The sequence below is a fragment of the Methylobacterium sp. E-066 genome, assembly GCF_022829635.1.
GTDB lineage: Bacteria > Pseudomonadota > Alphaproteobacteria > Rhizobiales > Beijerinckiaceae > Methylobacterium.
Genome location: NZ_JAKSYO010000092.1, coordinates 1 through 111,993 on the forward strand (window position 1 = coordinate 1; position 111,993 = coordinate 111,993).

103 protein-coding genes and 1 pseudogene are annotated in these 111,993 nt (G+C 69.5%); 52 read left to right on the forward strand and 52 right to left on the reverse strand.

Going from position 1 to position 111,993, the window contains the following annotated elements; genetic code table 11:
• Nucleotides 1–308: 308 nt before the first annotated feature.
• Nucleotides 309–1,502 (reverse strand): DUF1972 domain-containing protein, encoded by a 1,194-nt coding sequence (locus tag MKL20_RS11535; RefSeq protein WP_244036780.1) that lies wholly within the window; start codon nucleotides 1,500–1,502, stop codon nucleotides 309–311.
• Between the two features lie 24 nt (nucleotides 1,503–1,526).
• On the opposite strand from MKL20_RS11535, the gene MKL20_RS11540 reads away from it, so the two are divergent.
• Nucleotides 1,527–2,264, forward strand: a complete 738-nt coding sequence (locus MKL20_RS11540; RefSeq protein WP_244036781.1) for a class I SAM-dependent methyltransferase — start codon at nucleotides 1,527–1,529, stop codon at nucleotides 2,262–2,264.
• Nucleotides 2,265–2,277: 13 nt separating this feature from the next.
• On the opposite strand, the gene MKL20_RS11545 is transcribed toward MKL20_RS11540, so the two are convergent.
• From MKL20_RS11545 to MKL20_RS11570, 6 genes are all read right to left on the reverse strand, one after another.
• Nucleotides 2,278–3,210: a glycosyltransferase family 2 protein gene (locus MKL20_RS11545; protein WP_244036782.1), complete on the reverse strand. Its 933-nt coding sequence runs from the start codon at nucleotides 3,208–3,210 to the stop codon at nucleotides 2,278–2,280.
• Nucleotides 3,207–4,880: an O-antigen ligase family protein gene (locus tag MKL20_RS11550; RefSeq protein WP_244036783.1), complete on the reverse strand. Its 1,674-nt coding sequence runs from the start codon at nucleotides 4,878–4,880 to the stop codon at nucleotides 3,207–3,209. The genes MKL20_RS11545 and MKL20_RS11550 overlap by 4 nt, the downstream gene beginning before the upstream one ends.
• 238 nt (nucleotides 4,881–5,118) lie before the next feature.
• A complete protein-coding gene (locus MKL20_RS11555; RefSeq protein ID WP_244036784.1) occupies nucleotides 5,119–5,757 on the reverse strand; it encodes a CpsD/CapB family tyrosine-protein kinase in 639 nt (212 codons plus the stop codon).
• Complete coding sequence (locus tag MKL20_RS11560; protein ID WP_244036785.1) at nucleotides 5,754–7,328, reverse strand: GumC family protein; 1,575 nt, start codon at nucleotides 7,326–7,328, stop codon at nucleotides 5,754–5,756. Before MKL20_RS11560 ends, MKL20_RS11555 begins: the two co-directional genes overlap by 4 nt.
• The gene (locus MKL20_RS11565; protein WP_243973115.1) at nucleotides 7,325–8,497 is read right to left on the reverse strand and encodes a polysaccharide biosynthesis/export family protein; all 1,173 of its coding nucleotides are present in this window, start codon (nucleotides 8,495–8,497) and stop codon (nucleotides 7,325–7,327) included. Before MKL20_RS11565 ends, MKL20_RS11560 begins: the two co-directional genes overlap by 4 nt.
• Nucleotides 8,498–8,788: 291 nt before the next feature.
• Nucleotides 8,789–8,959, reverse strand: a complete 171-nt coding sequence (locus MKL20_RS11570; RefSeq protein WP_244036786.1) for a hypothetical protein — start codon at nucleotides 8,957–8,959, stop codon at nucleotides 8,789–8,791.
• Here MKL20_RS11570 and MKL20_RS11575 point away from each other — a divergent pair.
• The 5 genes from MKL20_RS11575 to MKL20_RS11595 all read left to right on the forward strand — a co-directional run bounded on the left by MKL20_RS11575 (nucleotide 8,958) and on the right by MKL20_RS11595 (nucleotide 12,336).
• The gene (locus MKL20_RS11575) at nucleotides 8,958–10,061 is read left to right on the forward strand and encodes a helix-turn-helix transcriptional regulator (RefSeq protein WP_244036787.1); all 1,104 of its coding nucleotides are present in this window, start codon (nucleotides 8,958–8,960) and stop codon (nucleotides 10,059–10,061) included. The two genes, MKL20_RS11570 and MKL20_RS11575, sit on opposite strands and share 2 nt — an antisense overlap.
• Nucleotides 10,062–10,123: 62 nt before the next feature.
• On the forward strand, nucleotides 10,124–10,324 hold the full coding sequence (locus tag MKL20_RS11580; RefSeq protein WP_243973109.1) for a hypothetical protein: 201 nt from the start codon (nucleotides 10,124–10,126) through the stop codon (nucleotides 10,322–10,324).
• Nucleotides 10,325–10,615: 291 nt separating this feature from the next.
• Nucleotides 10,616–10,825, forward strand: a complete 210-nt coding sequence (locus tag MKL20_RS11585; RefSeq protein WP_058191194.1) for a hypothetical protein — start codon at nucleotides 10,616–10,618, stop codon at nucleotides 10,823–10,825.
• Between the two features lie 156 nt (nucleotides 10,826–10,981).
• Nucleotides 10,982–11,512, forward strand: coding sequence for a GNAT family N-acetyltransferase (locus MKL20_RS11590; RefSeq protein WP_244036788.1), 531 nt, complete (start codon nucleotides 10,982–10,984; stop codon nucleotides 11,510–11,512).
• Between the two features lie 209 nt (nucleotides 11,513–11,721).
• Nucleotides 11,722–12,336, forward strand: coding sequence for a DUF2147 domain-containing protein (locus MKL20_RS11595; RefSeq protein ID WP_244036789.1), 615 nt, complete (start codon nucleotides 11,722–11,724; stop codon nucleotides 12,334–12,336).
• Between the two features lie 223 nt (nucleotides 12,337–12,559).
• Here MKL20_RS11595 and MKL20_RS11600 read toward each other — a convergent pair whose 3' ends face one another.
• Nucleotides 12,560–13,783: a serine hydrolase domain-containing protein gene (locus tag MKL20_RS11600; RefSeq protein ID WP_244036790.1), complete on the reverse strand. Its 1,224-nt coding sequence runs from the start codon at nucleotides 13,781–13,783 to the stop codon at nucleotides 12,560–12,562.
• Between the two features lie 58 nt (nucleotides 13,784–13,841).
• On the reverse strand, nucleotides 13,842–14,351 hold the full coding sequence (locus MKL20_RS11605; protein WP_244036791.1) for a DUF427 domain-containing protein: 510 nt from the start codon (nucleotides 14,349–14,351) through the stop codon (nucleotides 13,842–13,844).
• Between the two features lie 118 nt (nucleotides 14,352–14,469).
• Here MKL20_RS11605 and otsB point away from each other — a divergent pair, with 118 nt between their 5' ends.
• The 4 genes from otsB (at nucleotide 14,470) to MKL20_RS11625 (ending at nucleotide 16,991) form a co-directional block, all read left to right on the forward strand.
• Complete coding sequence (gene otsB, locus MKL20_RS11610; protein ID WP_244036792.1) at nucleotides 14,470–15,213, forward strand: trehalose-phosphatase; 744 nt, start codon at nucleotides 14,470–14,472, stop codon at nucleotides 15,211–15,213.
• Between the two features lie 79 nt (nucleotides 15,214–15,292).
• The gene (locus MKL20_RS11615; RefSeq protein WP_244036793.1) at nucleotides 15,293–16,300 is read left to right on the forward strand and encodes a glucokinase; all 1,008 of its coding nucleotides are present in this window, start codon (nucleotides 15,293–15,295) and stop codon (nucleotides 16,298–16,300) included.
• Nucleotides 16,301–16,365: 65 nt separating this feature from the next.
• Nucleotides 16,366–16,608: a type II toxin-antitoxin system Phd/YefM family antitoxin gene (locus MKL20_RS11620; RefSeq protein ID WP_092041951.1), complete on the forward strand. Its 243-nt coding sequence runs from the start codon at nucleotides 16,366–16,368 to the stop codon at nucleotides 16,606–16,608.
• Nucleotides 16,605–16,991: a type II toxin-antitoxin system VapC family toxin gene (locus tag MKL20_RS11625; protein ID WP_244036794.1), complete on the forward strand. Its 387-nt coding sequence runs from the start codon at nucleotides 16,605–16,607 to the stop codon at nucleotides 16,989–16,991. Before MKL20_RS11620 ends, MKL20_RS11625 begins: the two co-directional genes overlap by 4 nt.
• A 78-nt stretch (nucleotides 16,992–17,069) precedes the next feature.
• On the opposite strand, the gene MKL20_RS11630 is transcribed toward MKL20_RS11625, so the two are convergent.
• The gene (locus tag MKL20_RS11630; protein ID WP_243973085.1) at nucleotides 17,070–18,542 is read right to left on the reverse strand and encodes an MFS transporter; all 1,473 of its coding nucleotides are present in this window, start codon (nucleotides 18,540–18,542) and stop codon (nucleotides 17,070–17,072) included.
• 159 nt (nucleotides 18,543–18,701) lie between these two features.
• On the opposite strand from MKL20_RS11630, the gene MKL20_RS11635 reads away from it, so the two are divergent.
• Entirely contained in the window at nucleotides 18,702–18,992 is a 291-nt protein-coding gene (locus MKL20_RS11635) for a hypothetical protein (protein WP_244036795.1), read from the forward strand.
• 81 nt (nucleotides 18,993–19,073) lie between these two features.
• Complete coding sequence (locus tag MKL20_RS11640; protein WP_244036796.1) at nucleotides 19,074–20,015, forward strand: 2-hydroxyacid dehydrogenase; 942 nt, start codon at nucleotides 19,074–19,076, stop codon at nucleotides 20,013–20,015.
• 213 nt (nucleotides 20,016–20,228) lie between these two features.
• Here MKL20_RS11640 and MKL20_RS11645 read toward each other — a convergent pair whose 3' ends face one another.
• Both MKL20_RS11645 and leuA read right to left on the reverse strand, forming a co-directional pair.
• Nucleotides 20,229–22,208, reverse strand: coding sequence for an acyl CoA:acetate/3-ketoacid CoA transferase (locus MKL20_RS11645; RefSeq protein ID WP_244036797.1), 1,980 nt, complete (start codon nucleotides 22,206–22,208; stop codon nucleotides 20,229–20,231).
• Nucleotides 22,209–22,589: 381 nt separating this feature from the next.
• A complete protein-coding gene (gene leuA / locus MKL20_RS11650) occupies nucleotides 22,590–24,275 on the reverse strand; it encodes a 2-isopropylmalate synthase (RefSeq protein WP_244036798.1) in 1,686 nt (561 codons plus the stop codon).
• Nucleotides 24,276–24,445: 170 nt separating this feature from the next.
• On the opposite strand from leuA, the gene MKL20_RS11655 reads away from it, so the two are divergent.
• The 3 genes from MKL20_RS11655 to MKL20_RS11665 all read left to right on the forward strand — a co-directional run bounded on the left by MKL20_RS11655 (nucleotide 24,446) and on the right by MKL20_RS11665 (nucleotide 28,224).
• The gene (locus tag MKL20_RS11655) at nucleotides 24,446–25,222 is read left to right on the forward strand and encodes an AraC family transcriptional regulator (protein WP_243973075.1); all 777 of its coding nucleotides are present in this window, start codon (nucleotides 24,446–24,448) and stop codon (nucleotides 25,220–25,222) included.
• A 174-nt stretch (nucleotides 25,223–25,396) separates the two neighbouring features.
• Nucleotides 25,397–27,358 (forward strand): cytochrome C oxidase Cbb3, encoded by a 1,962-nt coding sequence (locus tag MKL20_RS11660; RefSeq protein ID WP_244036799.1) that lies wholly within the window; start codon nucleotides 25,397–25,399, stop codon nucleotides 27,356–27,358.
• A 20-nt stretch (nucleotides 27,359–27,378) separates the two neighbouring features.
• A complete protein-coding gene (locus MKL20_RS11665; protein ID WP_244036800.1) occupies nucleotides 27,379–28,224 on the forward strand; it encodes an oxidoreductase in 846 nt (281 codons plus the stop codon).
• 33 nt (nucleotides 28,225–28,257) lie between these two features.
• On the opposite strand, the gene MKL20_RS11670 is transcribed toward MKL20_RS11665, so the two are convergent.
• Nucleotides 28,258–29,493: an MFS transporter gene (locus tag MKL20_RS11670; RefSeq protein WP_244036801.1), complete on the reverse strand. Its 1,236-nt coding sequence runs from the start codon at nucleotides 29,491–29,493 to the stop codon at nucleotides 28,258–28,260.
• A gap of 107 nt (nucleotides 29,494–29,600) precedes the next feature.
• Between MKL20_RS11670 and MKL20_RS11675 the strand changes: the two genes are divergently transcribed.
• Nucleotides 29,601–30,503: a LysR family transcriptional regulator gene (locus tag MKL20_RS11675; RefSeq protein WP_244036802.1), complete on the forward strand. Its 903-nt coding sequence runs from the start codon at nucleotides 29,601–29,603 to the stop codon at nucleotides 30,501–30,503.
• Between the two features lie 181 nt (nucleotides 30,504–30,684).
• On the opposite strand, the gene MKL20_RS11680 is transcribed toward MKL20_RS11675, so the two are convergent.
• The 9 genes from MKL20_RS11680 to urtA form a co-directional block, all read right to left on the reverse strand.
• A complete protein-coding gene (locus MKL20_RS11680) occupies nucleotides 30,685–31,254 on the reverse strand; it encodes a ClpP family protease (RefSeq protein WP_244036803.1) in 570 nt (189 codons plus the stop codon).
• 15 nt (nucleotides 31,255–31,269) lie between these two features.
• Nucleotides 31,270–32,325: an aliphatic amidase gene (locus MKL20_RS11685; RefSeq protein ID WP_243973063.1), complete on the reverse strand. Its 1,056-nt coding sequence runs from the start codon at nucleotides 32,323–32,325 to the stop codon at nucleotides 31,270–31,272.
• Between the two features lie 83 nt (nucleotides 32,326–32,408).
• Nucleotides 32,409–32,726: an FmdB family zinc ribbon protein gene (locus MKL20_RS11690; protein ID WP_244036804.1), complete on the reverse strand. Its 318-nt coding sequence runs from the start codon at nucleotides 32,724–32,726 to the stop codon at nucleotides 32,409–32,411.
• Nucleotides 32,727–32,915: 189 nt separating this feature from the next.
• The gene (gene fmdA, locus MKL20_RS11695; RefSeq protein ID WP_244036805.1) at nucleotides 32,916–34,145 is read right to left on the reverse strand and encodes a formamidase; all 1,230 of its coding nucleotides are present in this window, start codon (nucleotides 34,143–34,145) and stop codon (nucleotides 32,916–32,918) included.
• Between the two features lie 164 nt (nucleotides 34,146–34,309).
• A complete protein-coding gene (gene urtE, locus MKL20_RS11700; RefSeq protein WP_243973058.1) occupies nucleotides 34,310–35,074 on the reverse strand; it encodes an urea ABC transporter ATP-binding subunit UrtE in 765 nt (254 codons plus the stop codon).
• Nucleotides 35,075–35,076: 2 nt separating this feature from the next.
• The gene (gene urtD / locus MKL20_RS11705) at nucleotides 35,077–35,862 is read right to left on the reverse strand and encodes an urea ABC transporter ATP-binding protein UrtD (RefSeq protein ID WP_244036806.1); all 786 of its coding nucleotides are present in this window, start codon (nucleotides 35,860–35,862) and stop codon (nucleotides 35,077–35,079) included.
• Nucleotides 35,863–35,869: 7 nt separating this feature from the next.
• Entirely contained in the window at nucleotides 35,870–37,054 is a 1,185-nt protein-coding gene (urtC, locus tag MKL20_RS11710) for an urea ABC transporter permease subunit UrtC (protein WP_244036807.1), read from the reverse strand.
• Nucleotides 37,055–37,064: 10 nt separating this feature from the next.
• Complete coding sequence (gene urtB / locus MKL20_RS11715; RefSeq protein WP_058191212.1) at nucleotides 37,065–37,991, reverse strand: urea ABC transporter permease subunit UrtB; 927 nt, start codon at nucleotides 37,989–37,991, stop codon at nucleotides 37,065–37,067.
• Between the two features lie 270 nt (nucleotides 37,992–38,261).
• Nucleotides 38,262–39,530: an urea ABC transporter substrate-binding protein gene (gene urtA, locus MKL20_RS11720; protein WP_244036808.1), complete on the reverse strand. Its 1,269-nt coding sequence runs from the start codon at nucleotides 39,528–39,530 to the stop codon at nucleotides 38,262–38,264.
• Between the two features lie 254 nt (nucleotides 39,531–39,784).
• Between urtA and MKL20_RS11725 the strand changes: the two genes are divergently transcribed.
• The 4 genes from MKL20_RS11725 (at nucleotide 39,785) to MKL20_RS11740 (ending at nucleotide 44,801) form a co-directional block, all read left to right on the forward strand.
• Nucleotides 39,785–43,159 (forward strand): ATP-binding protein, encoded by a 3,375-nt coding sequence (locus MKL20_RS11725; protein WP_244036809.1) that lies wholly within the window; start codon nucleotides 39,785–39,787, stop codon nucleotides 43,157–43,159.
• The gene (locus MKL20_RS11730) at nucleotides 43,152–44,072 is read left to right on the forward strand and encodes a response regulator transcription factor (RefSeq protein WP_244036810.1); all 921 of its coding nucleotides are present in this window, start codon (nucleotides 43,152–43,154) and stop codon (nucleotides 44,070–44,072) included. The genes MKL20_RS11725 and MKL20_RS11730 overlap by 8 nt, the downstream gene beginning before the upstream one ends.
• A 106-nt stretch (nucleotides 44,073–44,178) precedes the next feature.
• Nucleotides 44,179–44,391: a hypothetical protein gene (locus tag MKL20_RS11735; RefSeq protein ID WP_092041911.1), complete on the forward strand. Its 213-nt coding sequence runs from the start codon at nucleotides 44,179–44,181 to the stop codon at nucleotides 44,389–44,391.
• A gap of 44 nt (nucleotides 44,392–44,435) precedes the next feature.
• Nucleotides 44,436–44,801, forward strand: coding sequence for a DUF6894 family protein (locus tag MKL20_RS11740; protein ID WP_244036811.1), 366 nt, complete (start codon nucleotides 44,436–44,438; stop codon nucleotides 44,799–44,801).
• A 138-nt stretch (nucleotides 44,802–44,939) separates the two neighbouring features.
• Here MKL20_RS11740 and MKL20_RS11745 read toward each other — a convergent pair whose 3' ends face one another.
• Entirely contained in the window at nucleotides 44,940–45,383 is a 444-nt protein-coding gene (locus tag MKL20_RS11745) for a DUF488 family protein (protein ID WP_243973041.1), read from the reverse strand.
• Nucleotides 45,384–45,696: 313 nt separating this feature from the next.
• On the opposite strand from MKL20_RS11745, the gene MKL20_RS11750 reads away from it, so the two are divergent.
• On the forward strand, nucleotides 45,697–46,467 hold the full coding sequence (locus MKL20_RS11750; protein WP_244017504.1) for a glycoside hydrolase family 25 protein: 771 nt from the start codon (nucleotides 45,697–45,699) through the stop codon (nucleotides 46,465–46,467).
• A gap of 137 nt (nucleotides 46,468–46,604) precedes the next feature.
• A complete protein-coding gene (locus tag MKL20_RS11755; RefSeq protein ID WP_244036813.1) occupies nucleotides 46,605–47,417 on the forward strand; it encodes a Crp/Fnr family transcriptional regulator in 813 nt (270 codons plus the stop codon).
• Between the two features lie 16 nt (nucleotides 47,418–47,433).
• On the opposite strand, the gene MKL20_RS11760 is transcribed toward MKL20_RS11755, so the two are convergent.
• From MKL20_RS11760 to MKL20_RS11775, 4 genes are read right to left on the reverse strand one after another with little or no spacing between them, the layout of a single operon-like run.
• The gene (locus MKL20_RS11760; protein WP_244036814.1) at nucleotides 47,434–48,207 is read right to left on the reverse strand and encodes an ABC transporter ATP-binding protein; all 774 of its coding nucleotides are present in this window, start codon (nucleotides 48,205–48,207) and stop codon (nucleotides 47,434–47,436) included.
• Entirely contained in the window at nucleotides 48,207–49,211 is a 1,005-nt protein-coding gene (locus tag MKL20_RS11765; RefSeq protein ID WP_244036872.1) for a FecCD family ABC transporter permease, read from the reverse strand. Before MKL20_RS11765 ends, MKL20_RS11760 begins: the two co-directional genes overlap by 1 nt.
• Nucleotides 49,212–49,258: 47 nt before the next feature.
• Entirely contained in the window at nucleotides 49,259–50,296 is a 1,038-nt protein-coding gene (locus tag MKL20_RS11770; protein ID WP_244036815.1) for an iron ABC transporter substrate-binding protein, read from the reverse strand.
• The gene (locus tag MKL20_RS11775) at nucleotides 50,296–50,679 is read right to left on the reverse strand and encodes a VOC family protein (protein ID WP_244036816.1); all 384 of its coding nucleotides are present in this window, start codon (nucleotides 50,677–50,679) and stop codon (nucleotides 50,296–50,298) included. The genes MKL20_RS11770 and MKL20_RS11775 overlap by 1 nt, the downstream gene beginning before the upstream one ends.
• 203 nt (nucleotides 50,680–50,882) lie before the next feature.
• Between MKL20_RS11775 and MKL20_RS11780 the strand changes: the two genes are divergently transcribed.
• Nucleotides 50,883–51,824, forward strand: a complete 942-nt coding sequence (locus MKL20_RS11780; RefSeq protein WP_243973032.1) for a DnaJ C-terminal domain-containing protein — start codon at nucleotides 50,883–50,885, stop codon at nucleotides 51,822–51,824.
• Between the two features lie 114 nt (nucleotides 51,825–51,938).
• Complete coding sequence (gene fabI / locus MKL20_RS11785; RefSeq protein ID WP_244036817.1) at nucleotides 51,939–52,763, forward strand: enoyl-ACP reductase FabI; 825 nt, start codon at nucleotides 51,939–51,941, stop codon at nucleotides 52,761–52,763.
• Here the strand turns inward: fabI and MKL20_RS11790 are convergent.
• Together MKL20_RS11790 and MKL20_RS11795 are read right to left on the reverse strand one after the other, a co-directional pair.
• Nucleotides 52,760–53,920 carry an AAA family ATPase gene (locus MKL20_RS11790; RefSeq protein WP_244036818.1) on the reverse strand — a complete coding sequence of 387 codons (1,161 nt, stop codon included), beginning with the start codon at nucleotides 53,918–53,920 and terminating at the stop codon, nucleotides 52,760–52,762. The two genes, fabI and MKL20_RS11790, sit on opposite strands and share 4 nt — an antisense overlap.
• Nucleotides 53,921–53,936: 16 nt before the next feature.
• Complete coding sequence (locus tag MKL20_RS11795; protein WP_244036819.1) at nucleotides 53,937–54,929, reverse strand: polyphosphate kinase 2 family protein; 993 nt, start codon at nucleotides 54,927–54,929, stop codon at nucleotides 53,937–53,939.
• 98 nt (nucleotides 54,930–55,027) lie between these two features.
• Here MKL20_RS11795 and MKL20_RS11800 point away from each other — a divergent pair, with 98 nt between their 5' ends.
• The 4 genes from MKL20_RS11800 (at nucleotide 55,028) to MKL20_RS11815 (ending at nucleotide 61,548) form a co-directional block, all read left to right on the forward strand.
• Nucleotides 55,028–55,615 (forward strand): histidine phosphatase family protein, encoded by a 588-nt coding sequence (locus tag MKL20_RS11800; RefSeq protein ID WP_243973024.1) that lies wholly within the window; start codon nucleotides 55,028–55,030, stop codon nucleotides 55,613–55,615.
• Nucleotides 55,616–55,886: 271 nt separating this feature from the next.
• Nucleotides 55,887–59,975: a Pls/PosA family non-ribosomal peptide synthetase gene (locus MKL20_RS11805; protein WP_244036820.1), complete on the forward strand. Its 4,089-nt coding sequence runs from the start codon at nucleotides 55,887–55,889 to the stop codon at nucleotides 59,973–59,975.
• 163 nt (nucleotides 59,976–60,138) lie between these two features.
• Nucleotides 60,139–61,272 (forward strand): sensor domain-containing diguanylate cyclase, encoded by a 1,134-nt coding sequence (locus tag MKL20_RS11810; protein ID WP_244036821.1) that lies wholly within the window; start codon nucleotides 60,139–60,141, stop codon nucleotides 61,270–61,272.
• A gap of 69 nt (nucleotides 61,273–61,341) precedes the next feature.
• Nucleotides 61,342–61,548, forward strand: coding sequence for a SlyX family protein (locus tag MKL20_RS11815; RefSeq protein ID WP_244036822.1), 207 nt, complete (start codon nucleotides 61,342–61,344; stop codon nucleotides 61,546–61,548).
• A gap of 260 nt (nucleotides 61,549–61,808) precedes the next feature.
• Here the strand turns inward: MKL20_RS11815 and MKL20_RS11820 are convergent, their stop codons facing one another.
• Together MKL20_RS11820 and MKL20_RS11825 are read right to left on the reverse strand one after the other, a co-directional pair.
• Nucleotides 61,809–63,242: an NAD-dependent succinate-semialdehyde dehydrogenase gene (locus MKL20_RS11820; protein WP_244036823.1), complete on the reverse strand. Its 1,434-nt coding sequence runs from the start codon at nucleotides 63,240–63,242 to the stop codon at nucleotides 61,809–61,811.
• Nucleotides 63,243–63,365: 123 nt separating this feature from the next.
• Entirely contained in the window at nucleotides 63,366–64,154 is a 789-nt protein-coding gene (locus MKL20_RS11825) for a class II glutamine amidotransferase (protein WP_244036824.1), read from the reverse strand.
• A 309-nt stretch (nucleotides 64,155–64,463) separates the two neighbouring features.
• Here MKL20_RS11825 and MKL20_RS11830 point away from each other — a divergent pair.
• A pseudogene (locus MKL20_RS11830) lies at nucleotides 64,464–64,855 on the forward strand (response regulator).
• Between the two features lie 393 nt (nucleotides 64,856–65,248).
• Here MKL20_RS11830 and rpsU read toward each other — a convergent pair.
• Nucleotides 65,249–65,584 (reverse strand): 30S ribosomal protein S21, encoded by a 336-nt coding sequence (gene rpsU / locus MKL20_RS11835; RefSeq protein WP_243973013.1) that lies wholly within the window; start codon nucleotides 65,582–65,584, stop codon nucleotides 65,249–65,251.
• 322 nt (nucleotides 65,585–65,906) lie between these two features.
• Here rpsU and MKL20_RS11840 point away from each other — a divergent pair, with 322 nt between their 5' ends.
• A complete protein-coding gene (locus tag MKL20_RS11840) occupies nucleotides 65,907–66,953 on the forward strand; it encodes a threonine aldolase family protein (RefSeq protein ID WP_244036825.1) in 1,047 nt (348 codons plus the stop codon).
• Between the two features lie 255 nt (nucleotides 66,954–67,208).
• Nucleotides 67,209–68,822 (forward strand): peptide chain release factor 3, encoded by a 1,614-nt coding sequence (locus MKL20_RS11845; RefSeq protein ID WP_244036826.1) that lies wholly within the window; start codon nucleotides 67,209–67,211, stop codon nucleotides 68,820–68,822.
• Nucleotides 68,823–69,016: 194 nt separating this feature from the next.
• Here MKL20_RS11845 and MKL20_RS11850 read toward each other — a convergent pair whose 3' ends face one another.
• Nucleotides 69,017–69,475 carry a response regulator gene (locus MKL20_RS11850; RefSeq protein ID WP_243973010.1) on the reverse strand — a complete coding sequence of 153 codons (459 nt, stop codon included), beginning with the start codon at nucleotides 69,473–69,475 and terminating at the stop codon, nucleotides 69,017–69,019.
• 8 nt (nucleotides 69,476–69,483) lie between these two features.
• Entirely contained in the window at nucleotides 69,484–69,951 is a 468-nt protein-coding gene (locus MKL20_RS11855; RefSeq protein WP_243973002.1) for a BLUF domain-containing protein, read from the reverse strand.
• Between the two features lie 301 nt (nucleotides 69,952–70,252).
• On the opposite strand from MKL20_RS11855, the gene MKL20_RS11860 reads away from it, so the two are divergent.
• The 5 genes from MKL20_RS11860 (at nucleotide 70,253) to MKL20_RS11880 (ending at nucleotide 75,911) form a co-directional block, all read left to right on the forward strand.
• Entirely contained in the window at nucleotides 70,253–71,635 is a 1,383-nt protein-coding gene (locus MKL20_RS11860) for a flagellar hook protein FlgE (protein WP_244036827.1), read from the forward strand.
• A gap of 34 nt (nucleotides 71,636–71,669) precedes the next feature.
• Complete coding sequence (gene flgK, locus MKL20_RS11865) at nucleotides 71,670–73,604, forward strand: flagellar hook-associated protein FlgK (protein WP_244036828.1); 1,935 nt, start codon at nucleotides 71,670–71,672, stop codon at nucleotides 73,602–73,604.
• A 2-nt stretch (nucleotides 73,605–73,606) separates the two neighbouring features.
• Complete coding sequence (locus MKL20_RS11870) at nucleotides 73,607–75,205, forward strand: flagellin (RefSeq protein ID WP_244036829.1); 1,599 nt, start codon at nucleotides 73,607–73,609, stop codon at nucleotides 75,203–75,205.
• 96 nt (nucleotides 75,206–75,301) lie between these two features.
• Entirely contained in the window at nucleotides 75,302–75,562 is a 261-nt protein-coding gene (locus MKL20_RS11875) for a hypothetical protein (RefSeq protein WP_244036830.1), read from the forward strand.
• Between the two features lie 142 nt (nucleotides 75,563–75,704).
• Nucleotides 75,705–75,911 (forward strand): hypothetical protein, encoded by a 207-nt coding sequence (locus tag MKL20_RS11880; RefSeq protein ID WP_244036831.1) that lies wholly within the window; start codon nucleotides 75,705–75,707, stop codon nucleotides 75,909–75,911.
• Nucleotides 75,912–76,120: 209 nt separating this feature from the next.
• Here the strand turns inward: MKL20_RS11880 and MKL20_RS11885 are convergent, their stop codons facing one another.
• From MKL20_RS11885 to MKL20_RS11895, 3 genes are all read right to left on the reverse strand, one after another.
• Complete coding sequence (locus MKL20_RS11885) at nucleotides 76,121–76,594, reverse strand: hypothetical protein (RefSeq protein ID WP_244036832.1); 474 nt, start codon at nucleotides 76,592–76,594, stop codon at nucleotides 76,121–76,123.
• Complete coding sequence (locus MKL20_RS11890) at nucleotides 76,581–76,940, reverse strand: rod-binding protein (RefSeq protein WP_243972987.1); 360 nt, start codon at nucleotides 76,938–76,940, stop codon at nucleotides 76,581–76,583. Before MKL20_RS11890 ends, MKL20_RS11885 begins: the two co-directional genes overlap by 14 nt.
• Nucleotides 76,941–77,022: 82 nt before the next feature.
• Nucleotides 77,023–78,162, reverse strand: coding sequence for a flagellar basal body P-ring protein FlgI (locus MKL20_RS11895; RefSeq protein ID WP_244036833.1), 1,140 nt, complete (start codon nucleotides 78,160–78,162; stop codon nucleotides 77,023–77,025).
• A 243-nt stretch (nucleotides 78,163–78,405) separates the two neighbouring features.
• Here MKL20_RS11895 and MKL20_RS11900 point away from each other — a divergent pair, with 243 nt between their 5' ends.
• A complete protein-coding gene (locus MKL20_RS11900) occupies nucleotides 78,406–78,834 on the forward strand; it encodes a flagellar assembly protein FliX (protein WP_244036834.1) in 429 nt (142 codons plus the stop codon).
• Nucleotides 78,835–78,951: 117 nt separating this feature from the next.
• Here the strand turns inward: MKL20_RS11900 and MKL20_RS11905 are convergent, their stop codons facing one another.
• The gene (locus MKL20_RS11905) at nucleotides 78,952–80,448 is read right to left on the reverse strand and encodes an ATP-binding protein (protein WP_244036835.1); all 1,497 of its coding nucleotides are present in this window, start codon (nucleotides 80,446–80,448) and stop codon (nucleotides 78,952–78,954) included.
• Between the two features lie 155 nt (nucleotides 80,449–80,603).
• Between MKL20_RS11905 and MKL20_RS11910 the strand changes: the two genes are divergently transcribed.
• From MKL20_RS11910 to MKL20_RS11935, 6 genes are all read left to right on the forward strand, one after another.
• Nucleotides 80,604–81,851: an Hsp70 family protein gene (locus tag MKL20_RS11910; protein ID WP_244036873.1), complete on the forward strand. Its 1,248-nt coding sequence runs from the start codon at nucleotides 80,604–80,606 to the stop codon at nucleotides 81,849–81,851.
• A gap of 365 nt (nucleotides 81,852–82,216) precedes the next feature.
• A complete protein-coding gene (locus MKL20_RS11915) occupies nucleotides 82,217–83,590 on the forward strand; it encodes an MBOAT family O-acyltransferase (RefSeq protein WP_244036836.1) in 1,374 nt (457 codons plus the stop codon).
• A gap of 2 nt (nucleotides 83,591–83,592) precedes the next feature.
• On the forward strand, nucleotides 83,593–84,609 hold the full coding sequence (locus tag MKL20_RS11920; protein ID WP_244036837.1) for a hypothetical protein: 1,017 nt from the start codon (nucleotides 83,593–83,595) through the stop codon (nucleotides 84,607–84,609).
• A 171-nt stretch (nucleotides 84,610–84,780) separates the two neighbouring features.
• Nucleotides 84,781–85,200, forward strand: a complete 420-nt coding sequence (dksA, locus tag MKL20_RS11925; RefSeq protein WP_050733124.1) for an RNA polymerase-binding protein DksA — start codon at nucleotides 84,781–84,783, stop codon at nucleotides 85,198–85,200.
• Nucleotides 85,201–85,607: 407 nt separating this feature from the next.
• A complete protein-coding gene (locus tag MKL20_RS11930) occupies nucleotides 85,608–86,024 on the forward strand; it encodes a hypothetical protein (protein WP_244036879.1) in 417 nt (138 codons plus the stop codon).
• Entirely contained in the window at nucleotides 86,021–86,491 is a 471-nt protein-coding gene (locus MKL20_RS11935) for a hypothetical protein (protein WP_244036838.1), read from the forward strand. Before MKL20_RS11930 ends, MKL20_RS11935 begins: the two co-directional genes overlap by 4 nt.
• A gap of 3 nt (nucleotides 86,492–86,494) precedes the next feature.
• On the opposite strand, the gene MKL20_RS11940 is transcribed toward MKL20_RS11935, so the two are convergent.
• The gene (locus MKL20_RS11940; RefSeq protein WP_244036839.1) at nucleotides 86,495–87,766 is read right to left on the reverse strand and encodes an NAD(P)/FAD-dependent oxidoreductase; all 1,272 of its coding nucleotides are present in this window, start codon (nucleotides 87,764–87,766) and stop codon (nucleotides 86,495–86,497) included.
• A gap of 149 nt (nucleotides 87,767–87,915) precedes the next feature.
• Here MKL20_RS11940 and gltX point away from each other — a divergent pair, with 149 nt between their 5' ends.
• Nucleotides 87,916–89,256 (forward strand): glutamate--tRNA ligase, encoded by a 1,341-nt coding sequence (gene gltX, locus MKL20_RS11945; protein ID WP_244036840.1) that lies wholly within the window; start codon nucleotides 87,916–87,918, stop codon nucleotides 89,254–89,256.
• 3 nt (nucleotides 89,257–89,259) lie between these two features.
• Here the strand turns inward: gltX and MKL20_RS11950 are convergent, their stop codons facing one another.
• From MKL20_RS11950 to MKL20_RS11975, 6 genes are all read right to left on the reverse strand, one after another.
• A complete protein-coding gene (locus MKL20_RS11950) occupies nucleotides 89,260–90,546 on the reverse strand; it encodes a hemolysin family protein (protein WP_244036874.1) in 1,287 nt (428 codons plus the stop codon).
• Between the two features lie 315 nt (nucleotides 90,547–90,861).
• A complete protein-coding gene (locus MKL20_RS11955; RefSeq protein ID WP_244036841.1) occupies nucleotides 90,862–91,629 on the reverse strand; it encodes a class I SAM-dependent methyltransferase in 768 nt (255 codons plus the stop codon).
• A 108-nt stretch (nucleotides 91,630–91,737) separates the two neighbouring features.
• Nucleotides 91,738–92,028, reverse strand: coding sequence for a type II toxin-antitoxin system RelE/ParE family toxin (locus MKL20_RS11960; RefSeq protein ID WP_244036842.1), 291 nt, complete (start codon nucleotides 92,026–92,028; stop codon nucleotides 91,738–91,740).
• The gene (locus tag MKL20_RS11965; protein WP_244036843.1) at nucleotides 92,025–92,276 is read right to left on the reverse strand and encodes a type II toxin-antitoxin system ParD family antitoxin; all 252 of its coding nucleotides are present in this window, start codon (nucleotides 92,274–92,276) and stop codon (nucleotides 92,025–92,027) included. Before MKL20_RS11965 ends, MKL20_RS11960 begins: the two co-directional genes overlap by 4 nt.
• A gap of 80 nt (nucleotides 92,277–92,356) precedes the next feature.
• Nucleotides 92,357–93,565: an MFS transporter gene (locus MKL20_RS11970; protein WP_244036844.1), complete on the reverse strand. Its 1,209-nt coding sequence runs from the start codon at nucleotides 93,563–93,565 to the stop codon at nucleotides 92,357–92,359.
• A gap of 149 nt (nucleotides 93,566–93,714) precedes the next feature.
• The gene (locus MKL20_RS11975) at nucleotides 93,715–94,311 is read right to left on the reverse strand and encodes a TetR/AcrR family transcriptional regulator (RefSeq protein ID WP_244036845.1); all 597 of its coding nucleotides are present in this window, start codon (nucleotides 94,309–94,311) and stop codon (nucleotides 93,715–93,717) included.
• Between the two features lie 136 nt (nucleotides 94,312–94,447).
• Here MKL20_RS11975 and MKL20_RS11980 point away from each other — a divergent pair, with 136 nt between their 5' ends.
• On the forward strand, nucleotides 94,448–95,626 hold the full coding sequence (locus MKL20_RS11980; RefSeq protein ID WP_244036846.1) for an MFS transporter: 1,179 nt from the start codon (nucleotides 94,448–94,450) through the stop codon (nucleotides 95,624–95,626).
• 9 nt (nucleotides 95,627–95,635) lie between these two features.
• Here the strand turns inward: MKL20_RS11980 and MKL20_RS11985 are convergent, their stop codons facing one another.
• Nucleotides 95,636–97,663: an OmpA family protein gene (locus MKL20_RS11985; RefSeq protein ID WP_244036847.1), complete on the reverse strand. Its 2,028-nt coding sequence runs from the start codon at nucleotides 97,661–97,663 to the stop codon at nucleotides 95,636–95,638.
• A gap of 77 nt (nucleotides 97,664–97,740) precedes the next feature.
• A complete protein-coding gene (locus MKL20_RS11990) occupies nucleotides 97,741–98,793 on the reverse strand; it encodes a DUF2865 domain-containing protein (RefSeq protein ID WP_244036848.1) in 1,053 nt (350 codons plus the stop codon).
• 163 nt (nucleotides 98,794–98,956) lie between these two features.
• On the opposite strand from MKL20_RS11990, the gene MKL20_RS11995 reads away from it, so the two are divergent.
• A complete protein-coding gene (locus MKL20_RS11995; protein WP_243972955.1) occupies nucleotides 98,957–99,472 on the forward strand; it encodes a CreA family protein in 516 nt (171 codons plus the stop codon).
• Between the two features lie 9 nt (nucleotides 99,473–99,481).
• On the opposite strand, the gene MKL20_RS12000 is transcribed toward MKL20_RS11995, so the two are convergent.
• A complete protein-coding gene (locus tag MKL20_RS12000) occupies nucleotides 99,482–99,829 on the reverse strand; it encodes a hypothetical protein (protein WP_243972953.1) in 348 nt (115 codons plus the stop codon).
• A gap of 309 nt (nucleotides 99,830–100,138) precedes the next feature.
• Here MKL20_RS12000 and cysS point away from each other — a divergent pair, with 309 nt between their 5' ends.
• Both cysS and MKL20_RS12010 read left to right on the forward strand, forming a co-directional pair.
• Nucleotides 100,139–101,536, forward strand: a complete 1,398-nt coding sequence (cysS, locus tag MKL20_RS12005; protein ID WP_244036849.1) for a cysteine--tRNA ligase — start codon at nucleotides 100,139–100,141, stop codon at nucleotides 101,534–101,536.
• 85 nt (nucleotides 101,537–101,621) lie between these two features.
• Entirely contained in the window at nucleotides 101,622–102,389 is a 768-nt protein-coding gene (locus MKL20_RS12010; protein WP_244036875.1) for a trypsin-like serine protease, read from the forward strand.
• A 73-nt stretch (nucleotides 102,390–102,462) separates the two neighbouring features.
• Here MKL20_RS12010 and ctrA read toward each other — a convergent pair whose 3' ends face one another.
• Nucleotides 102,463–103,164 (reverse strand): response regulator transcription factor CtrA, encoded by a 702-nt coding sequence (ctrA, locus tag MKL20_RS12015; protein ID WP_147857559.1) that lies wholly within the window; start codon nucleotides 103,162–103,164, stop codon nucleotides 102,463–102,465.
• 421 nt (nucleotides 103,165–103,585) lie between these two features.
• Here ctrA and fliI point away from each other — a divergent pair, with 421 nt between their 5' ends.
• The 3 genes from fliI (at nucleotide 103,586) to MKL20_RS12030 (ending at nucleotide 106,753) form a co-directional block, all read left to right on the forward strand.
• Nucleotides 103,586–104,938 (forward strand): flagellar protein export ATPase FliI, encoded by a 1,353-nt coding sequence (gene fliI / locus MKL20_RS12020; RefSeq protein WP_244036850.1) that lies wholly within the window; start codon nucleotides 103,586–103,588, stop codon nucleotides 104,936–104,938.
• Nucleotides 104,939–105,087: 149 nt separating this feature from the next.
• On the forward strand, nucleotides 105,088–105,495 hold the full coding sequence (fliJ, locus tag MKL20_RS12025) for a flagellar export protein FliJ (RefSeq protein WP_092042766.1): 408 nt from the start codon (nucleotides 105,088–105,090) through the stop codon (nucleotides 105,493–105,495).
• 196 nt (nucleotides 105,496–105,691) lie between these two features.
• Nucleotides 105,692–106,753 (forward strand): lysylphosphatidylglycerol synthase domain-containing protein, encoded by a 1,062-nt coding sequence (locus MKL20_RS12030; RefSeq protein ID WP_243972947.1) that lies wholly within the window; start codon nucleotides 105,692–105,694, stop codon nucleotides 106,751–106,753.
• A gap of 177 nt (nucleotides 106,754–106,930) precedes the next feature.
• Here MKL20_RS12030 and flhA read toward each other — a convergent pair whose 3' ends face one another.
• A complete protein-coding gene (gene flhA / locus MKL20_RS12035) occupies nucleotides 106,931–109,090 on the reverse strand; it encodes a flagellar biosynthesis protein FlhA (RefSeq protein WP_244036851.1) in 2,160 nt (719 codons plus the stop codon).
• 166 nt (nucleotides 109,091–109,256) lie between these two features.
• Here flhA and MKL20_RS12040 point away from each other — a divergent pair, with 166 nt between their 5' ends.
• Nucleotides 109,257–109,826, forward strand: coding sequence for a hypothetical protein (locus tag MKL20_RS12040; RefSeq protein ID WP_244036852.1), 570 nt, complete (start codon nucleotides 109,257–109,259; stop codon nucleotides 109,824–109,826).
• Between the two features lie 11 nt (nucleotides 109,827–109,837).
• On the opposite strand, the gene MKL20_RS12045 is transcribed toward MKL20_RS12040, so the two are convergent.
• Both MKL20_RS12045 and MKL20_RS12050 read right to left on the reverse strand, forming a co-directional pair.
• Nucleotides 109,838–111,079: a capsule biosynthesis protein gene (locus MKL20_RS12045; protein WP_243972940.1), complete on the reverse strand. Its 1,242-nt coding sequence runs from the start codon at nucleotides 111,077–111,079 to the stop codon at nucleotides 109,838–109,840.
• 184 nt (nucleotides 111,080–111,263) lie between these two features.
• A complete protein-coding gene (locus MKL20_RS12050) occupies nucleotides 111,264–111,917 on the reverse strand; it encodes an ABC transporter ATP-binding protein (RefSeq protein WP_243972939.1) in 654 nt (217 codons plus the stop codon).
• Nucleotides 111,918–111,993 lie beyond the last annotated feature (76 nt).

Below are 111,993 nucleotides of genomic sequence, written 5' to 3' on the forward strand. Positions count from 1 at the left end.
TTCCCTCTCCAGACCCCTGCCGACGCAGGGCCCTCCATCCCCAACAGACTATCGGATTCACACAATCCCGGATGTGGCGCGGGTCCCCTCTCCCGTGCGGGAGAGGGACAGGGTGAGGGATGCGACGTCTTCGGAAAAAACTGGTCCCTCACCCCAACCCTCTCCCGAACGGGAGAGGGGGCGCGTCGCGGCTTTCGCAAGCCGATGTGTGAACATCGTAGCTCCAGCCCGAGGCGTGCGTGCGATAGCCGTGGCACCAGGGGGCGAAGATGCGGTTTAGCGCCCCTCTGGAACATCCGGCCCGCCATTCACGCCGGCCCGTGCTCGTGCCGGCGGATCGCCTCCCGGCCCCGGCGGGCGGCGCGCCGCGAGGGAAGCTGGCGCCGGAGCACGCCTTCGTAGGCGTCGAAGATGCCCTGCCAGCCGAAGGCGTCGGCATGCCGCTCCCGGGACGCCGCCGACATGGCGTCGAGGCGGCTCGGCGCGGCGCGCACGAGGTTCAGGATGCCCCGGCGCAGCTCGGTCTCGTCGCCGAAGTAGACGGCCCCGTCGCCCGCCACCCAGCGGTTGAACGGATTGTCGTGGGCCAGGATCGGCGAGCCGGCGCCCAGGGCCTCGACCAGGGACGGGTTGGTCCCGCCGACGGTGTGGCCGTGGATGTGGAAGCGGGCATGCAGCCGGAGGGCGGCGACGCGCTCGGAGTCGTAGATGGCGCCGGCGAAGATCACGTCCGGTCCGCCCGCGGCTTTCACGGCCCGGTGGTAGGGATCGGAGTCCATCAGCTTGCCGAGCACGACCAGGGGCAGGCCGGGGCGGATCTCGCTCCAGGCGCGGACGATCTGGAGCACGAGGTTTTCCGGCACCACCCGGGCGATCAGCAGCCCGTAATCGCGCGGGCGCACGTTGAACTCCGCCAGCGGGGAGGTCGGCGCCTCCAGCACCGGATCGGCGCCGTACGCGATGGTGGTGATCCGCTTGGCCGACGTGTTGCGGGCGAGGTGCCGGGCGATCTCCGGGTGGTCCGCGACCAGATGCGTGGAGAACAGGCTGCCCAGCCGCTCGTTCAGCCAGAACCAGGCCTTGGCGGGCTTCGACCAGCGGTCGCGCTTCCACTCGATCCCGTCCATGTTCATGATGCTGCGCTTGCCCGTGAGCCGATACAGGATCGAGAACGCGGCCGTGTTGTAGCCGAGGACCAGCGGCAGGGCCGGCCGGAAGGCGGCCTTCAGCGTGCATTTCAGGTCGAACACGATGGTCGCGAAGGCGCCGTCGCCGCGCACCGCCACCGGGATCAGCGCGATGCCGCGCCAGACGCTCGGCGGGGTCGGTTCGCTCACCTGGCAATAGACCTCGACCCGCCAGCCGCGCGCGACGAGATCCAGCGCGAGGCGCTCGGCCAGGGTCTCGAACCCCCCATGCGCGGCCGGCACCCCGCGGGTGCCGAGGATCGCCACGGCCGGACGTCCGTCCGGCTCGCCCCCCTTCACCCGTACCGCGCGCATCGCGCCGTCAGAGGAGCCTAGAAGATGGTCACCGTCGAACAGCGCCTGTTCCGGGAGATGGGGGCCGGGGGTTATTCCCGGCACGACCACCGGATGGAGTACATCGTCCGCGTCAACGCGCTGCTCCGGCCGGACATGCGGGTGATGGAGTTCGGGGCCGGGCGCGGCAAATGGAGCGATGATCCGGTCCCACTGCGCCGGCACCTCGGCGACTTCCGCGGGCGCTGCGCCCACGTCATGGCTTGCGACGTCGACGAGGCGGTCCTCGAGAACAAGTCGGCCGACGCGGTCCGGCTGATCGGTCACGACGGGAATCTTCCATTCCCGGACGGGAGTTTTGACCTGATCTCGGCCTTCTCGGTCCTCGAACATATCGAGCATCCCGAGGTCACCGCGGCCGAGCTCGGCCGGGTCCTCACCCCGGGGGGCTGGCTCTGCGCCTGGACGCCCAACCGCTGGGGCTATGTCGGGGTCGGCGCGCGGCTCATCCCGAAGCGGCTGCACGCGCAGGTCTTGCGCTGGGTCGAGCCGCGGCGGGTCGAGATCGACTCGTTCGTGCCGCTCTACACGATGAACACGGAGGCGGCGCGGCAGCGGCTTTTCCCAACTGACCGGTTCGAGCACTTCACCTACAGTTTCGACGGGCAGCCGTTCTATCATGGCGAGAACATCGTCCTGGGTAAGTTCTGGGAGCTGCTGTTCCGGCTCACGCCGGGTCCGTTGAAGGGCTATCACATGGTCTTCATCCGCAAGCGGCCGTGAGGATCGGGAGAACTTAGCTTCGAAGACTGCGCAGGTGGGCGGAAAACCTGCGCATGTCTTCGGCCTTGCGGGCGAGTTCCGGCCGGCGCTTCAGCCGGCCGGCGAGCCCGTAGGCCAGCGCCCGCAGGGTGAATCCGAGCCGGAGCGGGCCCGAGAAGAAGGCCGGCGAGGACAGGAACCGGCCGGCATTGCGCAGGCGGTAGATCCCCGCCAGCCCGTCGAGCCAGCGGGCCGAGCGAGCGCCGGCCGATCCGCCCTGGAGATGGACCACCGCGATCCCCGGCAGGTAGGCGACCCGCCATCCGGCATCGCGCAGGCGGCAGCCCCAATCCACGTCCTCGCCGTAGAGGAACATCGGACTCTCCAGGCCGCCGATCGCCTCGACCGCCGCCCGGCGCATCAGCACGAACGCCCCGCAGACCCAGTCCACGTCCAGGGCCGCGCGCCCCCTTGCCTGCCGGCTCGCGAGGTAGAGCCCGCGCAGGCCGAAGCGCCCGGACAGGCCGGCGGCGTGAACGAGGGTCGAGAGTGGGCGCGGCTCGTAGCCGGCATCGCCGACCTGATGCCGGCCGTCCGGGAAGATCAGGCGCGGGCCGAGCGCGCCGACATCCGGATGCGCGTCGAGATGGGCGAGCGCCGCGGGAAGCGCGTCCGGGTCGCGTAGGAACGCATCGGGATTGAGCAGCAGGATCGTGTCGCCGCGCGCTGCCTCGAACGCAACGGCGTTGCCGCCGGCAAAGCCGTGGTTGGTGCGCTCGGCGATCAGCCGCACCCAGGGGAAGCCGTGGGCGATCCGCTCCGGCGTGCCGTCCGTGGAGGCGTTGTCGATGAGGATCACCTCGTAGGGACGGTCGATCCGGCTCGCCGTCAGGAGCTGCAGGCAGGTCTCGATATCAGCGCCGGCATTGTAGGTGACGATCAGGACGCTGAGGCCGATGCCGGTCATGGTCGATCACTCCGCGGTCTGAGGGCCGGATGGTTCTGGGTCGCGGACGGTCTCGCGCGGTGGCCCGGCGACGGCGCGAGTCCCCTCTTCTGGAGGGAGAGGGACAGGGTGAGGGGTGTGCCCTTTCCGGAGAGTCCTGATCCCTCACCCCAACCCTCTCCCGCACGGGAGAGGGAGCGCGTCGCGCCGTAGACCTCGGCAGCCGCCCGTCGCTGGGCCGCCCGCACGCCCGCGATCAGCCCGAGGCCGGTGTAGAGCAGCTCGGCGATGCCGAGATTCAGGCGGAAGCCCGGGTCGACCAAGCCGTGCAGCAGGTGGGCGATCAGGCCGACCGCGCAGGCGGCCGCGATGGCGGCCAGAGGATCCCCGACCGGCGCGCGCCAGGCCGCCCGGAAGCCCCGGACGATCCCGACCAGAAAGGCGAGGGCGAAGGCGGTGTAGCCGACGATCCCGACCTCGGTGAGGATCAGGATGTGCAGGTTGTGCACCACGTGGTTCGAGCGGTCGAACAGGCCGGCGAGGCGGGACAGGCCGGTCTGGTCGAGCACCGCGAACTGGTTGCCGAAATTGTTCAGCCCGACGCCGAAGATCGGGAATTGCGCGAACAGCGCCAGGGCTGCGGCGTTGAGCGGCCCGCGCTGGGCCGCCGAGCCGCCGTCATCCGCGGTGAGGCGCTCCCAAACCAGCGGCCCGGCGACGATCGCGGCGATCCCGGCCACGACCACGAGGAGGCCGAACACGATCAGACTGGCCCGGGAGAACAGCCGGTCGCGGTAGACCAGCAGGATCACCAGCGTCGCCGAGAGCGGGTAGGTCAGCCACGAGGCGCGCGACAGGGTCAGCACCACGCCGATGACGGCCGATCCGGCGCCGGCCGCGCCGATCAGGCGCAGGAGTTTCGGGCCCCGAGAGAGGGCGAGTGCCAGGGCCAGCGGCCAAACGAACTCATAATAGTACCCAAGGATATTCGGGTGGACCTTCAGGCCGCCGGCACGGCGCTGGGCGGTGAAGTTGATGTTCTCCTCGACAATCTGCTCCTCGCCCAGCACCGAGAGGCCGAGTTCGGAGCCGGAGACGTATTGCAGCCCGGCCACCGCGGTCTGAACCAGGCACAGGGCGCAGATCGCCAGCGCCAGGGTGCGGATATCGGCCCCCGACAGGTTCGAGACCGCCACCGAGACCAGGAGCAGGCCCAGGAACCGCCAGGCATCGAACCAGAGGTAGGCGGTGTCGGTGGCGTTGCTGAGGGAGAGCAGGCCGGCCGCCAGGAATCCGAGCTGCGTCAGGACGAGGGGCCGGTCGAGGCGCAGGCCCCGGACGCGCTCGCCGATGCCGGTCAGCTTCGACAGGATCAGGGTCAGCGCCACCAGGAGCGCGACGCTGACGGTCAGGCCCGCACCGCCGCCGATGCTCGGCAGGTATTGGCCGACTGCTTCAAAGTGCTGGAAGAAGCTGACATCGAGCTTCACCGTCAGCCCGACGGCCAGGGCGACGAGCAGCAGCGGCGTCAGGCGGTAGCGCTGCCCGGCGATCAGGGCACCGACCCCGCCGAAGGCCGCGGCCAAGCCGACCACGGCGAATTTCAGCGGCGCGGCGCTCAGCGCCACGGCGCCGGCTGCCGCCGCGAGGCCGAGGCCGGCCACCGGCAGGGCGCGCGCTATGATCTGCATTGAACCGACTCTCGGCTTATCGGCCGGACGCGCCGAGCCTGCTCAGACGCAACAGGCCCCCTCTCCCGTGCGGGAGAGGGTTGGGGTGAGGGATCCGCCCTTTCCGGAAGACCCGGACCCCTCACCCTGTCCCTCTCCCGCACGGGAGAGGGGACCCGCGCCTCGTCCGTCGTTCGAGACGAAGGCATGCCGAACCCACATCCGCCCGGCCCGTTGCTCATGCAGGAAGGCGCGCCGCTCATCCGAGCCACCGGTACAGCCATTTCGGGATCGGCCGGCGGGTGCCGTTCAGGACGATGCCGAGTGGCGCGCCGCCGGCGGCCTTCAGGTCGGCGAGCGCCCGCTGCGCCACCGCCCGGCGGGTGCGCTCCGCGCCGATCACCACCACGAACCCGTCCACGAAGGGCGAGAGCGCCGCAGCGTCGCCGATCTCGGTGATCGGCTCGCAATCCAGGATGGCGAGGTCGAAGCGGTCGTCGACCAGCGCCAAAAAGTCCTCGACGCGGCCGTCGTCCAGGGTCGCCCGCCGGATCGCCGCCGCGTTGCCGGCCGGGACGATGCTGAGGCCGTCGGCGACCGGATGGACGCCGACGCTCGGCGCCACGTCGCCGGCGACGATGTCGGCGAAGCCCGGCCGCCCGGTGAGCCCGTAGGCCTCGGCCAGCGACGGGCGCGACCAGTTCGCCTCGATCAGCGCGGCGGTGCGGCCCCGGCGGGCATAGGCGCCGGCGAGTTCCCGGGCCAGGGTGCTGACGCCCTCGCCGGGCTGGACCGCGGTGATCCCGACCCGGCGCAGCCGGGTCTCGTGGCGGCTGAGCTGGACCAGCGCCGGCTCCAGCACGGCCAGGTCGATCATCTGCGTAGCGGCGGCGATCATGCGGCCGATCCCCCGAAACGGGGCCGGCGGGCGGTGCCCGAGCGCAGCGGCACGGCGGCCAGGACCGGCACCCGCAGCGAGCGGGCGACCTCGGACGCGCTGCGGTAGGTCTGGGCCAGGATCTCCGCCAGGGCGACGTAGGCGAGCGCCGCGAGCAGGCCGAGCCCGGCCGCGAGGCCGAGGATCAGCGGCCGGTTCGGCCCGGAGGGCAGCCGCGGCGGCACGGCGCGCGCCACCAAGGCGGAGGAGGTCACCGATTGCGCGTCGAGCCCGGTGCCGGTGCGCAGCGCGTCGATCCGCTTCTGGGTATCGGTGATCTCGTCGCTGAGCAGGGATTTCTGCTGCGCGAGCCGGCCGTAGGCCAGCGCCGCGTCGCTCTGGCCGATGGCGGCCTTGCGCCGGCCGGCCTCGATCCCCGTGATGGTCTGGATCTTCTCCGCCAGCACCGCGAGGCGGGCCGTGTCGGCGGCGATCAGCGCCTGGTACTTCTGCCGGGTCAGGGCGGTGAGATCCCGGTCGAGGCTGACGAACTCGGGCGCGGTCGGCCGGAACCGGACGGCAAGCTCGGCCCGCTTGGTCCGGAGATCGGCCCAGCGCGTGTCGAAGGCGGCCACCGTCGGGTCGGCGTCGGGTGGCGTCGGCTGCCAGCGGTCGGGGCCGGTCTCGCGAGTGCGCTTGAGCCGGGACTCGACGCCTTCGCGCTCGATCTGGGCGGCCGACTTCTGCCGGGCGAGGTCCGAGAGGGTGCCGAGGTCGTTCTGCTGCTCGATCTCGAAGCTCGCGGTGTTGTTGCCCTTCAGCGATTTCGCGAGCTGCGCGTCGATGGCGGCGAGGTCGGCGCGCGCCCGCTCCAGCTTGCCCTGGTAGAAGGTCGCCGGGGTCTCGTCGGCATAGACCTCGACATGGCGGCGCTTATAGGCGTCGAGCAGCCGGTTCAGGGCCTGGGCGGCGAAGTTCGGGTCGGTCCAGGTGAAGCCGGTCAGGATCACGTCCGTCTCCTTGACGAACACGACCTTGAAGGAGGCGAGATAGGCCTCGAACAGCTTCTCGTCGGGGCTGAGGTGGCGCAGCAGGCCGAGCGCCTCGAACGGGATGCGGACCGTATCCACGACCCAGGTCTTGACCGCCTTGGCCCCGCGCATGGCGACGCGGCCCTGGTAGATCAGCCAGTCCATCCAGTCCTCGGGGGGCGGGCCCAGATCGCCGGCCGGGGTGATCGCCTTCAGCGCCGCGAACTCGTCACGCACGATGCTCGGGTCGCGCAGGATCTCGACCTCGTTGTTCACGTTCTGCGCGCGCTCGGAGAACATGTAGTTCTGGTTGGCGCCGCCCTGGACCGAGCCAGCCGACTTCTCGCGGCCGAGGCGGATGATCAGCTTGGCGTCGGCCGTGTACTCGGCCGGCGTCAGCAGCAGGTAGATGCCGGCGCCGAGGATCGCGGCGGTCAGGATCAACAGCGCCGGCCGGATGTGCCGGAACAGGGCCGCCAGGGCGTCGCGGAGATCGAAGGCGATGTCCTCGAAGGCGTCGGGTGCGGTCCGGTCGGGCCGGGACAGGTCGGACTTCGTCACGTCCCGGACCTCACGGTTGCGCTGGTGGAGGTGCTGGCGGAGGGGCCAGTGATGTAGTTCACCCCGAAGCCGGTGCCGTTGAAGAGCAGGATCTGGCGGACCACCAGGTCGACGGCGCGGGCGGTCTTGGCCAGCAGCGACGGCGGCACGTAGACCGTGGCGTTCGGCGGCACGATGATCGAGTCGGCCAATCCCGGTTCCCCGATATCGACGATGCGGACGCTGCCCGCGGCTTCGGCGTCGAACCGGATAATGCGCACGGCCTCGCCCGCGGCGGTCGGGAGGATGCCGCCGGCCGAGCCCAGGACCTGCGCCAGGGTGCGGGCGCCCTGGAGGGTGACCGGCCCCGGGGCCCGGACCTCGCCGAACACCATGGTGTTGGCTGGCACCAGGCTCGCGAGCCGCACGCTCGTGCTGACCGTGGAGAGCTGACGATGGTAGGCGGCGGTGAGGTTGCCGGCGAGCTCGGTGACGGTCCGGCCGGCGGCCTGGACCGGCGGCACCATCGGCAGGTTGATCTTGCCGTCCGGCTCGATCGCCAGGACCTTCACGCGGCCCATATCGGCCCGCTGGGTGAGCTCGCGGAAATCATCGGTCACGGTGCGGAATTTGCGCAGCATGATCGTGACGACCGGGTCGATCAGCACGTCGTCGTAGGTGGTCTTGATCAGCGCGGCCGCGGCCTCGGGCGACAGGCCGGCGACCTTGATGCCGTTCTTGCCCGGCAGCGAGATCCGGCCGTCCGGCCGCACCAGCACGGTACGGTTGTATTCCGGGTGGGTGCGGAAATCGACGTCGAACTCGTCGCTCGGGTTGAGGCGGTAGGTCGGCTGGACCACGCTCGAGTCGATCAGGAACGAGATTTCGAGGTTGTCGCCGACATTGAGCCGGTAATTGGCGAGCCCCAGGCGCATGGTGCGCCCGACCTCCTCCTGCGCGGCGGCGACGATGGCGGGCGGCAGGCCGTCGGGGATCGAGCCGGTCTGCGTCACGTCCGGGCCGGATCGCCCGGCCGATTGAGGCTTGCCGGTCGTGCAACCCGTCAGCAACGGTACGCAGGTCAGGACCGCCAGCGCGACGGTACGGCCTCGCGGATGGTCCGCGACGCTGGAGGCTCGGGAGACGCGCCGGGTCGCCGCGCCGAGGAACGCAGACAGGAAAAACGCCATCGACCTTCAGCCGCACCATGCTCGACTGCGCCCGTCCGATCACAACTCGTGATCGAACCGCGCAGAGCGATACAATCGACGGGTTTGGTTAACGAGGCTTGAACCCGGTCCGGCCAAACTCTATCAGAAGTTGTGATTGCGGCTTTGTGGCAAACTGCGGAGCTGCCGCGGGGGAACGAGGCCTCGCCGCAGCGCGCTGCCTCGCGGCCGACCGACGCTCATCGCCTCGCGACAGCGGATCCGCGGACGCCGCCTGCGCGGCATGGCGGCCTGCCCCAATCGGCACGATCATCAGTCCATCGCCCGAAACCGATCGACCGAAAACGCCATCTCTTCAGATGCTTGCTCAATCTTGACGGTTCGATTAATAGAACTTCGATCTAACCGTGGGCGCTGTTCTGATGAATCCGGAGCATTGCGGTCCTGATTGCCGGTCACCGCCGGCCCGGAGTCGAGCGCCATGCCCGGCCTGAATCCCGATCCCGTCGTGCGCCTGCGCGATGATCTGGAGATGACCTTCCGGGAAGACCTGGAGGAGGCGGTGGTCGATCCGGCCCGCTGGCCGGACTTGATGGAGCGGGTGGCGCGGGCTTCCGGGAGTGAGGGCGCGCTGCTCCTGCGCACCGACCGGACGGGGCTGGACGCGATCACCACGGCCTCGCTCGCCGAATCCTCGAAGCGCTACTTCGAGGAGAATTGGCACCGGGAGGATCACCGTTTCCGCGGGCTGCCGATGATCCGGGCCCGGGGCATCGCGGTGGACCAGGATTTCACGACCCCCGAGGAGATCGAGCGTCTTCCGTTCTACCAGGACCTGCTGGCCTCCAGCGGCCTGCGCTGGTTCGCCGGGATCGGCTTCGAGGCGGGGGGGCGGCTCTGGTGCCTGGCCCTGCAGAGGACCGTGGCGCAGGGCCTATATGAGCCCGACGAGCAGGCGCGTCTCGCTACCCTGGCGCCGCTGCTCCGACGCGCGGGGCTTCTCACCGCGATGGTCGAGAAGGCGCGGCTCGCCGGGCTGACGGAGGCGTTCGACGTCCTCGGGCGCGCCGCCATGATCCTGGATTCCGAGGGCAAGGCCATCCGCTGGAACACGGCGTTCGCAGGCCTGCTCGGCCGCGACCTGAAGCTGGCGAGCGGACGTCTCACCGCCGAGGAGGGGCAGGCCGCGCGGCAGCTCGAGGCGCTGTCGCGGCCGTGCGGGCGGTCGCCGATCTCCGCCGTGGTGGTGCCGCGGCGCGATGCGCTGCCGATCGCCCTCCACGTCGTTCCGCTGGTCGGTCCCAGCCGCGGCTTGTTCGCGGGCGGGAGCACGCTGCTGATCGCCAGCGTCCCCGGCAGCGCGCCGGTTCCCCCGGCGGCCATCCTTCAGGTCGCCTACCGGCTGACCCCCGCGGAGGCGCGCCTCGCCCAGGCCCTGTCCGGCGGCCTCAGCCTCGCGGAGGCGGCGAGCCGGTTCGCGATCACCGCCGCCACCGCGCGGTCGCAGCTGAAGGCGATCTTCGCCAAGACCGGCGCGACCCGGCAATCGGACCTGCTCCGGCTGGTGACCGGGCTGGCACGGTAGGATGCTCGCGGAACGTGTCGGGTCGCGAGGCCGTTGCAACCGACACGATGGGAGAGAACGCAATGACATATCGGATCGCACTGGCCTCCGCGCTGACGATCGGCGCTCTCGTGCTCGGCGCGCCGGCTGAGGCGAAGGGGTGTCTCAAGGGCGCGGTCGTCGGCGGCGTCGCCGGGCATATGGCCGGGCACGGCAAGATGGGCGCTGCCGCCGGCTGCGCGGTGGGCCACCACCGGGCCAACAAGAAGGACAAGCAGGGCTGATCGAGCCCTCTCGTCCCACACAGGTGCCGCGCCTGTGTGGGCGGTGACCCGAAAAGACCCACGGCCTCGTGAAGCCGGATCCCCGATCGGGGGTCCGGCTTCACGCGTTTTGGATTGGGCTTTGCGGCCGGCCTTCGCTGCCGGTCGGGCGGTGCCAGGCCGACCGTTTCCCCGGAGCGACTGATAGGGCCAGACGCTTGACCGTTCATTGGAGCTGTTCTAATTAAGAACTGTGAGCGGGCGGCCCTACTTCGGCCCCTGCCGAAGCCTTCACGACGACGGAGAGACACCATGACCGGTACCGCGAACGCTGCCTGCGAGAGCTGCCGCTTCTTCGACGATCACAAGCTCAACGGCGCCCAGGCCCAGGGCGACGAGGGTCTCTGCCGCTTCAACCCGCCGGTCAGCCAGCCGGCGCCGCAGTCGAAGGGCCTGTGGCCGGTGGTGGCGTCCAAGGATTGGTGCGGCCACTTCACCGCCGAGATGACCGCGGCCGAGTAATCGGTTCGCGCGGCGCATCGATCGCGGGCGGGGCCGTCGTCCATCCCCGCGCAGCCCCGCGACGCGATCGGCCCGTGACGAACCGCGCGCGATCACCCGGCCCCCCGGGGTGATCGCGCATTGCCGTTTGGCGCGTGGCGCGGATAAGCTCGTGCCGTGACCCAGGCGATCCGCCCCGCGACCGAGGCCGACATCCCGGCCATCGCATCCATCTACGGCGATGCCGTCCGCACCGGCACGGCCAGCTTCGAGCTGGAACCGCCGAGCGTCGAGGAGATGGCCCGCCGGTTCGCCGTGCTGCGCGAAGGCGGCTTCCCGTATCTCGCGGCCGTCCGGGACGGCCATGTCGCCGGCTACGCCTATGCCGGCCCTTATCACCAGCGCGCGGCCTATCGTTCGACCCTTGAGGACTCGATCTACGTCGCGCGGGCGGCCCGGGGCACCGGTATCGGACGGGCGCTGCTCGCCGCGCTGATCACGGAAGCCGAGCGCATCGGCGGCCGGACATTGGTCGCGGTCATCGCCGAAAGCGACTCGGCCGCCTCCGTCGCGCTGCATGCCGGCCTCGGCTTCACGCCGGTCGGTACCCTCGCGGGGGTGGGCTACAAGCACGGACGCTGGCTCGACGTGACCCTGATGCAGCGCGAGCTCGGACCCGGTCGAAGCGTGCCGCCGACCCGCGTTTGACGCCGTCTCAACCGACGCGAAGACTTTCCAATACCCCAGGGTCCCAGGCAACGCCGTCATGATGCGGACAACTTCGCGCGGGAGAGGGCGGGCAGGACGCGCGCGTCGCCTGGTTCCGGCCGGGCGACAGCGCAATGACGCGAGCTAGGGGCCTTCCGCATGGTGGGCGGTCTCGTCCCTTCACGGCTCGCGAGGCAGGGAGTTCGGGTATGATGATGTCTTCGATCGGTCGGCGGCTCGCGCCGCTCGCGGTCCTGGCGCTCGCCACGCTGGCAGCCCCGGCGCAGGCCGCCGCTCCGGCCGACCCCAGCGGCACCTATCTCACCGAGGACGGCCGCGCCCGCGTCCGCCTCGAGAAGTGCGGTGCTGCCAATGACCGGCTGTGCGGCTACGTGGTCTGGCTGAAGGTCCCGCTCAACGACAAGGGCGAGCCGCGGATCGACTTCAAGAACCCCGACCCGAAGAAGCAGGCGCGCGCCTCCCTGGGCCACCAGCTGATCATGGGCCTGAAGCTGAACGCGGACGCCCATTACGAGGGCAAGATCTACAATTCCGAGGACGGCAAGTCCTACGACGTCACGATCTGGACCGACGCGCCCAACGAGCTGACGGTGCGGGGCTGCCTGATCGCGTTCCTGTGCAAGTCGCAGACCTGGAACAAGGTCGTCGACCTCGCGCCGGGCCAGCTCCCCGGCCCGACCAACGCGCCGAACGGCCCGCGCAGCGACCCGGAATTCGTCACCGCGCCGCCGCCCAAGCCCACCGCCAAGGCGGCCCCGAAGGCTCCGGCGAAGCCGGCCGCGGATGCCCCCGCTCCGCAATGATCCATGTCGCGTTTGGACCGTATCTTATCGGTGTGCGATTTCGATCGAATAACCGTTGAGATGATCGGATGTCCAAATCTCACCCTCATCCTGAGGTGCCCGCGCCAGCGGGCCTCGAAGGAGCCCTCCAGCCGGCCGCGCGATCCCTGGAGCCCTCCTTCGAGGCTGCTGCGCAGCACCTCAGGATGAGGTCGAGGGTGGGAAACCTCGCTCCAATAAGTCCTCAATCGTCGAGGGCCGCGTAGGTCAGGACCCGCAGCTCCCGCCGGATCGGCAGGGCCGAGGACGGTACGAGCTGCGTCATGAGCACCACCGAGAGATCCTCGGTCGGGTCGATCCAGAAGGCGGTCGAGGCGAGGCCGCCCCAGGCGACCTCGCCGGGCGTACCGAGGATCTGGGCCCGGGCCGGGTCGAGCATCACCGAGAAGCCGAGGCCGAAACCGATCCCGGTATAGGAGGTCTCGGCGAAGCGCGGCGTGCCCATGGCCGCGAGATCCCCGGACAGGTGGTTGGCCAGCATCAGCGCGACGGTCTTTCTCCCGAGCAGCCGATTGCCGTCGAGCGTCCCACCGTTGAGGATCATCCGGCAGAAGCGGTGGTAGTCGGCGGCCGTCGAGACGAGGCCGCCGCCCCCCGAGGCGATGGCCGGCGGCTGGGCGAAGGCGGTCTCCACGGAATCGTCGAACAGCTTGAGCTTGCGCGCCCGGTCATACACGTAGGTCGCACAGAAGCGCGGCATAAGCTCCGGGCGGACATGGAAGTCGGTGTCGACCATGCCGAGCGGGCCGATGACCTCCTCGCGCAGGTAGTCGGCGAAGGGGCGGCCGGTGAGGGAAGCCACGTACTGGCCCAGCACGTCGGTGGCGACGCTGTAGTTCCAGGCGCTGCCCGGCTGGGCGAGCAGCGGCATCCTGGCGACCCGCGCCGTCATCTCGGCGAGGCTGCCCTCGCGCGCCAGGAAATCGATGCCGTGCTCGCGATACTGCGCGTCGACGAGGGTCGCCTCCATGAACCCGTAGGTCAGGCCGGCCGTGTGGGTGAGGAGGTCGCGCACGGTGATCGGGCGGCGCGCCGGCTCGGTCTCGATCTTCGCCCGATTGCCGCCGACCGCGACGCGCATCTCGGCGAAGTCCGGCAGCACCCGCGCGATCGGATCGTCGAGCTGAAACCGGCCCTGCTCGTAGAGCTGCATCACAGCCATCGAAGTGAGCGGCTTGGTCATGGAGTAGATCCGGGTCACCGTGTCGAGGGTGAACGGCGTACCGCGGGCGAGGTCGGCCTGCCCGCAGGCACGGGCGAAAGCGACGCGGCCCCGTCGCGCCACCGTGACCGACAGGCCGGCGAGCCGGCCCTCATCCACCAGCCGGTCCATCCACGGCGCGATCCGTGCGAGCCCGTCCGGGCTGAACCCCGCGCCTGTCGGGTCGATCTCGGTCAGCGCGCTCATGGCGTCTCCTTCGGCCGGTAAGACTCGGCGAGGAACGATAAAGCGCGCGGCGGCGAAGTTACCAGCCCATCGTGCCTGGGCTGCCCTTGAACGGGCCGACGATGCCGGGGGTGATCCAGCCGCCGTAGAAGGTGCCGGGCTGGGGCGTGACCCGCGCGTCGCCGACGAAGCAGGCATCCATCGGCAGGGCGTAGAACGCGACATAGCCGCCGATCGCATCGAAGCCCGGCGTCGGGTCCGGGTACGACCAGGCGGCGCTGGGCGCCAGCCGGTCGCCGCCATGCACATCGAACAGCACGGCTTGCCCCTTCCACTCACAGATGCCGCCACGGCGCGGCCCCGAGAGCACGCCGGCCATCACGTCGCCGGGCGGAAAATAGTAGGTCGGGGGATGAGCTGTCTCCAGCACCCGGTAGCCGGCTTTGGTCTGCGCGATCACCGCACCGCCGAGTACCACCCGCAGAGTCTCCGACACCCGTTCGAGGCGCGGGGGGCGTGGATAGTCCCAGACGCTTTCGTCGCCGGGGTTCGTCGGGTCGGGGATCGGACGGGAAAGCGGGCGGGCCATGACGGGTCGGGCGTATATCGTATCCAGGGTAAGCGATAGGTTGATGCATGTGACCGTTTCTCGCGCCGTCGTCGCATGCTAGCCCGTGCCCGACGCTCACCGCCCGGGACCGACCGCGATGGACATCGCCCTCTTCCTCGACTTCGACGGAACGCTCGCCGAGATCGCGCCACGGCCGGATGCCGTGCAGGTCGAGCCCGGCCTGGTCGAGACGCTCGAACGGCTGCGCGATCGGCTGGGCGGGGCGCTGGCGATCGTGACCGGCCGGCCGGTCTCGGTGATCGACGGTTTCCTGGCGCCGTCCCGCCTCGACACGGCGGGGCTGCACGGCGTCGAGCGCCGGGTCGGCGGGGCGCTGTCGGGCGGCCGCGCGGAGGACCATCCGGAGCTGCGCCGGCAGGTCGAGCGCCTGCACGCCGAAAGCCGGGCGCTCGCCAACGTGCTGATCGAGGACAAGGGCGCCTCGGTGGCGGTGCATTGGCGCCTGGCGAACGCCGAGGATGCCGGCCAGGCCGAGGCGCTGGTCCAGGACGCCGCCGAAGCCCTCGGGGGTGCCTACCGGCTCCAGCTCGGCAAGGCGGTGGGCGAGATCGTCCCGGCGCAGGCGACCAAGGCTCACGCGATCCGCGCCTTCTTGGAACAGCCCCCCTATGCCGGGCGCCGGCCGGTGTTCTTCGGCGATGACCGCACCGATGAGATCGCCTTCGCGTCGGTGAACGAGGATGGCGGCATCGCCGTCCGGGTCGGCGACGGCGACACCGTGGCGAGCCGGCGCCTGCCCGACCCGGCCGCCGTCCGCGCCCTGCTTCGGGACTGGGCGGAGACCGGCACGATCGACCCCGAGGCCCTGCCGCCGGCGTGAGGCCGCCCTATCCTTCGTGAAACGACGGCAGGCATGCGTCCTGCTTTTGTGCGCCAGCTCAGGAAAAGGCCCTTCGTCGATGTTCGAGTTTCCGGTTCTGATCGGTGACATCGGTGGCACGAACGCCCGCTTCGGCCTGATCGCCGAGAAGGGCGCCGAGCCCCAGTTGCTCTCGCACGAGGCGACCGCCGACCATCCCGATCCGTCGCACGCCATCAAGGCGGCTTTGGCCAAGGGCGGCGATGCCCTGCCGCCGCCGCGCTCGACCATCCTGGCGATGGGCGGCCGCGTCGACGGCCCGGAGCCCCAACTCACCAATGCGCACTGGCGGATCGGCGGCGAGCGCATCGCGAAGGATTTCGGGCTCTCCTCCGCGGTGGTGGTGAACGACTACGTGCCGGTCGCAGCCGGGGCGGCCGATATCGAGCCCCACGACCTCACGCCGGTCGGGCCCAGTCCGACGATTCCAGGGGGCGCCCGGGTCGTGCTCGGGCCCGGCACCGGCTTCGGGGCGGCGGCCCTGGTGCCCTACTCAGCCCACCTCGCCATCGTTTCCACGGAGGCCGGTCACACCGATTTCGGCCCGGCAGACGCGTTCGAAGAAAAGATCTGGCACGCGCTGGAGCGGGTCGACGGGCGCATCACCGTCGAGGCGGTGCTGTCGGGGCCGGGCTTGGCGCGGTTGCACGCAGCGGTCGCGCATGTCCGCACCGGCCAGCCGCACGAGAAGCTCGACCCGGCGGCGGTGACCGAGGCCGGGCTCAAGGCCTCGGACCCGCACGCCGCGGAAACGCTGGAATTATTCGGCCGCCTGCTCGGCCGCGTCTGCGGCGACCTCGCCCTGACTTTTCTCGCCACCAGCGGCGTCTATATCGGCGGCGGCATCGCGCCCCGCATCGTCAAGGTGCTGGAGGAGAGCGGATTTCGCGAGGCGTTCGAGCGCAAGGCGCCCTTCGCCGAGATGATGCGCCAGATCCCGACCAGCGTCATCACGGTCCACGACCCGGCCTTCAAGGGCCTGGCCGCCCTCGCCAACGAGGGCCGGCGCTTCGTCTACCATGGGCAGGTTTGGCGGAAGGACGGCTGAGGGTTTACGATCACCCATACGGTCGTCGCGCGGCGGCGGGCGTGTGTGGGGTTGGGACCGGATCGATGCGGACGGTCACTTTGAAGGACGCCAAGACCAACCTGCCGCGCCTTGTGGAGCAGGCGGCCTCGGGCGAGCCGTTCATCATCGCGAAAGACGGCAAGCCCTTGGTTCGTGTCGTCCCGTTCGACGCACCGGCGCCTGCCAAGACCTCGCGGATCGGATTTCTGGCTGGGTCCATCCGCATCCCGGACGATTTCGATCGGATGGGTAGCGAAGAGATCGCGGCGGCGTTCGAAGGCCGGTGAGCTATCTGCTCGATACACATATCCTGCTCTGGGCTGCGGCAGGATCCGACCGGCTGATATCTGCCGCACGCCGCCTCATCGAGGATCCTGCGCATACGCTCATGTTCAGCGCGGCGAGCCTGTGGGAGATTGCGATCAAAAGCGGGCTGGGTCGCAACGACTTTCAGGTCGATGCGAAGCACCTGCGGAAAGGTCTGCTCGACAGCGGCTATGTCGAGCTTCCGGTGACAGGGGCTCATGCTGCCGCTGTCGCCGACCTTCCGCCCGTCCATCGCGACCCGTTCGATCGGCTCTTGATCGCACAGGCCCAGGTCGAGGCGCTTGAATTCGTCACGGCCGACCGGATCCTCGCACACTACGGCGGCCCGATCAGGTTGGTTTGAGCGGATGTCGCTTGCCCGTTCGGCCGGATCTCGATGCGTTGAACGCAAGGAGATCCGGCTTAGGGGGCTGTCTTCTGCCTACGCGGCCGCCAGCGGCTTCGACACGTCCTCCAGGGACTTGCCCTCCGCGGCCGTGCCCCAGACCCCGCCGACCACCGCGGCGATCAGCATGAGCGCGGCGCCGATCCCGTAGCCGAACAGCACCCAGTCGCGGGAGCCGGTCTCGACCAGGCTGCCGAACAGGAGCGGCCCGGAGACCCCCCCGATGCCGGTGCCGACCGCGTAGAAGGCCGCGATGGCGAGCGCCCGGATCTCCAGCGGGAAGGTCTCGGAGACGGTGAGGTAGGCCGAGCTCGCCGCCGCCGACGCGAAGAAGAACACCACCATCCAGGCGGCGGTCTGCCCTACCGGCCCGATCACGTCGAGGCGGAACAGCAGGCCCACGGCGACCAGCAGCACCGCCGAGATGCCGTAGGTGAAGGCGATCATCTGGCGCCGGCCGATCGTGTCGAACAACCGCCCGAGGAGCAGCGGGCCGAGGAATGAGCCGAGCGCGAAGGGCAGCAGGTACCAGCCGACGCTGTTGCCCGGCACGTCGTAGAACCGCTCCAGCACCAGCGCGTAGGTGAAGAACAGCGCGTTGTAGAAGAACGCCTGCGCGACCATCAGGGCGAGCCCGACCATCGTGGCCAACCGGTTCGTGACGAACAGGGCCCGGAACACCTCCGACAGGGGGGTGTGGTCGCGGGTCCGGACTTTCATGCGCTTGCTTTCGTCCACCGGCGGCAGGGTCACGCCCTCGTCGGTGAAGCGCTTCTCGATGCCGGTGACGACCCGGTCGGCTTCCGCGGCGTAGCCGTGCGTGGCGAGCCAGCGCGGGCTCTCGGGGATCCAGGTGCGCAGCAACAGGATCACCAAGCCGATGGCGCCGCCGGTGAAGAACGCCACGCGCCAGCCCCAGGCCGGATCGATCACCTCCGGCCGCAGCAGCACAATCGACATGAACGAGCCGAGCGCCGCGCCGATCCAGAACGAGCCGTTGATGACCAAGTTGGTCCAGCCGCGGACCCGGGCCGGGACCAGTTCCTGGATGGTCGAGTTGATCGCCGTGTACTCGCCGCCGATGCCCGCGCCGGTGAAGAACCGGAAGACGCAGAAGCTCGCGACGTTCCAGGACAGGCCCGTGGCCGCAGTGGCGATCAGGTAGAGGGCGAGCGTGATGAAGAACAGCTTCTTGCGGCCGATCCGGTCGGTCAGCCAGCCGAAGCCGAGGGCGCCGGTCACCGCGCCGACGAGGTAGCAGGAGGCGGCGAGCCCGACATCGAATTCCGAGAACGACATTGGCGGCTGGCGCAGGGCGCCGACCAGGGAGCCGGCCAGCGTCACCTCCAGCCCGTCGAGCACCCAGGTGATGCCCAACGCCACGATGACGAGCACGTGGAAGCGGCCCCAGGGCAGCCGATCCAGTCGCGCGGAGATGTCGGTGTCGATGACGCGGCCGATCTCCGCACGCTCGGGTGTCCCGGCGCTTCCCTCAACCTTGCTCGCCATGCCTGTGCGTCCTCCCGATGAGTTCGTTTACCGTGCCTCAAGACTCGGCGTTTACCGCGACTCGACGCAGGTGTTGGGAACAGGTTGGGAATCGATTCGGTTCGATCCCGTCTTCACCCGTGACAGGCAGAACTCGCGTGTCCACGCGGGTTCCCTGCCATGTCCACGCCACCCCCTCGTTCCCGGCCGCTGCGCCGGTCCCGGTACGGCCTGCTTGCCGTCATGACGCTGGCCGGGCTCGCCACCGTCCCCACCGAGGGCGCGGACCGGCATCTGGAACGCCCGAAGCCGCCGGTCCCGATGGCGAGCGCCGAGCGTTGGCGCCTGCGGCCCACCGAGGTGGCGGTGCCGGTCACCACCGGCAGCCTGCGCAAGCGCGCCGAGACCGTGATCCCTGAGGGGCGGCGCAGCGTCCGCTTCGTCTACCCGGCACTCGTCGAGGCGCGCTGACTTGGCGAAACCGTTTCGGCCAGGCACAGCGCCTGCATCGCCCCGAGCGGGCGTAGCCTGAGACGCGTACGGAGTTCGAGGATGGCGGAGGTTGTCGCGCTGGTCGGGTGCAAGAGCCCGGCGCAGGAAGCGGAATACCTGCAGATCCTGTCGGCCGCGATGCCCGGGGAGCGGCTGGTTCCGTTCCGCCGGATGACGGATGCGGAGCGCGCGGGTGCGCAGGTCGCCATCGTGGCGAACCCGGATCCCGCCGAGGTCGCCGCCCTGCCGGGCCTCGTCTGGGTGCAGAGCCTGTGGGCCGGCGTGGAAAAACTCGTCGGCGCCTTCGACCGGCCGCTGCCGATCGTCCGGCTGGTCGACCGGGAGATGGCCCGCGCCATGGCCGAGGCCGTGCTCGCCTGGACCACTTACCTCCAGCGCGACATGCCGGCCTATGCGCGGCAGCAGCGCGAGCGGATCTGGCAGCCGCATCCCTATCGCAAGCCCGGCGACACGACGGTCGGCCTGCTCGGGCTCGGGGCGCTCGGCACGGCGGCGGCCGAGCGGCTGACCGGGGCCGGGTTCTCCGTCACCGGCTGGAGCCGGACGCCCAAGACCGTGGCGGGAATCGAGACATTCCACGGCGCGGACGGTCTCGCGCCGATGCTCGGGCGCTGCGACATCCTCGTCTGCCTGGTGCCTCTGACGCCGGAGACCCGTGGCCTCGTGAATGCCGCGCGGCTCGCCGCCCTCAAGCCCGGGGCGGCACTGATCAATTTCGCCCGGGGCCCGATCGTGGTGACCGACGAGCTGATCGCAGCGCTGGATTCCGGCCATCTGTCCCATGCCGTGCTCGATGTGTTCGATGTCGAGCCGCTGCCGGCCGAGTCTCCGCTCTGGAGCCATCCGGGCGTGACCGTGCTGCCGCACATCTCCGGCCCCACCGACATGGAGTCCGCCGCCGACACGGTGGCCGCCAATCTGCGCGAATACCGCAGCACCGGGCAGCCGCCGCGGGGCGTCGATGCCGGGCGGGGGTATTAGGGTCTGTCTGGGGGCGGGCATCCATCCCTCGACCTCATCCTGAGGAGCTTGCGCGCAGCGCAAGCCTCGAAGGAGCGCTCCAGCCTGTCGCGCGATCCCTGGAGGCCTCCTTCGAGGCCTCCGCTGCGCTCCGTCGCCTCAGGATGAGGGGATTAGATTGGAAGAAGGGGGATCAGACAGAGGCTTCGATAGAGATGCGATCGCATCGGAGCCCTATGCCGCCGAGGCGACCGCCGGAGAGATCCGCTTGCGGGCCTTCTTGTCGGTGCTGCCCAGGAAGGCCTGGGCCTCTTCCTTGCGCTCGAACACGTGGGGGGCGACGCCGCGCTTGGTCAGCGCCTCCTCCATCTTCAGGCGCAGGAACGCGCTGGTGACGTAGCGGGTCGTGGTCGCATAGTAGTTCGCCTGGAGATACTGGATCATCCCAGCATAGTCGTCGATCAGGTTCTCGTTGAGCCGGAAGCCGTCGTGGTTGATCACGGCGTTGACCCGCTGGCCGGCCTTGCGGCAGGCCTCGACGATGGTCATGCGCAGCTCGTCCATGTCGCTCTTCACCCGGCAATACCAGCCTTCGAGGTTGATGAAGAGGATGTTGCGCTCGCCGTCGTAGCTGATGCGCGAGGCCAGATCGAGGTTGAGCAGGTCGGAGAGCAGCTCCATCGGCTCGTCGCGGAAGATGCGCGGGTCCATCGGCACCGGATTGCGCACCACCGGCTTGAAATCCATGTGGGCGAGGATGTCGCGCTCGATGTCGATGCCCGGCGCCACCTCGACCAGTTCCAGGCCGTCGGCGGTCAACTGGAACACGCAGCGCTCGGTCACGTAGAGGACCGGCTGCGCCCGCTCGACCGCGTAGGGCCCCGAAAAGGTGTTCTGCTGCACCTGGGTGACGAACTTGCGGGATCGGCCCTCGCTGACGATCCGCACGACGCCGTCATCGACGGCGATCTCCAGCCCGCCCGCCGTGAAGGTTCCGGCGAACACCACCGTGCGGGCGTTCTGCGAGATGTTGATGAAGCCACCGCAGCCGTTGAGCTTGCCGCCGAACTTCGAGGTGTTGACGTTGCCGGCCACGTCGCACTCGGCCATGCCGAGGCAGGTCATGTCGAGGCCGCCGCCGTCGTAGAAATCGAACATCTGGTTCTGGTCGATGATGCAGTCGGCGTTGGTGGCCGCGCCGAAGCTCGAGCCCGAGGCCAGCACCCCGCCGACCGCCCCGGCCTCGGTGGTGAGCGTGATGTAGGGGGTGATCTTCTCCTCGTTGGCCACCGACGAGATGCCCTCCGGGGCGCCGACCCCGAGATTGACCACGCCGTTCGGCGGCAGCTCGAAGGCAGCCCGGCGGGCGATGATCTTGCGCTCGTTGAGCGGCATCCGCTTGATGCCGGTGACGGGGACGCGGATCTCGCCGGCCAGCGCGGCGTCGTGCATGACGCCGTAATTCATGCGGTGCATCTCGGGCTCGGCGACCACGACGCAATCGACCAGGATGCCGGGAACGCGCACGTCCTTGGGCAGCAGGTAGCCGTCATCGACGATGCGCTCGACCTGCGCGATGACGATGCCGCCGTTGTTGCGGGCCGCCATGGCCTGGGCCAGGCAATCGAGGGTCAGCGCCTCCTTCTCGTAGGAGAGGTTGCCCGACGGGTCGGCCGAGGTGGCGCGGATGAAGGCCACGTCGATCTTGGTGGCGGTGTAGAACAGCCACTCCTCGCCATCGACTTCGACCAGCTTGACGATGTCCTCCGTGGTCAGGGTGTTGACCTTGGCGCCGCCGTGGCGCGGATCGACATAGGTCTGCAGCCCGACCTTCGAGAACAGGCCGGGCTGGCCGGCGGCACAGGCCCGGTAGAGCTGCGAGATCACCCCCTGGGGCAGGTTGTAGCCGCGGATCAGGTTGTTCTGCGCGGCCTGCGCGACCTTGGGCATCCGGCCGAAATTGGCGGCGATGACCCGCGAGAGCAGGCCGTCATGATGCAGGCGGCCGGTGCCGAGGCCTTTGCTGTCGCCCGCGCCCGCGGTCATGATCAGGGTCAGGCCCCGGGGCGATCCGGTCTCGACGAAGCGCTTTTCCAGCGCGGCGTGCAGCGCCTCCGGGATGCAGCTCTGGACGAAGCCCGTGGTGGTCACGACGTCGTTCACGCGGATCAGCGCGATCGCCTCGTCCGCCGTGATGACCTTGTTCTTCCGCATGAAGCCCACGATCCTCCCTCCGGCCCGGATGTCCGGCCAGCCTCGGCGCCGGCCATCTCCGAGTCTGTTACGGGCCGGCGGTGCGGAGCCCGCAGGGTTCCGGCGCACGGTCGACCAAATTTCTGACCGTCAGCACTGTTGCGCCGCATCAAAGATTTGCGGCATTGCAGTACAAGCAAGTCCGTTACATCATGCTAACGCATAATGACCCGGACGTGCTGCTGAAAAAGTCTTTGGCGCAAGGTCAGAAAAATTGTGCGGCCCCCGCGCATGCGAGGGCCAACCGCGTGAGGTCTTCGCCTCGCTCCGTCGATTCAGGACAAGGGCCGAGGTTGGGGTGATCGGCAGCCTCCGCCGGCGCCGCGCGAGGGCGGCCCGGCCTTACCGGCCGAGCGATGCGGCTGCACTCGCCGCGCTCAGCACGGCCTTCACGGTCGCGGTCGCCACGTCGCTGTCGATCCCGACGCCGAATATCGGGCTGCCGTCGGCGAGGCTGCATTCGAGATAGGCCGCCGCCTGCGCATCCGAACCGCGCCGGAGCGCATGCTCCGAATAATCCACCACCGCGAGGGCGATGCCGAACGCGTCGGCCAGGGCAGCGAGCAGGGCCGAGATCAGGCCATTGCCGCGCCCGGACACCGAGACTTCCTGCCCGCGATGGCGGATCCGGCCCGTGAAGATCCGCTCGGAACCCGCCTGTCGGCGCAGGCCGCCCCCGTCATCGACCAGCGCGAAAATCTCCGTGTCGTCAACGTGATAGGCGTGCCTGAAGGCGCCCGCGATGTCGGTGGCCGATAGTTCCCGGCTGGTCCGGTCGGCCAGGACCTGTACGCGCCGGCTCAGGTCGACCTGCAGGGCACGGGGCAGCTTCAACCCCAGATCCTGCTCGATCACCCAGGCGACGCCGCCCTTGCCGGACTGGCTGTTGACCCGGATCACCGCCTCGTAGCTCTCGCCGAGATCGGCGGGGTCGATCGGCAGGTAGGGCATCTCCCAGAGGCCGTCGTTCCGCTGCGCATGGGCGGCAAAACCCTTCCGGATCGCATCCTGGTGCGAGCCCGAGAAGGCGGTATGGACCAGCTCGCCCGCATAGGGGTGGCGCGGATGCACCGGCAGGCCGTTGCAATAGGTGACGGTGCTCACGACCTCGCGGATCGCCGGGAAGGACAGCTTCGGATCGATCCCCTGCGTGTACAGGTTCAACGCCAGCGTCACGAGGTCGACATTGCCGGTGCGCTCGCCGTTGCCGAACAGGCAGCCCTCGACCCGGTCGGCGCCGGCCAGCAGCGCCTGCTCGGCCGAGGCCACGGCGGTGCCGCGGTCGTTGTGCGGATGCACGCTGATGATCACGGCGTCCCGCCGGGAGATGTGGCGGCAGAACCACTCGATCTGGTCGGCATAGACATTCGGTATCGCCACCTCGACCGTCGTCGGCAGGTTGAGGATCGCCGGCCGCTCCGGCGTCGGCTGCCAGACATCGAGCACGCGCTCGCAGATCTCGAGGGCGAAATCCGGTTCGGTGAAGCAGAAGGTCTCCGGCGAGTACTCGAAGGTCCAGCGCGTGCCGGGCCGCTTCAGGCTCTCCTCCAGCATCGCGGTCACGCCGGATACGGCGAGGGCGACGATCTCGTGCCGCTCCATGCCGAACACGACCCGCCGAAACAGCGGCGCCGTCGCGTTGTAGAGATGCACGATGGCCTGGCGGGCACCGTCCAGCGACGCGAAGGTGCGGGCGATCAGGTCGGTCCGCGCCTGCGTCAGAACCTGGATCGACACGTCCTCGGGAATGCGATCGTCCTCGATCAGCATCCGGACGAAATCGAAGTCGGTCTGCGAGGCCGAAGGAAAGGCGACCTCGATCTCCTTGAAGCCGATGCCGAGCAGCATGTCGTAGAAGCGCAGCTTGCGGGCGACATCCATCGGGTCGGCGAGCGCCTGGTTGCCGTCGCGCAGATCCGTGGACAGCCAACGCGGCGCGGTCGCGAGGCGCTTCGACGGCCAGGTGCGATCCGACAGGTCGATCGGGGAGACGAACGGGCGGTATTTGGTGGCGGGGTTGGTCAGCATGATGGGATCGGCCGTGGGATCGATGGCTCGGGAATGCGGCCCGGAAGGCGCTGGCTGCCGGTCGGCCGCGATGTGCGGCGACGGTCCCGATGCGGAGATCCAGCCCTAGGTCAGGCGGCGGTGATATTCTCGCGTGCGAGGATCAAGGTTCGTCGCGAAAGGCTCAGACGGTGATCGACGGCATTCGGGTCACGGACGAGATTGCGGTCATCCGGCATGACGGCGACCGCTTCGCCAGCCCACTGCATCGCCACGCGCGGGCACAACTCCTCTACGCGATGGCTGGCGTGATCTCTGTCACGACCGACAGCGGGACCTGGGTGGTGCCGCCGAGCCGGGCAGTCTGGCTTCCGCCGGACACGAACCATGTCACCGCCAGCCATGCCGGGATCCGCTTCCGCTCGCTCCTGATCGACGCGACCGGCTTCGACGGAGTCCCGGATCGCTGCAGGGTTGTCGAGGTCACGCCGCTCCTGCGCGAGCTGATCCTCAAGCTCGCCGCCCTCACTGAGACGCGAGGGGACCGGGTGGTCGCCGAGGCCGTGATCCGCCTGCTCATGCTGGAGTTGGCGTTCCTGCCGGTGCAGCCGCTCGACCTGCCGGCTCCGAAGCATGCCGGCCTGGCGTCGCTGTGCGATCGGATCTGCCGGGATCCCGCCCGCGCGCATCCCATCGCGGCGGCCGCCTCCGAGCTCGCCATGAGCCGGGCGACGTTCATGCGGCTGTTCCAGCGCGAGACCGGTCTCGGCTTCGGCCGGTGGCGCCAGCAGGCCCGGATGCTCCACGCCTTGCCGCTGCTGGCGGAGGGCCGGGCCATCCTCGATGTCGCGCTGGATTGCGGCTACGACAGTCCGAGCGCCTTCGCGGCCGTGTTCCGACGCTCCTTCGGGCGCCCGCCGAGCGGGTATTTCCGGCCGCTGCCTGCGGAAAGCGTCGACCGGGGCTGATCGCGACATTGCGGATCAGGCCGACGGACGGTTCAGACGCCGCCCCCGCTGGCGAGAACGTGACACCCGGGCGCGCCCGCCGGGGTGAACCTCGGCCAGAGACATCCGTTGATCGCCGGCCGCCGCTCCCCGCATGCCCGCCGGGTGGCGGCCCGAGGAGATCGAAGACGATTCATGGGTTGGCCCCGCCGCATCCTCATCGCCGCCGGCCTCGCGACCGTCGCGGCCGGTGCCACGCTCGGCCTCGGCCGGTTCAGCTACGCGCCGATGCCGGACCGCACGGACCTGCTCAACCCGGACCGCTATCCGATCCAGACCGCGTTCGATGTCCTCGGGCGCCGGGTCTCGCACGCGGAGGCGGATCGGCTGAATGGCACCGAGGCGGGCCGTAAGGAACTCTCGGCCAACAACGGTGCCGTGGCGATCGATCCCGCCATGGTCGAGCGCGGACGGCAGGCTTTCTACCAGGAGACGTTCGGCAATGAGGTCTTCCTCACCGACGTGATGGGCATGCTCGATGGCGGCCTGACGCCCACCGAGGTCGCCCTCGCGGTAGCCAAGCTCGGCGGGCAGGGCACCACCAACCTCCAGGTCGCCATGGCCCAGGACGTGCGCGTCGGCGACCGGACCTACCGCAAGGGCGAGCTGGTCCCGACCGGTCTCGACGTGCCGAAGGGCGGCGCCTTCATCATCGGGATCAAGACTTTTTCCGACCGGGGCCATCTGCGGATGGGCATCACCTGCGCGCTTTGCCACGCCGCAGTCGATCCCGGCACCGGCAGGGTCGTCGAGGGGGCGCCCAACACCGACCTCAATGCCGGGCTGCTGATGGCGCTCGCCAAGAACTCGTCCGCGTACTTCATGCATGCCAGCGTGCCGGAGGTCGATGCCAAGCCCGCGGCGGAGCCCGAGCACACCGGCTCCACCGGGACCGGGCCGGCCCTTCCGGACGCAGAGGCTGTGGAGGCCGCCACCAAGGTTCAGGTGGCGAGCTGGCCGCCGGGCAGCTTCGATTCCTCGGCGGACCGGGTGACCAACCCGACCTCGATCCCGTCGAGCTTTTCCGCCTACGGCGAGCCCTATAGCTGGAGCGGCCGCGAGGCGGTCGGACCGTTCGCAGGCCTGTCGTCGCTCAACAACAATGTCCACGCCGCCAATTCCGACACGACCCAACTCGCCGCCGCCGCGCCCTGGCTGTTCGGGATGAATGCGGAGGCCTATCTCGGCATCGTCCTGCGTGGCGCGGCCACCGAGTCCTTCCGGTACAAGCCCGGCGAGGCGCGCCAGCCGTCGGCGGTGCTGCGCAGCGTAGATCCGACGCCGGCCTCGCCTGGGCTCAACAGCTACGCGGTCCTGCCAACCTATCCGGCGACCAACTACGTCACCGACAACGGCCTGTTTACCTCGGTGCCAGGGGAACCGGTCAACCACGCCAACAACGCCATGTCGGCGTTCCAGAACCTGCTCCACCCGCCGGCTGCCAAGCAGGGTCCCGCCGCCGTGCAGGCCGGCCGCGCGGTGTTCGAGAAGGCCGGCTGCGGCGCCTGCCATGCCGGCCCGGCGCTGACCAACCACCGGATCATCCCGGCGGCGGAGATCGGCACCGAGCCGACCCGAGCCAGGGCCGGTGCCAAGATGGAGGCGCGCCTTTCGCCCCCGAGCCTCTTCGCCACCGACACGCCGTTCCCGCTATCGGTCGATCCGGTGATCGTCCCGGTGCCGCTCGCAGGCGACAAGCTCGCTCAGGTCCAGCTCGCCTGGGGGCAGGGCGGGACCGAAGGCGGCTACAAGGTGCCGAACCTCGTCGGGCTGGCCTGGACCGCGCCCTACCTGCACGATTCGGGAATCGCGGTCGGCCCCGATCCGGCGATGCAGCTCGGCGTTCCGGGCACGCTCTATCGCGGCATCGCCCCCGATCCGGCGAACAGCCTTCGCAGCCTGATCGACCGGGACCTGCGGGCGAAGATCATCGCTGCGAACAGAGCCTCGGATACGGCACGCATCGCGCGCGTTACCGGCGAAGGCCACGCCTACTGGGCGGATGCCGGCTCAGGGGTCTCGCGTGACGAGCAGACAGCCCTGATTGCCTACCTGCTGTCGATCGATACGCTGACCGAGCCGGCGGCGACGCCCTGATCATCACGGAACGACGCACCATGCCCAACACCCAACCGGTCTGGTTCATCACCGGCTGCTCCACCGGCTTCGGCCGGGAACTCGCCAGGCTCGTCATCGCCCGCGGCTGGCGCGCGGTTGTGACCGCCCGCGACCGGGCCAAGGTCGCCGACCTGGCGGAAGGCGCCGCCGACCGGGTCCTGGCGCTCTCGCTGGACGTCACCGACGCGCGCCAGATCGCCCAGGCGGTGAGCGAAACAGCAAAGACATTCGGGCGGATCGACGTGCTGGTGAACAATGCCGGCTACGGCTACCAAGCCTCGATCGAGGAGGGCGAGGACGACAAGATCCGCGCCCAGTTCGACGCCAACGTGTTCGGTCTGTTCGCGCTGACGCGCGCCGTGCTGCCGGTGATGCGGGCGCAGCGCTCCGGCCATGTCCTCAACGTCACCTCGGTGGCCGGCTTCGTCGGCTTCCCGGGCTCCGGCTACTACGCGGCGACCAAGCATGCCGTGGAAGGCTTTTCCGACGCGCTTGCCGCCGAGGCCGGGCCGCTGGGCATCAAGGTCACCTGCATCGAGCCGGGCCCGTTCCGCACCGACTGGGCCGGCCGCTCCCTGATCCAGACCCCGAGCACGATTCCCGACTACGCCGAGACCGCGGGCGCCCGCCTTAAGGCTACGTCCGAGAAGAGCGGAACCCAGGCCGGCGATCCGGTCCGCGCCAGCGAGGCGATGATCCGGGTGACCGAGATCGACAACCCGCCCCGCCACCTCGTGCTCGGCGCCTGGGGCTACGAGGCCGTCACGAGCCGACTGAAGCAGCGCTTGGCCGAGATCGAGGCGTGGCGCGAGACGAGCCTGGGGGCGGATTACCCGGAGGGGTAAGAAGCGGTCCGACGACCTCCGTTCGTCGTCGCGTCAGGCAGACGGATGCCGGTCGCTGAGCGACAGCACGAGAGCGGCGGCGCCGAACAGGGCGCCGACCGCGCAAACGCCGGCCCATCCAGCCTGGACCCATGCCAGGCCCGAAAGGCCCGATCCTACAGCGACACCGAGGAAGAACAGCCCCGTGAACAGCCCGTTCAGGCGACCGCGGGCTTCGGGCCGCAGCATGTTGATCGCCCGCCGGCCGAGCGTCTGATCGCCGACGACGCCGAGATCGAGGACAATGGCCGCGACCACCATCATGCCGAGGGCGAGCGGGGCCGGCAGCGTGCCTGCCTCCTCAGCCCCGCCGCAGGCTGCCAGCGCCATGGCGCCGAGAATGCCGACATGGGCCAGGATCGTGCCGGGTCGTGTCTGGCCCCGGTCTCCGGCGCGGCCGGCGATGGGCGCCACTACGGCGCCGGCCGCGCCTGCCAGGGCGAAGACGGCGATGCCGGTTTGGCTCAGCCCGAACGGCGGCTCGGCCAGACGCAGCGCCACGGAGGTCCAGAACACGCCGAACGCGCCCATGCACAGACCCTGGGAGGCGGCGCGGCGCCGAAGCACGGGCTCCTGTTTCAGCAAGGCGAACAGGGAGGCGATGAGGCGCAGATAGGAGGCTGTCTGTGAAGGCCTGCGCTCGGGCACGACCCGGGCGAGGACGATCGTCAGCAGAGCGACGAGCCCGGCCAGGATGCCGTAGAACCAGCGCCAGCCGGCATATTCGGCGACGAGGCTTGCGGCCGGGCGTGACAGCAGGATCCCCAGCATCAGGCCGCTCATGACGTTCCCGACGACGCGTCCGCGCTGGGATACCGGCGCAAGGGCGGCCGCCGTCGGCACCAGCATCTGGATCGCGCTCGCCGTCAGGCCGACAAGGAACGATGCGACGAGGAAGAGCGGCGCCGACGGTGCTGCGGCGGCAATGGCCAGGGCGATCACCCCCGCGCTGAGCGTCCGCGTGATCAGCGCGCGGTTCTCGACCAGATCCGTCAGAGGCACGACGAGAAGCAGCCCGCTCGCATAACCGAGCGACGTGATGGTCGTGACGAGCCCCGCTTCGGTCACCCCGAGGCCCAGGGACGGGCCGATGACGCCTGCGAGCGGCTGCGAGGCGTACAGGCTGAGGACGATCACGCCGGCCGCGACAGCGAACATCAGGGTCAATCCGCGTGACACCTGCGCCGGTTCAGGAGCGGCGATCGCGTCGGCAGGCACGGATGTCGTCATGGCGGATGTCCAGATCCTGTTGTGGCGGCAGGTCCGGAACGCTAATTCTCTACGCGCGGTGCGACAATTGACCCATTTCGCGAGAGTTTGTTGCTCAGATCGTGAGAATGATGGTGAGCCTGGAGCGCTACCGAGCCTTCATCGAGATCATCGATCGTGGCAGCCTGACCGCCGCCGCCCGTCATCTCGACGTCTCGCTGCAATCGATCAGCCGGTCCCTGTCGACGCTGGAGCGCGAGTTCGGGGTCGAACTGATCCGGCGCACGACGCGTCGGCTCCAGCCGACCCCCGCCGGCCTCGCGTTCCACGCCCGGGTGAAGGCCGCGCTGACCGAGATCGAACTGGCCCGTGCGGAGATCGGGCGCGAGAGCGCCCGGGTCGCCGGCACGTTGCGGATCGGCGCTTCGGTCCTGTTCGCACCGAAGCACGTCGTCCCGGCTGCCGCCGCGTTCCTGGCGCGCCATCCGCAGGTCGAGATCGAACTCGTCCTGTCGGATGCGATTGCCGACCTTGTCGAGGACAGGCTCGATCTGGCGATCCGGATCGGCGATCCCGGTCCGCCGCACCTGAAGATGCGTCCCCTAGGGCAACTGCGAAGGGGCGTGGTCGCGTCTCCAGCTTATCTCGCCCGTCGCGGGCTGCCGCAAACGCCCGAAGATCTGGCCGAGCATGATTGCGTGGTGCGCACCTTCGGACCGGAAGGCGATGCCTGGCCTCTGACGATCGACGGCACGGTCGCACGCATTCCGGTGCGTGGCGTCTTCCGCTGCAACGACGCCGCCTCCGCCAACGCGGCCGTGGTCGCGGGCGCGGGCCTCGGCCTAGCTCCCCTCTGGCAGGTCCAGGACGATCTTGATCAGGGCTGTTTGAAGGTCGTCCTGTCGGCGTTCGAGCCGCCGCCGGTTCCGGTCCAGGCCGTCTGGCCCGGAGCCGCGGGCACGCCGGTCAGGACGCGGCTGTTCGTGGAAACCCTCGCCCTCCGGCTCGGGTCCGAAGGGGCGCGACTTTGAGCCCGCGCCGTCATCGCGAGCGCAGCGAAGCGACCCAGGGCAGCGCGCGATCCTCGAACCATGCGTGTTCCTAGGTTGCTTCGCTACGCTCGCAATGACGGGGGGGGGCGGCCGAGACAGCTATGGGCCTACCTCTCGTTTACGGCGCTCAAATCGCGTGACGAGATCGAGGGCAAGCCCCCTAGATCACCGCCTCTATCAGCCCCCGCCGCTTCGCTTCCTCCGCCTCCAGATACCAATTGGCCGGCGCCTTCTCCAAAACCTCGTCCAGCGTCACGTCCGAGCCCTGGATGAGGTTCGAGAACCCCTCGTTCTGGATGACGATCGAACACTCGATCTCGTGGAGCGTCGCCGTCACGGCGGCGATGCAGGTGGTGAGCGGGCCCTGGACCTGGAGCTGCTTGTTCATCTTGCGCTCGTGGATCATCAGCCGCGTGCCCCGGGTGAGGTAGCGGTTCGGCCGGGCGAAGAAGCTCATGAAGGTGGTGCCGGCCGAGTAGATCGCGGCCTTGCCGAGGAAGACGAACCGGCGGTCCGGGCTCATCTCGCTGTGGTAGCGGATGTCCTCGCCCATCATCCGGGCGACCTCCGGATCGCCGCCCAGCGTCGAGAGCTCGACCACGACGATGTCGCGCTCGCCGGCAGCGCCGAACTGGCGGCGGAAATCCTTGTACATGTCGTAATCGACCGGGCCCGACAGCAGCACGGCGGGGCTGCGGAATGCGGTCGGGCCGAGGGGTGTGGTGTCCATGGGGTTCCTGTAACCTCAGCGGACCGGGTCTGGCGCGCCCTGGCCCTTGCCGACGAACGGGATGCCCTCGATCGGGCATTCCTCGGTGCCGACGCTCTGGCGGGTAATGGCCCGAACGGCGTCGCGGGTTCCGTCGGGATCCTCGATCCAGCGGCGGTAGAACTCGTAGGGGCATTCCGACATCCCGTGCCGGTTCTCCTTCGAGTTGATCATGCCGGTATAGCCGCGGTGCAGCAGCTTGAAGAGGTGGTTCTCGGACTGGCCGTGGGCGCGGAAATCCCGGATCAGGAATTTCGAGAGGGCGGCGTACTGGATGCCCATCTCCTCCTCGCCGCACTCACCGAGGGTGCGGCCGTCGAAGCCGATGATCGCGGAATGGCCGAAATAAGTGTAGACGCCGTCGAACCCGGCGGCGTTCGAGACCGCCACGTAGACGTTGTTGGCGAACGCCATCGCCTTCGAGATGACGATCTGCTGCTCTTTCGCCGGGTACATGTAGCCCTGGCACCGGATGATCAGCTCGGCCCCGCGCATGGCGCAGTCGCGCCAGATCTCCGGGTAATTGCCGTCGTCGCAGATGATCAGGCTGATCTTCAGCCCCTTCGGCCCGTCCGAGACGTAGGTGCGGTCGCCCGGATACCAGCCCTCGATCGGCGTCCAGGGCATGATCTTGCGGTACTTCTGCACGATCTCGCCCTGGTCGTTCATCAGGATCAGGGTGTTGTAGGGGGCCTTGTTCGGGTGCTCCTCGTGCCGCTCGCCGGTCAGCGAGAACACGCCCCAGACCTTGGCCTCCCGGCAGGCCGCGGCGAACACCTCGGTTTCCGCGCCGGGCACCGAGGCGGCGGTCTCGTACATCTCGGCGGCGTCGTACATGATGCCGTGGGTCGAATATTCGGGGAAGATCACCAGGTCGAGACCGGGCAAACCGGTCTTCATCCCGATGATCATCTTGCCGATCGCCTTGGCGTTCTCCAGCACCTCGGCGCGGGTGTGGAGGCGCGGCATCTTGTAATTGACGACGGCGACGCCGACGCTGTCCTGGCTGGACGAGATGTCTCCGTGCATCATGGCGAGGATTCCTCCGAGGATTGGCACGCCGCAAGGCGCCGTGCCCCCCCCCCCGCAAAGGGGGGAGGGCTGTTCGCGTCAGATCAGTGGCTGATCATCCAGGGCCGCGCGCTCGGAAAGCTCTTGGCCGCGGCGGGGGCCGAGGCCGTCTTCTTCGGTCCGCAGCAGCCGCAGCCTGCCCCGTGGCCTGAAGAACGCCGCGGCGCGTGGCGGCTCCGCTCGTTGGTGGCGTGGGCCGCCTTGAGCCCGGCATCCATGCCGGAGATCCGCGGCGCGGTGAGGAAGGCCCGCTGGCAGGCCACCCCGCAATCCGGGCAAGCGTGCGGGTCTTTGAACTCCGCCATCGGCCGCATGGCGGTGAACGGCCCGCAGGCCTGGCAGGCGTAATCGTAGACGGGCATTTCGAGGCTCCCGGCGAAATCAGAGACGCAGACGCTATCGGAAAGGCGCGGGTCCCCTCTCCCGTGCGGGGGAGGGACAGGGTGAGGGATGCGACGTTTCCGGAAAGACCTGGCCCCTCACCCCAACCCTCTCCCGCACGGGAGAGGGGGCAGGTCGCGTCCATTGAGGCCCCCGGGACGACCCGACCGTCAAAGATCCGGCGAGAGCGGCATCTGGATCGAGCCGTCCAAAAACTTGGTCGGCCCATCGGCGCCGGGATTGATGTCGAACTCGAAGATCTTGGTCGGAATCCACAGCGTCGCGCAGGCATTCGGGATGTCGACCACCCCGGAGATGTGCCCCTGCACCGGCGCCGTGCCGAGGATCGAGTAGGCCTGGGCGCCCGAATAGCCGAATTTCTTGAGGTATTCGATCGCGTTCAGGCAGGCCTGCCGATAGGCGATGTGAACATCCAAATAATGCTGGCCGCCGTGCTCATCGACGGAGATACCCTCGAAGATCAGGTGATCGTCGTATTTCGGGGTGATCGGCGACGGCTTGAAGATCGGGTTCTTGATCCCGTACTTGGCCATGCCGTCCTTGATCAGCTCGACCTTGAGATGGACCCAGCCGGCCATCTCGATGGCGCCGCAGAAGGTGATCTCGCCGTCGCCCTGGCTGAAATGCAGGTCGCCCATCGAGAGCCCGGCGCCGGGAACGTAGACCGGGAAGTAGATTTTTGAGCCGCGCGACAGATCCTTGATGTCGCAATTGCCGCCATGCTCCCGGGGCGGGACGGTGCGGGCGCCGGTGGCGGCGGCCGCGTCCTTCGCCTCGCCCTTGAGGCGGCCCATATGGGCGGTCGGGCCGAAGGGCAGGGTGGCGAGCGCCGGTACGCGCTCGGGGTTGGTGTCGTAGAGCGCCTTCTCGCGGGTGTTCCAGGTCTCCAGCATCTTCGGATCGGGCAGGCAGCCGATCAGGCCGGGATGGATCAGGCCGGGGAAGCGCACGCCCGGCACGTGGCGGGATTTCGTGAACAGGCCTTCGAAATCCCAGATCGACTTCTGAGCCTGGGGGAAGTGCTCGTCGAGGAAGCCGCCGCCGTTCTTCTTGGAGAAGAACCCGTTGAAGCCCCACTGGCTCTCGGGCTTGGCGCCGATGTCGAGCAGATCGACCACCAGCAGGTCGCCCGGCTCGGCGCCTTCGACGCCGATCGGGCCGGAGAGGAAGTGGACGATCGACAGGTCGATGTCGCGCACGTCGTCGGCGGAATCGTTGTTCTTGATGAAGCCGCCGGTCCAGTCGTAGGTCTCGACGATGAAGTCGGCCCCCGGCTTCACGGTGGCGACCATCGGGATGTCCGGGTGCCAGCGGTTGTGCACCATCTCGTTGTCGTAGGCCGATTGCGTGAGATCGACCTTGATCAGCGTCTCGGGCATTTTTTATCACTCCCTGCTGCGATCGTAGTTGCCGGGTCCCTGGGGCGGCCGACTTTGCGAGCGAAGCGAAGCAACCCAGCAGCGCCACGCTCGGACATGTCCCGCCGCCCTGGGCCGCTTCGCTGCGCGCGCGATAACGACCCTCGGACGATCTGTTGCGTCCGCTAGACCGACAGGAAGCGGGCGACCTGCGCTTCGTCGATGCCGGCGCGGGGCGCCTCGTGGACGATGGCGCCGTTTTCCAGGACGATCACCCGGTCGGCGACGTCGAGGGCGAAGCTCAGGACCTGCTCGGAGACCACGATCGAGAGGCCGCGATCGTCGCGGATCTTCTTCAGGGTCCGGCCCATCTCGCGGATGATCGAGGGCTGGATGCCCTCCGTGGGCTCGTCCAGCAGCAGCACCTTCGGCCGGCTGGCGAGCGCCCGGGCGATGGCGAGCTGCTGCTGCTGGCCGCCGGACAGGTTGCCGCCGCGCCGTCCCTTCATCTCCAGCAGCACGGGGAACATGTCGTACAGGTCCTGCGGCACCTTGCGGGCGCCGGTGACCGTCAGGCCGGTCTCGATATTCTCCTGGACCGTCATGGTAGAAAAAATCATCCGGCCTTGCGGAACGTAGGCGAGGCCCTTGGCGACCCGGGCGTGGCTCTTGAGCCCCGCGACCTCCTCGCCCTCGACCCGGATCGTCCCGGATTTGACGGGCACGAGGCCCATCAGGGTCTTCATCAGGGTGGTCTTGCCCATGCCGTTGCGGCCCATCACGGCGACGATCTCGCCGGGCGCCACCGAGAAGCTGAGCCCGTGCAGGACCTCGCTCTGGCCGTAGGCGGCGTGGAGGTCGTGGACGGCCAGCGCCGGGTCCAGATCGGGGATCGCGGCGCGGGGGGGCGCCTGGACGAGCGGCGGGTGCGCGGTCTGGAGCGACGCCATGGTCAATGTCCCAAATACACTTCGATGACCTTCGGGTCGTTCTTGACCCGCTCCATCGAGCCTTCGGAGAGCACCTTGCCCTGGTGGAGCACGGTGACCCGGTGGGCGATGTCCTCGACGAACTTCATGTCGTGCTCGATCACCAGCACCGAGCGGCCCTTGATGATCTGGTTGAGCAACTCGGCAGTCTTGATCCGCTCGCCGACGCTCATCCCGGCCACCGGCTCGTCGAGCATCAGCAGTTCCGGGTCCTGGATCAGAAGCATGCCGATCTCCAGCCACTGCTTCTGGCCGTGGCTCAGGAACTCGGCCCGCTCCTTGAGCTGGTCCTTCAAAAAAATCGTCTGGGCGATCTCGTGGATCCGGTCGCGGACCTCGGCGTCCCGCTTGAAGGTCAGGGCGCCGAACACCGAGCGCCCGCGGGGGAACGAGATCTCCAGGTTCTCGAACACCGTGAGGTCGTCGTAGATCGACGGCGTCTGGAACTTGCGGCCGACGCCGGCCTGCACGATCGCGCTCTCGGAGAGCTTGGTCAGCTCCTGGCCCTTGTACTTGATCGAGCCGGTGCTGGCCTTGGTGCGCCCGCAGATCAGGTCGAGCACCGTGGTCTTGCCGGCGCCGTTCGGGCCGATGATGACCCGGATCTCGTCCGGGTCGACGTAGAACGACACGTCGTTGACCGCCTTGAAGCCGTCGAACGAGACGGTCAGCGCCTCGACGGCGAGGAGGTAGTCTGCCGGGGCCGCATCGGCGCCGACCACGGGGGAGGAGAGGAGCGCGGCGTTCATGATGTCCTCACTCGGCCGGAGCGCCAACGGGCGCCCTTTGGGGCGGGGCGATGGCGGGCGGCGGCGCCCGCAGCCCCTTCACCCGGCGGGTCAGGCGGGGCTCGATCTGCTCGCGCCAGATGCCGGCCAGACCATTCGGGAAGGCGAGCACCACGGCGATGAACAGGGCGCCGAGGCCGAACAGCCAGAGATCCGGAAAACTCTCGGAGAAGCTGGTCTTGGCCCAGTTCACCAGCAGCGTGCCCCAGACGGCGCCGAACAGGGACAGGCGCCCGCCGACCGCGGCGTAGATCACCATCTCGATCGAGGGCACGATGCCTACGAAGGAGGGCGACATGAACCCGACCTGGAGGGTGAACATCGCCCCGCCGATCGCCGCGAAGCCGGCCGCCAGGCAAAAGGCGAAGACCTTGAAGCCGGCCACCGAGTAGCCCGAGAACCGGACCCGATCCTCCTTGTCGCGCATGGCGACCAGGATGCGACCGAGCTTCGACTTCTTCACGTATTGCGCCGCCAGGATGCAGGCCAGCAGCAGGCCGCCGTTGACGAAGTACAGGATCACTTTGGCGTGGTCGGTGCGGATGTCCCAGCCGTGGAGGGTGCGCAGATCGGTGATGCCGTTGATGCCGCCGGTATAGCCCTGCTGGCCGACGATCAGGATCGTCAGGATCGCGGCGATCGCCTGGGTGATGATCGCGAAATAGGTGCCGCCGACCCGGCGCTTGAACATCGCGTAGGAGATGATGAAGGCGAACAGGACCGGGACCGCCACCACCAGGATCACGGTCAACGGCAGGCTCTTGAACGGCAGCCAGAACCACGGCACTTCGGTGATCTGGTTCCAGTCCATGAAGTCCGGGATGCCCGGCGTCGATTGAATTTTTGTATTTGCGACGCTTGAAGCTTCCAGCTTCAGGTACATCGCCATGCAGTAGCCGCCGAGCCCGAAGAACACGCCCTGGCCGAGGGACAGAATGCCGGCGTAGCCCCAGCAGATCACCAGCCCGAGGGCCACGAAGGCGTAGGTCAGGTACTTGCCGACGAGGTTGAGGCGGAACCCGTCGAGGGCCAGCGGCAGGACCACCAGGATCACCCCGGCGAGCAGAGCCAAGCTCAGCCACTCCACCGGCTTCATGAATGGGTTGTCGTTGACGGTGACCGACTTGGTCAGGGTCTGGACCGGATTCGTCATCGGGAAATCCTCAGCGCCGGACCTTGAGGGTGAAGAGGCCCTGCGGCCGCAACATCAGGATGCCGACCACCGCGAGCAGGGTGATCACCTTGGCCATCGAGCCGGAGAGGAAGAACTCCAGCGTCGATTGCGTCTGCGAGATCGAGAAGGCCGACGCGATGGTGCCCAAGAGGCTCGCGGCGCCGCCGAACACGACGATCAGGAAGGTGTCGACGATGTAGAGCTGGCCCGAAGTCGGCCCGGTGGAGCCGATCATCGTGAAGGCCGAGCCGGCGACGCCCGCGATGCCGCAGCCGAGGCCGAACGTGTAGCGGTCGACCTTCTCGGTATCGATGCCGACGGCGCCCGCCATGGCGCGGTTGGCCATCACGGCGCGGACCTGCTGGCCGAAGCGCGAGCGGTAGATCAGCAGCGCTACGCTGACCGTGATCAGGATGGTGATGGCCATCACGAACAGGCCGTTCACCGGGATCTCGATCGTGTCGGTGACCTGCACCGAGCCGATCAGCCAGGACGGCAGCTCGACGCCGACCTCGCGGGCGCCGAAGATCGACCGGTAGGCCTGCTGCAGGATCAGCGACAGGCCCCAGGTGGCGAGCAGCGTGTCGAGCGGGCGCTTGTAGAGGAACCGGATCAGGCTCCACTCCACCAGCATACCGAGCGCCCCGGAGGCCAGGAACGCCAGTCCCATCGCGACGAAGAAGTAGACCGGGAACAAAGCCGGCAGGTAGCTCTGGCAGAAGGCCGAGCAGAGATAGGTGACGTAGGCGCCGAGGATCATGAACTCCCCGTGGGCCATGTTGATCACGCCCATCTGCCCGAAGATGATCGCCAGCCCCAGCGCCATCAGCAGGTAGACCGAGAACAGGATCAGGCCGGCAAAGCCCTGCATGGCGAAGATCGCGCCGAGGTCGCCGAGGGAATACTCGCCCAACATTGTGTCGTGTCTCCCGCGATCTGGCTGGTTTGGTGGGCGTCCGGAGCGAGATCTTTCCCGCCAGGTGCCACCGGATTCAGACGATGCCGGTTGAGGCGCAGGTCCCCTCTCCCGTGCGGGAGAGGGACAGGGTGAGGGATGCGACCTCTCCGGAAAGACCTGGTCCCTCACCCCAACCCTCTCCCGCACGGGAGAGGGGGCTTGTCGCGGCCTTTTCAAGCCGCGGTGCGAACATCAGAACCTGCCAGGGCAGGGAAGTACCGGTGGCGACTACTGGTAGCCCTTCGGGAACGGATCCGGCTTGATCAGTTCCGGGCTGGTGTAGACGATCTCGAACTGGCCGTCGGGCTTGGCCTTGCCGACCCGGGTCTTCGACCAGAGGTGATGGTTCTCGTCGATCCGGACGTAGCCTTCCGGCGCGCCCTTGAACTCCAGGCCCGGCGAGGCGGCGACCACCTTGTCGACATCGAACGAGCCGGCCTTCTCGCAGGCCATCTTCCACAGAAACGGGCCGAGATAAGCCGCCTGGGTGACGTCGCCGATCACTGTCTTCTCGCCCCACATCTTCTTGAAGGCGGCGACGAACGCCTTGTTGTTCTCGTTGTCGATCGACTGGAAGTACTTCATGCAGGCATAGGCGCCGGCAATGTTCTCGCCACCGATGCCGTCGATCTCGTCCTCGGTGACCGAGATCGTCATCAGGACCTGCTTCGACAGGTCGATACCCGCGGCCTTCAGCTGCTTGTAGAACGCCACGTTCGAGCCGCCGACCACGTCGGTGAAGATCACTTTCGGCTTGGTGAGCTTGATCTTGTTGATGACGGAGTTGAACTGGGTGTGGCCGAGCGGGAAGTATTCCTCGCCGACCACCTTGCCCTTGAGCACGTTCTCGACGTGCTTGCGGGCGATCTTGTTCGAGGTGCGCGGCCAGATGTAGTCTGAGCCGATGAAGTAGAAGCTGTCGCCGCCCTTCTCCTTGTGGACCCAGTCGAGCCCGGCGAGGATCTGCTGCGTCGCCTCCTGGCCGGTGTAGAACACGTTCTTGGACTGCTCCAGGCCCTCGTAGAAGGTCGGGTAGTACAGCAGGCCGTTATACTGCTCGAACACCGGCAGTACCGCCTTGCGGGAGGCCGAGGTCCAGCAGCCCATCACGGCGGCGCAATGGTCGTTGACCAGGAGCTTCTTGGCCTTCTCGGCGAAGGTCGGCCAGTCGGAGGCGCCGTCCTCCTGGATGATCTTGATCTTGCGGCCGAGCACGCCGCCGGCCTCGTTGATCTGCGCGATGGCGAGTTTTTCCGCCTCCTGGGCACCGGTCTCGGAGATCGACATCGTGCCGGTGACCGAGTGCAGGATGCCGACCGTCACCTCGGTGTCGGTCACGGCGAGCCCGGTGGTGTTCACCGCGGAGGTCGGCGCGGCGGCCCAGGCGCTGCTGGGCATCAGGGCGAGGGCCGGTGCGCCGGCCAGTCCCATGAGCAGCCTGCGCCGCAGCGGGGAGTGCAAGCCGTTCTTCGCGCCGGTCTCGGTGTCGTCAGCCATCGTGCCTGCCTTAATCCGCGTCCGGGCCTTGAGAAGCGGCTCGGATCGACCAGTCCAGGCTAGGTCTTCGGTTGCACTGCGGCCTATACGATGTTTTGCGTATGGCCGTTCTCTTGCATCGAGCGCACCATCGCGGCGCAGAAGTCTGAGGGATCGTTGGGAGCGAAGGCGGGGAGCGTGGGCGGCGCCCGGGCGCTGGATTTTTTCCGCGCGCGCGCGCGCGAACGCGGCTCCATGTGCCGGACCGGGCCCCGATGAGCGGTCCGCAGCGCATCATCCCGATCCGCCGGGACTATAACCGCTTCGTCGCCGACGAGACGCTCGAGGATTACGCCCTCCGCTTCACCGCCAAGAAGGCGCGGCGCTGGTCCGGCTTCCAAGTGGCCCAGACAGCTTTGGGCTCGGTCTCGTTCCTGGCGCTGGAGGCGATCGGCGGGACCCTGGCGCTGACGGCGGGCTTCCCCAACACGCTGGCCGCCGTGCTGGTGGTCGGCCTGATCATCTTCGCCACCGCGGCGCCGATCACAGTCTACGCGGCCCGCTACGGGATCGACATGGACCTGCTGACCCGGGGCGCCGGGTTCGGCTATCTCGGCTCCACCGTCACGTCGCTGATCTACGCGAGCTTCACCTTCCTGTTCTTCGCCATCGAGGCGGCGATCATGGCCCTGGCGCTGCAGCTCTGCTTCGGGCTGCCGCTGGGCGTCGGCTACCTCCTCTGCGCCGCCGCGGTGATCCCGCTGGTGGTCTACGGCATCCGGCTGATCAGCCGCTTCCAGATCTGGACGCAGCCGCTCTGGGTCGGCCTGAGCCTGCTGCCGCTCGTGTTCGTGGCGGCGCAAGGCCCGGAGCCCCTCCACGCACTCGCGGATTTTCCGGGGCTCGACGGTGGCGGGGCCGCCTTCGACATCGGCCGATTCGGGCTCGCCACCGGCGTGCTGCTGGCCCTGCTGGCCCAGGTCGGCGAGCAGGTCGATTTTTTGAGATTTGTCCCCGAGCCCGTCGGCCAACGCGACTGGCGCTGGTGGCTGGCGGTGCTGTCGGGGGGCGCCGGCTGGATCGTGCCCGGCATGCTCAAGATCCTGCTCGGCGCCGGGCTCGCGGTCCTGGCGCTCGGGCACGGCGTCCCGCCCGAGCACGCCGCCGAGCCGACCCGGATGTACGCGGTGGCGTTCGGCTACGTCACCGGAGAGGGCGGCCGGGCGGCGCTCCTGCTCACCGGGCTGTTCGTCCTGGTCTCGCAGCTCAAGATCAACCTGACCAACGCCTATGCCGGCTCGATCGCGTGGTCGAATTTTTTCTCCCGGCTGACCCACAGCCATCCCGGGCGCGTGGTCTGGCTGGTGTTCAACGTCGCTATCGCGGTGCTCCTGATGGAGCTCGGCATCGACAAGACCATCGAGAGCACGCTGCCGCTCTACGCCTCCGTGGTCTCGGCCTGGGTCGGGGCGCTGGCCGCCGACCTGGCGGTGAACAAGCCGCTCGGCCTCTCGCCCCCGGGTATCGAGTTCAAGCGCGCCCATCTCTACGCGATCAATCCGGTGGGGACCGGCGCCATGGTGCTGGCGCTGGCCGTCGGCGGCCTCGCCTATGCCGGCCTGCTCGGTCATGCGCTCCAGCCCTTCGCGCCGCTTCTGACCCTGGCGACCGCCTTCAGCGCGGCGCCGGTGATCGCCTGGGCCACCGACGGCCGCTGGTACCTCGCCCGAACGCCGAAGCGCGACTGGGGTGCGTCCGAGATCACCTGCCGGGTCTGCGAATTGCCGTTCGAGGGCGAGGACATGGCCCATTGCCCGGCCTACGACGCCCCGATCTGCTCCCTGTGCTGCTCCCTCGACGCCCGCTGCGGCGACCTGTGCAAGCCGCACGGCCGGCTGGAGGCCCAGGCGCAGCAGGCGCTCGGCCGGATCCTGCCCGGCCGCACCGCAGCCTGGATCGGCGCGCCGCTCGGCCGCTACCTCGCGGTCATGCTGACGCTCTGCGCGGTGATCGGCCTGATCCTGGGAATCGTCCATGCCGGCGCCACCATCGCGCATCCCGAGCATCGCGATGTCCTGCGCTCGGCGCTCACCAGCGTGTTCTTCATCCTGGTGGTGATCCTCGGCGTGGTGGCGTGGCTGTTCGTGCTCGCCCAGGAGAGCCGGCGCGTCGCCCAGTCCGAGACCATGCGCCAGACCGCGCTCTACGAGGCCGAAATCGCCGCCCACAAGCTCACCGACGCCAAGCTGCAGGAGGCCAAGGAGCGGGCCGAGGCCGCGAACCTCGCCAAGAGCCGCTACGTCGTCGGCATCAGCCACGAGTTGCGCACGCCGCTCTCCACCGTGCTCGGCTACGCCCAGCTCCTCGAATCCGATCCCGCGATCCCGGCCCCGCGCCTCAACGGCATCCGGGTGATCCGGCGCAGTGCCCAGCACCTGTCCGGGCTGATCGACGGCCTGCTCGATATCTCGCGCATGGAGGCCGGCCGCCTCGAGATCCACCGGGACGAGGTCCGGCTCACCGAGTTCCTCGACCAGCTGGTCGATATGGTCCGGCTCCAGGCCCGGGAGGCGGGCCTGGAATTCCGGTTCTCCCGGCCGGAGATCCTGCCTGCGGTGGTCGCCACCGACGAGAAGCGCCTGCGCCAGGTGCTGCTCAATCTCCTGTCCAACGCGATCAAGTTCACGCCCTCCGGCACCGTCTCGCTGGATCTGAGCTATCGCAGCCAGATCGCAATGTTCACGATCCGCGACACCGGCCCGGGCATTCCGGAGGCCGATCTGGCGCGGATCTTCCAACCGTTCGAGCGCGGCTCGACCCCGGCCGCCCGCAGCACCCCGGGGACGGGGCTCGGGCTCACCATCGCCGACCTGCTGTCGCAACTCCTGGGCGGCGAGATCATCGTGGCGGCTGCGCCCGGCGGCGGTACGCAGGCCCGGCTGCGCCTGATGCTGGCCTCCGTGGCCCAGCCCGCTCCGATCGTCCTGCCGGCCCCGGCTTCCGCGCCGGAACGGGCCTATGCCGGCGCCCGCCGCACGGTCCTGGTGGCCGACGACGACACCGCCCATCGCGCCCTGATGCGGGCGATCCTGGAACCGCACGGGATTTTTGTGATCGAGGCGGGCTCGGGGCCGGAATGCCTGGCGGCGGTGGCCCGGGGCGGGATCGACCTGATCCTGCTCGACATCGCCATGCCGGGCATGAGCGGCTGGGCCGCCGCCGCGACGCTCCGGGCGGAGGGGCATACCGGGCCGATCGCCATGATGTCGGCCAACGTCCACGAGATCAGCCCGGTGCGCGGCGACGATGCCCCCCACGACGCGATCTTCGCAAAGCCCTTCGACCTGCGCGACGTGCTGGAGCGGATCGGCAAACTGCTCCACCTCGAATGGACCGACGCGGCGACGCCGGCCCTGCGCGAGCCCGCCCCGGCGCTCGCCGAGATCGGCCATCCCGGATCCGCCCATGTCGGCGAGTTGCTGCGCCTCGGCCGGATCGGCCATATCCGGGCCATCGAGGCCAAGCTCGCTCAGATGGAGGGCGACGCGACGGTCCCGCCCGCCTTCGTGGCCCAGATGCGCGGCCTCGTGGAGGGCTACGACCTGCGCCGCTACCTCTCGGTCCTGCAAGGACTCGCCCGCCATGGCTGAGGCGCCGACGAACCAGCCGAGCCGCGACATCGTCCTGGTGGTGGACGATTCGCCCGACACGCTGAGCTTCCTCACCGAGGCGATCGAGCGCTCCGGCGCCACCGTGCTGGTCGCGGTGGGCGGCGACCTCGCCCTCGCGCTGGTCGACGAGATCACCCCTGACGTGATCCTGCTCGACGCGATGATGCCCGGCATGGACGGGTTCGAGACCTGCCGGCGGCTCAAGGCCAAGCCCCAGCTCGCCGGCGTGCCGGTGATCTTCATGACCGGCTTGAGCGAGACCGAGCATATCGTGAAGGGCCTGAGCGCCGGCGGGATCGACTACGTCACCAAGCCGATCGCCCCCGACGAGATCCTGGCCCGGATCCGCGTGCATTTGGCCAGCGCCCGGGCCGCGCAGAGCGCCCGGGCCGCCCTCGACACCGCCGGGCGCACCCTGTTCGCGGTCTCGGAGGCGGGCGCGGTGCTGTGGGCGACCCCGCAGGCCGGGCGGCTGCTCGCCGGGCTTGGCGCCGACCCGTCCGGCACCCTCGAACTGCCCGCCCGCGCCCGGGACTGGCTGCGCGGCTGCCTCGGAGGCGCATCTTCCAACGCCCTGACGCTCACCGGCCCCGACGGCACGGCTTACGCGCTCAGCTTCATCGGCCGCACCCCGGACGAGATCCTGCTGCGCCTGTCGCGCGAGGAGGCCTCCGGCGGCGTGGAGCGGCTGCGGGCCCGGCTTCCCGTCACCGGCCGCGAGGCCGAGGTGCTGCTCTGGCTGTCCCGGGGGAAATCGAGCCGCGACATCGGCGAGATCTTAGGACTCAGCCACCGCACCGTGACCAAGCACCTGGAGGGCATCTACGCCAAGCTCGGCGTCGAGAATCGCACCGCCGCCTCGATCATCGCCGCCCGCCACCTGCAGGATTGAACGGCTCTCTGGCTTGTCCACAGGCATCGCGGCACTGCGAAACCCGTTGGTAAGCGGCGTCCCACCACGGTCCCGGAACAGACGCACCAATTCGGGAACGGACGCGATGATGAGCAGCCACCAGCTCGCCGACGAACTGAGGCGGGTCGCCACCACGCAGGTCAGCGACATCACCCGGGCGGTGAAGGAAGGCCAGAAGTCGATCGCGCTCAACGAGGTCCGGGACATGGCCCGCCGGCTCAGCCTCTTGGCGGACGCCTTCGATCCGAAATCGGCGGTCGAGAAGGCCGAGCCCCAGGACGGCGCCCAGGCTGCCTGACGATTGCTGCCTGACGATCGCCGCCCGATCCGGAGAGCGCCCCCATGGTCCGCGCCTATTTCTACATCCGCCTCGACGGCGCCTACCTCGCCGCGCCGACGGCCCAGGACATCACCGACATGGATGCCGCCCGGACGGCGGCGCGGACCATCGTCCGCGGCCTGATGCGCCAGCACGGCGGCGACCCGCGGCTGCTCGACGCCGCCCTGGTGATCGCCGACGAGGCCGGCACCACGCTGCTGGAGATGTCGTTCCTCGAAACCCTGTACCTGCCGGTCGAGCCGGTGAACGACCCGAATCGCCGCCGGCCGATCCCGCGGGAATTCGGGGCCATGCGGACATCCCGGATGCTGCTCAGCGCCGCCATGGCGCCGATCCGGCGGTTCGCCGCCACGCGGGCGATGCGCTGACCTGGATAAAACCTGACGGACCCGCGTGGTGCCGGTTTCGCGCTGTCCCTTTCCCGGGCGCGTGGAGCGAGAGCGGAATGCGACCCGGGGAAGGGGCGCACGTTTCGTTCATGCGCGACAGCCAAAGCCCGTGGTGATTCAACCGAACAGGTCGGTGACTGAAAATCCCCGGTCCGCCAGCCGCTCGGCCAGCACGCGGCGGTGGCAGCGGGCCGGGTCCCGCTCGAAGCACAGCAGGCAGGTCGGGGCGGCCTCCGCCATGGCGGCGAGTTCGTCCAGGGCGACGCCGCCCGCGGCGGTGTCGAGCACCTCCTCGCAGTAGATCCGGCGCATCAGCGCCGCGTCGTCGGCCCGGGCGGCCTCGCGGCCGGATTTCGGCGTGCCGAGGCTGCGCAGATGCGCGTAGCCGAGCCCCGCCTCAACCAGTCCGGTTCCGAGTGCCCCCTTCGAGAAGCCGCGCTTGCGCGAATTCGCCACCGCCCGCACGTCGGCGAGCACGGCGACGCCCGCCGACTTCAAGGCGTCGGTCAGCCGCTCCGGGTCGAGCCCTTCGTAGCCTATGGTGAATAAAAGCTTGCTCACGGGACCGTGTCGGGACTCGCGTTGCGGGACCGGCACTTAGCCGGATCCGGGCCTGTGCACCAACCGGGGATTGACGCGGTATGTCGCGGCGGCGCAACGCATCCCGGAATTCCGCCGCAATGATCGCAAAGCTCCGTTAACTGCGCCAGGGCCATCGATTACGCCTGACTTTGGCGCTTCTTCGGTGGCGGGCTGAACACTGATGGTGCGGGATTACAAGCTTTCGCAGGTGCCGTCCGCCGAATCGGGGCGGGGTGCCGGCCGTCTGAAAGGCGTTCGGCGATTCGCCACGCGGGTCCTGGCCGTCGCGGTGATGGCCGGCCTCGCGGCCTGCGCGTCGAACAATGATTTCTACCCGACCAAGGGTGACGCCAAGCCCCATCCGGGCGTGGCCAAGGCCAAGCAGCACCCGATCCAGGGCATCGACATCTCGAAGTGGCAGGGCAACGTCGATTGGGCCTCGGTCCGGGCGGCCGGCACCCAGTTCGCCTTCATCAAGGCGACCGAGGGCGGCGACCACGTCGACGAGCGCTTCCGGACCAATTGGGACAACGCGGCCCGGGCCGGCGTGCCGCGGGGCGCCTACCACTTCGTGTTCTGGTGCCGCTCGGCCCGGGACCAGATGGAGTGGTTCAAGCGCAACGTCCCGAACGACCCCACGGCCCTGCCGCCGGTGCTCGACGTCGAGTGGAACGGCCACTCGCAGACCTGCCCGAAGAAGCTGCCGAAGGCGCAGGCCCTGGCGATGGTCACCGAGATGCTCGAGGAGATGGAGCGCTACACCGGCAAGCGCCCGATCATCTACACCGACATCACCTTCCACAAGGACGTGCTCGAAGGCGAATTGCCCGACTACCCGCACTGGCTGCGCTCCACCGCGGCTGAGCCGGAGCAGCGCTTCGTCAACCGGAAGTGGATGCTGTGGCAGTTCACCTCGACCGGACGCGTCCCCGGGGTGCAGGGCGACGTCGACCGCAACGCCTTCTACGGCACGCCGTCCGACTGGGCCTCGTTCCTGTCGACCGATTGTGATCCGCGCGAGCACCGGCGGCTCTCGGAACAGGGTTTGTGCACCGACAAATAATTGATCGTGCCCGATAGACTTAAGTTGGTTTGCCAACACAGGCTGGGATATAAGCGTGTCGGGTTCTCCCGCACGCCGGCGGGCCGCTCGACGAGGATCCTTCCGGGAGCCTCTTCTCCCATGATCCCCAGCCTGCAATGCCCGCTGACCGCGCCGCCTCCCTCATGGGCAACCTGCTCCTCGATGCGCTTCGGGAGCCCGACCGCGCGCTGATCGCGCCCCATCTCGAACCGGTCTCCTTCGACAAGGGGGCGAGCGTGTTCCAGGCGGGCTCGGACGTGACGCACATCACCTTCCCGTGCGACCAGACCGTCGTGGCTCTGATCATCGCCACCCGGGACGGGCGCTGCGCCGAGACCGCCACGATCGGGCGCGAAGGCGCGGTCGGCGGCATCGTCAGCGCGGGCCGGGTGCCGGCCTCCACCGAGGCGATCGTGCAGATCGGCGGCCCGATGCTGCGCCTCGACGCGGAGCGTCTCCAGGATGCCAAGCGCCGGTCCACCGAAATCCGCAACCTGTTCGCGCGCTACTCCGACTGCCTCCTGGCCCAGGTGCTCCAGGCGGCGGCCTGCAACGCCCTGCACCCGATCGAGCAGCGCTGCCTGCGCTGGCTCCTGACGCTCCAGGACCGGATCGGCGGCGACACGCTGCCGATCACCCACGAATTGCTGGCCTCCATGCTCGGCGTCCAGCGCACCTACCTGACGCGCATCCTGCGGACGCTTCAGGATCAGGGCCTGATCCGCGTCGGCCGCGGGCGCATCACGGTGCTCGACCGCCGGGCGATGTCGGGGGCCGCCTGCGAGTGCCACGGCCGGGTGCAGCGGCATTTCAAGACCGTGCTCGGCGCCGTCTATACCGCGGACGGCTTCGACCGGATCGAGCCGCCGGCCCCCGTCGACGGCGATCTGGAGCCGGCCATGGCGTTGCCCGGCAGAGCGCGCGGCTGAGGCGGTCTGACGGTCGTCAGTCGAGCACCGGCGCGCAGACCGGGGCCGCGACGCCCGGAACCCGTGCCACCACCACGTCGATCCCGTAGAGCCGGCGCAGCAGCGCGGGCGTGATCGTCTCGGCCGGCGGCCCATAGGCGGCGAGGCGGCCGTCCTGCAGGGCCACGACCCGGTCGGCGCAGAGCAGGGCATGGTCGGGATCGTGGGTCGACAGCATCACGGCGATGCCGGACCGGGCGAGGCGGCGGACCTGCGTCAGCACCCGAGCCTGGTTGCCGAAATCGAGGCTCGCGGTCGGCTCGTCCATCATCAGCAGCCGCGGCTCGCCGCTGAGCGCCCGGGCGATCAGCACGAGCTGCCGCTCACCGCCGCTGATCTCCGTGTAGATCTTGTCGGACAGGTGCCCGATGCCGAGGGTCTCAAGCGCCTGCCGGGCCGCTGCCTCGTCCGAAGGTCCGGGGGCGGAGAATGGCCCGAGTCGGCTCGCCCGACCCATCACCACCACCTCGCGCACCGTGAACGGGAAGAACGCCGCATGGGCCTGCGGCACGTAGGCGATCGCCCGGGCAATCGCGGTGCGCGACAAGCTGGACAGGTCGGCGCCGTCGAGGAGGACGCGCCCGGCGCGCGCCGGCAGCAGACCGAGCAGGTTCTTGAACAGGGTGGTCTTGCCGCCGCCATTCGGGCCGAGCAGGCACAGCACCTCGCCGGCCTCCAGGCCGAACGAGATGCCCGCGCCGACAGTGCGGGCACCGTAGCCGAAGGCCAGATCCTCGACCTGCAGCAGCATCAGCCGAGCCCCCGGCGGCCGGCCGCCAGAAGCCACAGGAAGAACGGCGCGCCGACCAGGGCCGTGAGGATGCCGAGCGGCACCTCGATCGTCCCGGCGCTGCGGGCGATCAGGTCGACGGTAAGCAGGTAGCCGGCCCCCAGCACCAGCGAGGCCGGCAGCAGCCGGCGGTAATCCGGCCCGACCAGCAGGCGGGCGATGTGCGGGACGATCAGGCCGATCCAGCCGATCACCCCGGTCATCGAGACCGCGGCGGCCGTGACCAGCGTCGCCCCGGCGACCAGCACTGGCCGCAGCACCCGGGTCTCGACCCCGAGCGCCCGCGCCTCCTCGTCGCCGAGGCTCATCAGGTTCATGCGCCAGCGCAACAGCACGAGGGGCGCCAGGCCCAGCAGCATCATCGGCAGGATCGCCGCGACGTCGCCGAGCGTCACCGAGGACAGGCTGCCGAGCAGCCAGAAGGTGATCGCCGGCAATTGATTGTAGGGATCGGCCAGGACCTTCAGCAGGGAGATCCCGGCGCCGAGGACCGCGCCCACCGCGACGCCCGCGAGCACCAGGGTCAGGACCGGATCGTGCCGCCGGACCGCCAGCCCGACGCCGTAGACCAGGGCGACCGCCCCGAGGCCGCCCACGAAGGCGAGCCCCTGGATCGCCGCCACCGGCAGGCCGAGATAGATCCCGAGCACCGCCCCGAGCCCGGCCCCGGCCGAGACGCCGAGGATGTCGGGCGAGACCAGGGGATTGCGGAACAGGCCCTGATAGGTCGCCCCCGCCGCCGACAGGGCCGCTCCGACCACCAGGGCCGCCACCACCCGGGGCAGGCGGACCTGCATCACCACGGTCTCGACCGCGGCCGGCGCCCGCGACGGCAGGCCGAGCAGCCGATGCCCGAGCACGCCGACGAGATCCGCCAGGGAGACCGGGTACTTGCCGATCGCCAAGGCGGCCAGGATCAGCGCCAGCAGGCCGCATCCGGCCAGGATCGCCGCCGGGATTCCGATCTGTTTCCGAGTCGGAGCCTCGCCTGCGACGGCCGTGGGGCCACGGCTCACCGGGCCGGGCTCGACGACAGGATCGCGGCGGCCTGCGCCGCGTCGAGCTCGACATGGTAGAAGCGGCGGTAGAAGGCGCGCACCACGTCGGCCATCGGCTCCGGGAACAGCTCCGGATGCAGCAGGCCAGCGAGCCAGCGCAGGCCGATCAGCCGGTTGACCCCCGGCGGCGCATCGAACCACGGGAACGGCTGCAACGGCGCCAGGTAGATCCGGCCCGTCTGTACCGCCGTCACGTCCTTCCAGATCGGGTCGGTGCGCGCCGCCGCCGCGAAGGTCGGATCGAGGGTGACGATCACCTCGGGGTTCCAGGCCAGCACCTGCTCGGGGGAGACGGTCCCGAGCCGGCCGCCGCCATCCTGGGCGACGTTGCGGGCGCCGGCCGCCTCCAGCAGTTCGGTGTTGATCGACCCGGCGAAGCCCGTCTCCAGCCCGCGCGGCCCGCGCGCGTAATAGACCCGGGGACGCTGCGACTCCGGCAGGGGCGTCACCGCCTTTGAGACGGCGTCGGTCAGTTGCTGGGCGTAGGCCGCCAGGGCATCCGCGTCTTCCTGCCGGCCGAGGGCCGCCCCGAGCTGCCGATAGGTCTCGGGCATTTTGGAAAACGCGCCGTCGAGCAGGATGTAGGGGATCCCAGTCTGCGCCTGCACCCGGTCGGCGAGCGACGCGTAGGTCGGTCCGAGGCTGCCCGAATCGACGATCAGGTCGGGCTTGGCGGCCAGCACCGCCTCGACATTGGCGGTGCCGCCGCGCCCGGTCAGCCGCCCGAAGGCCGGGAGCGTCCGGGTGCGGGGTTCGAGATAGGGCAGGGCGGCCGGTGCGGGCGCGCTCACCCAGCCGGCCATCCGATCGGGGGCGAGGCTGTAGAGCAGCACCGAGGCCGGCGGCCCGGCGGCCAGGACCCGGTTGATCCTTTCCGGAAGCTCGACGGTGCGGCCGGCCGCGTCGGTGAACGGGCGCGCCGCCGCCCCGCCCGCCAGGGCGAGGAACACCAGCAGCGCTCCGGCGAGGCCGCGTCCGACGAAAAAAACCATCAGGCGGACCGTCGCTCCAGGATCTCGATCAGCGCCCCGTCCGGCCCTTCCACGAAGGCGATCCGCAGGCCGGGGCCGCGCTCGGTGATGCCGGCCCGCACGGTGACGCCGCGGGCCGCGAGATCGGCCATGGCGGCGTCGATGTCGGCGACGCGCAGGCCGATATGCTCGATGCCGAGGCAGGGCGTCTGGGTGGCCGGCGCGGTCTCGGCCGGGGCCTGCTCGATGAACACGGTCAGGCCGCCGAGGTCGAGCACCATGCGCTGCACCGGATCGGCGCCGACGCGCTTCACCTCCGTCGCCCCGAAGGTCTCGACGTAGAAGGCGGCGGCCTTCACGGCGTCGCGGCTGCGCAGGTGAACGTGGTCGCAGGCGTACTGCATCGCTTATCTCTCCTGCGGACCGGCCCCGATGGGTCGGTGCGGGCGTCGTGCGTCAAGGTTATGCCGTCGCGCGCGCGGGGGCGAGATCCGCCGCTTGACGCAGGGCCCGAACCCGCAGACTTTCGCCGCCGCGATCGTTGCAGGGATGCAACATCCTTCCCACATCCGGGTGGAAATTCCACACCGCATAGCCCAAGAGACCGATGCGCAATCCCTACGACGTGCTGGGCGTCCCCAAGGGAGCGAGCGAAGCCGACATCAAGAAGGCTTACCGCAAGCTCGCCAAGGACTTCCACCCCGACCGCAACAAGGACGACGTCAAGGCCAAGGACCGGTTCGCCGAGGCGAACTCGGCCTACGAGATCCTGGGCGATTCCGAGAAGCGCAAGCAGTTCGACCGCGGCGAGATCGATGCCGACGGACGGCCGCGCGCCTCCGGATTCGAGGGATTCTCGGGCGGCTTCGGCGGCGGCGGCCGGTCCAGCGGCTTCGATTTCGAGAACATGGCCCGCAGCCGGCAGGGCGGCATGGGCGGTGGGATGGGCGGCGGCGGGATGGGCGAGGACATCTTCTCGCACATCTTCGGCGAGGCGTTCCGCGCGGGCGGCGCCGGGCCTGGCGGCGCCCGCCAGGCGGCCAAGGGCGAGGATGTCGCGGCCGAACTGTCCGTGAGCCTGGAGCAGGTCGCCAGCGAGGAGAAGCTGCGGCTGGCGCTGCCCACCGGCCGCGAGGTCGACGTGGTGATCCCCCGGGGCGTCGAGGACGGCCAGACCATCCGGCTCCGCGGCCTCGGCCAGAGCGCCGGCCCCCGCGGCGAACCCGGCGACGCGCTGCTCACCATCCGCATCCGCCCGCATCCCCGCTTCACCGTCGATGGCGCCGACCTGCGCACCAACGTCGAGGTGCCGCTGGAGGACGCTGTGCTCGGCGGTATGATCCGGGTGCCGACCCTGACCGGCGCCGTCGAGATGAAGATGCCGCCGATGACCAGCTCCGGCCGCACCTTCCGGTTGCGCGGCAAGGGCCTGCCCAAGAAGGACGGCACCCGCGGCGACCTGTTCGCCACCACGGCGATCACCCTGCCGGAGAACGAGGATCCGATCCTCACCGACTTCGCCCGTGGCCGGCGCGCCAAAGCCGCCTGACACACGCGACGCCCCCGACCGTCATGCGGTCGAGGGCGGACTTCCGTCGCCGGGCCGGCTCCGTTAAGGAGACCCCCGGTGCCGCAAGGGGCCGAGAGGTTTCCAGGATCGATCATGGCGGAACACGGGCAGGGCATTCTGGCGGGCAAGCGGGGCCTCGTGCTCGGCGTCGCCAACAACCGCTCGATCGCCTGGGGCATCGCCCGCAGCGCCCGCGCGCACGGGGCCGAACTCGCCTTCACCTATCAGGGCGACGCCCTGCGCAAGCGGGTCGAGCCCCTGGCCAAGGAACTCGACGCCCACGTCATCGGGCATTGCGACGTGACCGATGCGGCCACGATCGACTCCGTGTTCGCGGAGGCCTCGCGCGTTTTCCCCGAGGGCATCGACTTCGTCGTCCACTGCATCGCCTTCTCGGACAAGGACGAGCTGACCGGCCGCTACCTCGAGACCTCCGAGGAGAACTTCACCAAGTCGCTCCTGGTCTCGTGCTACTCGTTCACCGCGGTGGCCCAGCGCGCCGAGAAGATCATGCGCCCCGGCGGCTCCCTGCTGACGCTGACCTATTACGGCGCCGAGAAGTGGATGCCGCACTACAACGTCATGGGCGTGGCCAAGGCGGCGCTCGAAGCCTCGGTGCGCTACCTGGCGGCCGATCTCGGCCCGAAGAACATCCGGGTCAACGCGATCTCGGCCGGCCCGATCAAGACCCTGGCGGCCTCGGGCATCGGCGACTTCCGCTACATCCTGAAGTGGAACGAGTACAACGCGCCCCTGCGCCGGACCGTGACCATCGGCGAGGTCGGCGAGACCGCCGCCTACCTGATCTCCGACATGTCGGCCGGCATGACCGGCGAGATCCTGCACGTCGATGCGGGCTATCATGTCGTCGGCATGAAGAACCCAGAGGCGCCGGATCTGACCCTCGACAAGGATTAGTCGTCTTCGTCGTCCGCGTCGGCGAATTCACCCGACAGCGTGAGCCCGTCGATCCAGGTCTCGCCGTCGCGCTTGATCACGACGCGCGGGCGCACGCCGCCATGGGTCGCGATCCCGTCCGCCAGCCGCTCGGAATGCGTGACCAGCCAGATCTGGGTGCGCTCGGCGGCCCGGGCGATCATCCGGGCGAGCGGCTCCATCAGATCCGGATGCAGGCTCGATTCCGGCTCGTTCAGGGCGATGAAGGGCGGCAGGCGGTAGGCCAGCAGCGCTCCGGTGAGAGCGAGGTAGCGCAGGGTCCCGTCCGATAGCTCCGAGGCCGCGAAGGTGCGGCCCGGGAAGTCCGGGACGGTGATGCCGAAGCTCGCCTCGCGCCCCGGCTCCGGCACCACGAGCCGGGCGCCCGGGAAGGCGCCGTCCAGCGCTTCGTCGAGATCGCCCGTGTCCTGCCGGATGTGAGCCAGGGTGGCGAACACGGCGGCGAGGTCGGACCCGTCCGAGGCGAGGGTCGGCGTCGTCACCGCCAGGCACGCGCGGCGGAGCGGCGACTCGGCATCGGTGCGAAAATCGTGGTGGAAGCGCCAGGCCGTCATGGCGAGCCGAACCAGGGCGATCTCCGGGTGGCGCGTGGCGTCCAGGAAGGTGCCGAGCGCGGTCTCTGTGGGCAGCAGATCCAGGCCCAGCGGCCGTTTGCGCCCCTCCTCGTCGCGGGCGAAGCCGGTACTTCCATCGCGGTCGAGGATGACCGCCGTGCGGGCGCCCGTCCGGATGGTCAATCGCTCGGCCTTCACCTGCGGTTCCTTGCGGAAGGCGGCGCCGTAGGTGGTGCCGCCGGCCTGCTGCACGAGCCCGACCTCGACCGCGTAGGTGAACACCTGTCCGGTCCCGTCATCGTGCAGGGTGGCGGACAGGCGGATCCGGGCCGCTTCGCCGTGCCGCCGACGTCCGGCCCAGAGCGCCGAGTCCATGCCGCCTTCCGCGGCAAGCGCGCGGGTGAGCGTCCCCCGGGCCGCGTCCTGCAGCAATTCGAGGCCGCGATAGAGGTTGGTCTTGCCGGTGCCGTTGCCGCCGACGAACACCGAGAGATCGTCTACCAGGACGCCGATCCGCCGCAGCGAGCGGTAGCCCGAGACCGCGATTTCCCGAACCACCAGCATGCGGCACCTCGTCGGATCAGTCCGGGATCTTCAACTCGGCGATGCCCTTCTTCGCCTTCGGGAATCGCGGGTCCATCGCTTCGAGCGTATCGGCGATCGTGCGAGCAATCACGTAGTTGCGGAACCACTTGTGGTTGGCCGGCACCACCAGCCACGGCGCCTGCGGCGTCGAGCATTGCGAGAGCGCGTCGGCGAAGGCCAGCTGGTAGGCGTCCCAGGATTTCCGCTCGACGAGGTCGGCGGGGTCGAACTTCCAGTTCTTCTCGGGGTCGGCGATCCGGGCCTCCAAGCGCTTCTTCTGCTCGCCCTTGGAGATGTGCAGGAAGAACTTGATCACCACCGTGCCGGATTCGGTGAGAAGCCGCTCGAAATCGTTGATCAGCCGGTAACGTCCCTGCCAGACCTTGTCCGGCACCAGGCCTTTCACCCGCACCACGAGCACATCCTCGTAATGGCTGCGGTTGAACACCCCGATCATGCCGCGCCCCGGCACCCGCGCGTGGTAGCGCCACAGGAAGTCGTGATCGAGCTCGTCGCTCGACGGCACCTTGAACGACGCCACCGCGCAGCCCTGCGGATTCACGCCCTTGAGCACCGAGCGGATCGTCCCGTCCTTGCCGCCGGTGTCGATCGCCTGGAACACCAGCAGCAGGCTGCGCGCCCGCTCGGCATAGAGCCGTTCCTGCAGCGCGCTGATGCGGTCGCGCTCCTGGGCGAGGGCGTCCTTCGCCCAGGCCTTGTCGAGGCCGCCATCGGCGTCGCAATCCACGGCCGCGAGGTCGATGCGCGTCCCGGGCTCCACCGTCACGATGCCCGGGGTGGCCAGGATCCGGACCGGCCGGTGAGCGCCCAAGGCCGCCGGGGCCGTCCCGGCGATCGCGTCGGCCGCCCCGGCCCAGCGGGCGGTCGAGGGCGCGCCGGCCCGGGCGGCTTCGTGCCGATCGGGGCTGTCTGTCACGCCGTCGTCTCGCGACTGGCCGGGAAGATGCTTACCGTGTTTCTTGGACATGGGCAGGACCTGTTGAGGGGCATTGCCGACGAACGCCCAGAACGGTTGGCAAGCCCGGCCGTTCCGGGCGCCTGCGCAGCGACAGGACTTTGACACGGTTGGCCACGATCTACTTCATCCGCCACGGCCAGACCGCTTGGAACGCCGAGGGCCGCCTGCAGGGCAGTCGCGACATCGATCTCAACCCTCAAGGGGAGGCGCAGGCCGTCGCTGCGGCGCAGCGTCTCGCCGCGCTTGCGGGGCCGGGCGTGGCGGAAGCGGAGTTCCTCGCAAGCCCGCTCAAGCGCACCCGGCGGACCATGGAAATCCTGCGGACGACGCTCGGCCTGCCGCCGGAGGCGTACCGCACCGACCCGCGGCTCCGGGAGATCGGCTTCGGCAGCTGGGAGGGCTCGACCTGGGCCGAGATCCGCCGCCGCGATCCGGGGGGCGCCTCGGCGCGCGACCGCGCGCGCTGGAACCACCGTCCGCCCGGCACCGGCGGTGAGAGCTACGCCACCCTGGTCGAACGGGTCGGCCCGGTCCTGGCTGGCCTTGAGCGGGATGCGGTGGTCGTCGCCCATGGCGGCGTCGCGCGGGCGGCCCTGGTGGCGCTCGGATATCTCGACATCTACGCGGCGCCGCGCCTCGGCATCCGCCAGGGCGAGGTGCTGGTCCTGGGTCCGGGGGGGTGGCACTGGGCGTAGCGCCTCATCGCCAACGGTGCATGCAGCTCTCGGGATGAGGCAAAACCGGCTCGCCCGCCCCGCGTTCGCGATCCGACGTCCAGGATGCGGGGCTGGCGGGACGGATCGGACGCGCTTGCTTTCGCCGAACCGATTGCCACTTCGGCGGCGAGCGCTTTCATCCGTCCTTCACCTACGGTTCAAAGCCGCCTCGATAACGGCATGATCGGCTGGCTATAGGGCGGTCGCCACGGTATGCGCCGACCTGTTCGGGCGGCCAGCGGAGCAGCGGATGAGCGACCTCGCCGAGAAGACCCGGCTCGAACCGGCTGACGCGGCGCGCCAGCGTCCGGCGGACGGGGCGGCCGTGCTGCGCGGCGAGCACCGCCCCGACCTGATCCGCGACGAGGTGCTGGCCGAGATCTTCCTTGCCTCGGCGCGTGCCCGGCCCGAGCATCCTTGCCTCGTCGACGGCGCCCGCCTCGTTGCGGGCGGTGCCCATCCGCACCTGACCTATGCCGAGGTCGCCGACCGCGCCGGGCGGGTCGCCGCCGGCCTCGCCCATCGCGGTATCGGCCCCGGGGACGTGGTCGGCCTGTGGATGGCCCGCGGCCCGGACCTGCTCGTCGCCCAGATCGGCATCACCCTGTCGGGCGCCGCCTGGCTGCCCTTCGACGCCGAGGCGCCGGCCGACCGGGTCGGGGTCTGTCTCACGGATGCCGCCGCCAAGGCTCTGCTGGTCTCGCCGGCGCTGGCCGCCGCCGCGCCCGATGCCGCGCCGGCGCTTACGCTGTCGGATCTCGATGCGGCGACCCCCGCGGAGGCGCCGCTGCCGGATCCCCGCGCCGCCGGCCTGACGCCGGATCACCCCGCCTACCTGATCTACACCTCCGGCTCGACCGGCGTGCCCAAGGGCATCGTCATCAGCCACGCCAACATCTGCCACTTCCTCCGGTCGGGGAACGCGCTCTACGGCATGCGCGCCGACGACATCGTGTTCCAGGGCGCCTCGGTCGCCTTCGACCTGTCGATGGAAGAAATCTGGGTCCCGTATCTCGTCGGCGCGACTCTGTTCGTGGCGAGCCCGGCCATGATGGGCGACATCGAGTCCCTGCCGGGCATCCTGGAGGCGGAGCGGATCACGGTGCTCGACACCGTGCCGACCCTGCTGGCGATGATCTCCGGCGACCTGCCGACCGTGCGCCTCGTCCTGCTCGGCGGCGAGGCCCTGCCCGAGCCGCTGGTCGCCCGCTGGGCTACCGGCACGCGAAAACTGTTCAACACCTACGGGCCGACCGAGGCGACCGTGGTCGCCACCGCGGCCGAGATGCGGCCGGGCGAGCCGGTCACCATCGGCGGCCCGATCCCGAACTATTCGGTCTACGTCGCCGGCGAGGATCTGAGCCTGCTCGGCCGCGACCAGCAGGGCGAATTGCTGATCGGCGGCCCCGGCGTGGCCCGGGGCTACCTGGCGCGGCCCGAACTGACCGCCGAAAAGTTCATCGCCAACCCGTTCGTCTCGGACGGGACCGACCCGATCCTCTACCGTTCGGGCGACGCGGTCTCGATGGATGTCGCCGGCCGGATCCTGTTCCACGGCCGCATCGACGATCAGGTGAAGATCCGCGGCTTCCGGGTCGAGCTCGGCGAGATCGAGGCGCGGATCCGCAGCGTGCCCGACATCAACCAAGCCGCCGTGGTGCTGCGCCAGGACGACGGCGTCGACCGGCTGGTCGCTTTCCTGATCCCCGAGCGCGGCCGGTCGGTGGATACCGCTACCTTACGCCGGACGCTGGCCGGCCAGATGCCGCCCTACATGGTGCCCGGCCATTTCGAGCTGGCCGAGACCCTGCCGCGCCTGACCTCCGGCAAGGTCGACCGCAAGGCCCTCAAGATCGCGCCGCTCACGGTCGTCTCCGCCGATGGCGAGCAGGAGCCCCCGGCCAACGAGACCGAGGCGGCCCTGGTCGCTGCGGCCAAGCAGGTCTTCGGCAACCAGCCGATCCCCCTGGAAGGCGATTTCTTCGCCGATCTCGGCGGCCATTCGCTGCTGGCCGCCCGCTTCGTCTCGGCGGTGCGCGAGGCGCCCGCGCTCGCCGGCATCACCCTGCCGGACGTCTACGCCCTGCGCACCATGCGGGCGATGGCCGACGCGCTGATCGCCCGCACCGGCGGCATGGGCGCGGCGGCCTCCGTCCGCGACCTCAGCTTCGAGCCGCCGCCGCTGCTGCGCCGGGCCCTGTGCGGGTTGGCCCAGGCCGTCGCGCTGCCGATCGTCATCACGCTCTCCACCGCCCAGTGGCTCGGGATCTTCGTCACCTACCTGCTGCTGACCGGCGGCGGCCTGAGCTTCTTCGCCGAACTCGGCGTGCTGCTGCTCGTCTACATCGCGATCAACGGCGTGACCGCGGTGATCGCGGTCGCGGGCAAGTGGCTGATCCTCGGCAGGACCAAGCCCGGCCGCTACCCGCTCTGGGGTGTCTACTACTACCGCTGGTGGCTGGCGCAGCGCCTGGCGCCCTTGGTCCACGTGAAATGGCTCCAGGGCTCGCCGGCGATCTCGGTCTACCTGCGGCTGATGGGCGCCAAGGTCGGCCGCGACGCGCTGATCTCCGACATCGAGATCGGCGCCCCCGACCTGCTGACCATCGGCGACGGCGCCTCGCTCGGCGGCCGCCTGGTCATCGCCAATGCCGAGATTGTCGGCAACGAGCTGGTGATCGGCGCGGTCGAGATCGGCGCCGACGCGGCCATCGGCACCTCCTGCGTCATCAGCCACGACACGGTGATCGGCGCCCAGGCCGAGATCGCCGACCTGACCACGATCCCGACCGGCACCCGCGTCGGGCCGGCCGAGATCTGGGACGGCTCGCCCGGCCGCAAGGTCGGGATGGCCGATCCCTCCGAACTGCCCGAACCGGCCGACGCCCCATGGTCGCGCCGCGCCGCCTTCGGGGTGGCCTATACCGTGCTGCTCGGGGCGATCCCGGCGGTCGGCCTGCTGCCGATCTTCCCGGCCTTCTTCATCTTCGACCAGATCTCAGATTCGCTCTCCGACATCACCGATATCGACTATCACTGGTACCTGCCGATCCTCACCTGGCCGACCGCCATGCTGATGACCGCCGGCACGGTGCTGCTGATCGCCGGCATCCGCTGGATCGTGCTACCGCGGACCCGCTCGGGCACCTACTCGGTCCATTCGCTGTTCTACCTGCGCAAGTGGTCGCTGGCGCTCGCCGTCGAGGTGACGCTGGAGACGCTCTCGTCGCTGTTCGCCACCGTCTACATGCGGGCCTGGTACCGGTTGATGGGCGCCCGGATGGGCCATGGCGCCGAGATCTCGACCAACCTCGGCAGCCGCTACGACCTCGCCGAGGTCGGCGCCAAGAACTTCGTCGCCGACGAGGTCGTCTTCGGCGAGGAAGAGATCCGGCGTGGCTGGATGCATCTCGAAGTGGCGCGGACCGGTGCGCGGGTCTTCGTCGGCAACGATGCGGTCGTTCCGCCGGGGGCCGACATCCCGGACGACGTGCTGATCGGCATCAAGTCGAAGCCCCCCGCCAATGACGCCATGAGCCCCGGCGAGACCTGGTTCGGCTCGCCGCCGATCCGGCTGCCCGCCCGCCAGAGGGTCGATCTCGGCTCCAACGCGCAGACCTACGAGCCCGGGCTATGGCCCAAGATCCGGCGCGGCGTGTTCGAGGCGTTCGCGACCTCGTTCTCGCCGATGCTCTACATCACCCTGGCGATCACCGTGATCGACTGGTACTTCTACCCGGCGATCCTCGAGAAGGACTGGTCCGGCCTTGCACTCAGCTTCGTGACCGCCAGCGTCTGCATTGCGCTGATCCAGTCCGCGGCGGTCATCGCGATGAAGTGGCTGCTGATGGGCGTCTACAAGCCCGGCATGCAGCCGATGTGGTCCTGGTGGGCGATGCGCACCGAGGCGATCGCGGTGGCCTATTGGGGCCTGGCCGGCAAGGTGCTGCTGGAGCACCTCCAGGGCACGCCGTTCCTGCCCTGGGCGCTGCGCCTGTTCGGCGTGAAGGTCGGCCAGGGCGTGTGCATGCTCACCACCGACATCACCGAGTTCGACTGCGTATCGATCGGCGACTACGCCACGATCAATCGTGTCTCGGCGCTGCAGACCCACCTGTACGAGGACCGGATCATGAAGATCGGCCGCGTCGTGGTCGGCCGCGGCGTCTCGGTCGGCGCCTTCGCCACGGTCCTGTACGACACCAAGGTCGGCGATTACGCGCGGCTGCGCCCGCTGACCATCGTGATGAAGGGCGAGTCGATCCCCGCCAACACCGAGTGGGAAGGGGCGCCGGCGGTACCGGTGATCCACGCCGCCAAGGCAGGTGAGGCCGCATGAACAGGCCGCGCGGGCGCCGCTGCGACCGTAATGAACTGACGTTACCAACGTGAGCGCGCCATTTTCATCGCTCTGCTTCTAAAAGCGCGCTCACATGCCTCGCGCGGTGGAGAATACCGGGTCATCTCATGCTATCGTCTCGCTCGGAGACTGATAGAAAGCCGTGCATCTCGATCCCACTACCCTGCTGATCGTCAGTTCCGTGACGACCTTGCTGGTCGGCACGCTGTTCCTGCTGTCGTGGCGGCAGGCGCCGTCCTCGCGAGCCCTGGCGATCTGGGGCGCCGCGCATATCGTGGGCGCGTTCGGCTCCACTGGCCTCGCCCTGCGCGGCCAGATCCCGGACCTGCTGTCGATCGGTGTGGCCAATGCGGTGGTGCTCGCCGCCTACGGGCTGATCTGGAGCGGCGTGCGCTCGTTCGAGGGGCGGCCGACCCGGGCCGGCTTGGCTCTGGCCGGCGCGCTGATCTGGTGCGTCCTCTGCTTCGTGCCGGCCTTCTATGAATCGATCGAGGCGCGGATCATCTACGCGTCGGCCGCCGCGACCCTGTATTGCGGCGATGCGGCTGCCGAATTCTGGCGCGGTCACCGGGAGCGCCTCGCCTCGCGGGGCGCGGCCGCCACCCTGCTGGGGCTGCACGCCCTCTTCTACCTCGTGCGGATCCCCTCGACGCTGCTGGCGCCGCCGCGACCCGGGCTGAACCCGCTGACGTCGCCCTGGGTGGCGATCCTGTGCTTCGTCACGTTGATGTTCTCGATCGCCTCGGCCTTCACCTTCATGGCCCTGGTCAAGGAGCGGGCCGAGCGCGAGCAGCGCGCTGCGGCATCGACGGATCCGCTCACCGGAATCCCCAATCGGCGGGCCTTCGCGAGTGCCGCGGAGGCGGCCCTCGCCACGAACCAGCATGCGGCCCTGCTGCTGTTCGATCTCGACCGGTTCAAGGCCGTCAACGACGTCCACGGCCACGCGGTCGGCGACGCGGTGCTGATCGGTTTTTGCGTCATGGCCGGCTCCCTGCTGCCGGGTGAGGCGATGCTCGGCCGGCTTGGCGGCGAGGAATTCGCCTGCCTGCTGCCCGACGTCTCCCCCGCAGAGGCCCTGGCGCGGGCCGAGGAACTGCGCCGGACTTTCTCTGGCCTTTCGGTGCCGGAACTGCCGACCCTGCGGGTCAGCGTCAGCATCGGGATCGCGCAGGCCCGGCACGGGGCCGACTTCGAGGCGCTGATGCGCCTGGCCGACGCCGCGCTCTACGCCGCCAAGCACCAGGGGCGCGACCGCGTCGCGGTGGCCGCATAGGCCGCCTGAGACGGCGCGGTCGGAAATCCGTCGCGGATGCGCTATCGCGGGCCGGATTGGAGACCGGCCATGGACGAGCCCACCCGCATCGATCGCCTGGAGATGCGCCTCACCGAGCAGGACTCGGTCATCGAGGACCTGAACCGCACCGTGACGGAGCAGTGGCAGGTGATCGACCGGCTGGTCCGCCAGGTCGATGCGCTGCGGGATCAGGTTGAGGAAGCGGCAGCGCGATCTGCACCCCGTGGGCCGGAACCGCCGCCGCCGCATTACTGAAGGCTGGTTTGACTCGCATGGCCCACCCTCGACCTCATCCTGAGGTGTGAGCGAAGCGAGCCTCGAAGGAGCCCTCCAGCTGGCCGCACGATCCCTGGAGGGCTCTTTCGAGGCCCAGCGATCTTCGATCGCCGGGCACCTCAGGATGAGGTGGAGATTGGGAAGAGCCCGAGCTTCACCGGCATGTAACCAAGCTCGCGAGAGCAAACGAGCTTCGAGAAGGCCGGCGCGCCGCTGTCGGCAACGCGCCGGTTCAGGCTCTAAAAATTCGCCTGTGTGACGAACTTGGTCACGAGGTAGGCGTCGAGCGCTTCCGAGCCGCCCTCGCTGCCGTAGCCGGATTCCTTGACGCCGCCGAAGGGCGTCTCCGGCACGGCGAGGCCGTGGTGGTTGATCGAGATCATCCCGCTCTCCACCATGTTCGACACCCGCGCGGCCCGCTCGGCCGAACGGGTATAGGCGTAGGCCGCGAGCCCGTAGGGCAGGCGGTTCGCCTCGGTGAGCGCCTCCTCGTCCTCCGAGAACCGGTTGATCATCGCCACCGGGCCGAACGGCTCCTCGTTCATCATCCGGGCGGTCAGCGGCACCTCGGTGAAGACCGTCGGCTCGAAGAAATTGCCGCGGTTGCCGATGCGCTTGCCGCCGGCCCGCAGGGACGCCCCCGCCGATTCGGCGTCGGCGGTCAGAGCCTCGATCGCCTCCAGGCGGCGCCCGTGGATCAGCGGGCCCATCTTGGTGTCGGGATCCAGGCCGTCGCCGACCTTCGCGCTCTTGGCGTAGCTGGTGAAGCCTTCGACGAACCGGTCGAACACCGAATCGTGCACCAGGAACCGGGTCGGCGAGACGCAGACCTGGCCGGCATTGCGGAACTTCGACGGGGCGAGGACCGACACGGCCTTCTCCACGTCGGCATCGCCGAACACGATCACCGGGGCATGGCCGCCGAGTTCCATGGTCGCGCGCTTCATGTGCTCGCCGGCCAGCGCCGCGAGCTTCTTGCCGACCACCGTCGAGCCGGTGAACGAGATCTTGCGGATCACCGGGTGCGGGATCAGGTAGGCCGAGATCGTCGCCGGGTCGCCGTAGACCAACGACAGGGCATCGCCCGGGATGCCGGCATCCAGGAAGGCGCGGACCAGGGCGGCGCAGCTCGCCGGGGTATCCTCCGGACCCTTCAGGATCACCGTACAGCCGGTGCAGAGCGCCGCCGAGATCTTGCGGACGGCCTGGTTGATCGGGAAGTTCCAGGGGGTGAAGCAGGCCACGGGGCCGACCGGCTCGCGCAGAACCGCCTGCAGCACGCCGTCGGCGCGGGCCGGGATGACGCGGCCATAGGCGCGCTTCCCCTCCTCGGCGAACCAATCGATGATGTCGGCGGCGGCCAGCGTCTCGACGCGCGACTCGGCCAGGGGCTTGCCCTGCTCCTGGGTCATGATGCGGGCGATCTCGTCGACGCGGGCACGCAGCAGGTCGGCGGCCTTGCGCATCAGCTTGCCGCGCTCGAACGGCGAGACCTTCCGCCAGGCCGGGAAGGCGCGGGCGGCCGCAGCCAGGGCCTCGTCGAGATCTGCCGTGGTGGCGACGGCGCACTGCCCGATCGTCTCGCCCGTGGCGGGATTCAGGACGCCCAGGGTCTCCCGGTCGGCGCCCGCGCGCCAGCGTCCGGCAATGTGAAGCTCGGTATCCGGATACATCGGTCAATTCCCGCCCGGCCGCATGCTCGGCCGTGGCCCGACATGTGGCAACGTGGCACGGATCGACAATCCCGCCCCGGGCATGGCTGAGGTGGGATCAGAGCGTTCGCCGCCGAAGCCGGTTCAGGCGGCGCGGGAGCGGGCGGCCTCGGGTCCGGTCACGATGGTGGCGTGGCCGTGCCGGGCCCGGAGCGTGCCGCCCTTCGGGACGACCTGCCAGCCCTCGCGGCAGCCGTCGATCGGCTCGGACACGACGACGATCCCGCCCGGCCCATCGCGAAAGTACAGGCTCGGCGGCCGGCCGTCGCAGGCCCAGCGATAGGCGGTCAGGGTCTCGCCGTCGGTGAGCAGAGCGGTGAAGCGCAACGGCTCGGAAACGCCGGCCTCCTTCATCAGTCCGCGGATCGTCTCCAGGGTGCGGGCCATCGCGCCGACCGGATCCTGCTCGATCCCGTTGGCCAGGGCCAGCAGGAAGATGGCTTCCGAATCGGTGCTGCCGCGCCGCTGATCGTAGAACGTGTCCGGGATCAGGGCCTCGAGCCGCCGCTTGATGCGGTGGTAGCCGCCGATCTGGCCGTTATGCATGAACAGGTGCCGCCCGTAGACGAACGGGTGGCAATTCGCCCGGGCCGTGGCGGTGCCGGTGGAGGCGCGCACATGGGCGAAGAAGGTCCGTGCGCGGACCTGGCCGCACAGGTTGGTGAGGTTCTCGTCCGACCAGGCCGGGGAGATGTCGCGATAGACGCCCGGCTCCGGGCGCTCACCATACCAGCCGATGCCGAAGCCGTCCCCGTTGGTCTCGGTCTTCCCCTCGTCGGCGTGCAGCGACTGATGCACCAGCGAATGCGTCGGCGCGCAAACCAGGTCCGAAAGAAAGACCGGCTCTCCGCTATAGGCGAGGAAACGGCACATGTCGGACGTCGATCCTTCTGTGGTCCGCTGAAGGCCATTCCGGAACGGAACGGGCGCCCGCGAATGAGATTAACAGTCGGTCCACACGGGTGAACAGGTTCTTAACCGCGACCCAGCTGCGCCATTTTCGGGCGTACCGCGCAAAAATGGCGCCGCTTGACCGCGGATCGAGCAGGGGCGGCTCAATCACGAGGACACTTGTGAGCCGGCTCCTGGCAGGCCAGCATGGCCGAATCGGGGAATCAGCGGTCCATCAATGAGGCTGCGACCCGAAAAGGGGTTTCAAGCAACCGAGAGCAGGAGATTTTCATGGATCGCGCACAGCCCGAGTGTTCCGCCCCCGTGGCGCTTGTCGTGGAGGACGATGCGGCGGTGCGCCACCTCGCGACCGCGGTGCTGGAAGAGAGCGATTTGGGCGTCATCGCCTGCGAGAGCGCCGAGGCCGCGCTCTCGGTGCTGGAGCGGTCCGACGTCACCGTGGCCCTGCTGTTTTCGATATCCGCCTGCCCGGCGCCATGGACGGCGTGTCGCTCGCCCAGGCGGTCGAGCGCCGCTGGCCGGACGTGCGCGTGGTCGTCACCTCCGGGGCCAGCCGCGACGAACGCCTGCCCGACCAGACGGTCTACATGCAGAAGCCCTGGCGGGCGCTGGACGTGCTGGTCCAGGCCGAGCACGCCACGATGGCCGCCAAGGCGGCCTGAGCGGGCGCCACACGCGGTTCTCCTCCTCCGCAGCGGGGGAGGGGGCCGCGTATCGGGGCTGATCGCTGACACTCAAACGCTCGATCCGTCATCCCGCTCAGCCGCCCGATCGGTTTCGGGCGAGGGGTTTGCAGCTTCCTCCCCCGTCATTGCGAGTGCAGCGAAGCAACCCAGAGCAGCGCGCGCTTCCCGAACGTGGCGTTTCCCTGGGTTGCTTCGCTGCGCTCGCAATGATGGCGCTGTGCGCTGAACGACCGAACGGGAACCAAGGGCGGCTCATGGGCTAAAAGCAGCTGCGGCCGCGCCCAAGACCCTCAGGATCCAAGCGATGATCAAACGCAAAAAGCCCGGCCGCTCGCGCGGTCCGGGCTTCTGCCGTTCGAGAAGAACGTCTTAGGCGACGGGCGTCGGGTTCACCGAGACCTGGCCGGCGGCGTTGCCAGCCTGCGGGCCGGCGGCCGACGGCGACGGGAAGCCGGGGCGACGGCTGCCGGCCGGGAAACGGGGCTTCGGCTTCGGAGCGGCGATCAGGCCCTCGCGGATCGCGGTCTTGCGCGCCTGCTTGCGGGCGCGGCGGACGGCTTCCGCCTTCTCGCGCGCCTTGCGCACGGACGGCTTCTCATACGCCTTGCGCTGCTTCATCTCGCGGAAGATGCCCTCACGCTGCATCTTCTTCTTGAGGACGCGGAGCGCCTGATCGACGTTGTTATCGCGAACGAGTACCTGCAACGGACTTGATCCTCTGGACCTGGATTTGGGGCTTGCGCAGCCCGCCGCCGATCTGGAAACCGGCAACGTCCCTCGCCCGGGTGAACCCGGGAGGGACGGGAACGTCGGTTTCCGAATCGGCGTGGAGCCCACGCCTTGGCGCGGCTTCTACACCAAGCGCGAACCAGTTCCAACATCTTCGCGGCATCGATCTTCGCTGCGGCCGTATCGGGATCCACGGCGCTCTTGCGGATACCGGTTCGACGCGCAGCAGCCCTGCTCGGGCTCGATTTGCCGCTGAGCCCGATTGCAACGCGCTCGGACGCGGATCTAGGCTGCACGGATGACGAACGACGACTCGCAGCAATTCGCCAGCGACAACTACTCCGGCATCTGCCCGGAGGCCTGGGCGGCCATGGAGGCGGCCAATCGCGGCCATGCGCCGGCCTACGGCGAGGATGCCTGGACGGCCCGGGCCGCGGACGCGTTCCGCGGCGTCTTCGAGACCCAGTGCGAGGTGTTCTTCGCGTTCAACGGCACGGCGGCGAACGCGCTCGCCCTGGCCTCGCTGTGCCAATCCTATCACAGCGTGATCTGCGCCGATTCGGCCCATGTCGAGACCGACGAGTGCGGCGCGCCGGAATTTTTTTCCAACGGCTCGAAGCTGCCTACGGTCCGCACCGAGGGCGGCAAGCTCACCCCGGAGGCGATCCGCGGGCTCGCGACCAACCGCAGCGACATCCACTTCCCGCGGCCGCGGGTGGTCACGATCACCCAGCCGACCGAGACCGGGCAGGTCTACACGCTGGCCGAGCTGCGGGCGCTCTCGGCGACCTGCCGCGAGCTCGGCCTGGCGCTGCACATGGACGGCTCGCGCTTCGCCAATGCCTGCGCCAGCCTCGGCTGCAGCCCCGCCGACATGACCTGGCGGGCGGGGGTCGACGTGCTGTGCTTCGGCGGCACCAAGAACGGCATGCATGCCGGCGAGGCGGTGGTGTTCTTCGATCCGAAGCTCGCCGAGGATTTCGGCTTCCGGTGCAAGCAGGCCGGCCAGCTGGCCTCGAAGATGCGCTTCCTCGCCGCCCCCTGGGTCGGCATGCTGGAGAGTGGCGCCTGGTTGCGGAACGGCGCCCACGGCAATGCCTGCGCCCGGCGCTTCGCCGATGCCGTCGCCGGCCTGCCGGGAATTCGTGCGCTGTTCCCCGTGGAGGCCAACGCGGTGTTCCTGGCGATGCCGGCCGCGGCTATGGAGCGGCTGCGCGCGCGCGGCTGGCGCTTCTACACCTTCATCGGCGGCGGGGCGCGATTCATGTTTGCCTGGGACGCCGAGACCGCGCGCGTGGACGTTCTGATCGCCGACCTGCGGGCGCTGGCGGCCGAGGCGGCGTGAGATTGGGTTTCCAAAGGGCTCAGCCCTTTGGCGGGGTTCCGGGGCGGAGCCCGGAAGCTTGCAGGGCTCTGTGCCCTGCACCCGCAAAAGGTCTCGGACCTTTTGAAACCGGGACCTGGATCAGCCCGAGGTCGGCCGACGCCGCGGGTTCTTTGCCAATATCGGGCCTTGCCGCTACACGATCCCGAGACCCTCGCCCGAGACCGCGCGCCGGGTGACGCCCCTCACGTTTTGCCGACCCAGAGCGTTCGCTCCATGCTGATGCAGACCAAGACCGAAGCGAGGCCGGCCGACCCGGTTGCGCGGCGGCGCACCTTCGCGATCATCTCCCACCCGGACGCGGGCAAGACCACGCTGACCGAGAAGCTGCTGCTGTTCGGCGGCGCGATCCAGCTCGCCGGCGAGGTCAAGGCCAAGCGCAACCGGGTCTCGACCCGGTCCGACTGGATGGGGATCGAGAAGGAGCGCGGCATCTCGGTGGTCACCTCGGTGATGACCTTCGAGTACGGCGACTGCGTCTTCAACCTGCTCGACACGCCGGGCCACGAGGACTTCTCCGAGGACACCTACCGGACGCTGACCGCGGTCGATTCGGCCGTGATGGTGATCGACGCCGCGAAAGGCATCGAGGCGCGCACGCGAAAGCTGTTCGAGGTCTGCCGGCTGCGCGACATCCCGATCGTCACCTTCGTCAACAAGCTCGACCGTGAGGCCCGCGACCCGTTCGAGCTGCTCGACGAGATCGAGAAGACGCTGGCCCTCGACGTCGCCCCGGTCACCTGGCCGATCGGCACCGGCCGAAACTTCTCCGGGACCTACGAGCTCGGCGCCAATCGCGTGCGCCGGCTCGACGCCGCCGAGGATGCCGGCATGGTCATGGTGTCCGGCCCCCAGGACCCGCTGTTCGACCAGCTGCTCACCGAGAACGGTGCCGCCGATGCGTGGCGCGAGGAGGTCGAGCTGGCCGAGGGCGGGCTGAAGCCGTTCGACCTCGACGCGTTCCGCGAGGGCCACCTGACGCCGGTGTTCTTCGGCTCGGCGCTGCGCAATTTCGGCGTGCGCGACCTGATCGACGGTCTCGCCAAGGTGGCACCGCCGCCCCGGGGCCAGGATGCCGACAAGCGCCTGGTCGAGCCGACCGAGCCGCGCATGACCGGCTTCGTGTTCAAGATCCAGGCGAACATGGACCCGAACCACCGGGACCGGATCGCGTTCATGCGGGTCTGCTCGGGCAAGCTCAGCCGGGGCATGAAGGCCCGGCTGGTGCGCACCGGCAAGCCGATCTCGCTCTCGGCTCCGCAATTCTTCTTCGCGCAGGATCGCGCCATCGCGGACGAGGCGTTCGCCGGCGACGTGGTCGGCATCCCGAACCACGGCACCCTGCGGATCGGCGACACGCTCACGGAAGGCGAGGACATCGTATTCCGCGGCGTGCCGAGCTTCGCCCCGGAAATCCTCCGGCGGATCAAGCTCACCGACGCCATGAAGGCCAAGAAGCTGCGCGAGGCGCTCCAGCAGATGGGCGAGGAGGGCGTCGTCCAGGTGTTCGTGCCGCAGGACGGCAGCCAGGCAATCGTCGGCGTGGTCGGCGCGCTCCAGCTCGACGTGCTGAAGGAACGCCTCCAGGCCGAATACGGCCTGCCGGTGGATTACGAGACCTCGCGGTTCTCGGTGTGCCGGTGGATCGAGTCGGAGTCCGAGATCGAGCTCGACAAGTTCGTGGACAGCCACGGCTCGGCCATGGCCAAGGACCTCGACGGCGCCCCGGTCTTCATGGCGACCACCGCGTTCTCGCTCCGCTACGAGGAGGAGCGCTACCCGGCGGTGCGCTTCACCGACGTGAAGGATTACCAGAAGCGGGCGGCTTGAGTTTTTTGGGGGGCGGGCGCGACGGGCTCTCCCACCAATTCCCCTCATCCTGAGGTGCGGCCGCGAAGCGGGCGCTTCGAAGGAGCCCTCCAGCCAGCTGCGCGATCCCTGGAGGGCTCCTTCGAGGCTGCTGCGCAGCATCTCAGGATGAGGGAATCTGGGTTGGAGAGGCCGCCGAGGCGACAGAGCCTACCTCAAAACTTCCCCAGCATCGGGAAATCCACCGTCAGCGTCGATTCCGTCGCGATCGGGGCGTCGCGCTTGCGCGGCTTGCGGTTGAGGACCTGCTTCAGCTTGCTCTTCAACACCGCCATGTCGAACGGCTTGAGGATGAAGGCGTCCGCCCCGGCCTGGTGGGCGAGGTTGATGTCCTCGAAGTCGAAGGACGATTCGGTGAGCATGAAGGGCGTGTTCATCAAGGCGTCGTCGCCGCGGATCTCGCGCAGCAGGCTCAGCCCATCCATCGGCTCCATGGTCAGGTCGGAGATCACCAGGGCGTAGCGGCGGGTGCGCAGCCGCTCCAGCGCCTCGGCGGCCGTGGTGACCCCCTCGACATCGGGGAAGCCGATCCGGGTCATCAGCATCACCTCGAGACGCAGGAGCTTCTCCTGGTCGTCGACGATGAGGATCGGGGGCGTATCGCTCTCGGGCATCGCTGCGCTCAGATGAAGAGGTGATCGATGCCCTGACGGGACATCGCGTCGTTCTGGAGCGCCACGCAGAGGCCGTGGATCGCGGTCGCCTTCGGGGTGCCGCGCTGGAGCATCGGCAGCAGGTTGGCCTTGGCGAACAGGCCGTCATTCGCCGCAGTGCGCTGGGCGCTCTTGAAGGAGTGGACGAATTCGCGCTTGGCGATCTCCCGCCACTCGTTGATCTGGACGTCGCGGTGGCGCTGGTCAGCGCTGACCCGGTCGAAAGTCTCGTGCACCGACGAGCGCTCACCCTCGATCACCTGGCAGGCGAAGTTGCCCTCGATGATCAGGAAGCTCGTGATCACCGAGAACTCGTTCTTCTTCTGCGCGACCCGGCCGATCTCGGTGATCTGCTCCGACCTCTTCGCAGGGTCTGACGACAGATTGAGGCGCGAGAAGTAAATGATGTGGACGAGGCTCGTCCGTTTCGCCCGCATGACCTCGAGATCCGCAATCCGTTCCGCTTCGGCGTGTTCGGGCAGGACGCGCCCCGCCCAGCTTAGCCCGCCTGCGATCCTCGCGCGAGCCGGATAACACCCCGTAAACGCGCAGGCCTCACCCGATCACATCGGCGTGGTTTCCGGTCCGGCAGAAACTGCCGGGTCGGCATCTCAGGCCGGTCAGTGCTGCCGGGCAGGTTGCGGCCAGTGTCTGATCCGACAAAGACTTAGCTCTGGCACGGCGGTTGCGGTCGCTTGATCCTGCCGGCCAGTGCGGCGCGTATCGGGATCGCATGCCATGGATCTTTTCACCGCCCTGCAGACCTCGGTCTCCGGACTGCAGGCGCAGTCCTACGCCATCAGCAACATCTCCGGGAACATCGCGAACTCGCAGACGACCGGCTTCAAGCGGATCGACACCAGCTTCGTTGACATGATGTCCGAGACCACGCCGAAGCGCGAGGTCGCGGGCTCCGTGCTCGCCCAGTCGCAGCTGACCAACACGATCGCCGGCAACGTCGTGGCCTCGAGCGTCCCGACCAACATGGCGATCAACGGCAACGGCTTCTTCACGGTGGTCCGCAAGACCGGCGATTCGAACGGCGCCGCCACCTTCAGCGGCACCAACGTCTACACGCGCCGGGGCGATTTCTCGCAGGACAAGGACGGCTACCTGGTCAACGGCGCCGGCGGCTACCTGACCGGCACGAATCTCGACCCGGTCACCGGCCAGGCGACCAGCACCGGGCTGCTCAAGATCGGCAACACGTCGCTCCCGGCCCAGCCGACGACGTCGCTGACCTACGCGGCCAACCTGCCGGCGACGCCGGCCACCACGGCGTCCGCCACCTCGGGCTCCGACGTGTACAATCAGCTGCCATCAGCGGTCGTCCTGACGGGAGCCACGGTGCCCGGGCCCACGGTGCCCTCGGCGAGCGCCGGAACCTTCGTGAACAACAGCATCGCGGGCCCGTCGATCACCGCCTACACGCAGACCGGCGCGCCGGTCACCCTGAGCACGCGCTGGGCGAAGGTGCAGGATGCCGCCACGACCCCGACACAGAAGGCGGCGGTCTGGAACCTGTACTACGCCTCCAATCCCTCGGCCTCGGCGAACGCGACGGACTGGCAGAATGTCGGGACGGCGTTCACCTTCGACTCCACCGGCAAGCTGACCGCGCCGACGACGAGCCCGGTCACGCTCGGCGACGTGAAGGTCGGCGACTACACCTTCTCGGGCATGACCATGAATGTCGGCACGGCCGGCCTGACGCAGTACGCCGACACGTCGGGTGCCGTGACCACCAACACGCTGAGCCAGAACGGCAACAGCGCCGGCACGCTGACCAGCGTCGCCATCGGCGAGGACGGCAAGATCAACGGCACGTTCTCGAACGGGTCGGTGCTGGGGCTCGCCACCGTCGGAATCGCCCAGTTCGCCAATCCCGACGGGCTGAAAGCGGATTCGAACGGCAATTACCTTCAGACCGCCGATTCCGGTCCTGCCCTCGTCGGGCTGAACGGGAGCACGATCACGGGCGCGAGCAATGAACAGTCGAATACCGACATTGCGAGCGAGTTCTCTAAGATGATCGTAACCCAGCAGGCCTACTCTGCGAACACGCGGGTCATGTCGACGGCCCAGACGATGATGTCTGACCTGCTCAACGTGATCCGCTGAGTGAGGGCGCGATCCGAACCGCGGAGGCCGTGAGATGTCGCTGAACGCGCTTTCCACCGCGACCGCCGGGCTTGCGGCCACGCAGGCGGCGATCAACCTCGTCTCGCAGAATGTCGCCAATTCCGGCACGGCGGGCTACGTCAAGCGGACGCTCTCGACGGTCGCCACCGGAACCAACAATTCCGGAGTCGCCACCGGGACGATCACCCGCAGCTTCGATGCCGCCGCGCTCAAGCAGCTGCGGCTCGAGACCTCGGGGGCGGCCTACACAAGCACGAAAGCCGGCATCGCGTCCCAGCTCGACGCGCTCTACGGGACCCCCGGCAGCGCGGCGTCGATGGACGGCACGCTGAACACCTTCACCGAATCGCTCCAGGAGCTCGCCGCCAACCCGACCTCGGCGGCCGCCCGCACTACCGTGCTGAGCAACGCCTCGGCGCTGGCCAGCCAGATCAACGGCGCCGCCGCCTCGGTGCAGAACCTGCGCACCGGGGTCGAGGCGCAGCTCGGCACCGACACGCAATCGGCCAGCACTCTGCTGTCCAACGTCGCGAAGCTCAACGCCAAGATCCAGAACACCACCGACGCCTCGTCCCTGGCCGATCTCCAGGACCAGCGCGACCAGGTGATCAACACGCTCTCGGGCTACATGGACGTCCAGACCGTCGCGCAGCGCGACGGGACCGTCTCGGTGCTGACCCAGTCGGGCGTGACCCTGGTCGATCGCGGCAACGCGGCGACGCTGAGCTTCGACGGGCACGGGTCGCTGAGCGCGAATTCGAGCTACTCGACGGATCCGACGAAACGGACGGTCGGCACCATCACGGCGACGCTGCCGGGCGGCGGCAAGATCGATCTCGGGGCGCCCGGCGCCATCCGGTCGGGGAGCCTCGCCGCCGGGATCGAGCTGCGCGACCAGACCCTGCCGCAGGCCCAGCGCCAGCTCGACGACCTCGCCGGGGGGCTCGCCAGCGCCCTGACGAACACCAGCGTCGGCGGTACACTCAACACCACGACCACCTCCGGTGTCACGGCCAGCGACACCACGATCACCCTGCCGAAGATGCAACCCGGCAATTCGGTGACCTTCCAAGTGACCGACAGCACGAACACGGTGCGGAACGTGACGCTGGTCGCGTCGACGACCCAGAGCAACGGCACGATCATTCCCGCCGGACAGACGACGGATGCCAGCGGCCTGACGCTGACGTTCAACGCCAGCGGCGGTCCGACCACCTACTTCACGCAGATCCAGGCCGCGCTGAACACATTCAACAGCGATCCCGCGTCCGCCCCCTACAAGCTCCCTGCGCTCGGCGTCACGAACGGCCCTGCGACGGCGGCGAATGCGACGCTCACGCTCACGGCGGGCGGCAAAGTGGCGAGCGCCGCGACCGCCAGCATCACCCAGCCGACATCGCCGAGCGATCTGACCACGGGCTACCCGCAGATCGCCCTGTTCACCGACGTCTCCGCGGCGCCCCCGCCAACCCCGCAGCTGTTCACCGGTTCGTTCGACAGCGGCTCGCAGCTCACCGGTTTCGCGCAACGGATCGCGGTCAATCCGGCGGTTTCCGGGAACACCGCGGTCCTCACCGCATCGAGCGCCACGGATACGAGCGCCTCCGGTGGCCGCGCGCAGGCGATCTTCACCGCCCTGACCTCGGCCCAGCAGACGTTCTCGTCGTCGAGCGGCATCGGCGGCGTCTCCGCGCCCTACCGGGCGAGCGTCGTCGGCTTCGCACAGGACGTGATCGCCTCGCAGGGCTCCGCCGCCTCGAACGCGGCCGCGCTCAACGACACCCAGCAGACCGCGCTCTCGACCGCGCAGAGCCGGTTCTCCGCGGGCGCGGGCGTCAATATCGACCAGGAGATGTCGAACCTGATCGCGTTGCAGACCGCCTACGGCGCCAATGCCCGGGTGCTCACCGCCGCGCGCGACATGCTCAACCAGCTGCTGCAGATCTGACCATGACGACGATCTCACCCTTCGCGGCCGGCTCCTACGTCGCCAACCGGAACACCTCACAGCTCCTGACGCTGAAGAACCAGCTGAACGACCTGTCGAACCAGCTCTCCAGCGGCAAGGTCTCCCAGACCTATGGCGGCCTCGGCACCGGGCGCTCGACGGCGCTCGGCGCCCAGGCGACCCTGAGCGCGCTCAACGGCTACGGCGCCGGCATCACCGCCGCCCAGACCCGGACGAACCTGGCGGTCACCAGCCTGACCCAGGTCGCAAAGCTGGGCACCGACGCCCGCACGGCCCTGAACAACGGCCTGCAGAGCGTGGCGGCCAACACCACCGCGGGGCGCTCGATCGCGCTCGCCAACCTGCAGACGGCGCTCGACACCCTCAACCAGTCGGCGGCGGGCAGCTACCTGTTCGGCGGCCGCGATACCACGACCCAGCCGGTGCTCGACGCCGATACGATCCTCAACGGCACCACCGACAGCCAGGGTAACAAGCTCGCCGGCCTCACCGCGCTGATCAACGAGCGCGTCACCGCGGAGCTGGGCGCGGGCGGCAACGGCCGGCTGACGCAGACCTCGCCGAGCGCCACCTCCGTCCAGGTGACCGAGGAGGGGAACGCCGCGACGCGCGGCACGTTCGGCTTCACCCTGACCGGCACCCCGACCACGACCGGAACGGCGCTCAACGCCTCGATTACCGGAACCGGCCCGGCCTCGCTGAACCTGAGCCTGTCGGCTCAGCCCACCGCCGGCGACAGCGTCAGCTTCGCGCTGAAGATGCCGGATGGCACCTCCACGACCGTGACGCTGACCGCGGCCGCCAGCGCGGATTCCAGCTCGACCACGAGCTTCGCCATCGGGGCGAGCGTCAACGACACGATGAAGAACCTGTCTGCCACGCTGACCAACGCCCTCAAGGGTGCGGCCACCGGCACCCTGGCGGTGAACGCCACCGCGGCGGTGACGCAGGACTTCTTCACCGGCTCGGCGAAGGGCGGCCCGTCCGGGGCCGGGATCATGCCCCAGCAGCGCATCGTCTACGATGCGAGCAAGAACCCGATCAGCTACACCCCCGCCACCGCGACCAACACGGTGCTCTGGTACCAGGGTGAGAACAGCTACGACACGTCGACGAACCCGCCGCAGCCCACCTCGGCCCTCGACACGCAGTCGGTCCAGGTCAGCGCGACCGGCAAGGTCGGCACCGGCGCACGCGCCAACGACCCGACCGTCCGGAACGTGCTCGCGGGCCTGGCGACCATGGCCTTCGCGCTGCCGACGACGAGCGATGCCAACACCAGCGCCACCTACCAGACGGTGGTCAACAAGGCCGGGACGCTGCTGTCGTCCTCCGACCAGACCAATCCCAGCGTCCAGGATACCGTCACGCAGCTCAGCATCGCCTCGACGCGGCTGTCGAACGCCAAGACGACCAACGCCGCCACCCAGACGACGGTCCAGAACACCCTCGACGGGATCGAGCAGGCCCCGACGGAAGAAGTCGTCGCCAAGCTGCTCGATGTCCAGAACCGACTGCAGGCCAGCTACTCGGTCACCGCCTCGCTCTCGAAGCTCTCGCTGGTCAATTACATCAGCTGACGCCGGTATTCGGCTGCGCCACCATAGTGTCGCCGCTTTCCCGCAGTGAAGCGCGGATCGCGGTCGCTGCGACCGCCCGATCGAGGAGAGGTCCGCATGGCGCTGTCCGAACCCGTCCGCGCGGTCCGCCGCCTCGGCTCCACGGCGCAGATCGGCGCCATCGTGTTGGCCGAGCAGGCGATCGACACCTATCTCGACGGTTATGGCCGGCCCGACGACCGCGCCGTCGCCCTCGATATCCTGTTGCGCGACCTCGCGCGTCTCCGCTTCTTGGAGCCCGACGTCGACGGCTTCATCGGCGAGGTCGAGCGCTACATCGATCTGCTGTACCGGTCCCTCTCGCGCCGGGCCGCCTGAGATGGCCCGGCTTCGTTCGAGTGCCCTGGTTCTCTCGGCAGCGCTCGCTCTCATCGGCCCTGCCAAGGCCCGGGATCTCGAAAAGGCCCCAACCGCAGCGGCGGCGATACCGTGCCCGGCGAAAGGGCCGGGTTTCGTGCGGATGCCCGGCAGCGCGAACTGCATCCGCGTCTCCGGCCGGGTGATCGCGGGCGCCGACCTGCGGGCCGGTCACGGTGCCGGCGCTTCGAGCCCACCCGTCATCGCCGGCCGCCTGGCAATCGACAACCGCGCCGACACCGATCTCGGCGAGGTCCGGACCTACCTGCGGATCGGAAACGGCCAGCGCCGGCGCGGCGGCCTTGATTGAGTCTCACGGGAGAGATTTACTTGAGCGTGCGTCTCTCCAACCCTCGCCCTCATCCTGAGGCGACGGGGCGAAGCGGAGGCCTCGAAGGAGCCCTCCAGGGATCGCGCGGCCGGCTGGAGGGCTCCTTCGAGGCCCGCTGACGCGGGCGCCTCAGGATGAGAAAGGTGGGTTGGCGTATCTCTATCCGCGATCGTTGCCGACGCTGAACCCTACAGATTCCGCGACAACACCAGTGGCCCGCTGCGCGCGCCGCGTCCGTACGGAGACGGGGCCGGGGCCTGCCGTCCGTAGCCCGACGGCATCTGCGCCCGGGCGATCTCCTCCGCCAGCGACTTGATCAGCCCCTCGGAGACGGATTTCGCGCTGTCGAGGACCGACTGGTTCGCCTCCACGGCGGCGGTGAAGCGGCGATGGGCGGCCCGCAGGGTCTCGACCCCGTCCGGGTTGAAGCGCTTGAGCGCTACGGCATTCGCCTTGGCGACTTCGAGCCCCTGCATGTAGGCGGCCGCCAGGGCGGCCTTGGGCTCGGCCGCCGCCAGACCCTCGGGCAGGCGCCCCGCCCGGACATGGGCGGCCTCCTCGGCCAGGACGGATTCCAGCGCGGCCATGTTGGCCAGCACGCCCCCGACCAGCGCCTCGGCGGTGACCCGGTCGGCGACGCGCAGCGGTTCAGCCCTTTGCATTGGTCGCTCCATCGCTCGCCGCCCCCTGCATCTTCATGATCTCACGGAACACCGAATCGGCGATGCCGACGCCGCCGCTCTTCACGATCTGTCCCGCATATTCCTTGGTCAGCATCGAGCGGTAGACGCCGCCGCCGGTGCCGTTCTCGCCGAGCGGGCCTTCGGTCCCGTCCGACTGCACCATCCGGTCGAGGCTGTTCTCCAGGAACATCGACTCGAACTCGGTGGCGGTCTTGTGCGCTTTGGCGGTGCTGCCGGTCTTGAGGATGCCGTCTGATACGCTGGTGGCGATGGATTTCCCGACGCCGGCGGCGGCGGTGGCCGCGAAGTTGGCGAGTGGCAGCATGATTTGGCCCTCCAGTCCCTTCATGGGGCATCGTCTTTTTCCGAAAGCCGGCAACCACCTTTCGGGACGATGCACGCGACAATCACATCAGCTCGATATCGGCCTGGAGCGCTCCGGCGGTCTTGATCGCCTGGAGGATCGAGATCAGGTCGCGGGGGCCGACCCCGAGGGCGTTGAGCCCGTCGACCAGCTCGCGCAGGCTCACGCCCTCCTTGACCAGGGCCAGCTTGTTGCCGTCCCCGGTATCGACCTTCAGGCTGGTGCGCGGCACCACGGTGGTCCGGCCGTTCGACAGGGGCGCCGGCTGGCTCACCTGCGGCTGCTCGCTGATCGTGACCGTGAGGTTGCCCTGCGCGATCGCCACCGTGGAGACGCGCACGTCGCGGCCCATCACGATGATGCCGGAGCGCTCGTCGACCACCACCCGGGCGGTCTGGTCGGGCTCGACCTTCAGCTGCTCCACCTCGGTGATCAGGCGGATCATGTTGCCGTTGTACTTGGCCGGGATCTGGATCGTGACGGTGGCCGGGTCGGTCGGCTCGGCGGTGTCGGCGCCCATGAAGTCGTTGATCGCCGCGGCGATCCGCTTCGAGGTCGTGAAATCGGGGTTGCGCAGGGAGAGGCGCAGGGCGCGGGCGTCGTTCAGCTTGAACGCGATCTCGCGCTCGATATTGGCGCCGTTGGAGATGCGGCCGTTGGTCGGCACGCCCCGGGTGATCTTGGCGGCATCGCCCTCGGCGGAGAAGCCGGCGATCGCCACCGAGCCCTGCGCCAAGGCGTAGACCTCACCGTCGGCGCCGAGCAGCGGCGTCACCAGCAGCGTGCCGCCCTGGAGGGATTTCGCGTCGCCGAGCGACGAGACGGTCACGTCGATGCGGGTTCCCTGCGCGGCGAACGGCGGGAGGCTCGCGGTCACCATCACGGCGGCGAGGTTCTGGGTGCGCATCGTGGCGCCCCGCGTGTTGACGCCGAGCCGCTCCAGCATCGCCTGAAGCGACTGCTTGGTGAACGGGATGTTGTTGAGCGTGTCGCCGGTGCCGTTGAGGCCGACCACGATGCCGTAGCCCACGAGCTGGTTCTGGCGGACGCCCTCGATCGAGGCGAGGTCCTTCACCCGCGACAGGGCGAGCGCCGGGCCGGAGGCCATCGTCAGCAGCAGCGCACCCACGACGAGGGCGGCGAGGGCCGATCCGATGAGACTGAAGGGGTGGCTCGGGCGCATGCCGGATTTTTTGAGGGTGAACGGACCTGCCTCTCTCCTGCCAGCCCCGTGCCAGGTGGATTTTTTCGTTAAGTCTCTGAGGGAAAATATCATTCTGCGGCCGGTATGCAGCCGCCGATTACAATCGACCGGCACCGAACCTGCCGACCCGGCAGCTTCTGCCGGTCTGTTTACCGGTGCTTAACCCTGCCGGCGCGAGTGTCCGAGCAGCGCAGGGGCGCCCGGAGCGACACGAACAGCATCATGCGCGTCGAGACTCGCCAGCCGATCCAGAATGCCGGCGGCGTCGCGGCCAAGGGCCGGGCCGAGGGCGGTCGCGGCTTCAGCCTCGATGCGGCGCCGACCTCCGCCTCCGGCACCGGTGCACCAGCTGCGGCGGCGACCCTGGCCGGGCTCGACGCGGTGCTGCTCCTTCAGGGCGAGACCGAGACCCCGCAGGAGCGCCGCCGCCGCACGGCCAAGCGCGGGCACGACCTCCTCGACGGCCTCGATCGCCTCAAAGCTGCAATGCTCGGCGGCCGCGTCGCCCCGCAGGATCTGCGCGCTATCGCCGGCCGTCTAGCCGAGCGCGCCGCGTCATCGGGGGATCCGCGGCTGGACACGCTCATGGGCGAGATCGAGCTGCGTGCCGCGGTGGAACTCGCCAAGCTCGAAGGCCGACGCAGCGCATAGCTGCACCGCCGTCATTGCGAGCGGAGCGAAGCAACCTAGGGAAACGCCACCTCCCGGGATCGCGCGTCACACTGGGTTGCTTCGCTCCGCTCGCAATGACGGATCGCTTTACGGCCGCTACCCCGCCCGCCGCTTCGGCCCGGTGGGCAGCATCTGCGGCTCGCCCGGGCCGGTTTCGACCCCGAGATCCGGCACCGCGATGATCGGCGCACCCCGCAGGTCCTTGCGGGTGACGATCGCGCCGCGCTCCTCAAGATAGGCCAGCATCCGCCGGGCTCGGCCGCCCGAGCTGGTGCCGTAGGCGTCGGCCAGCATCGCGTCGGTGGGACAGGGGGCGCCCTCGATCGCTGCGCGCGCGACCACTAGGAACAGGCCGGCGAGGTCGTCCGGCAGGCCGGCCGCGATCTCCTGGGCCCGCTCCCAGGTGGAGTTGTCGGCAACCGCCCCGCCGGCCTCGGCCCGGGCCACCGCGAGCCGGCGCTTGAATTCCGGCAAGCCCATCGTGTCGCCGCGCAGGCGGCGGATCCGGCAGCGGACGGTGAAATCCTGGTAGAGCGTCGCGGGGGTGCAGGCGGCGGCGTCGGCATCGGCCAGGACTGAGGCCAGAACCTCGGCCAGCGCGGCCTCGCGCGCCTCCGGATCCATCGGCTCCTCTTCGGGCTCCTCCGGCGGGGCCGGGGGGCGGTAGCTGGCGAGCTGGACGAGCACGTCCGGGGCCGCCACCGGGCGCGGCTTCGGGCGCGGCATCGGCGGCGCCAAGCTGTCGGCCGGGCTCGCCGTGAGGATCAGCGCCCGGGCATCCTCGGTCGGATCGGGAAGGGGGACGAGCACCGGCGATGAGCTGCGGCTCACCGTGAGGGTCGGACCCACCGCGATGGTGAGCGGGCGCCGTGACAAGGCCGGCCCGAGGGCCACGAAATGGCCCCGCGGCAGATCGCGGAACGTCTCGGCCTGGCGGCGCTCCAATCCCAGAAGATCGGCGGCGCGGGCCATGTCGATGTCGAGGAAGGTCCGGCCCATCAAGAAATTCGAGGCCTCGGCCGCGACGTTCTTGGCGAGCTTGGCGAGGCGCTGCGTCGCGATCACGCCGGCGAGCCCGCGTTTGCGCCCGCGGCACATCAGGTTGGTCATGGCGCCGAGCGACAGGCGGCGGGCCTCGTCCGAGACCTCGCCGGCTGCAGCTGGGGCGAAAAGCTGCGCCTCGTCCACCGCCACCAGCATCGGGTACCAATGGTCCCGGTCGGCATCGAACAGGCCGCCGAGGAAAGCGGCGGCGGCGCGCATCTGCCCCTCGGCGTCGAGATTTTCCAGCGACAGCACCACCGAGACCCGGTGCGTGCGCACCCGCGCGGCGATGCGCTGGAGGGCGACATCGTCGCCGTCGGCCTCCACGACCACGTGGCCGTAGCGGTCGGCGAGGCTGGCGAAATCGCCTTCCGGGTCGATCACCGCCTGCTGCACGAGCCCGGCGCTCTGCTCCAGCAGGCGCCGGAGCAGATGCGACTTGCCGGAGCCCGAATTGCCCTGGACCAGGAGCCGGGTGGCCAGCAGTTCGGTGAGGTCGAGGAGCGCCGCCTGCCCGCCGGTCAGGCCGAGATCGATATCGGAACGCATGGCCGCTCCATACCACGCCGAAACCGGATCCGTGCGTGCTCTGGATGCGCTGTCCACGCTTCCTGCGCGGCTGCAATGCCGCGGCCGCGCTGGACCCGGACGCCGCCGCCCTGTACGGGCCGCCCTCCCTCGAAACAAACCGGATCCCCACCACGATGGCGGCCTGCGGCCTCGATTTCGGCACGTCGAACACCACCCTGGGGCATCTCGCGGCGGCGGGACCGGCTCTGCTACCGCTCGAAGGCGCACATCGGACCATCCCCAGCGCGATCTTCTTCGAGCCCGGCGAGGCGCCGCTGATCGGCCGGGCCGCCACCGCCGCTTATGTCGACGGCCATGCCGGCCGGCTGATGCGCGGCCTGAAATCCGTGCTCGGTACGCCCCTGATGGACGAAGCGACCCCGGTCGGACGGGAGCGCCTGCGCCTGCGCGATATCATCGCCCGCTACCTCTCGGCTGTGAAGGCGCGCGCCGAGGCCGCCTGCGGGCAATCCCTCGACACCGTGGTCCACGGCCGGCCGGTGCATTTCGTCGATGGCGACGCGGAGGCCGACCGGCGGGCGGAAGACACGCTGCGCGACATCGCCCGGGACGTCGGCTTCCGCGAGGTCTCGTTCCAGTACGAGCCGATCGCCGCCGCCCTCGACTACGAGCGCCAGGTCCGGTCGGAGGAGATCGCGCTGATCGCCGATATCGGCGGCGGCACCTCGGACTTTTCGATCGTGCGCCTGTCGCCCGAGCGGCGGGGCCGGCCAGACCGGGCCGGCGACATCCTCGCCAATGACGGCGTGCGCATCGGCGGCACCGATTTCGACCGGCAGCTGAGCCTCGGCACCGTGATGCCCCTGCTCGGCCTCGGTAGCCCGATGCGGCGCGGCGACCTGGCAGTGCCGAATGCCTATTACCACGACCTCGCCACCTGGTCGGCAATCAACCGCCTCTACAATGCGAAGACCCTGCGCGAGATCGACGAGGTGATCCGGGACTGCGCCAAGCCCGACTTGGTCGAGCGCCTGCGCGCGGCGGTCGAGGGTGAGCGCGGCCACGCTTTGGCCGGGGCCGTGGAGGGCGCCAAAATCGCCGCCTCCGAGGCTGGCACGACGGATCTCGATCTCGGCCTGATCGAGCCGGGCCTCGCGGCCGAGGTGAGCCGCGACACGCTCTCGACGCAGACCGGCGACCTCGCCCGGGCGGTTGCCGCCCGGATCGCCCGCTGCCTCGCCCAGGCCGAGCTCGGGCCGGAGCGGATCGACGCGCTGTTCCTCACCGGCGGCTCCACCGGCCTGCCGCACCTGCGCGCCGCGCTCACCGCCGCGCTGCCGGCGGCCCGGGTGGTGGAGGGCGACACGTTCGGGTCGGTCGGCCTCGGCCTGACCATCGAGGCGGCGCGGCGGGCGGGGTAACGGGGCAGGGCGCGGATTCCGTTCGAGGGCTTCGCGGCGGCCTGCACCGTCATTGCGAGCGCAGCGAAGCAACCCAGTGCAGCGCGCTTCCTAACTGTAACGTGTCCCTGGGTCGCTTCGCTGCGCTCGCGATGACGGCGTGACGCGGAAAGCCGGCCCCAGTCCAGGTCGGCAACGACTTCCGAAAAGGAACCCGACGACACCTTCGCCGGGCGCGAACGGTCGACCGCTCAGGGCATATCCAGCGCGATCACCGATAGCCCGAACCCCGCGATTGACGGGCCCGCCGCGATCCCCGACAAGGCGGGCGCCTCGCGCCCGGAGAGACCGGCGGCCCATCCTTCCCCTCCGCGCCGCCCCGCCCGATGCTGTTCAACTCCTTCGTCTTCCTCCTCGCCTTTCTGCCGGCCGCGCTGATCCTGCACGCGCTGGTGGCGCGCGCGGCGCCGGCCTGGCGGCTGCGGCTGCTCGTCGTCCTGTCCTTCGTGTTCTACGGCTGGTGGGATGTCCGGTTCGTGCCGCTGCTCGCTGGCTCGATCCTCGCAAACTGGTGCGTCGCCCGCCTCTATCGCCGATGGCCGGGGCGGTGGCTGATCCCGGCGGCGATCGCAGCCAACCTCGCCCTGCTTGGGCTGTTCAAGTACCTCGACTTCTTCGCCGACCTCGCCAACCTGATCCCGGGCCTGGAGGCACCGCGATTCGGGCTGGCGCTGCCGCTCGGCATCTCGTTCTTCACCTTTCACCACATCATGTATCTCGCCGACCTGCGGGCCGGCCGCGCGCCAGCCTTCGGGCTGACCAAATACGCCCTCTACATCGCGTTCTTCCCGCAGGTTCTCGCCGGCCCGCTCGTGCGCTGGAGCGAGATCATGCACCAGTTCGACGAGGAGCCTTACGCGCGGCCCGACGCGGCCGAGCGCTTCGCCCGCGGGCTGATGCTGCTCACGGTGGGCCTCGCCAAGAAGGTGTTTTTGGGCGATCCGCTCGCGGCATACGTGAACCCGGTGTTTCAGGCGGCTGCCGCCGGCAAGGTGATCACCGTCGCCGAGGCGTGGCAGGCGACCCTAGGCTTCACCTTCCAGATCTATTTCGACTTCTCCGGCTATACCGATATGGCGCTCGGCATCGCGCTGCTGTTCGGACTGGTCCTGCCGCAGAATTTCGACGCGCCCTATCGCGCCACCTCGCTGCGCGACTTCTGGCGGCGCTGGCACATGACCCTGTCGCGGTTCCTGCGCGACTACCTCTACATCCCGATGGGCGGGAACCGGCGCAGCCTGAAGCGGCAGGTCGGAGCGCTCGCCGCCACCATGACCCTCGGCGGCCTCTGGCACGGAGCGGGGCTGACCTTCCTGACCTGGGGCGCCCTGCACGGGCTCGGCCTCGGCGCCGGGTTGCTGGCGCGGCGGGCGCGGATCACGGTTCCGACGCCCCTCGGCTGGCTGCTCACCAGCCTGTTCGTGATGCTGACCTGGGTGCTGTTCCGGGCCGCCAGTTTCGAGGCGGCGCTGCTGATCTTCAAGGGCCTGTTCGGCCTCGCGCCCCACGGTTCCGGCTTCAAGTGGCGCACCATCGCGGTGGCGGCCCTGGTCGCCATAGTGGGCCCGACCGCGTGGGCGGCGGTCCATCGCCTGCCGCCTAAGCGCGTCCTCGCCTTCGGCTTCGCGCTCCTGTTCGTCGTCGTCCTCCTCAAGATTGGGGACGATGCGAATTACGAGTTCATCTACTTCCAGTTTTGAGGATGGCGCGCGTTCAACCCCCACAGGATCGGGCCTGGCGCGGGTTCACCCGCACCCTGTTGCTGGCGATGGCCGGGTTGTTCGCGGCATATCTCACCCTCGCGGTTGTGGTCGATCCCTACGATACCGGCCGCTCGTCCCTGCTCTCCCGCGGCGCCATCCGCCCGCAGGGGCCGCGCACCGCCTCGGCTCTGCGCGGCCGCGACCCGGCCTATTCCGGCGCGGTGATCGGCAATTCCCACATCCAGCTGATCGAGCCGGCGGCGCTGACCCGGCTCACCGGGATCCCGTTCGTCCAGCTCTCGGTGCCGGCCACCGGCCCGGCCGAGCAGTTCGCGCTGCTCGGCTGGTATCTGAAGCATCACGCCCGACCCGACGCGATCGTGCTCTCGGCCGACGCGTTCTGGTGCTCCGACGATCCGACCTTCCCGAGCGAGCACGGCTTTCCGTACTGGCTGCTCGGCGATTGGCCCGACTATCTCCAGGGCCTGCTGCGCTTCACCGCCGCGCAGGAGACGATCAACCGCCTCGGCTGGCTCCTGAACCCGCGCCGGAAGCAGGCCGCATCCGACGGTTGGTGGGATTACGAGTCGAACTATCTGAGCCAGGGCTTCGGTCGCGACCCGGCCAAGAAGGCGGCTCTCGAACGGCCCGTCGGACCCGAGGCCGAGCCGCATCACGGCGGCCCGTTCCCGGTCGCCGACCGGCTGCGCGTCGAGTTGGCGGGGGTCCCGGCCGAGACCGCTGTGGTGCTGGTCTTTCCGCCGGTCTACGCCCGCGCCGAGCCGCCGGCCGGCAGCCCCCGAGACGCAGCCGAGGCCGCCTGCCGGGCGCAGGTGCGCTCCGCGCTTGCCGTTCACCCGCTGAATACGGTCATCGACGGACGCGCCGGGCGTCCGGAAGCGGACAATCCAGACTTATTCTTCGACCAGACCCATTACCGGCTGCCGCTCGCCCGGGCCTTGACCGACGAAATCGCTGCCGCAATCGTACGGTTGCGTACGCACGCGACTGAATAACCCCTAGACCGTGGCTTGTTTGTCGCACGCGCGGACGCATTGGAGACAACATCCATGCCCTGCAACGCTGCGCGTTGTCGCGATTAAGCACCTCGACTATACGGCACCTCACGTTATCGCCGCGCACCGGCCATCCCCTGGTGGGCGGTTACGATCCAGCGAGGGTGACGCATGGCGAAGGTGACGCTGGAGGACGGCTACGTCCCGTCCGACGACGAGCCCTTCATGAACGACCGGCAGCGCGAGTACTTCCGGCGCAAGCTCCTGAGCTGGAAGAGCGACATCCTGCGCGAGGCGCAGGACACGCTGGTCGCGCTGCAGAGCGAGAACGAGAACCATCCCGATCTCGCCGACCGGGCCTCGTCGGAAACCGATCGGGCGATCGAGCTGCGCGCGCGCGACCGCCAGCGCAAGCTCACCGGCAAGATCGACGCGGCGCTCGCCCGCCTCGAGGACGGCTCCTACGGCTTCTGCGAGGAGACCGGCGAGCCGATCTCGCTGCGCCGCCTCGACGCCCGGCCGATCGCGACCCTGTCCCTCGAAGCCCAGGAACGGCACGAGCGCCGGGAAAAGGTTTATCGCGACGATTGAGGGGACCGGCGGTGCGATCCCAGCTGCTCGCTGGACGGCCGACCCTCGTTGAACACCTGATCAGGACCGGCCCTTTCCGGCACGGCACGACGAATGCCGCTGCAGCCGCCCCGTCCGTATTCCGCTGCGGGCGAACGGAGAGACGGCGCGAGATGAATGTCATCTCCGGCGCTGTTGAGGCTGATGGAGGGCACGGACCCGGATCGACATGGATCGATCAGTCTGGCTCGTGGCTCGCAGGACGATCAATAATGACGATCCGATCGAGCGGATCGCCATCGGCCGGGCCATCCTTCCGCTGAAGGTCGTGTTGTGGGGCCGATACCCCACCGGATCGGCGATGGGCCGCCATTGACGCTCGGCCCCCCGGCGCCACTTCGTCGGCGGCATCCCGGCCGGAGACATGTATGCGAATCCCCAGGACAGCCGCGATCGTCTCAGGGCTGATCGCGTCGCTTGCGCTCGCCGGCTGCCAGGCGCCCAAGCCTGGGCCGGCCGGGCCGCCGGGGCCGAAGGGCGATCAGGGACCGCCCGGCCCGCAGGGGCCGCCGGGCCTGAACGGCGCCACCGGCGAGCGCGGTCCCGTGGGGGATCGTGGCCCCGCCGGTACGGCCGGACCTCCGGGGCCGGCGATGAACACGCTGGTGCGGCTCGACGTGGCCTGCCACCGCGATGAGGAGCTGATCGGCGCCTATTGCCAGGGCATGGCGGTGGTGCCGTCGGTCACCGTAACCGAAGGCGTGGCCACGGTCGGATGCCTCGATATGACCGCCAAGGCCGCGAAGGACGCGAAACCGGTCGCCGTCTGCATGAGGAAGCCGTGAGACCTCTCGCCCTCGCCTTGCTCGCCGCCTCGGTCGCGTCCGGGGCGCATGCACAGCCGTTCCTGCCCACAGAGCGGGCCGCGATCGACCTCGTGCGCACGCGGCACACCGACAGCCTCGCCACGGTGGACGGGACGCTCGCCTATGCCGAGCGCGCCACCGGCGGCGCGTTCAGGCGCGGCGGCTACCGGGTCGTGCGCCGGCCCGGCGAGCCCTTCGCCCGGGTGCAGATCTGCTACCGACTGGGGATCGACCCGCCGATCTGCGGCCTCGATTACCTGGTCACCGTCAACCCGCCCCATGTGGAGCCGGCCGAGCGCTATGACGGCCTGGCGCGGGACCTCGAACACGGCCCCCGGGCCTTCCTGCGGGCGCTCGCCCACGAGGCCGATCTCCAGCGTCAGCCCGCGATCCTGAGACGGATCCAGGCCGCGCTGGAGCCCTACGATCCCTACGATTGGCGTTAAACGTTACACCAGCCGCGGCCAGCCCAGCAGGCGTTCGGGTGCGAAGGCAGCTACCGGCACCGTGGGCTTCCGGCCGGTGGCGAGGTCGGCCACGATTTCGCCGGTGATCGGCCCGGTGGACAGGCCGATATGGCCGTGGCCGAAGGCGAAGAGTAGGCCCTTATGCCGAGGTGCCGGGCCGATCACCGGCATCCCGTCGGGGGTGGACGGGCGCGAGCCGAGCCAGGGCTCGTTGTCCAGGGGGCCACCCAGCCGCAGGGTCTCGGCGGCCTCGCAGGAGGCGGCCTCGATCTGGGTATGGTCCGGGGCGGCGTGGCGGGCATTCAGCTCGACGCCGGAGAGCACCCGCACCCGATGGTCGCCCATCGGCGAGAGGATCGAGCCGGCGCCGGTATCGAGCACCGGCCGCGTCAGGGGCGGGCTGTCGGGGTGCAGGGCGTAGTGACGGTGGTAGCCGCGCTCGGCCGCCACCGCGAAGCGGTAGCCCAGGGTCCTGGCGATCGCCCCCGAAGCCGCGCCCGCCGCCAGCACCACCTGCTTAGCCCGCACCGCGCCGGCCTCGTGGACGACACGCCACCTGTCCGTCTCCGGCGACAGCCGTTCGACGCTGCCGCGCAGACGCCGTCCGCCCAGGCCCGCGAACAGGGCCTCGCAGGCCTCAATCAGGCGGCCGGGCTCGCGCACCGAGCCGGTCTCGGTGAGCAGCATTGCCCGGGCGTAGGGGCGCACCACGGCGGGCTCGATATCGCGGATCCCAGCCGTGTCGAGGATGTCGAATGCCACCCCGTGCCCTGAAAGAATCTCCCGTTCCAGGGCGGCGGCCTTGAAGGCGGCGTCGGTGCGGTAGGCCTTGAGCCAGCCGGTCCGCTGCAGCCGCTCGCTGGTGCCGGCTCGCGCGGCGAGGCGTTCGTGGGCCGGGTAGGCGGCGCTCGTCAGGGGCAGCAGCGCGGCGGCGGCCCGCCGCCAGCGTGACGCCCGGGCGCTCGCCAGGAAATGCGCCGAGTAGGGCAGGATCCGCGGCAGGTGTGTGTAGCGCAGGCGCAGGCCTCGGTCGGCATTGCGCAGATAGGCCGGGAGCTTGCCCCACAGGGCCGGGCTCGACATCGGCAGGATCGAGCCGCGGCTGACGACGCCGGCATTGCCGTAGGAGGTCCGGGCCCGGGCCTCGCCGGGATCGCACAGGACCACGTCGAGGCCGCGATCCTTCAGCGCGATGGCGCAGGCCAGCCCGACCATCCCGCCGCCGACCACCACGATATCGGCCGTCTCGTCCATCCCGCGCATCCCGAGCCACGCCAAGGGGGGCGTTCTGACGGGTTTTGCCGACGCTGGGTAGCGGGCTGGCGCATGGGCGGCGGCGGTTCGCGCCACCCATGCGCGAAGGGACGCGCAAAACCCGCGGCAGATCGGCTACAGAGCGGAGCATGACGCTCGTCCGCTTCGCTCCCTCGCCCACCGGCTACCTGCATATCGGCAACGCCCGCCCGGCTTTGCTCAACGCGCTGTTCGCACGCAAGGCGGGTGGCCGCTTCCTGCTGCGCCTCGACGACACCGACGCCGAGCGCTCGACCGAAACCTTCGCCGGGGCGATCCGGGAGGATCTCGCCTGGCTCGGCATCACCTGGGACCTGTTCGCCCGCCAGAGCGACCGCAAGGCCCAGCACGACGCCGCCGCCGACACCTTGCGCGCGGCGGGGCGGCTCTATCCCTGCTACGAGACGCAGGAGGAGCTCGAACGCCGGCGCAAGCGCCAGCTCGGCCGTGGGCAGCCGCCGATCTACGATCGAGCGGCGCTGCAGCTCACCGCGGAGGAGCGCGCCGCCCTGGAGGCCGAGGGCCGCCTGCCGCATTGGCGCTTCCTGCTGGAGGCGCGCACGGTGACCTGGGACGACCTCGTGCGCGGACCGGCCCATGTCGACTGCGCGTCGCTGTCCGACCCGGTGCTGATCCGTGCGGACGGCAGCTACCTCTATACCCTGCCCTCCGTGGTGGACGATGCCGATCTCGGCATCACCCACGTGATCCGCGGCGAGGACCACGTCACCAATACCGGCGTGCAGGTGCAGATCTTCGAGGCTCTGGGCGCCACTGTCCCGGTTTTCGGCCACCACAACCTGCTCACCACCGCGGACGGGGAGGGGCTGTCGAAGCGCCTCGGCCACCTGTCGCTGCGCGGGCTGCGCGAGGCCGGCTACGAGCCTGCCGCCGTTCGCTCGCTGGCCGTGCTCACCGGCTCGGCCGAATCGGTGCGGGCCGTGCCCGATCTCGACACCCTGGCGAGCCTGGTCGATCTCGGCGAGATCTCGCGTGCGCCGGCCCGGTTCGATCCCACGGAGCTCGACGGGCTCAACGCCCGGCTCGTCCACGCCATGCCGTACCCGGAGGTCGCCCCGCGCCTGGCCGATCTCGGCATCCCGCCTGAGACCGCCGAGGCGTTCTGGCTGGCGGTGCAGCCCAATCTCGGCCGCGTCTCGGAGGCGCGGGACTGGTGGCAGGTCGTGGCCGGCCCGATCACCCCGGTCATCACCGAGGAGGCCGTGATCGCCGCGGCCCGCGAGGCCCTGCCGCCGGAGCCGTTCGGCGCCGAGACCTGGAAGGCCTGGACCACCGAGATCCGCAGCCGCACCGGCGCCAAGGGGAGGGGCCTGTTCATGCCGCTGCGCCTCGCCCTCACCGGCCTGGAACACGGGCCGGATCTCGCCGGGCTGCTGCCGCTGATCGGCCGAGACCGGGCGGCACGGCGGCTGGCAGGAGAGGCGGCGTAGCGCCTACTCCGCTTCCTCTTCCTCCAGCCGCGTCACCAGCAGCTTGTCGATGCGGCGGCCGTCGAGATCCACCACCTCGAAGCGCCAGCCGGCGATGTCGCAGGTTTCGCCGGTCTCCGGCAGGTGCTGGAGCGTCGCGATGACCAGCCCGGCGGCGGTGGCGTAGTCGCGCGAGGGCGGCAGGCGCAGGCCGAGCTGGTCGGCCAGCTCGTCGGCGGGCATCGATCCGGCGATCAGCCAGGAGCCGTCCGGGCGGCGCACCGCGTCCGGCTCGAGGCTCTCGGAATGGAACGCACCCGCGATGGCGTCGAGGATGTCGGCCGGGGTCACGAGCCCGTCGAAATGGCCGTACTCGTCATGCACCAGCGCCATCGGCACGGGCCCCTTGCGCAGGGCGTCCAGGGCATCGAGGGCGTCCAGGGTATCGGGCAGCACGGGAGCCCGGCGGACATGCGCCCGCAGATCCAGGGGCTCGCCGCGCGACAGCGGTCCGATCAGGTCGCGCACCTGCACGACGCCGATCATGGCGTCCGGGCCGCCATCGGCCACCGGCAGGCGGGCATGGGGGCTCGCGAGCAGCCGCTCCCGGATGGTTTCGGGATCGTCCGACAGGTCGAGCCACACGACCTCGGTGCGCGGGGTCATGACGCCCCGCACCAGCCGGTCACCGAGCCGGAGCACGCCGGAAATCATCGCGCGCTCGCCGCCCTCGATGACGCCCGCCGTTTCGGCCTCGGCCACGAGGCTGCGGATCTCCTCCTCGGTGACCGCGCTGGCGCTCTCGGTCTCCTGGCCGATCAGCCGGAACACCGCCCGGGTCGAGGCGTCGAGCAGCCACACCGCTGGCAGGGCGGCCCGGGCGACGAGCCGCATGCCGGGCGCCACCGCGCAGGCGATCCCCTCCGGGTTGCGCAGGGCGAGGTGCTTCGGGACCAATTCGCCGATGATCACCGACAGGTAGGTGATCACCCCGATCACCAGGGTGTAGCCCAGCGTGTCGGCCCAGCCCTTCGGCAGGCCGAGATCGATCAGCGTCAGCGCCAGCCGGTCGCCCAGTGCGGCGCCCGAGACCACGCCGGACAAGATGCCGATCAGGGTGATACCGATCTGGACCGTGGAGAGGAATCGTCCCGGCTCCTCGGCAAGCGCCAGGGCCGCCTTCGCGCCCGGGCGGCGCGCGTCCGCGTAGGCGCGCAGGCGACTCTTGCGCGATGAGACCACCGCCAGCTCCGAAAGAGCGAAGACGCCGTTCAGCGCGATCAGCAGGACGACGGTGACGAGCTCGATCAGGCGGGCTTGCAGAGCCGGGGTTCCGCAACGCGGGCCGGGCTTCCTCTGATGACACGGGCTTTTAACATGGGTGCGGGGCCCGAACCGTTCAACGGCCAAGCCTGTGCTGGCGCTTCAGCTCGTGCTTGACCGGTCTTTTCGACCCTCGCCCTCATCGTGAGGTGCCCGCGCCGGCGGGCCTTGAAGGAGCCCTCCAGGGAGCGCGCGGGTTCTGGAGGGCTCCTTCGAGGGCGACGCTGCGCGCCGCCACCTCAGGATGAGGGGGGAGGTTGGGATAATCGTCTTTCGACCGAGATCGCGACGGCCAACAAGGTCTCAGCGCGGGCGCGCCTCGATCAGCACGGAATCGAGCAAAAAGCTGCCGTCGGCCTCTATGGCAAAATGCGCGGCGACTTCGACCGGCGCCGAGGCCTGGAGGGCGCGGATCGCCGCCGCGTTGACCTCCGGCGTCCGCATCCGGGCGATCCAGCTCGCGTATTCCATGCGCGGCCGGCTCGCGAGCGCCTCGCCGGGGACGAAGCCGGCTATCTCCAGCATCCGGCGCCATTCCGACACACGGTAGTCGCGGACATGCGAGGGATCGCGCAGCAGCTCCACCGCCTGGAGATGCGTGTCGAGCAGCGGCTCTTCCGGGGCGACGGCATCGCAGACGACCAGCAGGCCTTCCGGCTTCAGCACCCGCCGCGCCTCTGCCAGGGCGGCCGGGACGTCGCGCCAATGGTGGGCGCTGTAGCGGGTCAGCACCGCATCGAAGGCGGCGTCCGGGAAGGGCAGGGACTCGGCGGCGCCCTGGCGGGTTTCGATCCGGTCGAGGCCGCGCCGCCCGGCCTCGGCGGTGACCGCGGCCAGCATCTCGGCCGAGAGGTCGTAGGCCGTCACCGCGGCACCGGCCGCGGCGGCCGCGAAGGCGACATGGCCGCCGCCGCAACCGAGATCGAGCACCCGCGCCCCCGGCAGCCCGCGGACCAGCGCGCCGATCCGGTCGAGATCGGCGCCGGCGGCATGGACCGCGCTTGTCACGTAGGCCGCGGCCTGGGCGCCGAACTGATCGACGACGTGGCCGGCATGGTTGCGTGCGCTCATGGGTTCCTTCCCCGGTTCAGGAGCATCGTCCTGGCGACCCGGTTGCGGACGATGCGCCGGGCTGGGGCGATCCGCAATCACCGGCATGCCGGGACGTGCGGTCGACCTTCACGACAGGGCGCAATCCCAATCCTGCCGGCCATGCAGGACGCGAACGACCAGGATGCCCGCCTCATCCTCGACGTAGACGATCATGTGAGCCCTGTAGGGATCGAGCCGCATCGGCGGCGCGAATTCCCGCCGCTCATGCGCCATACGGGGATTCGCGGCGAGCATCCGGAACGCGTCGAACAGGCCGTCCTGGTAGCGCTCGGCCTGGGCCATGCCGACGCGCAGCGCGCCCGCTGCGTAGGCCTCGGCGATGTCCTCATCGGCCCGCGGGGACGTCCGAAAGTTCATTTTGCCTGGAGGGCCGCCAATCGCTCCCGTCCGAGTTGGCGGATCTCGTCTACCGACCGGCCGCTGATGCCGCTTGCCAGGCCCTCATCGATCAGCCGTTGCAGCTCGCCGATCTTGGCCAGGCGTTCCTGGTCGCGCCGGATCAGGTCGCGCACGTAGTCGCTCGCATTGGCGTAGCGGCCCGTGGCGGCCTGTTCCTCGACCCAGGCCTTCATGGGGGCGGGCAACGAGATGTTCATGCTCGCCATGCTGGCCTCTCCTTGGGGCAGCATGGCAAAGTTCGGCAAAGACTGTCAAAAAACGCGCGCTCGGCCGTTCTGGATGCGCTTCAAACCGTCAGCGGCGCCAGCCGCGACAGCCGAATCGCGATGGCGAGGGCCAGACCGTAGAGGCCGCCCACGAACAGCACCACGCCGGTCCAGCCGGAATGGGCGAAGAACCAGCCGCCGGCGGTGCCGAGCACCGAGGAGCCGAGATAGTACAGGCACAGGTAGATCGAGGAGGCCTGCGCCCGGTCGCGCAGGGCCCGCCGCCCGACCCAGCTGCTCGCCACCGAATGCGCCCCGAAGAAGCCGATGGTCACCACCACGACCCCAGCGACGATCAGCACGAAGTTGTCGGCTGCCGTCATCAGGATGCCGACGAGCCCGAGCCCGGTGGCGAGCCACAGCACCCGCCGCCGGCCGAACCGGCTCGCCAGCTCGCCGGTCACGGGGCTGCTCACCATGCCGGCGAGGTAGACGGAAAAGATCAGGCCGATCACCGTCTGGCTCAGGGAGAACGGCGGGTCGAGCAGGCGGAAGCCGATATAGTTGTAGATGCAGACGAAGCCGCCCATCAGCAGGAACGCCTCGGCGAACAGCCAGGGCAGGCCGGCATCGCGGACATGATGGCCGAAGCTGCCCGGCACCTCGCGCCAAGCCATCCGGCGCGGCACGAAGTTGCGCGCGGGCGGCAGCCAGCGCCAGAACGCGAGCGCGGCGACCAGCGCGAGGCCGCCGATCGTCGCGACCCCGACCCGCCAGTTCACATGGTCGGCCATCACCCCGCTGATCAGCCGGCCGGACATGCCCCCCAGCGCGTTGCCGCCGACCAGCAGCCCCATCGACAGGCCGATCGCCTGAGCATCCATCTCCTCCGCGAGATAGGCCATCGCCACCGCGGGCAGGCCGCTCGCGGTCAGCCCGGACAGCGCCCGCAGGACCAGAAAACCGTGCCAGCTCGGCACCAGGGCTGCCACGATGGTCAGAAGAGCGGAGGCGAACAGGGAGGCCAGCATCACCGGCTTGCGGCCCCAGATCTCCGAGAGCGGGCTCACCACCAGCAGCGCCACGGCCAGCAGGCCGCAGGGCAGCGATAGGGCAAGGCTGCTCTCGGCCGGCGAAACGCCGAATTCATCCGAAAAAATCGGCAGCAGCGGCTGCACCGCGTACAAAACCGCGAAGGTCGAGAACCCGGCGGCGGCGAGCGCCAGAGCCGTGCGGCGGAAGACCGGCGTGCCCGACCGGATCAGCCGCTCGTTGCCTTCGCTCGCCATGCATCGTCCCGCGTTGCAAAAGCATCATCCCGAAAGGTGGTCGCCGGCTTTCGGAAAACGATGATGCGCCATCAAATGCCTCGATCGGTGGTGGGATGCATGGCGGCTGGCGTCAACCGCAGGCGGCGCGTCCGCGCCATGCGGGCGGATCAGCCCGGATCGAGGGCGCGCAGAGCCGGGTCGATCAGCGCGCGCAAGTCTGCCCGCGTCGCCCCGTCCCGCGCCTGGAACGAGATCGCCTGCAAGATGCCGTGATAGAACGCCGCGAGCCGGGGGATGTCCGTGTCCGCGGCCAGTTCCCCGTCCGCGACGCCACGCCGGAGCCTGTCCGAGACGACTTCGACGGTCCTGCGTCGAGCGCGCATGAGATGTTCGCGCACCGCCTCGTTCGCCGGCAGGCAATTGACCACGCCGAGGATCAGCAGGCAGCCGCCGGGCTTCGTCGAGAGCGCGACCTCGACGCTGCCCTCCAGCATCGCGCGAAGGCCGTCCCGGACGGTCGCCGCCGCGTCGAGCGCCCGCATCTGGGCCGAGCCGACCGTGGCGATGTACAGGTCGATCGCCTCGCGGAACGCCGCCTCCTTCGAGCCGAAGGCCGCGTAGAAGCTCGGCGGATTCACCCCGATCGCGGCCGTCAGATCGTTGAGCTGCGCACCCTCGTAGCCCTTGGCCCAGAACACCTGCATCAGGCGCTCGAGAGCCTGATCGCGGTCGAAGCCGCGGGGCCGTCCTCGCGCGGAAGCCATCGCACACCTTTCTGTAGCAAGATTTATAGAATGGCTTGACCATCCGGAGCAAGCTCGCCTACCCATTCTGTAGTCGAGTTTACAGAAATGGGGGCCGACGATGCGGGCAGCGGAGACAACGGTCGAATCACGGGATGTGACTGGCGCGGTCGAGCCCGGCGCCGCCACGGTGCCGCCCTGGGTCTATCTCCTGAGCGCGACGATCTTCGTGATCACCACGGCGGAGTTCATGGTCGCCGGGCTGATGCCGTCGCTGGCCACGGCCTTCGCGGTCTCCGTCGGCGAGATCGGCAACCTGATCGCGCTGTTCGCCCTCGGCATGACCTTCGGCGGCCCGCTGGTGATCGCCCTGCTGCTGCGGCTCGGGGTGCCGAACAAGGACGCGCTGCTGTGGCTGCTCGGCGTGTTCCTGATCGCCAGCACGCTCGTCGCCCTGGCGCCGAGCTACGCGGTGATGGCGCTCGCCCGCACCCTCCAGGGCGTGACCAGCGCCGCCTGCTTCGGGATCGGCCTGACGCTCTGCGCCGAATCGGTTCGGGTCGACCTTCGTGGGCGCGCCGCCTCCCTGGTCCTGGCCGGGCTGACGATCTCGCCGGTCGTCGGCGTGCCCGCCGCGGCGCTGATCAACGACCTGTTCGGCTGGCGCACCAGCTTCTGGCTCGTGGTCGGGCTGACGGCCCTGTGCATCGCCATCGTCGGCCCGACGATTCCGAGACCTGCCCGCCGCACGCAGCTCGACCTCGCGTCCGGTCTGGCCGACCTGCGCAACGGCCGCCTCTGGGCAGCCTACGCGACCAGCGGGCTGATCATCGGGGCGACCTTCTCGGCTTTCAGCTACGTCACCGCCATCTTCACCGAGGTCACCGGGCTGGCGCCAAAGCTGATCCCGATCGTGCTGGCGGCCTATGGCGTCGCGACCGTGATCGGGAACCTGATCATCGGCCGGCTGGCGGATCGCCATACGATCCCCGTCCTGGCCATCGGCCTCGTTATCCTCGGCGCGGCTCTGGCGAGTTTCGCGGCCTTCCCGACCGACGCGGCCGTCAGCGTCGCTGCGTTCCTCGTGATCGGCCTGACCGGTGTGTCCCTCAACCCGGCCATGGTCGCCCGGGTGATGCGGGTCGCCCATCCCGGCCCGCTGGTGAACAGCCTCCACGCCTCGGTGATCACCGCCGGCCTCGCCTTCGGCACCTGGCTCGGCGGCTTGGCGATCGACCGGGGTCACGGCCTCGCGGCCCCGCTCTGGATCGGCGCGGGGCTCGCGGGGCTCGGGCTGCTCAGCCTGGTCCCGCGCCGGGCGCGGGACCTGACCTGACGGATCCGCTCAGCGCGGCGGGGGCGCCCCTTGCGCCGTCCCCTGCTGCAGCAGCGGCGTGATCCGCCGGACCGTGACGCGGCGGTTCTCCCGGGAGGCGCCCTGCGTGTTCACCTTCAGGGACTGCTCGCCGTAGCCCTGGGTGGTCAGGTTCTCCGGCGGGACCTGGAACTGCTGGGTCAGCACGGTTGCCACCGACTGCGCCCGGCGGTCCGACAGGGACAGGTTGTCGATGTCGGAGCCGACCGCGTCGGTGTAGCCCTCGATCAGAAAGACCTCCTGCGGGTTGGCGCGGATCGCCCGGTTGATCGCCGCGGCGATCACCGACAGCCGGGCCGCCTGGTCCGGCGTGACCGTGAACGAGGCCGTGTCGAAGGTGATCGTGTCGATATCGACCGAGCGCATCCGGGCGCGCAGGTCCGGGCTGTAGCGGACCTGATCCAGGGTGTAGCGGCGGTCCACGGCGACCACCGGCGGGGCCGTCAGTGCCTCGTAGACCGCGCCCTCGTCCGCCTGCTCGTATTCCACCACGTAGCGGTCGCGGGGGATGCGGATGTCGGGGGGCGGCAGCACGACCACGTCGTCGTAGATCGGGCGCGGCGGGCCGGCCGTGCTGTTGTCGATGATCACCACCTCGCGGCCATCGCGAAAACGGCGGTAGCGGCGCAGCATCCGCCCGTCATCGTCCGTGACGGTGACGATCTGCTCGCCGCCCGGCCGGTCGATGAAGCTGTAGAAGTCGGCGCCGCGTCGCTCGGAGCGGAAGCCGCGCGGGTCGAGATCCCGGAAGCGCTCGTTCTCGTCGTGGCGGATCAGATAGCCGTCGCGATCCCGGACGATGATCCGCCCGGGCTCCCGGTAATAGGTCCGGCCGCCCTCGCTGAATTCGCGCCGGTCGCGGCGGACCTGATCGTAGTCGCGCACGTCGTCGTCCGTCCGGAAACCGCCCGGAACGTAGCCGGGCTGGCCCGGCGTGTTGAACGCGCCGCGCGCGCCCAGGCCGCCCCCCGGCGGCTGACCCGGCTGGGCGCCGGGCGGCGGGGGCGGGGCGTCGGCGCCGGGCGGTGGCGCGGGCGGCTGGACGGGGCGGCCGGGTACCCCCGGCGCCATGTTCGGCGGCACCGGGCGACCGGGCTCGGCGCCGGGCTGCGGCTGGACGCCGGGCGGGTTTTCCAGGCGTTGGACGGGCCGGCCGGGGACGCCGGGGGCCATGTTGGGCGTTACGGGTCGACCGGGCTCTGCGCCGGGGCCAGCATTCGGCTGGGGCTGAGCGCCCGGCTGGGCGTCCGGCCGCTGCACGGGCCGACCCGGCACGCCGGGGGCCGCGCTCGGAGGTGGCGCGCCTGGGCCGCCGGGGCGCTGCGCCGGTGCCTCGCGATCAGGAGCAGCATCCCGGCGCTGCGCCGGAGCGTTCGGCGCGGCATTCGGCACCGCCCGCTCCGGGTCGGGCGCCCGGCGGTCCTGATCCGGCGCACGCTGCGGCTGCGGCGGACGCTCCGGCGTCGACCGGGGTGGCGGCGGAGGCGATAGATCCCGCTGCGCCGGTTGCCTGTCGGGTCCGAGCCGTTCCGGCGCGGGCCGATCGGGCGCGCGCCGCTGCTCAGGCGCCGGACGCTCCGGCCCGGGGCGTTCCTGGCTGTCCGGCCCCCGATCCGGCCGGCGCTCCTGCGCGGGCGGACGGGCCGCAGGCGGCTCGGGCCGGCGCTCGGGAGCACGTTCGCGCGGGGGCGGCTCGGCCTGAGGCTGGCGCTCGCGCGGTGGCTCGGGACGCTCCCGCGGCGGCGGGGCGCGCTCGGGGCGCGGCTCCGGCCGTTCACGTGCGGCGGGCGGTGGACCGGGCGGCGGCCCGGGACGCTCCTGCGGCGGCCGTTCTGGGCGGGGGCCACCATGCGGAGGCTCGCCGCCGCCGCGCGGGCCGCGCTCGTCGGGGCCGCCCTGGGCCAGGAGCATCCGGTCCGGAGATGAGACCGCGGGCTGCACCAGGGTCAGGCCCGGGAGCACCGTGCCGGTGAGGAGGATCAGTCGCAGCAGCCGCATCGGGGCCTCGTTTCGGATCGAGCCGACCCGAACCCCGTGCGCGGCCTATGGTTCCGAGCCGGCGGCTCAAGACTCCGTCAGGGCGTCAGCCGCTGGGGCACCGCGATCATGTCGGGGGCGATGATCCGCACCGCGACATGGTCGGGCTTGGTGCCCGCCAGCTTGGCCTCGCCGGCCTTCTCCGCCGCGCCGGCATTCAACTCGACCCCGGCGCGTCCGGCGGCGTCGGCGGCGAGTTCGGCCGCGGTCCGGTCGGCTCGGCCGACCAGGGTCAGGCGCACCTTCGGCCGCGACAGGGCCTCGGCCTGCATCGGCGTGACGAAGATATCGCCCTTGTGCCGCACCAGCATGCTCTCGGCCTTCACCAGGGACTGCGCCCAGGTCTGGTTCTGCGGCTTGCAGGAGCAGTTCGGGACGAATTCCTTGCGGAACTTGAACGCGTTGGCGAGGCTCACATAGGCACGGCTGCCTTTCACCGAGGCGGCGTGCTTCAGCGCCTCGTCGCCGTAGGGCATCGCATAGGCCTGGGCCTCGGTGCCGGGGCAGAGCGCCTGGCACATCTCGTCGGCACCGCCGCGCCCTTCGGGCAGGTTGCGCATCGGGAAGAAGCCGCCGTCGCAGGTCCGCACGCAGACCATCTGCGGGCCGCCCTTGGCATAGGCCTCGCCGGTGGAGACGTAGGTTTCCCGGGCCGGGCAGTTGGCGGTGACAAGCCCCTGCAACTCGCGCTTGCGGGCGCCGCTGTCGTCGAACACCGCGCCGCCATAGGTCGCCTTGAGGGCGCGGATGCGCTGCTCCACGGCGCCGCACTGGGGCGGGCGGGTGTCGAAGAACAGGAACTTGCCGCCCTCGCAGCTGAGGCCGCGGAAATACGCTTCCAGCCGTCCGATCTCGTCGTTGAGCGCCCGGGTCGTGCTGGCGCCGTTCTGGACGGAGGCGAGTTCGGCCCGGTAGCGCCGGCAGAGCGGCGACGGAAGCTGCGGCACGCCCGGCCTCGCTTCTCCGGCGACCGGCGGGCTCGGCGGAGCATCCTGCGCCCGCGCGGTGTCGAGGCTGAGAGACAGACCGCACGCCAACGCCGCGCTCAAGATGAGGCGGCCGAGCGAACGGACGATCGGACGGTCAAGCATCGGCTGCTGCATCGCGTTGATCGGAAATGCCGCAATCCACCCTGGTCGGGCGCTGTTCTGCCCCGGCCTCGGGACCGAAGCAGCTTGAGTGTACGCCCCCTCGCAAGGTGGCGACACCCCTCCTACATCGGGGCGGCGCGCTCAGGCAGGGAATTGACCCGTGATGTGGTTTCGGAGTCTCACCTATGTTGGGCTTGTCGCCCTCGGCCTCTCGGCGGCCGGACCGGCCTCGGCCCAGGAGCCGGACCGGATCTTCTCCAAATCCACGGTCTGGCGGCCGCTGACCCCCAACGACAAGCTGGTGGTCTACGGCATCGACGACCCGGCCGTGTCGGGGGTCGCTTGCTGGTACACGCAGCCGGAAAAGGGCGGCATCAAGGGGACGCTCGGCTTGGCCGAGGACGTCTCCGACATCTCGCTGGCCTGCCGCCAGACCGGGCCGATTGCCTTCAAGGGCAAGCTGGGCCAGGGCGAGGTCGTGTTCAGCGAGCGGCGTTCGCTGATCTTCAAGTCGATGCAGATCGTGCGCGGCTGTGACGCCCAGCGCAACACGCTGATCTACATGGTCTATTCGGATAAGGTCATCCAAGGGTCGCCGAAGAACTCGACCTCGGCGGTGCCGCTGGCGCCCTGGGGCACCGAGCCGGCGCCGAAATGCTCGGATTTCGTGAAGGGCTGACGGCGCGCGTCAGTCCCGGCAGGTGATGCGGATCGGGCGCTCGGTCGGGGTCGCGATCGGCTGCTCGATGGCGCCGGTATACTCGTCGGCCGCGGCGATCCCGAAGGTGTTGGCGGCAGCGTAGCCCTGCGCCTCGCACCAGGCATTGGCGACCACCTGGCCGCATTCGCTGCCGGGGGTCGTCAAGCAGTCGCCGACGCCGTAGCCGTCGCTCGACGGGATCAGGAACGTCTTCTCGACATGGGCCGGCACCTTCGCGGGCGTCTCGCCGTCGCTGCCGGCGAACGCACCTTGCGCGAGGCAAGCCGTGGCCAGGCAAGCGGCGATGACGAAGTAACCGGCGGCCGTGCGTCGCATCGAAGGTCCTTGTGTGCAGTATCTTAGGTGTGAGGAGCTTGGGCCGGACGGTCCGACGGCGCGGTTAAGGAAGGCTTACCCGCCGCTCGTGAGGGCCATCTCGAATTCCTCACGCTTTTGCGTTAGCCCCATCGAGCGGGCGGCACCGTCGCCGCAGTGCAACAGCGGGCGGCTGCGGCAGGGCGTGAGCCGCCATGGTTCGGCCGCTCTTCGTGTCGCAGAGCCCGCAGGTCGTTGAGGGCAGGGCCGGTTTTCCGGCGACGGCGCGGCGCCGGATTTCGGCCGCGGCGCCGGAAGGGGATGGGTTTCATGGCGCCGATGTTGCGGTTCTACAACACGCTGACCGGTGCCAAGGAGGCGTTCGCGCCGATCGATCCCGCCCAGGTGCGGATGTATGCCTGCGGCCCGACCGTCTACGACGCGGCCCATATCGGCAACGCGCGCCCGATCATCGTCTTCGACCTGCTGTTCCGGCTGCTGCGCCATCTCTACGGGCCGGCGCACGTCACCTACGCCCGCAACGTCACGGACGTGGACGACAAGATCAATGCCCGCGCGGCCGAGCGCGGCATCACGATCCGCGAACTCACCGACGGCACGCTGGCGCAGTTCCACCGGGACCTGCGCGATCTCGGCGTGCTGAGCCCCGAGGACGTGAATGTGCCGGGCGAACCGCCCCGTTTCATCGAGCCCCGGGCCACCGATCACATTGCCGAGATGCGCGCGATGATCGACGCGCTGGTCGCCGGGGGGCACGCCTACGTGGCCGAAGGGCACGTGCTGTTCGACGTGCCGGCGATGCCCGATTACGGCCGCCTCTCGAAGCGTCCCCTCGACGAGATGGAGGCCGGTGCCCGGGTCGAGGTCGCGCCCTACAAGCGCTCGCCCCTCGATTTCGTGCTGTGGAAGCCGTCGAAGCCCGGCGAGCCGTCCTGGCCGTCGCCCGCCGGCATCGCCGAGCCCGGGCGTCCAGGTTGGCATATCGAGTGCTCCGCGATGTCGGCCAAGCACCTCGGCAAAACCTTCGACATCCATGCCGGCGGCATCGACCTGATCTTCCCCCACCACGAGAACGAGGTGGCGCAATCGCGCTGCTGCTTCGGGACGCCGGTGATGGCCAATGTCTGGCTGCACAACGGCTTCCTGCAGGTGGAGGGGGAGAAGATGTCGAAGTCACTCGGCAACTTCATCACCATCCGCGACGTGCTGAAGGATTGGCCCGGCGAGGTCGTGCGCCTGACTATGCTCAAGACGCATTACCGGCAGCCGATCGACTGGACGTTGCGCGGACTTGAGGAGTCGAGCCGCGTGCTCGACCGCTGGTACAACGCCGCCGGGGATAGGCCGGCCGCCGAGGCGGTGCCGAGCTCGGTTCTCGACGCGCTCTGCGACGACCTCAACACGCCGGCGGCGATCAACGCGCTGCACGGCCTTGCCGGCGGCGGTTCCGACGAGGCGGCTTCGCTGCGGGCCGGCGCGAACCTGTTCGGCCTGCTCACGCGCACCCGCAGCGACCGCGAGCAGGATCAGGTCGCCGCCGCCGGGATCGATGTCGCCGCCGTCGAGGCTCTGATCGCCGAGCGCCGGGCCGCCCGGGCCGCGAAGGATTGGGCCGCCTCCGACCGGGCCCGCGACGCGCTCGCCGCCATGGGCGTATCAGTGAAGGACAACAAGGACGGCACCAGCACCTGGACGGTGGCGCGCTGAGCTGGGCCGCGTCCTCTCGCCCGATTGCGCCGAGTGCCTGGTGCCGCATCTCTGATGGCGGGGCTCGGAGCAGCAGGGTTTGCGCGTGATCAGTGTCGGGACCATCGGGACGCGGCTCGCAGCCGCTCTAGGCGCCTCCGCGATCGGGCTCGGTCTGGCGGGGCCGGCCGCGGCTATCGACGGCGGGGCGCCGGCGGGGCGGGATGCGCTGGCGCAGGCCACCGTCGCGATCGGGACGATCACCCAGCCCGAGGAAGCGCTGAACCTCACCCGGTGCACCGGGATCCTGATCGCGCCGGACCTGGTGCTCACCGCAGCGCATTGCGTGAACGGCGATCCGCTCGGCGCGCTCGTGGTGTTCTTCCGCGGCACCGAGCCGGCGCGGCCGGTCTACGGGGCGCGGGTCGCCGCTCGCTACAGCCCCGATCCCGGCGAGATGCTGCCGAACGCGGCCCCCGACGTGAGCCTCGCCGACCTGTCCCTCGACCTCGCGGTCCTGCGCCTGACCGAGCCGGTGCGCGACCGGCGGCCGGTGCCGCTCGCGGCCGATCCCCGCCGTATCCCGAAGAGCCTGCGGATCGCGGGTGCCGGCCTGTCCGGGCGCGGCGTCGGGCGCCTGCGCACCGCCAGCCTGACGCCGGTGGCGGCGAGCAACACAGGCCTGACCATCGCCCGGGCGAACGGCGCCCGGATCTGCTTCGGCGATTCCGGCGGTCCCGTCGTCGCGCAGGATCGCGGCGGCACCTATGTCTGGGGCGTGGCGAGCGCCGTGATCACCCGGACCGCCCCGTGCGGCGGCTACGTGGTGGTCGCGCCGGCCGCCCAGGTCTTTTCCGGGACCGGGGTTCGGTAAGTCCCAAACACGCGAAAACCCCGCGCGGCCGAGCCGCACGGGGTTTTTCAAGACGGGGATGACCCGTGACGGATCAGACCGCCATGCGCTCTTCGGCATCCATCGGCTCGCGCAGCACGTAGCCGCGGCCCCAGACGGTCTCGATGTAGTTCTTGCCCTGGCTGGCGTTGGCGAGCTTCTTGCGCAGCTTGCAGATGAACACGTCGATGATCTTCAGTTCCGGCTCGTCCATGCCGCCGTAGAGATGGTTGAGGAACATCTCCTTGGTGAGCGTCGTGCCCTTCCGCAGCGAGAGGAGTTCCAGCATCTGGTACTCCTTGCCGGTCAGGTGCACCCGGGCGCCGCCGACCTCGACGGTCTTCTGGTCGAGGTTCACGATCAGGTCGGCGGTGGTGATCACCGACTGGGCATGGCCCTTCGAGCGGCGCACGATGGCGTGGATGCGGGCCACCAGCTCGTCCTTGTGGAACGGCTTGGTAAGGTAATCGTCGGCCCCGAAGCCCAGACCCTTCACCTTGTCCTCGATGCCGGCCATGCCGGAGAGGATCAGGATCGGCGTCTTCACCTTCGCCACGCGCAGGTTGCGCAGAACCTCGTAGCCCGACATGTCGGGCAGGTTCAGATCGAGGAGGATGATGTCGTAATCGTAGAGCTTGCCGAGGTCGATCCCCTCTTCGCCCAGGTCGGTCGTATAGGTGTTGAAGTTCTCGGACTTGAGCATCAACTCGATGCTCTGCGCGGTCGCGCTATCGTCCTCGATCAAAAGTACCCGCATCGTCGGTCCCCAGCCCCGCCGGCCGCATCAGCGCGCAGACACGTCCCCACCGATCACCCGCCACCGGCCTGTGGACGGGCGCTCCGTCGCTCTTGACGTGGAACGCTATGGATTAATCGTTAACAAAACCTGATTCCCACCCGCAAGCGTCTCGTTCACCGGCCCGCGAGCTTGACGGGAGGAATGAGGTCCCTCCACGCCTGCCCGGGGCTGTGATTCCGGTCCGTCCGCGATCGGCACGCCCGCGACCTGGGGCGTAAGTGCTTCCCCCGTAACGACCCGATCCCGGCTGTGATCCTGCGGCCACAGCCCCACGACTTCGTGAAGCGTTAAAAGCCGCGGGAGCCCGGATCGGGCCGCTACGAGCCCGATGACCTCAGTGTTAAGGAGGCCGGTAAACGAAGCGTTGAGAGCGAGGCGGATGACACAGGTTCCGGCAAGGTCCGTTACCAATCTCGCCGCGGCGCAGGCCGCCCTCGATCGGATCGAGGTGCTGGAGACGTTCGGCCGGGTGGTGGCGATCCGCGGCCTGCTGGTCGAGGTGGCCGGGCCGGTGGCGGCCATGCGGCTCGGCGGCCGGATCGACGTGGAGGGCGCCAACGGCCTCGGGCTGGTGCCGTGCGAGATCATCGGCTTCCAGGGTGACCGGGCGCTCGCCATGCCGTTCGGATCCCTGGAGGGGGTCCGCCGCGGCTGCCCGGCCTATGTGCGCGACGAATCAGCCGGCGCGATCCGTCCTTCGGCCGCCTGGCTCGGGCGGGTGGTCGACGCCCTCGGTCGCCCGGTCGACGGGCTCGGGCCGCTGCCGCAGGGGCCGGACGTCTATTCGCTCCGCGCCGACCCGCCCCCCGCCCATGCCCGCGCCCGGGTCGGCGGACCGCTGGACCTCGGGGTCCGGTGCATCAACACCTTTCTGACCATGTGCGCCGGCCAGCGGATGGGCATCTTCGCCGGCTCCGGCGTCGGCAAGTCCGTGCTGCTGTCGATGCTGGCCCGCTACACCGCCGCCGACGTGGCGGTGATCGGCCTCGTGGGCGAGCGCGGCCGCGAGGTTCAGGAGTTTTTGCAGGACGATCTCGGCGCCGCCGGCCTCGCCCGCTCGGTGGTGGTGGTGGCGACCTCGGACGAGCCGGCGCTGATGCGCCGCAACGCCGCCTACGTGACGCTCTCGGTGGCCGAGCATTTTCGCGACCAGGGCGCGAAGGTGCTGTGCATGATCGATTCGATCACGCGCTTCGCCATGGCCCAGCGCGATATCGGCCTCGCGGCGGGCGAGCCGCCCACCGCCAAGGGCTACACGCCGACGGTGTTCTCCGAATTGCCGCGCCTGCTCGAGCGGGCCGGACCCGGGGTGGGCGCCGGGACGATCTCGGCCCTGTTCACCGTGCTGGTCGAGGGCGACGACCACAACGAGCCGGTCGCCGACGCGGTCCGCGGCATCCTGGACGGCCACATCGTCATGGAGCGGGCCATCGCCGAGCGCGGGCGCTATCCGGCGATCAACGTGCTGCGCTCGGTTTCCCGGACCATGCCGCGCTCCTGCGATCCGACCTACCTGCCGCTGGTCCGCCAGGCCCGGCGGGTGCTGTCGACCTACGCCGACATGGAGGAACTGATCCGGCTCGGCGCCTACCGGGCGGGCTCCTCCCAGGAGGTCGACGAGGCCGTGGCGCTCATGCCTCAGCTTGAGGCTTTTCTGGGGCAGGGTAAGGAAGAAGCAACGTCCATCGGCGATGGTTACGCACGGCTCAGCCAGATCATCGGCGGGGCCTAGGCATCATGCAGCGAAGCGGTAACCGCTCGGGTGCATTGAGTGATGCGGAACTAGGGTCTGAGCAGGTTCGCCGTTGCGATCCTGTTCAGGGCACGGGCCGGGTACGGTCCTTGGCGCGGCCCTGAGCGTTGCGTGGAGTGAGCGTCCCAATGAAATCGCGTGACACGCTGATCCGGCTGCGTCGCTTCCAGGTTGATGAGAAGCGGCGGCGTGTGACCCAGATCGAGATGATGATGGCCGACTTCCAGCGCATGGCGGTGGAACTCGACCGCGAGGTCGCCGTCGAGGAAGCCCGCGCCGGCATCACCGATGTCGGGCATTTCGCCTACCCGACCTATGCCCGCGCCGCCGCCGGCCGCCGGGACAACATGCGCCAGTCCGCCCAGGCGCTGGAGGGCCAGCTGGCCGAGGCCAAGGCCGAACTCGGCGAGGCGTTCGAGGAACTGAAGAAGGTCGAGATCCTGAACGATCGCGAGCGCACCGCCGAGCGTGCCGCCGACGCGATTCGGGATCAGGCCGCGATGGACGGGATCGGCCTCAACCGCGCTCGCGGCTGACGTGGTCGAAGGGGCTTCACGCACCCACGCGTTGAACCCCGTGCGGCGCCCGGTTCTCCGAGTCCGCGTGTGATGTGCCGGCAACGCGGCACGAAACCGTCATGATCGCCTGACAAGGGGATCGGGATGGCCTCGATCCGCTTGCGGCGCGTTGCAGGGCGGCGCATCAGGGGCTCTCCCCGGGGCGTCGGTGTACATGAAGAAGCTCAGCGAGTTCATCTGGCCGTTGATCGGCCTCGCCGCAGTCGTCGTATCGGGCTACTTTCTCTATCAAGAGTTGAAGACCACATCGCTGTCGGCGATCTGGTCCGCGATCCTGGCGATCCCGCCCCATCGCATCCTGCTCGCCGCGGTCTCGACGCTGGTCGCCTACGCCGCGCTGGCCTGGTACGACCGGATCGCGCTGCTGCACCTGGGCGTGCGCCACATCTCGTGGCTGTTCGTCTCGCTGTGCTCGTTCACCACCTACGCCCTGTCGCACAATATCGGCGCCTCGGTGTTCTCCGGCGCCCTGGTGCGCTACCGGGCCTACACGGCCAAGGGCCTGTCGGCCGCCCAGGTCGCCGTCTTGGTGGCCCTGTGCTCGTTCACGTTCTTCCTCGGCACGATCCTGCTCGGCGGCTTCACCCTGGTGGTGGATCCGAACCTCCTGACGCGGCTCGAAGGCCGGCTTCCGGGCTTCCTCACCGACCCGAAGACGGCCCTGGTTGTCGGCATCGGCATGCTGGGTTTCGTGGCGCTCTATGTGCTCGGCTCGATCCTGCACCTTCGGCCGCTTCACATCCGCTCGTTCAAGCTCGAATATCCCCGGCCCGGCATCATGGCCCGGCAGCTGCTGGCGGCGCCGCTGGAGCTGCTCGGCGCGGCGGGCATCATCTACTTCGCCCTGCCGGAGGCGATGAACCCCGGCTTCATCCCGGTGCTCGCGATTTTCTTGGCCTCGTTCTCGGTGGCGCTCGCCTCGCACGCCCCGGGCGGCCTCGGCGTGTTCGAGATCGTGTTCATCACCGCGATGCACATCACCGACGACGCCCAGAAGGACGCCATCATCGCGGCGGTGATCATCTTCCGGATCTTCTACTTCTGGATCCCGGCGCTGATCTCGGTTGTCGTCGTGGTGCTGTTCGAGCGTTCCCGCCTCGCCGCCGCCATCGCGACGCCGGCCACGGTGCCTTCGACCGTGCCGGAGCCGCCGGTGGTCGTGCCCGGTCTCGACGCGCACGAGCTGGAGCGGGAGCTGAAGCAGAAGGCGATCTGACGGGGACCACCTGGGCCACTCATTCGATCGACCCGCATCGTCATCGCGAGCCCAGCGAAGCGACCTAGGGACACGCGTCAGTCTGGAAGCGCGCGCCGCCCTGGGTTGCTTCGCTACGCTCGCAAGGACGGTGAAAGGTGGCACTCAGCCTGATCAATGGCGTCAGGCCGCCGTCCCTCAGATCGACCCCACGGTGCGCAGCCGCGCCCGCGGGTGGATCTCCGCCTGGCTCATCACCGGCGTCTCCCGGCGGAAGCGCTCGATGATCGAGCGCACGAACGGCCGGGACTGTGCCGAGGTGACCAGCACCGGCATCTCGCCCTGCCGGGCCGCGGTCTCGAAGCGGTCGCGGACCGTGGTGACGAACTCGCTGAGCTTCGAGGGCTGCATGGCGAGGTATCGCTCCTCGCGCTCGCCGACGATCGATTCCATGAAGGCCTGCTCCCAGGCGGGCGACAGGGTGATGATCGGCAGGGTGCCGTTCTGGTCCTGGTACTGGGCGCAGATCTGCCGCCCGAGCCGGGCGCGGACATGCTCGACCACGTCGCGCGGGTTCTTCACCGCGCCGGCGACTTCCGCGATCCCCTCGACGATCGCCCCGAGGTCGCGGATCGACACGCGCTCCGAGAGCAGGAACTGCAGCACCCGCTGCACGCCGGTGGTCGAGATCTGCGACGGCATGATCTCCTTGAGCAGTTCGGCGTGCTCCTTGGGCAATTCACGCAGGAGCTTCGAGACCTCGACGTGGTTGAGCAGTTCGGAGACGTGGGCCTTGATCAGCTCGGTGAGGTGCGTCGAGACCACGGTGGCGGCATCCACCACGGTGTAGCCCTTGAGCTGCGCCTGGTCGCGCAGCGACGCGTCGATCCAGGTCGCCGGCAGGCCGAAGGTGGGCTCCAGCATGTGCTGGCCGGGCAGTTGCACCTGGCCGCCCATCGGATCCATGGCCATGAACTGGCCGGGAAAAATCCGGCCGGTGCCGGCCTCGATCTCCTTGACCCGGACCACGTAGGAATTGGCATCGAGCTGGACGTTGTCGAGGATGCGCACCGACGGCATCACGAAGCCGAGCTCGGCCGCGAGCTGGCGGCGCAGGGCCTTGATTTGGTCGGTGAGCCGGTCCTGGCCCTCGCCGTTGACCAGGGCGAGCAGCGCGTAGCCCATCTCGAGCTTCAGGTCGTCGAGCTTGAGCAGGTCGGTGACCGTTTCTTCCTTCGCCGTGGCCGCGGCCGCGACGGCCTTGGCGTCCATCGGGACGCCCTCCGCGTCCAGCGGCGGGGCCTCATTGGCGGTCTTGTTGGTGCGCCACGCGGCGTAGCCCGCCCCGCCGCCGAGCAGCAGGAACGGCAGCATCGGCATGCCGGGCAGGAGCGCGATCAGGAACATCACGGCGGCCGACATGCCGAGCGCCTTGGGATAATGCGCCAGCTGCTTGCCGAGCGCCTTGTCGGCCGAGCCTTTCACGCCCGCCTTCGAGACCAGGATGCCGGCCGCGGTGGAGACGATCAGCGCCGGGACCTGGCTCGCCAGCCCGTCGCCGATGGTGAGCAGGGTGTAGCTCTTGGCGGCGTCGCCGAAGCTCAGGCCCTGCTGCGCCACGCCGATGACGATGCCGCCGACCACGTTGATGAACGTGATCAGCAGGGCCGCCACCGCGTCGCCGCGGACGAATTTCGAGGCGCCGTCCATGGCGCCAAAGAACGAGGATTCTTCCTCCAGGGCGGCCCGGCGGGCCTTGGCGACCTTCTCGTCGATCAGGCCGGCCGAGAGGTCGGCGTCGATCGCCATCTGCTTGCCGGGCATCGCGTCGAGGGTGAAGCGCGCCGCGACCTCGGCGATGCGGCCCGAGCCCTTCGTGATGACCACGAAGTTCACGATGATCAGGATCGCGAACACGATGATCCCGATGACGAAGTTGCCGCCCATCACGAAGTTGCCGAAGGCCTCGATGACGTGGCCGGCCGCCGCCGTGCCCTCGTGGCCGTGGCCCAGGATCAGGCGGGTCGAGGCGAGGTTGAGCGCCAGCCGCAGCATCGTGGCGATCAGCAGCAGCGTCGGGAAGACGGTGAATTCGAGCGGATTGTCGATCGACAGGCCGACCATCATGATCAGCACCGAGACGATGATCGAGACCGCCAGCAGCAGGTCGAGCAGCACCGCTGGCAGCGGAAAGATCAGCACCGCCAGGATGCCCATGACGCCGGTGGCGAACATGAGATCCGAGCGCTTGGACAGCGCATGGAGGTCGCCGCGGGTCGGCAGCGCGAGCTGACCCAGGACCGATGCGGCCCCGCTCATAACCCCGCCGCTGGCCGGCGCGCTCGCCGTATCCGCCATCGTTCTCGATCCATCGCCGTCCGCCCCGGGGGATCCGAGGGGCGCACCCGGCAAGATCTGCCGAGTGGATGGTTAGCGCGCCGTTAAGAACCGGCCCGGTGGGAGCGGAACCCGCACGGCCTTCGCCACTTGTCCGGGCGGCAGCCCACCGATCGAAAGAGCCCGCATGGCCGCGCGCGTCCTCACCGCCCTGTTCGACGAGTACGACACCGCCACGGGCGTGGTCGATCAGCTGGAGGCGGCGGGTATCCCCCACGCCGACATCAGCATCCTGGCCAACCGGGCCGAGCCGGCCGCGATCCAGGATCGGCCGTTCGGCGATCCCCAGCCCGATGTGGTCGATCCGGTGGACGCCGCCGGGACCGGCGCAACGGTCGGCACGGTTCTGGGCGGTGGGGCCGGGTTGCTGGCCGGGCTCGGATTGCTGGCGATTCCCGGCCTCGGGCCCGTGGTCGCGGCGGGCTGGCTGGTGGCGGCCGCGGCCGGCGCAGGCGTCGGCGCTGCGGCGGGCGGCCTGATCGGCGGCCTCACTGGCGCCGGGCTGACAGAGGGCGAAGCCGAGACCTATGCGGAAGGCGTGCGCCGGGGCGGGACCCTCGTGACGGTCCGGGCCGAAGACCACCTGGCCGACGGCGTGATGGCGATCCTCGACCGTGCCGGATCGATCGACCTCGACGAGCGTGCCGAGGGCTGGCGAGCCCAGGGCTGGAGCGGTGGGTCAGCGACGAATGGCTGACCCGGATCGGGTCAGTTCATCATCTTCCGGGCGAACATCGAGGCGGCGAACAGCACGGCCGCCCCCGCGGTGACTAGGCTGATCATCAGGATCCGCCGCGGCTCGACCGAGGATTCCGCCTTCACCGGCTCGACGATCGGGCTGAAGAACTCGATCTGACGCGCCGCGACGATGCGGGCGCGCTCATGGGCGGTCAGCACCTGCTGGTAGTACTTCTCGGCGTTCTTGCGGTCGTTCTCCAGGGCCTCGAACCGGGTCAGGGCGTCAGACAGCAGGCGCTTCTGCTCCGGATCCTGGCTGGCCGCCTGCCGCTCGATCCGGGCGATGTTGTCGTCGAGATCCTTGATCTGCTGCTTGATGTCGATGATCCGACGCGACTCCGGGCCGAGATCGCGCTGGCCGATGGCGAGCTGCACCGCCAGGTTGATCCGGGCCGCCCGCAGCTCGGAGACGATCTTGAGATTGGCCTCGTTCGATTTCTGCGCGTCGAGCACGCCTTCACGATTGCGCAGGTCGCGCATCGCCACGCGGATCTTGGTCATGCGCTCTTCGGCAAGCTTCAGCTCGCGCGTGCTCTCGGCAACCGCATCTTCGCGCGCCTTGATGCTGAGGTCGTTCACCATCCGCTCGGCCTCCGTCATCACGGCTTTCGCGATGGCGAGGGACTCGTCGGGGTCGAACGCCTCGACCGTGAGCGACATGATGCCGGAGCCGGACTCGATCTCGACGCCGACGCGGCGCTTCCAGTAGCGGAGGAACTTTTCGACCGGTTTTTCCGGATCGAAGCGGGAGAAGTAGTCGATGCTGTCGCGGCTGAACCACTCGCGGATCGGGAGCTTGGCCTCCATCGTCTCGAGCATCGGCCGGCTGAGGATGTACTCGTAGGTGATCAGGCTGTCCTGGGCCACCATCTGGCTCGGCACGCCCGAAGAGGTGCCGACCGAGTCCGGCGCCGCCTTGTCGGCCGTTCCCAGTGCCGGACGGATCGCGAAGCGCGCCTCACTGACGTAGCGGTCCGAGGCGATCAGGCCGAAATACACCGCTCCGGCCAGCGTCGGCAGCACGAAGCAGAGCACGAACAGGATCGGGATCCAGGGATCGTTCTTGACGTGGCTTTGGTAGGACCGGATGCCCTTCTTGCGGTCGACGAACCGCGACATGCGGGCGATCTGCCGCAATGATTCGGTGACCGCCTGCTGGCGATCCGCGGTCGTCAGCGGCTGCCCCTCGGCTTTCCGGATCTCCATGTTCATGACCTGATCCCCGGCCTCCCCGGACTCGACGGCCGGCCCGTCACCGGGCTCTCGACCGCGCCGAAACGCTCGCGTCGGATGCCTCTCGCACGGGGAGGCGGCAAAAGCATGTCTTCGCGAGGGTTTCCAGTCTGCGTCCCTCCGAACGACGGTGTCGGCTTTTCGCGGACTGATTCGTGATCGCTCAGGCGTTGAGGCGCCGATAGACCTCGATCGCGTCGTTGACGTCCTCGTAGACGATCGCGCGCCCGTTGAGCAGGACGAGGCCCTGCGTGCACCACTGGCGGATCGTCTCCATCGAGTGGGAGACCATGATGATGTCGGCGTTCTTGCGCCGTTGGGAGAACACCTCGTCGCAGCGCTTGGAGAAGCGGGCGTCGCCCACCGAGGTGATCTCGTCGATCAGGTAGCAGTCGAACGGAATCGCCATGCTCATGCCGAAGGCGAGCCGGGCGCCCATACCGGACGAGTAGGTGTAGATCGGCACGTCGAGGTAGCTGCCGAGTTCGGAAAAGTCCTCGACGAAGTCGAGCACGCGACGCGGATCCTCGCCGTAGATGCGGGCGACGAACATGACGTTGTCGCGGCCGGTCATCTTGGGATGGAAGCCGCCGGCGAAACCCAGCGGCCAGGAGATCCGCAGGCCGCGGTGGATCTTGCCGCGGGTCGGGTCCTCCGTGCCGGCGATGAGCCGCATCGTGGTCGACTTGCCGGCGCCGTTGATGCCGAGGATCCCGTAGGAAACGCCGGGCTTCAGGGTGAACGACACCTGCTCCAGGATCGTCCGCTTGTGGCCGTCGGTGCGGTAGACCTTGCTGACTTTCTCGAAACGGATCACCGGGGTGGTCTCCAGGGCGGGTTGCCGAAACGCCGGCCCGTGCTGTCTGGCTGCGCGGCTCCTGCCCGCGGAAAGC

Excerpts from the sequence above, each read along its gene's own strand:
- MKL20_RS11535 (WP_244036780.1), bottom strand. The coding sequence starts at position 1,502 with ATGCGCGCGGTACGGGTGAAGGGGGGCGAGCCGGACGGACGTCCGGCC.
- MKL20_RS11540 (WP_244036781.1), top strand. The coding sequence starts at position 1,527 with ATGGTCACCGTCGAACAGCGCCTGTTCCGGGAGATGGGGGCCGGGGGT.
- MKL20_RS11545 (WP_244036782.1), bottom strand. The coding sequence starts at position 3,210 with ATGACCGGCATCGGCCTCAGCGTCCTGATCGTCACCTACAATGCCGGC.
- MKL20_RS11550 (WP_244036783.1), bottom strand. The coding sequence starts at position 4,880 with ATGCAGATCATAGCGCGCGCCCTGCCGGTGGCCGGCCTCGGCCTCGCG.
- MKL20_RS11555 (WP_244036784.1), bottom strand. The coding sequence starts at position 5,757 with ATGATCGCCGCCGCTACGCAGATGATCGACCTGGCCGTGCTGGAGCCG.
- MKL20_RS11565 (WP_243973115.1), bottom strand. The coding sequence starts at position 8,497 with ATGGCGTTTTTCCTGTCTGCGTTCCTCGGCGCGGCGACCCGGCGCGTC.
- MKL20_RS11575 (WP_244036787.1), top strand. The coding sequence starts at position 8,958 with ATGCCCGGCCTGAATCCCGATCCCGTCGTGCGCCTGCGCGATGATCTG.
- MKL20_RS11570 (WP_244036786.1), bottom strand. The coding sequence starts at position 8,959 with ATGGCGCTCGACTCCGGGCCGGCGGTGACCGGCAATCAGGACCGCAAT.
- MKL20_RS11580 (WP_243973109.1), top strand. The coding sequence starts at position 10,124 with ATGACATATCGGATCGCACTGGCCTCCGCGCTGACGATCGGCGCTCTC.
- MKL20_RS11585 (WP_058191194.1), top strand. The coding sequence starts at position 10,616 with ATGACCGGTACCGCGAACGCTGCCTGCGAGAGCTGCCGCTTCTTCGAC.
- MKL20_RS11595 (WP_244036789.1), top strand. The coding sequence starts at position 11,722 with ATGATGATGTCTTCGATCGGTCGGCGGCTCGCGCCGCTCGCGGTCCTG.
- MKL20_RS11600 (WP_244036790.1), bottom strand. The coding sequence starts at position 13,783 with ATGAGCGCGCTGACCGAGATCGACCCGACAGGCGCGGGGTTCAGCCCG.
- MKL20_RS11605 (WP_244036791.1), bottom strand. The coding sequence starts at position 14,351 with ATGGCCCGCCCGCTTTCCCGTCCGATCCCCGACCCGACGAACCCCGGC.
- otsB (WP_244036792.1), top strand. The coding sequence starts at position 14,470 with ATGGACATCGCCCTCTTCCTCGACTTCGACGGAACGCTCGCCGAGATC.
- MKL20_RS11615 (WP_244036793.1), top strand. The coding sequence starts at position 15,293 with ATGTTCGAGTTTCCGGTTCTGATCGGTGACATCGGTGGCACGAACGCC.
- MKL20_RS11620 (WP_092041951.1), top strand. The coding sequence starts at position 16,366 with ATGCGGACGGTCACTTTGAAGGACGCCAAGACCAACCTGCCGCGCCTT.
- MKL20_RS11630 (WP_243973085.1), bottom strand. The coding sequence starts at position 18,542 with ATGGCGAGCAAGGTTGAGGGAAGCGCCGGGACACCCGAGCGTGCGGAG.
- MKL20_RS11635 (WP_244036795.1), top strand. The coding sequence starts at position 18,702 with ATGTCCACGCCACCCCCTCGTTCCCGGCCGCTGCGCCGGTCCCGGTAC.
- MKL20_RS11640 (WP_244036796.1), top strand. The coding sequence starts at position 19,074 with ATGGCGGAGGTTGTCGCGCTGGTCGGGTGCAAGAGCCCGGCGCAGGAA.
- MKL20_RS11645 (WP_244036797.1), bottom strand. The coding sequence starts at position 22,208 with ATGCGGAAGAACAAGGTCATCACGGCGGACGAGGCGATCGCGCTGATC.
- leuA (WP_244036798.1), bottom strand. The coding sequence starts at position 24,275 with ATGCTGACCAACCCCGCCACCAAATACCGCCCGTTCGTCTCCCCGATC.
- MKL20_RS11660 (WP_244036799.1), top strand. The coding sequence starts at position 25,397 with ATGGGTTGGCCCCGCCGCATCCTCATCGCCGCCGGCCTCGCGACCGTC.
- MKL20_RS11665 (WP_244036800.1), top strand. The coding sequence starts at position 27,379 with ATGCCCAACACCCAACCGGTCTGGTTCATCACCGGCTGCTCCACCGGC.
- MKL20_RS11670 (WP_244036801.1), bottom strand. The coding sequence starts at position 29,493 with ATGACGACATCCGTGCCTGCCGACGCGATCGCCGCTCCTGAACCGGCG.
- MKL20_RS11675 (WP_244036802.1), top strand. The coding sequence starts at position 29,601 with ATGATGGTGAGCCTGGAGCGCTACCGAGCCTTCATCGAGATCATCGAT.
- MKL20_RS11680 (WP_244036803.1), bottom strand. The coding sequence starts at position 31,254 with ATGGACACCACACCCCTCGGCCCGACCGCATTCCGCAGCCCCGCCGTG.
- MKL20_RS11685 (WP_243973063.1), bottom strand. The coding sequence starts at position 32,325 with ATGATGCACGGAGACATCTCGTCCAGCCAGGACAGCGTCGGCGTCGCC.
- MKL20_RS11690 (WP_244036804.1), bottom strand. The coding sequence starts at position 32,726 with ATGCCCGTCTACGATTACGCCTGCCAGGCCTGCGGGCCGTTCACCGCC.
- fmdA (WP_244036805.1), bottom strand. The coding sequence starts at position 34,145 with ATGCCCGAGACGCTGATCAAGGTCGATCTCACGCAATCGGCCTACGAC.
- urtE (WP_243973058.1), bottom strand. The coding sequence starts at position 35,074 with ATGGCGTCGCTCCAGACCGCGCACCCGCCGCTCGTCCAGGCGCCCCCC.
- urtD (WP_244036806.1), bottom strand. The coding sequence starts at position 35,862 with ATGAACGCCGCGCTCCTCTCCTCCCCCGTGGTCGGCGCCGATGCGGCC.
- urtC (WP_244036807.1), bottom strand. The coding sequence starts at position 37,054 with ATGACGAATCCGGTCCAGACCCTGACCAAGTCGGTCACCGTCAACGAC.
- urtB (WP_058191212.1), bottom strand. The coding sequence starts at position 37,991 with ATGTTGGGCGAGTATTCCCTCGGCGACCTCGGCGCGATCTTCGCCATG.
- urtA (WP_244036808.1), bottom strand. The coding sequence starts at position 39,530 with ATGGCTGACGACACCGAGACCGGCGCGAAGAACGGCTTGCACTCCCCG.
- MKL20_RS11725 (WP_244036809.1), top strand. The coding sequence starts at position 39,785 with ATGAGCGGTCCGCAGCGCATCATCCCGATCCGCCGGGACTATAACCGC.
- MKL20_RS11730 (WP_244036810.1), top strand. The coding sequence starts at position 43,152 with ATGGCTGAGGCGCCGACGAACCAGCCGAGCCGCGACATCGTCCTGGTG.
- MKL20_RS11735 (WP_092041911.1), top strand. The coding sequence starts at position 44,179 with ATGATGAGCAGCCACCAGCTCGCCGACGAACTGAGGCGGGTCGCCACC.
- MKL20_RS11740 (WP_244036811.1), top strand. The coding sequence starts at position 44,436 with ATGGTCCGCGCCTATTTCTACATCCGCCTCGACGGCGCCTACCTCGCC.
- MKL20_RS11750 (WP_244017504.1), top strand. The coding sequence starts at position 45,697 with ATGGCCGGCCTCGCGGCCTGCGCGTCGAACAATGATTTCTACCCGACC.
- MKL20_RS11755 (WP_244036813.1), top strand. The coding sequence starts at position 46,605 with ATGCCCGCTGACCGCGCCGCCTCCCTCATGGGCAACCTGCTCCTCGAT.
- MKL20_RS11760 (WP_244036814.1), bottom strand. The coding sequence starts at position 48,207 with ATGCTGCTGCAGGTCGAGGATCTGGCCTTCGGCTACGGTGCCCGCACT.
- MKL20_RS11770 (WP_244036815.1), bottom strand. The coding sequence starts at position 50,296 with ATGGTTTTTTTCGTCGGACGCGGCCTCGCCGGAGCGCTGCTGGTGTTC.
- MKL20_RS11775 (WP_244036816.1), bottom strand. The coding sequence starts at position 50,679 with ATGCAGTACGCCTGCGACCACGTTCACCTGCGCAGCCGCGACGCCGTG.
- MKL20_RS11780 (WP_243973032.1), top strand. The coding sequence starts at position 50,883 with ATGCGCAATCCCTACGACGTGCTGGGCGTCCCCAAGGGAGCGAGCGAA.
- fabI (WP_244036817.1), top strand. The coding sequence starts at position 51,939 with ATGGCGGAACACGGGCAGGGCATTCTGGCGGGCAAGCGGGGCCTCGTG.
- MKL20_RS11790 (WP_244036818.1), bottom strand. The coding sequence starts at position 53,920 with ATGCTGGTGGTTCGGGAAATCGCGGTCTCGGGCTACCGCTCGCTGCGG.
- MKL20_RS11795 (WP_244036819.1), bottom strand. The coding sequence starts at position 54,929 with ATGTCCAAGAAACACGGTAAGCATCTTCCCGGCCAGTCGCGAGACGAC.
- MKL20_RS11805 (WP_244036820.1), top strand. The coding sequence starts at position 55,887 with ATGAGCGACCTCGCCGAGAAGACCCGGCTCGAACCGGCTGACGCGGCG.
- MKL20_RS11815 (WP_244036822.1), top strand. The coding sequence starts at position 61,342 with ATGGACGAGCCCACCCGCATCGATCGCCTGGAGATGCGCCTCACCGAG.
- MKL20_RS11820 (WP_244036823.1), bottom strand. The coding sequence starts at position 63,242 with ATGTATCCGGATACCGAGCTTCACATTGCCGGACGCTGGCGCGCGGGC.
- MKL20_RS11825 (WP_244036824.1), bottom strand. The coding sequence starts at position 64,154 with ATGTGCCGTTTCCTCGCCTATAGCGGAGAGCCGGTCTTTCTTTCGGAC.
- MKL20_RS11840 (WP_244036825.1), top strand. The coding sequence starts at position 65,907 with ATGACGAACGACGACTCGCAGCAATTCGCCAGCGACAACTACTCCGGC.
- MKL20_RS11845 (WP_244036826.1), top strand. The coding sequence starts at position 67,209 with ATGCTGATGCAGACCAAGACCGAAGCGAGGCCGGCCGACCCGGTTGCG.
- MKL20_RS11850 (WP_243973010.1), bottom strand. The coding sequence starts at position 69,475 with ATGCCCGAGAGCGATACGCCCCCGATCCTCATCGTCGACGACCAGGAG.
- MKL20_RS11855 (WP_243973002.1), bottom strand. The coding sequence starts at position 69,951 with ATGCGGGCGAAACGGACGAGCCTCGTCCACATCATTTACTTCTCGCGC.
- MKL20_RS11860 (WP_244036827.1), top strand. The coding sequence starts at position 70,253 with ATGGATCTTTTCACCGCCCTGCAGACCTCGGTCTCCGGACTGCAGGCG.
- flgK (WP_244036828.1), top strand. The coding sequence starts at position 71,670 with ATGTCGCTGAACGCGCTTTCCACCGCGACCGCCGGGCTTGCGGCCACG.
- MKL20_RS11870 (WP_244036829.1), top strand. The coding sequence starts at position 73,607 with ATGACGACGATCTCACCCTTCGCGGCCGGCTCCTACGTCGCCAACCGG.
- MKL20_RS11875 (WP_244036830.1), top strand. The coding sequence starts at position 75,302 with ATGGCGCTGTCCGAACCCGTCCGCGCGGTCCGCCGCCTCGGCTCCACG.
- MKL20_RS11880 (WP_244036831.1), top strand. The coding sequence starts at position 75,705 with ATGCCCGGCAGCGCGAACTGCATCCGCGTCTCCGGCCGGGTGATCGCG.
- MKL20_RS11885 (WP_244036832.1), bottom strand. The coding sequence starts at position 76,594 with ATGCAAAGGGCTGAACCGCTGCGCGTCGCCGACCGGGTCACCGCCGAG.
- MKL20_RS11890 (WP_243972987.1), bottom strand. The coding sequence starts at position 76,940 with ATGCTGCCACTCGCCAACTTCGCGGCCACCGCCGCCGCCGGCGTCGGG.
- MKL20_RS11895 (WP_244036833.1), bottom strand. The coding sequence starts at position 78,162 with ATGCGCCCGAGCCACCCCTTCAGTCTCATCGGATCGGCCCTCGCCGCC.
- MKL20_RS11900 (WP_244036834.1), top strand. The coding sequence starts at position 78,406 with ATGCGCGTCGAGACTCGCCAGCCGATCCAGAATGCCGGCGGCGTCGCG.
- MKL20_RS11905 (WP_244036835.1), bottom strand. The coding sequence starts at position 80,448 with ATGCGTTCCGATATCGATCTCGGCCTGACCGGCGGGCAGGCGGCGCTC.
- MKL20_RS11910 (WP_244036873.1), top strand. The coding sequence starts at position 80,604 with ATGGCGGCCTGCGGCCTCGATTTCGGCACGTCGAACACCACCCTGGGG.
- MKL20_RS11915 (WP_244036836.1), top strand. The coding sequence starts at position 82,217 with ATGCTGTTCAACTCCTTCGTCTTCCTCCTCGCCTTTCTGCCGGCCGCG.
- MKL20_RS11920 (WP_244036837.1), top strand. The coding sequence starts at position 83,593 with ATGGCGCGCGTTCAACCCCCACAGGATCGGGCCTGGCGCGGGTTCACC.
- dksA (WP_050733124.1), top strand. The coding sequence starts at position 84,781 with ATGGCGAAGGTGACGCTGGAGGACGGCTACGTCCCGTCCGACGACGAG.
- MKL20_RS11930 (WP_244036879.1), top strand. The coding sequence starts at position 85,608 with ATGCGAATCCCCAGGACAGCCGCGATCGTCTCAGGGCTGATCGCGTCG.
- MKL20_RS11940 (WP_244036839.1), bottom strand. The coding sequence starts at position 87,766 with ATGGACGAGACGGCCGATATCGTGGTGGTCGGCGGCGGGATGGTCGGG.
- gltX (WP_244036840.1), top strand. The coding sequence starts at position 87,916 with ATGACGCTCGTCCGCTTCGCTCCCTCGCCCACCGGCTACCTGCATATC.
- MKL20_RS11955 (WP_244036841.1), bottom strand. The coding sequence starts at position 91,629 with ATGAGCGCACGCAACCATGCCGGCCACGTCGTCGATCAGTTCGGCGCC.
- MKL20_RS11960 (WP_244036842.1), bottom strand. The coding sequence starts at position 92,028 with ATGAACTTTCGGACGTCCCCGCGGGCCGATGAGGACATCGCCGAGGCC.
- MKL20_RS11965 (WP_244036843.1), bottom strand. The coding sequence starts at position 92,276 with ATGGCGAGCATGAACATCTCGTTGCCCGCCCCCATGAAGGCCTGGGTC.
- MKL20_RS11970 (WP_244036844.1), bottom strand. The coding sequence starts at position 93,565 with ATGGCGAGCGAAGGCAACGAGCGGCTGATCCGGTCGGGCACGCCGGTC.
- MKL20_RS11975 (WP_244036845.1), bottom strand. The coding sequence starts at position 94,311 with ATGGCTTCCGCGCGAGGACGGCCCCGCGGCTTCGACCGCGATCAGGCT.
- MKL20_RS11985 (WP_244036847.1), bottom strand. The coding sequence starts at position 97,663 with ATGCGGCTGCTGCGACTGATCCTCCTCACCGGCACGGTGCTCCCGGGC.
- MKL20_RS11990 (WP_244036848.1), bottom strand. The coding sequence starts at position 98,793 with ATGCTTGACCGTCCGATCGTCCGTTCGCTCGGCCGCCTCATCTTGAGC.
- MKL20_RS11995 (WP_243972955.1), top strand. The coding sequence starts at position 98,957 with ATGTGGTTTCGGAGTCTCACCTATGTTGGGCTTGTCGCCCTCGGCCTC.
- MKL20_RS12000 (WP_243972953.1), bottom strand. The coding sequence starts at position 99,829 with ATGCGACGCACGGCCGCCGGTTACTTCGTCATCGCCGCTTGCCTGGCC.
- cysS (WP_244036849.1), top strand. The coding sequence starts at position 100,139 with ATGGCGCCGATGTTGCGGTTCTACAACACGCTGACCGGTGCCAAGGAG.
- ctrA (WP_147857559.1), bottom strand. The coding sequence starts at position 103,164 with ATGCGGGTACTTTTGATCGAGGACGATAGCGCGACCGCGCAGAGCATC.
- fliI (WP_244036850.1), top strand. The coding sequence starts at position 103,586 with ATGACACAGGTTCCGGCAAGGTCCGTTACCAATCTCGCCGCGGCGCAG.
- fliJ (WP_092042766.1), top strand. The coding sequence starts at position 105,088 with ATGAAATCGCGTGACACGCTGATCCGGCTGCGTCGCTTCCAGGTTGAT.
- MKL20_RS12030 (WP_243972947.1), top strand. The coding sequence starts at position 105,692 with ATGAAGAAGCTCAGCGAGTTCATCTGGCCGTTGATCGGCCTCGCCGCA.
- flhA (WP_244036851.1), bottom strand. The coding sequence starts at position 109,090 with ATGGCGGATACGGCGAGCGCGCCGGCCAGCGGCGGGGTTATGAGCGGG.
- MKL20_RS12040 (WP_244036852.1), top strand. The coding sequence starts at position 109,257 with ATGGCCGCGCGCGTCCTCACCGCCCTGTTCGACGAGTACGACACCGCC.
- MKL20_RS12045 (WP_243972940.1), bottom strand. The coding sequence starts at position 111,079 with ATGAACATGGAGATCCGGAAAGCCGAGGGGCAGCCGCTGACGACCGCG.